The organism is Kaistella faecalis (genome assembly GCF_019195395.1).
Taxonomy (GTDB): Bacteria; Bacteroidota; Bacteroidia; order Flavobacteriales; family Weeksellaceae; genus Kaistella; species Kaistella faecalis.
In genome coordinates this window covers 803,248-917,485 of record NZ_CP078067.1, presented here as the reverse complement: position 1 = coordinate 917,485, position 114,238 = coordinate 803,248, and the positions used below count along the sequence as shown (strand labels likewise).

The window sequence follows — 114,238 nt, the reverse complement described above, 5'->3', positions numbered from 1 at the left end:
GTTCAGGACTGGACAGTAACTTCGAATACCATTTCAGGAAGTACAAGGACTGTTGTTGCGACCAGAAGTCTCTCAGGTGGGGCCGGCGATGCACCCATTCCCAATGCGGCTGGAACGGTAAATGTATTTGTTGCGAGAGGGGATGGTACGCTTACACTTTCCTATCACGGCGCAGGGAACAGGGATTATGCGACTTTGGTAATGAGCTATGATGCTGCACTGGCGGCGGATGATGTTAATCTGCAGGGAAAAATTATGATGTATCCTAACCCATCAAAAGGAACAGTGAATTTCAAAAACTCCGAAAGTATTAAATCCATTCTTGTTTACGATAGTACCGGAAGGTTTATTGTATCTCCGAAACTTAAAAACAGCGGCATCGATTTAAACAGATTAAGTCCCGGTACTTATTTTCTGGAAATTGAAGCAAATGATGGCGTGAAATCTTTTGAAAAATTAATTAAGAATTAACTAAAGAGTTTTAGCGAAGTAAAAACCGTTTTGAAGTCATCAAAACGGTTTTTCTATTTTTACAATCTGTTGTTCTCTAGGTAAGTCATTACAGTTTTATTGAACTCCTCTTTTTTATCAATGTTTACATTAATTGGCCAGTAATAAACCAGATCACGCAGATAATCAAAGGTTTTAAGCCTTACATAATCTTTCTCGGTAGTGAGGATGATTTTGTATTCACCTAATTTTTTGTACTCTGCCACAATATTCTTAATGTCCTGATCGCTGAAATTGTGATGATCTTTAAATTTAAGATGCTTCACCCTTTGGGAGAATTTTGCGAGATGATTGATGAGGGGTTTTGGATTCGCAATTCCGGTTATCAGCAGGATATCGTAATAACTCAGATTGTTATCCGGCAGCATTTTGTCTTTGCTGTAAATATTCTCGTCGTAGCCAATGCCGGAGAAAAATACTTTCTGGTAATGCTGGGGCTTAATTCTCGAAATATAATACTGTTTCTTTTCCTCAGTTAAATCCTCGGGACATTTAGAAACCATAATGATCTGCGATCTTGAGGCGCCGCTCCGGCTTTCGCGTAAATCACCTGCCGGAAGCAGAAAGTCTTTAAAATACGGATCATTATAATCCATCATCAGAATACTGAATCCGGGTTTTATTTTGCGGTGCTGATAGGCATCGTCCAGAATAAGCACATCCAAATCCATATCATCAATCATCTTTTTTGCGCCCGGAACTCTCTCTTCAGAAACACCGATTACAAAGCGGTTTTTGAAACGTTCGAATAGCTGCATCGCCTCGTCGCCCACCGTTTTATAATTGCTGTCGTAATTGGTAATACCGTAACCTTTGGTCAGTCTTCCGTAACCGCGAGACAGGACACCGGTTCTGTAATTTTTGGAAAGGAGTTCAGCAAGGTACATCACCATTGGCGATTTTCCGCTTCCGCCCACAGAAAGGTTTCCGACATTGATGATCGGAGTTTTAAATTTGGTTGATTTAGAGATTCCCCAATCATACATTAAGTTCCTGACACTCGTTACGAAATGATAACCAAGGGAAAAAGGGTAGAGATACCATCTTTTCATAGGCTGCAAAAATAGGTATTTTTCGGGGTAAAGAAAAGACAGGACCCACTAAATTTATCATGGTTTTTAGTGATTTTTATTTTCGGGTACGCTAGAGAATAATTCGGCGCTGTTCCCCAAATTTTAAACATTTTGTTTAAATTTGCTAGATTAGATTAAAAGCCATGAAAAAGAAAAATGTAGCCGTCGTGATGGGTGGTTATTCCGACGAGTACAAGGTTTCCCTGAAAAGCGGGCAGCTTATTTACGACTCACTCGACCGCGACCTATATAATGTTTATAAAGTCGTGATTCTGAAAGAGGAATGGTATTTTGTAGATGACAGAGACCAGAACCTTCCCATCAACAAGGCAGATTTTTCCGTCACCATGGAAAGTGATTTCAAAGTTAAATTTGATGTCTGTTTCAACATTATTCACGGGAAACCGGGAGAAAATGGCGAGCTTCAGGCGTATTGGGACACCATCGGTCAGAAATATACCGGCTGCGGTTTTTACCAGAGTGCATTAACATTCAATAAAAAAGATACCCTTGCGGTATTGTCAAAATACGGAATTCCTTCCGCAAAAAGTGTTTATTTAAGAAAAGGAGATGATTTCAATGCAGATCAGATCATGGAGGAATTAGAACTCCCGCTTTTTGTAAAGCCTAACCAAAGCGGTTCTTCGCTTGGAATCACAAAGGTAAAAGACAAGTCGGAATTCCCGAAAGCAGTAGATTTTGCCTTTGCTGAAGACGACGAAATTTTAATTGAAAGTTTCCTGAACGGAATGGAGGTTTCTGTGGGGGTGGTAGATTTCAACGGCGAAACAATTGTGCTGGGAATTACCGAAATTGTTCCGCATAAAGAATTTTTCGACTACGAAGCGAAGTACGAAGGTGCATCTGAAGAAATTACGCCCGCCAGAATTGATGAAGAAACACGCATAAAAGTGGAAGAGATTGCTAAAAAAGCCTATAATTCTTTAGGAATGAGTGGTTTTTCCCGAAGCGAATTTATTATTATGAACGGGATTCCGTATATGCTGGAAATGAATACCAATCCTGGATTTTCACCGGCTTCAATCCTGCCGCAACAGGCAAAAATCTACGGAATTTCGATTAAGGATTTGTGCGGAAATGAAGTTGAAAAAGCTTTGGCAAAAAAATAAAAACTAAAAAACTATGAGAGTCGCTGTTTTTCCGGGTTCGTTTGACCCGATTACACTTGGGCATTACGATATTGTGGAAAGAGCAGCGCCTCTTTTTGATAAGATTATTATTGCTATCGGTCAGAATTCACAGAAAAAATATATGTTTTCACTGGAACAAAGGGTAGAATTCATTAAAAAAACCTTTGAAAAATTTCCCCATGTGGAAGTAGACCATTTTGAAGGGTTGACTATTGATTACTGCCACAGCAAAAATGTAAACTTTATTCTGCGCGGACTGAGAAATCCCGCAGATTTTGAGTTTGAAAAAGCGATCGCCCAAACTAACCGGGAACTGACCAAGCAGAATCAGATCGAAACCATCTTCCTTTTAACATCAGCCGGCAAATCATTCATCAGCAGCAGTATCGTAAGGGAAATTATCAATTTCGGTGGAAATTATGAACTCCTTGTGCCTGACACGGTACGGGTTAATATTAGTGATGAGTAATAAGCGATTAGTAATGGGTGATAAGTAATGAACGAGTAGTAATATTTCGTTAAACAAATTTCCTTTATATGACATCTGATTACAACCAATTATTCAGGGAGCGGACTAAAAAACTCTGCGTGGCAATTATTAAAAGCCTTTCTGTTTTGCCTTATTCAGATGACGTTTCTGTGATTAGGAAGCAAATTTACCGTTCTTCAACCTCTGTTGCAGCAAACTACAGAGCAGTTGGGAGAGCTAGATCCCAGAAAGAAAAATTCTCTAAGTTATGTATTGTTGTGGAGGAGGCTGATGAAACACAATTCTGGCTAGAAATAATTCAGGAATTAGAATATCTTGATTCACTGAATCTTGAACCGTTAAAAATAGAATGTGATGAAATTGTAAAAGTGATGAGCAGTTACAAAAAGAAAATGTCAGATCAAAATAATTTCCTTTAACCCCATTACTCAACACTCATCACCAATTACTAATTAAAATAAATGGTCCACGAAAATTTTAATCTCGCTATAGAACTGCTCGGTACCGTAGCTTTTGCCATGTCGGGGAGTTTTGCTGCCATGCAGAAGCGGCTCGATCCTTTCGGGGTTTTAATTATTGCGTTTATCACATCGGTTGGCGGCGGAACCGTGCGCGATCTTCTTCTGGATGTTCCCGTGTTCTGGATGCACGATTTAATCATGTGTACGGTAATTTTTATTACCTGTATTTTTTCGATGATTTTTAAATCGGTCGAGAAAAAATTCCAGGTTACGCTTTTCATATTCGACAGTTTTGGGCTGGGACTTTTCACTATTGTTGGAATTCAAAAGGGTTTGAATGCAGACCTTCATCCTTTGATCTGTCTTACTTTGGGCACCATTACCGGCTGTTTTGGGGGAATCATCCGTGACATTTTACTTAACAGGATTCCGCTGATTTTCAGGAAAGAAATTTATGCTACAGCATGTATCGTAGGAGGCAGCGTCTTTCTTCTTTTCATCAACTATACCCGGCTTTCCTATACTTTTGTGCAGATTTCAACTATTTTGCTCATTGTTGCCATACGAACACTGGCCGTGAAATACCACTGGCAGATGCCCAAATTTTATGGGGTTGAGCAGAACTCGGAGATGTAGAATGTAAATTGTCTGCTGTTGGAAGCTGGATGTTTCTTGTTTAATTCATGATAAAAAAATTATCACTTTTACCGCAAAAAAAATCCTGAAAGACTTCAGGATTTGATTTTTTTAGAGATGACGGCTTAATGGAATTTTCCGCGCTGTCTCATGTTTGGGTTATGCATGTGTTTCTGCATCGTTGGCATTTTCAGCTGGTCTTTCAGCATCTTGATCTGATCGGTCATCATTCCTGCAGAATCTAATCTTTTAGCTTCTTCAAGAAGTTTAGTTGCTTCCTGTCTTCTTCCTTTCTGTATTGCTCCCGCCGCGATATTGAGTGTTGCCATAGCACGGTCGTGTTTCATATTCAGGCCATATTCAAGCGCTTTTTTCATTAAGGGTTCTACTTTTTGAGGATTTTCCTGCGCTAAAGTTAGTCCCTGTAAATAATGGAAATAACCGTATTGCGAGCGGTGAAGCTGAGATTCAAAATTAGTGATTTTTGAAAGCCATTTGCTGGCTTTGTCCATGTTCTGTTTTCTTAAGTACCAGAAGGCAGCAAGGATAAACTCATTTTTAAAGAATAAAAGAATAGGAATTGCTGAAAGGATGACCACCACGATTCCCCAGCCGATATTCCTGTTCATCATCAGATAAATTCCTGCGGCAATCATCAGGCCTGCGATAACGAATTTTATGTATTTGTTCATTGTTAAATTTTATGACTGCAAAGATAGAAATTTGAGGTTAAATTTCAGATGTTAGATTTCAGACTTTTTTTCGAAGGTCTGGAAACAGAAATCGTATTTGTTTTTCTCATCTTTTTCATGGCATGTTTCTGATGTTTTCTGCCAGATTTTCGGATTGATTTTCGGAAAGAAAACATCGGCCTTAAGTTCTGCTTTTACCTGCGTTACTTCAAGTCTGTCGGCCAGATCAATGGTTTGCTCGTAAATATTTCCGCCTCCGATGACAAAGATGTTTTCATCCATCTTTTTAGCGAATTTTAAAGCTTCTTTTATACTGCCGACAATTAGAATTCCTTCTTCGAACCAGTCTTGTTTTCGCGACACAACAATATTGGTGCGGTTAGGTAAGGGTTTGCCTATGCTTTCGTAGGTTTTCCTTCCCATAATAATTGGGTGGCCCGAAGTTATTTCTTTGAAATGTTTTAAATCCTTCGGCAAATGCCACAACAGTTGGTTATCAGCACCAATCTCATTCTTTAAACCCATCGCCACTACAATTGTGATCATTTTTCTTAAATTTTCACAAATTTAGCACATAATTTGTATATTTGGGTACCAAACATTAAACATTAAAATATTAAACTATGAGAAACAGAGGTTGTATGAGCGCCGGAACCATCGGTATTGCTCTTCTCGTTATTGCCGCAATTTTATTTTTCTGGGGCAAAAACGGTTATAACAGTTTCACGACCAAAGAACAGACCGTGAATACCAAATGGTCTAACGTGGAAACGGTGTACCAGAAGCGTGCGAACCTAATCCCAAATCTTGAGAGAACTGTAAAATCCTATTCGCAATTCGAGCAGGAAACTTTAACTAAAGTAATTGAAGCCCGCTCAAAAGCGACGTCAATCACTGTTGATCCAACAAACATGACCGAAGCTGATATGGCGAAATTCCAGGCAGCACAGGGTGAATTAAGCGGAGCTTTGAGCAGATTGATGGCTGTAGTAGAACAGTATCCTAATTTAAAAGCGGATCAGCAGTACATGAATTTCCAGCGAGAATATACCGCGATTGAAAACAGCATAAGAAGCGAAACCGTTTATTATAATGAAGCGGCGCAGGATTATAATACTTCAATCAAAACATTCCCGAATAACATTCTGGCAAACTTTACAAACTTTAAAGAGAAACCATATTTCAAAGCAGCGGCAGGCGCTGAGAATGCGCCGGAAGTGTTTACCAATTAATGAGCAACTTTCTTACAGATGTACAAATGGCTTCCCTTGTGGAAGCCATTCAGTCAGCAGAAGATCATTCTACCGGCGAAATCCGCGTACATATTGATTCCAATTCGGAGGGTAATAATGCGGAGATTGCCTTTGAAGTCTTCAAAAGGCTTTGTAAGGATAAAACTGCGGAAAGAAATGCAGTGCTTTTTCACGTGAATTTCGAGCAACATTACCTTACGATCATCGGCGACGCAGGTATTCACGAAAAAGTTCACCAGAATTTCTGGGACAGGCTTCATGATCAGATCACATCCGAATTTGCAAAAGGAAATTTTCACGACGGATTGAAAAATGCCATTCTTGAAACCGGTTTCGAACTTAAAAAACATTTCCCAATCTCGGGAGAAAATCATAACGAACTGTCGAATGAGATTACGTTCTCTTAAAAAACTCATTGTTTTACTCTTTTTTGGACTGAACATTCTTGTTTTTGCCCAACTGGTTCCTGCAAAACCTGTAAAAATCTTTCCTGTTACCGATGAGGTAGGGTTGTTAAATTCAACTGAACGGGAGCAGCTTAACCAGAAACTCATTAAGTTTTACGACTCCACTTCTACGGAAATTGCGGTAATTATCATTCCCACTACAAAAGGGGAGGACATCAATTATCTTGCAACTATGTACGGTGAAAAGTGGGGAATTGGCGAGAAAGAACAGGATAATGGTATTGTATTTCTCATCGCGACAGAAGACCGGAAATTTGCCATTCAGCAGGGCCGTGGCGTGGAGCGCTATCTTACCGCTTCGGTGGCGGGACAGATTCTGGATTATATTGTAACCCCCAATTTTAAGCAGGGACTTTGGTACGAAGGCATCAACCGCGGAACAACTGCTTTGATGGAAGTGGTGCAGGGTAAATTCAAACCTATTGTTAAAGAAACTTCCCGTGAAGGAGGAATCAGTATTGTAAAGGTGATTTTTATTGCATTTTTTGTCCTGATGATTCTCAGTATACTCTTCAAGAACAAAGGCGGCGGCGGAAATAATGATGATGATGACGATGTGATTCTCTCGCGGCGCGGACGCAGAACGTATCCCGGCGGATTTTTCCCTTTCCCCGGAAGTTTCGGAGGTGGAGGTTTTGGCGGTGGCGGTTCCGGAGGTGGATTTGGCGGATTCGGTGGTGGCGGAAGCTTCGGCGGCGGCGGCGCATCCGGTGGATGGTAAACGAAAATTCTTCGCTAAACTATTAAAAAATCAGCCCTTTAAAGGCTGATTTTTTAATTTGATTTTATTTAATGGAAACGCTCCCGCCGCTGCTTTCATTTTGACTCAGAATATTCAAATCTCCTTTTCTGTATACCGCGATATTTCCACCTGAACTTGCCGATGCATTCAGCTGGTTGGTGGTCGCCACAGTTACATTCCCGGCACTTGAAGCCTGTATGTCGGAAATCTCAGCAGTAAGCTTTTCGGCATCTACGGTGCCGGCTGAAGAAGCTTTCAACGCGGCATTTTTCGCCTTACCGGAAAGATTAATGTCTCCCGAAGACGTTGCCTCAGCATCGAGATTTACAGCCCAGATCTCACCCGAGAAATGCCCGGAACTGGAAACATCAACTGAGAAATCATTAGCTTCCAGATTTCCGGTAATACGGCCAGAACTCGAAACTTCCACATCTGTTTTATCCTGAGTAAATTTATCTTTTACGAGGATTTTAGCCGAAGAAGTAGCTTCCAGATGCGTGAAATCTCTCACGAAAATTTTGGCCGCTACATTTCTTGCAGAAATATTCCTGTTGGGTTTGAAGTGAATGAATAGTTTTCCGTCAACATTATCCACTAAAATTTCGTCTATAATATCTGAAGGAGCGGTTATTACCACTTTTTCGGTATCAGATTTTACCACTTCGGCGGAAATCGACTGCGCTACTTTAATTTCGTCGATATTCATCTCAAACTGATTTGTTTTTATGATTCCTTTTCCTTCTTTTACCGATAGGTTTAAGGGAAAAAGACTGTCGGATTTCATTGAACACGAAAAGAGAAACGCTGAAACTGCGACCGTGGTAATAAGTGTTTTCATATGGTTTGGTTTTTAGTTTGCTTAAAATTAATATCTTTACTTCAATTAACAGTTCAAAAATGAAAAATATTACATCTGTGTTATTAATTTCCTCTCTGGCAATTAATACTGCATGTTCTACAATGAAAACAACCGAGTCTACAACCACAGAAATTCCTGCTCCGGATGCGAGTTTATCCACAAACCCTTTTATGAACAAAAGTGGGCTGCAATATCAGGCACCGGAATTTGATAAGATTAAAGATGAGCATTTTAAACCGGCATTTGATTACGGAATGAAGGTGCAGCTTGCCGAAATTGATAATATCGCCAATAGTCCAGCCGATCCAACTTTCAGAAATACCATTCTTGCGCTGGAGAACAGCGGCGAAATCCTCAAAAGAGCACAAATTGTATTTTATAACCTAACCGGTTCCAACACCAATCCGGCGCTTCAGAAACTCGAAGAAGACTATGCACCTGTATTTTCTGGGTTGAGTGATAAAATTTATCTTAATGAAAAGCTTTATTCAAGAATAAAAGCGATCAGCAGTGAGAATTTAGGTGCTGAAGAAAAAAGAGTTCTGGAATTGTACCGAACTAATTTTGAAATCGCGGGCGCGAACCTTTCTGCGGAAAACAAGGAAAAGGTTAAAAAAATCAACGAAGAGCTGGCAACACTTTCAACCCAGTTCACCAGTAAACTTTTGGATGCAAGAAAGAACGGCGCTGTGGTAATTACGGATGTAAAAGAACTTGATGGACTTTCAGCTGACGAAATTGCAGCCGCAGCCGCAGATGCAAAATCCGCAGGTCACGAAGGTAAATATCTATTAACGCTTCTCAATACAACGCAACAGCCTCTTTTGCAGAATTTGAAAAACAGAGCGACAAGGGAAAAACTCTTCAAAGCATCTTGGTACAGAGCTGAAAAAGGTAATGCGGATGACACCAGAAGCATTTTGGAAAGGCAGGCAAAATTGAGAATGGAAAAAGCGCATCTTTCCGGGAAAAAATCTTTTGCCGAATGGAAACTGCAGGACCAAATGGCAAAAACTCCTGAAAATGCAATGAATCTTTTAGCTCAGCTTGCAAAACCGGCAGTAGAAACAGCAAAAAGTGAAAGTAATGAAATTCAGGCTTTAATCGATAAACAGAAAGGTGGATTTACGGTAGAGCCATGGGATTGGAATTTCTACTCGGAGCAGGTGAGAAAAGCAAAATACGACTTGGATGAAAACGAAATCAAGCCTTATTTCGAAGTAACCACTGTTTTGGAGAAAGGAGTTTTCTATGCCGCGGAAAAATTCTATGGGATTACTTTTAAAGAAAGAAAAGACCTGCCTGTTTATCACCCCGATGTTGTGGCGTACGAGGTTTTTGATAACGACGGAAAATCAATGGCACTTTATTATTTAGATTTCTATACCAGAAGTAACAAAAACGGCGGTGCATGGATGAGCAACTTCGTGGAGCAGTCGCATTTACTGGGGCAGAAACCTGTGATTGTAAATGTTTTCAACTATCAGAAACCGGCTGACGGTAAACCATCACTGATTTCTTATGATGATGTTTCTACCATGTTCCATGAATTTGGACATACTTTGCATGGTCTTTTTGCGAACCAGAAATATGTTTCGATTTCCGGAACCAATACGCCGAGAGATTTTGTTGAATTTCCTTCTCAGATCAATGAGTTTTTCGCTCTGGAGCCATCAGTACTGAAAAATTACGCACTGCATTACCAGACCAAACAGCCGATGCCACAGGCGTTAGTCGATAAAATTAAAAAAGCAGGATCCTTCAATCAGGGATATTCCACTACGGAACTTGTTTCTGCAGCGACATTGGATATGAACTGGCATTCAGTGACCGATGAGTCGCAGTTTAAGCCTGCTTTGGAATTTGAAAAAAGTGTGCTGGCGAAATACGGTTTTAATCTGAAAGAGGTTCCCCCAAGATATCACACGCCTTATTTTGCGCACATTTGGGGCGGCGGTTATTCTGCAGGATATTATGCTTATATGTGGAGCGATTTGCTGAATGCTGATGCGTGGGACTGGATTTCTACAAATGGCGGCATGACCAGAGCAAACGGCGACCGTTTCAGAAAACATATTCTTTCGGTTGGTAATTCCGTGGATTTAAACCAAGCCTATAAAGATTTTACAGGAAGAACTCCAGATATCAAACCGTTGTTGAAGAACAAAGGATTCATTAAATAAGTAAACTATTATCCGACGGAAACCGCAGAATAATTTTTCTGCGGTTTTTTTTGTTCTTAAGGTTTTTCGAAAAGTGAACGACAGGAGTTTTAGCCCGGATCGAAGCGGAAATCCTTTTTGTAAAGCAAAAAGATTGCAGCGGAGAGCCGGACAGAACTTACGGAAGGTAACTATTATTCATTGCTCCCAAAAAAAATCCTTATTTTTGTAAAAATTCTAAATAATGCCGAAAATTTCTCACCGAGCAGAAAATATGCCTGCCTCTCCCGTAAGAAAACTTGTTCCATATGCGTTGCAAGCTAAACAGAAAGGGATTAAAGTATATCACCTGAATATTGGCCAGCCCGATATCGAAACTCCGCAAACTGCATTGGATGCGGTTAAAAATATCGACCTGAAGGTGCTGGAGTATGCTTTGTCGGAAGGAAATCTGGAATACCGGACCGCGCTGAACAATTACTACCATTCTTTAGGTTTTACAGATTTAACGACGGATAATTTTATCGTGACCAATGGGGGTTCTGAAGCACTGAATTTTGCGATTTCCACGCTGTGTGATGATGGTGATGAAATAATTATTCCTGAGCCGTATTATGCTAATTATAATGGTTTTACCAATGCGATCAATGTAAAAGTAGTAGCTATTCCTTCAACAATTGATACAGGTTTTGCCTTGCCACCCGTTGAAGATTTTGAGAAAAAAATCACCGATAAAACACGGGCGATTCTCATCTGTAATCCGGGAAATCCGTCGGGATATCTTTATACAAGAGAAGAACTTCAGAAACTTGCTGAAATTGCGCTGAAACATGACATTGTGATTATTTCAGACGAAGTGTACCGCGAATATGTTTACGACGGAAAACACCAGGTTTCAATGTTCGATTTTCCGGAGATTGCCGAAAACTGTATTATAATTGATTCTGAATCTAAAAGATACAGTATGTGCGGAGCCAGAATTGGCTGCATGATTACCCGATCAAAAAAAATTCATGATGCGGCGATGCTTTTTGCTCAGGCGAGATTGAGTCCGGTGTTATTGGGTCAGATTGCTGCTACTGCAGCACACCATAATGATGAAGCTTATATCCGAAAAGTCCGTGAGGAATACACCCACAGAAGAAATTTGCTGGTAGACTTACTGAACGGAATTCCGGGCGTAATCTGTCCAAAACCAAAAGGTGCATTTTACTGCGTAGCAGAACTTCCGGTGGATGATACCGATGTTTTTGCACAGTGGCTTCTTGAGCATTATTCACACAACAGCGAAACGGTGATGGTAGCTCCGATGAGCGGATTTTACAGCAATCCGGAACTGGGAAAAAAACAGGTTCGAATTGCCTACGTTCTCAAGGAAGATGATCTTCGAAGAAGCGTAGAATTGCTGAACGATGCATTGCAGAAATATAAACTCGAATTCAATTTGTAGAAAATTGGGAATGGGCTCTGGTCCGTTTCTAAAACCTTTGGGCTTTAGCCTAAATCAACAGTTAACGCTTAGACCGCAATGAAAATTCAGGAAAATTATTCTTTAAAAAAGCTCAATACTTTCGGCGTTGATGTTTCTGCAAAATATTTTGCGGAAGTAAAAGACATCAGTGATTTGAAATACGCCATTGAATTCGCTAAAATTAACCATTTTGAGATTCTGTTTTTAGGCGGCGGCAGTAATGTTCTTTTCACCAAAGATTTTGGCGGATTGGTTATAAAACTAGATTTGAAAGGAATTTCTGAAGCGTCTTTAAATGAAAATGAAGTTCTGGTTACCGCAAAAGCCGGCGAGAACTGGCATGAGTTTGTACAGTTCTGTTTAGATAAAAATTATGGAGGTTTAGAGAATTTATCGCTGATACCCGGGAATGTGGGAACTTCACCCATGCAGAATATCGGTGCTTACGGAACGGAGATTAAAGATACTTTTGTAAACTGTAAAGTTTTGAATCTGGAAAATTTACAGATTGAAGAATTTGATAATGTAACATGCAGGTTCGGTTACCGCGAATCGGTTTTCAAACGTGAAGGAAAGGGAAAATATGTAATCCTTGAAGTTACATTTAAACTTTCCAGAAAAAATCACCAGATAAAAACAGAATACGGAGCCATTAAAACTGAACTCGAAAAACTGGGTGTTGAAAATCCTTCGATTCAGGATATTTCCCGTGCGGTGATCAATATCCGACAAAGTAAACTTCCGGATCCGAAAATCATTGGAAATGCAGGAAGTTTTTTTAAAAATCCTACAATTCCGCTGGAGCAGTTTTTAAAGGTTCAGAAAGAATATCCTCAGATGCCCAATTATCCGAACGGCGATGCGGTGAAAATTCCTGCCGGCTGGCTCATAGAACAGTGCGGCTGGAAAGGAAAACAAATCGTAAATGTAGCATCGCACGACCTTCAGGCATTGGTTATTGTAAACAAAACAGGCGCTGCATCGGGAAAAGAAATCTATGATTTTTCGACGCTGATTATTGAATCTGTCCTTGATAAATTCGGCATTGAGCTGGAGAGAGAGGTTAATATTATCTGACGGAAGTGTTGAAAGTGGTTTTGAAGTGTGAACGGATAATCCTTTAGAAAAGATTCAAAAAAAATATAAAATATTAATTCATAAATATTTGTCTAAGTGGAAAATTCTTTGTTATTTTGCACTCTCAAATATTTAGTAGTAAAAAAGAACATCGAGATATGTCAAGAATTTGCCAAATAACAGGAAAGCGTGCCATGGTTGGAAACAATGTTTCTCACGCTAATAACAAAACGAAGCGTCGTTTTGAAATTAACTTATTGGAGAAGAAATTTTACCTTCCGGAGCAAGAAAAGTCTGTAACTTTAAAAGTTTCTGCACACGGATTGAGAGTTATCAACAAGATTGGTATCGAAGAAGCAATTGAAAGAGCAGCAAGAAACGGATTTATAAAAAAAGATAAGTAATGGCTAAAAAAGGTAACAGAGTTCAGGTGATTCTTGAGTGCACAGAGCACAAAGAAACCGGTGTAGCAGGAATGTCAAGATACATTACGACCAAAAACAAAAAGAACACTACAGAAAGATTGGAGTTGAAAAAATTCAATCCGGTTCTTAAGAAATATACCCTTCACAAGGAAATCAAGTAATTTTTTAAAAGAATAAAAAATGGCAAAGAAAGTAGTAGCATCCCTACAGGGTGGTGCAGGGTCTAAAAAAATGACCAAAGTAGTGAAAATGGTGAAGTCTCCTAAATCAGGTGCTTACATTTTCGAAGAAAAAGTAATGAACGCTGACGAAGTAGAAGGTTATTTGAAAAAATAATACTACCAGCTTTACGATATAAAACTATCCAAATTATTGGGTAGTTTTTTTGTTATATTTGCTTTGCAAACAAATGATTCAAGAAATCATTAAAAAAATTGATACTGAAAAAATGAGTTGGTATAAAAATATTTTTAAGAAGGAAGAAAAAGAAACTTTAGATAAAGGTCTTGAAAAATCCAATCAGGGATTTTTCGAAAAAATATCGAAAGCTGTTGTAGGAAAATCAAAAGTTGATGATGAGGTTCTGGATGATTTAGAAGAAGTCCTTATCGCATCAGACGTAGGTGCATCTACCACTATTAAGATAATTCAGCGGATTGAAGAACGCGTTGCCAGAGACAAGTTTGTAGGCACAGATGAATTGAATAATATCCTGAGAGAAGAGATTTCGGGATTGTTGCTCGAAAATCCACACGCCGGTACAGGCAATGTTGATGAATCCAAGAAACCTTATGTCATTATGGTCGTGGGTGTAAACGGCGTCGGAAAAACCACAACCATCGGTAAATTAGCCCATCAGTTTAAATCTGAGGGAAAAAATGTGGTGTTAGGCGCTGCAGATACATTCCGCGCGGCTGCGGTAGATCAGCTTGTAATCTGGAGTGAACGGGTGGGTGTACCGATTGTAAAGCAGGGAATGGGATCTGATCCGGCTTCTGTGGCATTCGATACAGTACAGAGTGCGATGGCAAATAATGCTGATGTGGTGATTATCGATACGGCAGGCCGACTTCATAATAAAGTGAATTTAATGAATGAGCTGACCAAAATCAAAAGGGTGATGCAGAAAGTTATTCCGGATGCGCCACACGAGATTCTTTTGGTGCTGGATGGTTCTACAGGACAGAACGCTTTCGAGCAGGCAAAACAGTTTACCGCAGCAACAGAAGTTAATGCATTGGCAGTCACTAAATTAGATGGCACAGCAAAAGGCGGTGTTGTAATTGGAATTTCCGATCAGTTTCAGATTCCTGTCAAATATATTGGCGTTGGAGAAAAAATGACAGACCTGCAGTTATTTAATGGAACGGAATTTGTAGATTCTTTTTTCAGAAAACGTAATTGACAACTATTTCATAGTTTTAATTATTTTTTTATAGCTTTAGAAAACCAAATACTAAATATTAACATTAAAATTTTAAAACTATGGGTATTTTAACTTGGATCATTTTTGGTCTTATCGCAGGTGCAATCGCAAAATTCATTATGCCTGGAAATCAGGGAATGGGTTGGTTAATGACAATTATCTTAGGCATCGTAGGTGCGTTCGTTGGTGGATGGATCGGCAGTATGCTAGGCTGGGGGACAGTTAATGATTTTGACATTAAGAGTATGTTACTTGCAGTAGTAGGAGCTTTGGCCGTTCTCTGGATTTACGGAATGGCAACTAGAAGAGCATAATGCTTACGATAAAAATAAAATCCCGGTTTGATCATCAAACCGGGATTTTTTTATGTTTTCAGCTTAATCAATCTTTACGTGAAAGGGCATCTGCATCATCACACCGCTCTGTAATTTAGGATTTGTAATCTGCTCAAAAAGTTTGTAGTTCTCCTCACCTAACTTATTCTTCATGATTCTGGTAGAAATCTGTTCCTCCTCTAGATCTTTGAAAAGCTGTTCGAATTTAGAAACTTTCTTTGGATAAGCAGCAACATTAAATGTTCCTAGTTGAGCTTTCTGTGCCGCAAAATTTACAGCATCGTTAAGTGATCCCAGTTCATCTACAAGTCCCAGCTGTTTTGCCCGCGTTCCGCTCCAGACTCTGCCGCCTCCTACTTCATCAATTTGTTCAAAAGATTTTTTTCTGTTTTGAGTTACAAAATACACAAAGCGTTTGTAGGTTTGCTCTACACTTTTGGTTAGTATAGAAACTCCTCCAGGAGTAACGCCGTTGATCGGGGAATACATATTAGAATTGACGTTGGTATTTACTGCATGAGAAGTTAGGCCGTTTTTGTTTGCAATTTCTTTAAAATATGGAATCATTCCGAATACGCCGATAGAGCCGGTTAAGGTATTTGGTTCAGAGTAGATTTTGTCTGCAGCCATTGCGATATAATATCCGCCGGATGCCGCGTAGTCACCAAATGATACTACCAGAGGCTTTTTCTTTTTCAGCTGCTGAAGTTCAAAAAGAATTTCATCTGAAGCATTCGCGCTGCCACCTGGTGAATTGATTCTGAATACCACTGCCTTAATCTTATCGTTATCACTGATCTTTTTAATTTCCTTCACAAAATTCTCGGCATATACAGCATCAAAGCCTTCACCATTATAAATTGCTCCTGATGCGTACAATACTGCAATCTGGTCATCTTTTTTGAAGTTTTCTTCCTGGTAAGAACTGATGTACTTGCTGAAAGAAATTTTATTGAGTTTGCTGTCGTTCTTTAGCTGAAGTTTATTTTTGAGAAGATCATCGTACTGTGTTTTCTGAATTAAGCGGTCTGCAAGACGATATTTTAAACTTAAATCCGGAATAATGCCGTAAAGACTGTCCACCACAGTTTGGAATTGCGACTGATCTATCTTTCTGGAAGCGGCAATTTTAGTGGAATTATATGACCACAAATCGTTGAGCATTGTTGAAATCTGTTCGCGGTTTTCGGGTGACATATCATCTCTAAGAAACGGCTCAACAGCAGATTTGTACTTACCGTGACGTATAATCTCCATGCCGATACCAAATTTATCTGCAAAACTTTTCATGTAAAGCACTTCTGTGGTAAGACCCTTCAGGTCTATTCCTCCCGAAGGATTCAGAAAATACTGGTCTGCTACAGATCCCAAATAGTACGCCGCCTGCGATACATTATTTCCGTAGGCGTAAACAAATTTTCCGCTTTTTTTGAAGTCTTCGAGCGCGGAGCGAACTGCATCAAGCTGAGTCATTCCGGCCCGGAGGCCATCAGTTTCGATGCTGATCCCTTTAATTTTATCATCAGTCTTTGCCTTTTTTATGGCCTCGGTGATATCATACAGCATTACATTGTTTTCCTGTTCACTGAATGCAAATAAATCTTCGTTATCTTCGGTAGGACTGTCGATTATATTGGTTTTTAAATCCAATATCAGCACAGAATTGTTTTTTATGGCAGATTTTTTGTTGCCGCTAAAAGCAGAAACAGCAACCATTGTTACGATAAACATAAAAAAAAGCCCGCCAATAATCATTATTGCAACTATATTTGCGAGGACATTTTTAAAAAAACTTTTCATAATCTTTATATATTTCACAATATGTCGCATCATTTAGTCACTTTGTTACTCGGAAGCAATTTAGGGAAGCAAAAGGATAATATAGATCTCGCAATATCCAGAATTGAAGAGGAAGTTGGTGAGCTTGTAGGACAAAGCGAAATTATATATACAAAACCCGTAGAATTTGTTAGTAATAATATTTTTTGTAATATTGCATTACGTATAAAAACACAATTTTCTCCCATAAAACTGCTTAATTTGCTAAAAAAGATAGAAGTTGAAATGGGTAGAACAGACGATTCATTGATAACGAAAGGGTATGCAGACAGAGTTATTGATATAGACATTGTCTTTTATGGGAACATGAATTTCAGTTCGCTAAGATTAGAAATTCCTCATAGCAAACATGTTTATGAACGCGAATTTTCTAAAAAATTGTTGTTAAGTATTTAGAAAACATTAAAAACATAAATATGAAATTAGGTTTATTTTTAGCATTATTTCTGCCTATTGCTTTCTATGCCCAGGATGGCACAGCTTTAGAGGATAATCAGAAATATCCAAACACGTTTTCAAACGGTTCCGCCAATGTTTACAACTTCAATAATTCATCAAGAAAATTCAATGACTGGGCAATTTCAGTTGGTGGAGGTGCTGCATTGATGGCAAAAGCTGATTTAACATCTTTCTATGGTGATGAGATCAATTGGGGCTGGAACGCTTACGCAAGTTTGGACAAACAGATTACACATGCCTTTGGTCTTGGATTGCAATACCAAATGGGAGAATCTAATCAGCGTGGGCAACTGCCCGGAGCTGAAGGCATAAAAGCCGGTGTTGCCGATGCCTGGACAAAGTACCAGCAGATCTCTTTACTCGGAGATGTTAATTTCTCTAATTTATTAAGACGTGTAGATAATCGCTCACCATACCGTTGGGCATTACATGGTTATGCAGGTATAGGAATTCAGGGGTATGAAACTTTACTCCTCGATCAGGACATTTCGAACTACAATCCCCGAACCTTTCCGTTGGCGGTAGATCAGAAAATGGGTATCAATTCATTTTTTTATCAGGGGGGTATTGGCCTAAAGTATAAAGCATCCAAACTTATGGATGTAGAACTTAGAACCATGTATATTATGAGTGGTGATGAGGAATTTGATGGTGGAGGTGACCGCAGGGATACTAATTCACCAAGAATCAACTACAATCTTATTAATGATTCGCACAGCGATGATTTGCTTACTGTAAATCTTGGATTATCTTTCAAATTAGGAAAGCATGCTTCACACTTAGCATGGCATGATCCTCTTCAGGAAGCCTATTACAGAACAACTGTTCTTGAAAACACGCCAGACGAATTAGTAGTTTGTGAAAAAGGTGATAATGACAATGACGGAGTTTGCGATGATTGGGACAGACAACTGGATACTCCTGCAGGCGCAAGAGTTGATGGAGCAGGTGTAGCACTTGATATGGATTTAGACGGTATCATCGATCTGTATGACAAATGCGTTACAGTTCCCGGATCTGCAGAAAATAACGGTTGCCCATCAGGAGCCGCTACAAATGTAAACACAACAGTACAATAAACATCACTTAACAAAAAAATAAATTATGAAACTAAATTTAACAAGCTTTGCTTTAGCACTGGTTTTACCTACTGCTATCTTTGCACAAGACTCCGTTGCAGTTTCTACTGAAGGATATCCAAACACATTTTCTTCAGGGTCTGCAAATGTATCTCCGTTTACTCAGGAGTCCAAACGATTCAATGACTGGGCTGTTTCCGTAGGAGCAGGTATCCCATTGGTGCAGTCTGCCGACTTAACTTCCATCAAGAATGGGAATGGTAAAAATGTATTCGGATATTCTGCTTATTTAAGTATTGATAAAGCGATTACCCATGCTTTCGGGCTGAATCTTCAGTATGACAGAGGCGAAACCCGTCAGGGATGGTTTAATACAAAAACAGATAACGCTACCGGTAATACGTTTCAGGATGTAGGAGCGAGAACCCAATACGATGCTATTTCGATCCTGGGAGACCTTAACTTTTCTAATCTATTAAGAAGAGTTGATAATAAATCTCCATACAGATGGGCTTTACATGGTTATGCAGGTGTCGGGACTTTGGCTTACAGAGCTTATCTCGAAGATGCTGCCGGACAAAGATTGATGACTGAAATTAAACCTTTCAAATTGGGGTCTATGTTCGGTCAGGCAGGTGCAGGCTTGAAATATAAAGTAAACAGAAAAATTGATATTGAAGGACGTGTAATGTACTTTGTAACCGGAGATGATGAATTTGACGGCGGAGGTGCACAGTACAGCCCGATCAATCAGCGTGAAGAGCAGGTTTCTGATAACTTCTTTAATGCTACCCTTGGTTTGTCTTTAAAATTAGGAAAACACCAGTCTCATTTGATGTGGCACGATCCGCTTCAGGAAATCTATTACAAGCTTGATGTTTTGGCTGACAGAAACCAGGATGTAGAAGTTTGTAAGAAAGGAGATGCTGATAACGACGGTGTATGTGATGATTGGGACAGACAGCTTGATACTCCTGCAGGAGCAAGAGTTGATGGTGCAGGTGTAGCGCTTGATACAGATTTAGATGGAGTTATAGACCTTTACGACAAATGTGTTACAGTACCTGGTCCTGTTGAAAATAACGGTTGTCCTACAGGTGGTACAGTTACAGATAATACAAGAACTCTTGAGGGAATTGAATTTGATTTAGATTCCGACAGAATTCTTCCTTCTAACACGCCAATCCTTAATAACGCTGTAAACTATATCAACTCTTCATCCGGAACATACAACGTGATCGGAGGAACAGATACGAGAGCTTCTGATGCTTACAACCAGAATCTTTCTGAAAGAAGAGCAAATACGGTGAAGAACTATCTGATCGATAACGGAGTAGAAGCAGGTAAATTAGAAGCAATTGGTAGAGGTGAAAAAGACCTTAAATATCCAGAGTGCGATCCAGCTACAAAATGTCCGGAATGGAAAAACAGAGCAAACAGAAGGGTTTACTTCGAAGCTAAATAATTTTACTTAATTATAATACTAAAGCCACGCAATGCGTGGCTTTTTTTTGTCTGATGGCATTTGTTTCAGTAATTTTACTCCCATGATTTCCTCCCACGATTTTCAGCAGTTAAAGTTCGATACCCTAAAACATTTTTGGGGTTACGATACATTCCGGGACTCTCAGGAAAATATCATCAATTCGGTTATCGAAGGCCGGGATTCGCTGGCACTTCTTCCAACAGGTGGCGGTAAATCGCTGTGTTATCAGCTTCCCGCGCTTGTTTTGGAAGGTACATGTATTGTAGTTTCCCCGCTTTTGGCTTTGATGAAAGACCAGGTTTATCAGCTTAAAAATAATGGAATTGAAGCTGAATATCTCTCATCAGAACTCGATGAATTCGATGCAGAAACGGTTTATAACCGCTGCAAAGACGGACTTACAAAACTGCTGTATGTATCGCCCGAAAGGCTGACCAATCGTGTATTTCTCCAGAATCTGGAAGAAATTCAAATCTCCTTCATCGCAGTTGATGAGGCGCACTGTATTTCTGAATGGGGGCAGGATTTCCGGCCGAGCTATCAGAATATAAAGGATTTCAGGTCACAGTTTCTCGATATTCCCTGTCTTGCGCTCACCGCTACGGCGACTCCGAAAGTACTTCAGGAAATTAAGCTCAAACTTAACCTTAAAAATCCTGAAATCTTTAAGAAAAGTTTTCGGCGGACCAATATTAAAATCATTTCAGATAAAATTTCAGATAAGTATCAGCGCATTCTGAATCTCATGAAATACAATACCTCCTCCGGAATTATCTATGTCCGTACGCGGAAAGAATCGGAGGAACTTGTGAAATTCCTTCAGAATAACAGTATCAATAATGTCGATTTCTTTCATGCGGGACTTCCGGTAAAGGAAAAAAATGCAAGGCAGAACCACTGGCTTAAAAGTAATGATCATGTGCTGATCTCTACCAATGCATTTGGAATGGGAATCGATAAAGATAACGTTAGATTCGTAGTTCATTTCTCGCCGCCGCAATCCTTGGAGAATTATTATCAGGAAATCGGAAGGGTTGGGCGTGATGGTCAGCCTTCATCAGCTTTTCTCTTCTGGAATGAGCAGGAACTTACGAATTTTGACCAAATACTGCGGAACCAAACACCAACGAAGCACGAGTTTTACAACATTGTTTCTTACCTGTATTCGGGGTTTCAAATTGCTGAAAACGATCTCGCAGAAAATGTATTTCAACTGCATATTCAGAAGATTCAGAATTTTACCAAAGCGTCATTGGCCAAAATCAGAAATGTACTTGGTTTTCTGCACAATCAGGAAATTGTTTTTTTTAACAGCAACCGCTCGCTTTCTTCACTGGAATTAAAAATTAATCCGGATGAACTTGATTTGCTTGCTAAAAAAGATGCCTATTTCATTGAACTGCTTCTGAGGACTTATTCCGGACTTACGACTCATAAAATTATGTTCAGTGAGTTTACTTTGAGTAACAAAATGAACGTAGATTCTCATCTCATCAAGGAAAGAATTAAGGAGTTGCAGCAAAAAAATTACGTGGAATATATCGATGGTGCCCTGGCGAGTATTAAATTCCTGAAACATCGTGATGACAGAGCTGTTCAGGGTAAATACTGGTGTCTTTTTGAACAGATTCAGAAAAATAAACTTCAGAAGTGGGAAGAAATGAAATTCTTTGTCCGTAACAGTGATTTCTGTAAAATGAAACTGATTCTGTCTTATTTTGGCGAAAAAGAAGTTAAAAACTGTGGCAATTGTTCTGTTTGTGAACAGCAGAAAGAAAGCGTTTTTGGAAGAAATGTCTCTCAAGAAATTATCGAAATTCTGAAACAGAAACCTTCAAACGTAGAAGAAATCGCAATCAGATTAAATTATTACGAAAAGGAAAATATTTTAGAAAACCTTATTTATCTGCTGGATTCCGGAAAGGTTAAAATGCTGAATTTCCGCACGTATGCATATAATCATGAGTGATTTTTAGGAATCACATCCAAAAAAAATTTAAATTCAAATGAAACCTTTAAAAGTTATATTCTTCGGTACTCCCGAATTCGCAAAAACCTCACTCGAAGCAATTCATAAATCTCAACATGAAATTGTTGGCGTTGTAACAGTAGCTGATAAGGCCAGCGGACGGGGCCAGAAAATTCATGAATCCCCGGTAAAAACTTTCGCGGTAGAAAATAATCTGCCGGTTTTTCAGCCTGAAAAATTGAGAAATCAAGAATTTTTAAGAAGTATTCAGGAATTAGATGCCGACGTTTTTGTCGTGGTAGCTTTCAGGATGATGCCAAAAATCTTATTCGAAATGCCTAAAATTGGTACTTTCAATCTCCACGCATCGCTTCTGCCGGATTATCGTGGTGCGGCTCCAATTAATTATGCAGTCATTAACGGTGAGAAAAAAACTGGCGCAACGACTTTTTTCATCAACGAAAAGATTGATGAGGGAAACATTCTTTTACAGAACGAAATCGAAATTTTAACGGATGAAAACGCCGGTCAACTGCATGACAGACTCATGATAATGGGTGCAGAATTGGTAGTAAAAACGTTGGATGGCTTGGCGGAAAATTCAATACAGGAAAAACCGCAGCCTGAAGTTGAACATCCGAAAAATGCCTTTAAAATCTTTAAGGAAGATACCCGGATCGACTGGACAAAAGAGGTAGAAACCGTCCATAATTTTATCCGCGGAATGTCGCCGTATCCGTGTGCTTTTACCACTTTAAAAATTGGAGAAGAGGAAAAAACACTTAAAATTTATAAAGGAAAGTTTGAGATTTCCGTGCACGACAAAACTCCCGGAAGTTTAGAGATCGACAAACATTCTTTTAAAATTTTCGCTAAAAACGGAACTTATTTCCCTGAAGAATTACAGTTGGAGGGTAAAAAAAGGATGGGCGTAAAGGATTTCCTCAACGGTTTTCAGCATTTCGATAATATCTCCAGATAAGAACTGAATTCTAATTTCGGTTTTTAAGTAAGATCCAGCCTTTGTAGGATACCGGAATCTGGGTTTCCGGTTCTGTCCAGTTCAGGATATACCAGTAATTTCCTGTCGGGAGCGCTCTTCCGCTGAGTAGTTTTCCGTCCCAGAGAAACTGATTGTCTTTAGAGGTAAAAACAAGAGTGCCGTATCGGTCGAAGATTTGTATACTTACATTCTCTTTAATTCTCAGATCAGAATAATCCAGCGCATCGTTAAGCCCGTCACCATTTGGCGTAATGACGTTGATAAGATTGATGATCAGAAAATCTTTTTCTACCGTCTGGCAATTTTGAGCATCAAGAACATACATTTTGTGCAGGCCGCGTGGAACATTTGTAAAAACATTAGAACTCTGAAAGTTGATATTGTCTAAAGAATATCCGTAAGGCTGAATTCCGCCTGAAACAAATACTGTTGCGGTATTCCCCGAAACCTCAATGTTGGTAATCTGAGGTAAAACGGAAGCGGAAACCTTCACGGTTTGTCGGTAAATACATCCATTGGACCCTAAATCAACCCAATATTCCCCCACGGGAACATTGCCGATTTGCGGTGTGGTTTCCCCAGTGCTCCAAAGATAAGAATCGAAACCAGGTCCTGCATCTAAAACAGTTAAGGCGTTATTACAGATGATGACATCCTTTAAAACGGTTGATTTCTTAGGTGATTTTAAATTGATGATTAATGTTCCTACATTGGGACAGGCGGTGGAACTTTCAAAACGCACGCCGAATGTTTTGGAGGCAGTAATCGTCTGGCTTTCTGTAATTGGATTTACCTTGTTTCTGGCGTCCTCAGCGGAATTGTAAAAGGTAACGGTCAAGTCTGATGCTGTAGTAAATTGGCTCTGATAATTTTTGAGGTTTACGCTCTCGGAGCCATTTAAATCATTGTCGCAGACATTATCAGAAACCGTATTTGTTTGGAGTATTGTCTTATTGCCGAATTTAAGCAGGATCTCGCCAAATTCCGGGTTACAGCCAAACGCACTTTCTACTCTTACATAAATGCGGGTATCGCCGGTAAGAAGCCATCCATTTTGTAACTCTGTTCCAGATGTTCCAGTTTCCGAAGCTGGCTTCGTCAGATAATATTTCGGAAGATAAGCAGTATTGAAGTTGGAAATAATCTGGGAGTCAAACTCTGAGAAATCTACAGGAATGCCGCCGGATAAATTGTCATCGCAAAGGGTGAAAGTCCCAAAATTAATCGCCGGTTTTTCCTGAATTTCGATTTTGACAGAACCGGTTAAAATGCAGCCACCGATATTAACTTCAACTTCGTAATTGCCATTACTCGATACTACACCCGGAACGGTAAGTCGTGCATTGGTCGCTCCCGGAATCGCTACTCCGTCTTTAAACCACCGGTAAGAAGTAGCTCCCGCTGTTGTAGCATCCAGGATCTTAGAACTTCCTTCGCAAACAGGATTATTGTTCGCTATCAGAAGGTCGGGACCCAAATCTTTTTTACCAACAAAACTTCCAGCTTTAAGAAATACTGCGGAATCGTATCGTCCGGTCCGGTCTGAGCCTGCAAGATGATCTGCAATTACCAGCTTGATGTGATACTTAACTCCGGGAACAATATCTGTTTTTGCGGTAAGAACTTTGGTTTGTCCATCGAACGCGGTGGGGGAGTTGGTTCCGTTGAAACTCCCAAAATACCCAGTATTTCTGGGGCAGTTTGGTGCAGTATTTATGGAAAGTGAAGTCACAGGATCTTGAGTTCCGGGAACCAGAGCAATATTGGTGTAGGGGTCCGAGGTCCCGGCCTTCTTGATCAGAAAAGCAAATCCGTCGGAGTAGGTGCAGTTGGTACGGCGGTATTCTTCGGAGAGAAACAGATACTCGAAGCTGATGCCCGAGGTATTGTTTGCAACGAAATCGAACTCGATAGAAGTTGCATTTAAATAGTTATATACGCTTTCCTGAAGTGCAGCTGCCAAATCCGGATCGCCTTGCCATTGATCGTCCTGATCATCCAGCAGAACGTTATTAGGTCCTGGTGCATTACGAACGGCTCCCGTACTCAGAATAATTCCTTTGCTGATATCAAACGGCAGTGAACCTTTTTCGAAGTAGCCGTGGCTTGACTCGCTGCCTCCGGCATTCTGCCAGCCTGTAGTGGAAACATTAGACACGGTAATACAACCTGCGTTCTGAGAGCCGATAAATACATCGCGTACAAGCTGTTCTGCGGTATAAGTAGAAGTGTCTACCGTGATATATTGCTGTGCGTTTACAGAAATATTGAATAAGATGAAAAGCAGGTTAAAACTGCTGAAAATTTTGGCTCTGGACATAGTATTTTTCCGGGTGACAAAATTACTTCATATTTGGCGAAAAAAAAATCTCTTCCACAATTAATGGAAGAGATTTATATCAGTAAAAGATTTGATTAAGTAAGACTTACTCTTACAAAACCTACCACTTTTAGATCTCCGTTTACAGATTTTACATAATCAGCTACAGAAACACCGCTGTCTTTAATGAAAGCTTGGTGTACCAAAGTGTTGTCTTTGTAGAATTTCTGCATTTTTCCTTTTAGGATATTATCGATAATGTTTGCAGGTTTACCTTCTTTAGTCAAGATTTCTCTTTCGATATCCAGTTCTCTGTCGATAACTTCCTGAGAAACCATAGTTTCGTCAAGTGCAATTGGGTTCATTGCAGCAACCTGCATTGATACCGCTTTTGCAGCATCTGCAGCGCCGTCAACATCAGCTGAAAGTGAAGTGATTGCAGCAATCTTGTTTCCAGCGTGGATGTAAGCTCCTAAGAATGGCCCTTCGATAGTTTCGAAAGAACCGATTTCAATTTTTTCACCAATAACACCAGTCTGCTCGATTAATTTCTCAGCAACAGTTGTTCCCTGGAAATCTGTAGCTAAAAATTCTTCTTTAGTTTTACCTAAAGCAAGTTCAGCTAATTCGTGAGCTAATTTTACGAAATCGTCATTTTTTGCAACGAAGTCGGTTTCGCAGTTTAGAGCGATGATTACTCCCGCAGTATTGTCTGCATTTACTTTAGCGATAACAGCTCCTTCAGTAGATTCTCTGTCGGCTCTGTTCGCAGCAACTTTCTGACCTTTTTTTCTAAGGATTTCAATCGCTTTATCGAAATCTCCTTCAGCTTCAACCAAGGCTTTTTTGCAGTCCATCATTCCTGCTCCTGTAATGTTTCTTAATTTGGCTACGTCTGCAGCAACGGGTGTATACATAAATTTATTTTTTTTATTAAAAATTTGTTTAGTTTAGCTTGAATTTTAAGCGTTGCAAAGATAATAAATTTCGCACAAACTAAAAAGAAGATTTCTTCGTTATTACTAAAATTTAAACTTCTATAAATCATTCCTTTAATGAAAAGATATCTATATATTCTGGTTTTTTTTATTTCGTTTTTTTCACACGCACAATCTAAATATACGGTTGCTCAGGTCGAAAAATCTACGGATCCACAGGTTATTGCCAACTTTATCAAGTATAATCCGACTCACCCCAAAACTCCGGAATTTAAGCGTAAACTATTAGCTGCTATAAACAATAATAAACCGGCCACACAGCAGGCGAGTGTTGCTAAACCTACTGTAAAACCGATCAGCACTGAGAAATTAAAGACTGCAATAAAAAAAGATGTTGCGAAAGACGGGCGGAATGACAAGCATAAACGTACTGCCGATTTACTGAATCATATGTTCAACAGTGATCCATCGAGCAGAACGGCGTATGTGCAGATTGTGAATAAATCTAAATGTAATTTAATTGTAAAAATCAGCGGTAGAAAATTCTATAATCTGGATGTTCCGGCGCATAACCAGAATTTTATTCTCATTGATAAAGGCAATTATACCCTCACCACCTCCGTTTGTGATGCTAAATATTCATCGGTGAAAAACATAAACAAAGATATCGTGGTAACCCTGAACGCGCCAAAATAATCTATTTTCCGAAAACGTGAAAATCCTGCGTCAGGGCGAGATAATCGTCGCTGTACCTTCGGGGAGATTTTTCGATCACCAATTCGGTTTCAGTAATTTTTTTATTTTCAAATCCAAACTCCAGAATCAGTCGTTTCGGGGATGCGTTTTGGATTCCAAAAATGGTGTTCTTTCTAACCAGAAACAAGCCCTCTTTACGACATCTTTTTTCGAAATCATTACCGGCATCAAAGGGAATAATAACCGAAAATGTTCCGCTTTCCGACAGAATTTGCGATGCATTAGATATCAAATCCCCAAAGGAAAGTTCAGTTTGCTGCCTGGCCAAGATATCCTTTTCGGAAGGGTTTATTTCAAAATACGGTGGGTTCGAAATGATTATGTCAAATTTATCCTTGACGTTATAAGATTTGAAATCCTGCTGAAGAACTTTTAACCTGTTATAAAAAGGAGAGGATCTGAAATTTTCGGCTGCAATTGCAGCTGCGTACTCATTAATTTCAATAGCAGTTATGATGGCTTCCGCATTTCGCTGCGCAACCATTAGAGCAATCAGACCTGTTCCGGTTCCGATTTCCAAAATTTTTCTTGCATTCTGAACCGAAGCAGAAGCGCCCAGCAAAACACCGTCTGTCCCCACACGGAATACCTTTGCAGACTGCTGTACGCTGAATTGTTTGAAGTGAAAAGGTTTCATTGAAATAAAGAAGTCTACATATTGGTCGGAAGCGATATCGTGAAAGTAGTGCCTTTCCCTACTTCCGATTTTACAGAAATTTCGCCTTTGTAATCTTCAACCATTTTTCTTACCATGGTTAATCCTAGTCCGGTTCCACTGGTTTTAGAGGTGAAGTTAGGCTCGAAAATTCTGTCGTACAGTTCTTCGGGAATTCCCGTTCCGTTGTCATCCACAGTAATGATGACTCTCTTTTGTCGCTGTTCTACATCGAGGTTTATGATATTCTCGCGGTCATCATGTTTTGCCTGTCTGGCGTTTGCTACCAGGTTGGTGATGATTCTGGAAAGGTAAATCTTATCCATTTCCATCATAATCTGATCTTTATTTGAGTGGAAATAAATTTTTTCGTCGCTGAATACGTTGATAATATTTCTGATCTCTTTATTTAAATCAAATATTTCATTGTTTTTCTCCGGGAGTTGTGCAAACTGCGAAAATGCACTTGCTACTGTGGCAACGAGATCAATCTGATCCACCAGCGTGCGGCTAAGGTGCTTTACTTTGTCACGGATCTCAGGGTCGGCGGGATCAAATTTTCTTTCAAAATTCTGTATCGTGAGTTTCATAGGAGTTAGAGGATTCTTCACTTCATGAGCTACCTGCTTGGCCATTTCCCGCCACGCTTCTTCTTTTTCTTTGAAACTCAGCCGCTGTTTCTGTTCCTGAATCTGCAGAATCATTTTGTTATATGCTTTAACAAGTTGATTCAGTTCATCATTATGGTAATATTTAATAGGTTTAGGATCGTCTTCGAAAAGAGTAATCTGATTGATTTTATCTGAAAATTTGGTTACAGCTCTGGTAAGATTATTCGAAATAACCCAACTCAGCCAAACTGATATTGCAATGATGAAAAGGGTAAGAACAACAATATAATTTACATATTTGTTGAATACACTGAAATAAGCACTGTCGTTGTGATAGAAAGGGAAAAAGACGATTGCAATCGGCTCCAGCATATTGTTTCTCAAAATCATATATGAGGAGGAAACGTTTGCGTCGATCTTTTTGTCGTAAGTCTGAAAATCAACCCGGCTGTCACTTTTCAACACCCGGTTAGCGATTTCTACCGGAATCTCTTTTTGGCTGATGAGATTATAATCTTTGTTGGAGATCAAAAATTTTCCGGAAAGGTCATATATAATAATATCCTGATTGTTGATGTCTGCAATCTCGAAAATATCATTTGCTAAAATCCCGGGTAAATCGCTCGTCTGAGCCTGTTTATGGCTTACCGCATAGTCCAGTGCTGACATTAACGCTTCAGATTTTTTCTGAAGATCAGTACGGCTTTGTTCCACCGCGTTATTGCGCAAAATAAAATAAGAAAGGATGGATGAACTTACGGTACTGAGCAAACAGATCAGCAGAAAGCCCCAAAAGACTTTATTTCGTAAGCTATAACCTTTGTATTTAGAGAAGGGCATTTTTTTTCATCAGTTTCGTTACATATTTTCCTATAATGTCGAATTCCAGATTTACCATATCGCCCGGCTGCAGATTTTTCATATTCGTGAATTCCCATGTGTATGGGATTATCGCTACTGAAAATTTACCTGAACCGCTGGAAGCTACCGTTAAGCTGATGCCGTTTACCGTTATAGATCCCTGTGGAACGGTAACATAATCATCTGTCTCATCATACTGAATGGTAATAAAAAAACTTCCGTCTTTGTCTTCAATTTTTTCTACGGTTCCGGTTTTGTCTACATGGCCCTGAACAATATGTCCATCCAGTCTTCCATCCCACTTCAAACAGCGTTCCAAATTAACCTCAGTTCCTACATTCCATTTCCCCAGATTGGTTTTTTCTAAAGTCTCTGCAATTGCAGTAACACTGTAGCCGGTATCTGTAATTTCTACAACGGTAAGGCAACAGCCATTATGAGCAAGGCTTTGATCGATCTTCAATTCCTGGGTAAAAGGACAGCTGAGGGTAAAGTTAATATTATCGCCACTGTGTTCAATTTTTTCAAGGGTGGCGGTCGCTTCAATGATTCCTGTAAACATGGGATGGGATTTATAGAAAATTAAGTTGTAAATAATTCGGGAATAGTTATTTCTAAATTGCTAAATTTGTGAAATTCTATTAATCTTCAAAGATAAATTAAAAATGAGTGCTAAACACCATAAAGTAAGGGTAGGAATTTCGATCGGTGATTTCAATGGGATTGGCCCGGAAATCATCATGAAATCTCTAAAAGATAAAGCAATTACCGATTTCTTCACGCCCATTATTTTTGGTTCAGGGAAACTCTTTACCTATCAGAAAAACATTTTTAAACTTCAGCATAATTTTAATTATATCACAGATGCCACACAGGCAGTTGGGGATAAAATTAATATGGTAAACCTTACGAAGGAAAACGTAAATGTTGATTTGGGTAAGCCTACCGAAGAATCTACCAAAATGGCGATCGATTCTTTAGAAGCCGCTACTATCTCTTTGATGAACGGTGAAATTGATGTTTTAGTTACTGCGCCTATTAATAAGGATGAAATGATGAAGCATGGTTTCGCGCACGCCGGACACACTGGTTATCTCGAAGAGAAGTTCGGAAGAAAAGGGCTTATGTTTTTAGTTACTGATGATTTGAAGGTAGCTGTTTCTACTCATCATATTCCGATTTCGCAGGTTGCAGAAAGTATTTCAAAAGAAAAAATAAAGAAACAGATCAAAATGCTGAATCAGTGTCTGATCGAGGATTTTCAGATTGCAAGACCTAAGATTGCAGTTTTAGGGTTGAATCCTCATTCCGGCGACGGTGGGGTGATCGGCAGAGAAGAAATCGAAATTATTTCTCCTGCAATTAAAGAACTTTTTGATAACGGAATTTTGACGTTCGGGCCTTTTCCGGCAGACAGTTTCTTCCAGCCGGGGAAATATAAGAATTACGATGCGGTTTTGGCCATGTATCACGACCAGGGTTTGGCGCCCTTTAAAACACTTGCTTATGAAGAAGGAGTGAATTATACAGCCGGATTGCCATTTATAAGAACTTCACCCGATCACGGTGTTGCCTACGATATCGCCGGACAGAACATTGCCGACGAGCAGAGTTTCACCGAAGCTATTTTTATGGCGATAAAGATTTTTAAAAACCGAAGAGAGTACAATGAATTGGTGACCAACCGCATGCAGCCACGGCGAAATGCTTCAGGGAACGGTGTTGACGAGGATTTACCACAGGAAAAAAACAGTTAGTATTTTGAAAATCATTTTTCCTGATTAATTGTTTTGAAAATTATTTGTAATATTAAAAAATTTGCATATTTTTGCACACTCATTTTATGGACAAGTTAAGAAACTACGATATCGTGTTTTCGGGACAAAGAAACGGTAGACACGAGTTCCAATTTGAGATAGATAAAGCGTTCTTTCAACTTTTCGATACTGAACAGGAATTTACAGAACCTAAAATAGTTGCTGATGTTTTAATGGATAAACACACCACTTTTTTAGAAGTTAACATTAAAACTTCCGGAACGGTAAATTTAGTTTGTGATATCACGAACGAAAATTTTACCCATCCTATAGAAAATGATTTAAATGTTCTGGTAAAATTCGGTGCAGAATATGATGACAGCGAAGAAGATGTGATTACCATTCCGATGACCGATCACGCATTCAATGTTGCGCAGTTAATCTACGAAGTCGTAATGCTTGCCATACCGATGAAGAAGATTTCGCCGAATGTTTCTGAAGAAGATTTAGAAATCCTTGAAAAATTCAGTCCGAAAGACGAAACAGAAGAAGAACCGGAAAGCGATCCCCGATGGGAAGCTTTAAAGAAGTTAAAAGATAAAAATTAAATAGTTTAAATGATGAGAATTGAGCAATCAACTACTCATCGCTCATCAAACAAAATTATAAGAAATGGCACATCCAAAGAGAAGACAATCGTCAACAAGAAGAGATAAGAGAAGAACCCACTACAAAGCAAGTGTTCCTCAATTGGCAAAAGATGCAACTTCAGGAGAAATGCACCTTTATCACAGAGCGCATTGGTTCGAAGGAAAAATGTACTACAGAGGTAAAGTAGTAATGGAAAAAGCAGTAGAAACTACAGAAGAAGATTAAGATCTAAAAATCTTAAAAACTTCAATTTTATACCAAAACCACTCAATTTTTTCAATTTTGAGTGGTTTTTTGTTGTTTTTTACTGATTTTTAGTATCTTTGGCATAATAAACAAATACCACATATAATGGACATTAAAGACATACAAAATCTGATCAAATTTGTGTCTAAGGCAGAAGTTTCTGAAGTAAAATACAAAACAAAAGATTTCGAAATCACAATCAAAACTCCACTGGGAGGGAATGAAGTGAGCTATATGCAACAGCCGGCGGTTTATCATACAGCACCACAACCAGCTGCATCTGCGCCTGCAGTGTCATCTGCACCTGCCGCAAATACTCCTGCTGATGTTGCTGCTGATGACGACAGCAAATTTGTAACGATTAAATCTCCGATGATCGGAACGTTCTACAGAAAACCATCACCAGATAAGGATGTTTTCGTGAATGTTGGTGACGAAGTTTCTAATGGTAAGGTAGTTTGTGTAATCGAAGCAATGAAGTTATTCAACCAGATCGAATCTGAAATTTCCGGAAAAATCGTGAAAATTTTGGTAGATGATGCGACACCAGTTGAATATGATCAGCCTTTATTCTTAGTAGATCCATCTTAAGAAATTTTAAATTAGATTATAGATTTTAAATGGTACTCATTTAAAAATAATTTAAAATTCGAAATTCAAAATTTAAAATTTCAACTACGATGTTCAAAAAAATATTAATTGCCAACAGAGGCGAAATTGCAATGCGTATTCTGCGTACCTGCAAGGAAATGGGAATCAAAACTGTGGCAGTTTATTCTACTGCAGATAAAGACAGCCTGCACGTAAGATTTGCGGACGAAGCAGTTTGTATTGGGCCCGCGATGAGCAAGGATTCTTATCTGAAGATTTCAAATATTATTGCAGCGGCCGAAATTACCAATGCAGACGCCATCCACCCGGGATATGGATTTCTATCAGAAAACTCAAATTTTTCAAGAATCTGTCAGGAAAACGGTATTAAATTTATTGGTGCAACTCCTGACCAGATCGACAGAATGGGCGATAAAGCTAACGCAAAAGCTACCATGAAGGAAGCCGGTGTACCTTGTGTTCCGGGTTCTGAAGGGTTAATTGACGGTTACGAAACTGCTGCTAAACTGGCAGAAGAAGTAGGTTATCCGGTGATGATTAAAGCTACCGCAGGGGGTGGAGGTAAAGGAATGAGAGCTGTCTGGAGAGCTGAAGATTTACAGGAACACTGGGATTCTGCAGTTCAGGAAGCTACTGCAGCGTTTGGAAACGGTGGAATGTACATGGAGAAACTCATTGTTGAACCACGACATATTGAAATTCAGATTGCTGGTGACCAATATGGAAAAGCCTGTCATCTTTCCGAAAGAGACTGTTCTGTTCAGAGAAGAAATCAGAAATTAACTGAGGAAACTCCGTCTCCATTCATGACCGATGAACTTCGGGAGAAAATGGGGAAAGCAGCTGTAAAAGCCGCTGAATATATTGGTTATGAAGGAGTTGGAACGATTGAATTTTTGGTAGATAAGGACCGCAATTTCTATTTCATGGAAATGAATACCAGAATTCAGGTAGAACATCCTATTACAGAGCAGGTTGTGGATTATGACCTGATTCGTGAGCAGATTCTTTTGGCTTCAGGTACACCGATATCTGGAATCAATTATTATCCGAAACTGCATTCAATCGAATGTAGAATTAATGCGGAAGATCCTTATAACGATTTCCGTCCTTCACCTGGTAAAATCACCGGACTCAATATTCCGGGGGGACACGGAATCCGTGTAGATACGCATGTGTACTCGGGTTACAGCATTCCGTCCAATTATGATTCAATGATTGCAAAACTCATCACCACAGCACAAACGCGTGAGGAGGCCATTGCAAAAATGAAAAGAGCTTTAGAAGAATTCTATATTGAAGGAGTGAAAACCACGATCCCTTTCCACAGACAGCTGATGGAAAATGAAGATTACCTTTCTGGAAATTATACAACAAAATTCATGGAGGATTTTGTAATGGATAAAAATTTTGATCATTAAGATCATTATATAATTTATGAAACCGGCTTTTTAATGCCGGTTTTTTTATCTTTAAACTTAAATAAGGAGCGGACTTGCTCTAAAATTGAATGATATGAAAAATTTTCTGCTATTTATATTTCTTGTAGGATTCGCCAGCACCAGCTTTGGGCAGGAACAGACAATTGTTAAAACTCTGAACAGGGAACTGCAGAAAGAGGTTAAAAACCAATTGAAATCTCCTCATTTTAGCGGTGATACCATAGAAATTGTGAAACCTTTTTCAATCAGCACAGACAAAATCCTTTCCTTTGAAATAAAGAAGACCAGCCCCTATTTTAGCGGATATCAAATAATCAGGCAGGAAGTTCCCCTGAATAAGATCCTTAAAATCGGAAAAGATATAAATATCATCCTCGAATGTGAAGATCACGAAGTTCTTACCACCTATAATACATTTGATGTTGAAAACAAGACGGAAGAGGTAAAAGGAAATTTATTTTTTCTTTATCTGTCCAATGAAAAACAAAATGAAGATTTGGGGGTCGCGATCCAGAAAGCTTTCCAGAAAGCGGGTTACAGTCTCGAAAAGGAATATTGGTACGATTGAATTTACTGCAACCTTTAAAAATGCACAATGAAACTTTCAAAAGAGGAAAAAAAATTCTGGCAGCGCTATTACCGGATTGAAAAGGCAGATCATATTCCAACTCATTGGGGACGTTTGAAATCTAAGGATTCAGATTTTGGTGATGAATTCTTTTATTTTCTGAGTTTAAGGGTAATTTCCATAGAAGAAATTTATCTCACAGATTCTCTGATTACTGATGTTGCGGTGAGTTATATGACCAATTTTAAAGGTCTGAAATCACTTTTCTTAAGAAAGAACCGTTATTTAACCAGCGCGTCTTTATCATATTTCAATCAGATGCAAGAGCTGGAAATCTTAAATATCACCCGAACACCAATTACTTTAGACGATTTATGCGATTACTTGGAAAACCCTAATCTGAAGGAAGTTTTTGTAGATTCCGAAGACAGTGAAGAAGCTGTGCTCGAGAAAGGCCTGATCTTAAAGGAAAAAATGCCCGGCTGCAATGTTTATTTAAACTGTTCCCATTCCACTAATGTTTTTGGAAATTTCGAAAAGCCCATCTTTTAATAGTTTTCTCTTGTCAAACCACCTGACAGACTGAAAATTTTCCGTTATACATTCAAATTGCAGCCAGTGACTTTACTTGGAAATAAATCATTATTTTTGCTTTATAAATCACCTTAATATGCATACAGTAAACAAAACATCCTCTTATTTTATAGAACTCGAAGAAAAACACGGCGCGCACAATTACCATCCGCTTCCTGTGGTTTTAGAAAAAGGCAAAGGCGTTTTCGTTTGGGATGTTGAAGGTAACAAATATTACGATTACCTGTCCGCTTATTCTGCGGTAAATCAAGGTCATTCTCATCCGAAAATTGTAGATGCACTGGTGAACCAGGCTCAGAAATTAGCATTGACGTCCAGAGCTTTTTACAACGCCAATTTAGGCGAATACGAGAAAAAAATTACAGAACTTTTTGGCTTCGATAAAGTTTTACCGATGAATTCCGGTGCCGAGGCAGTAGAAACAGCGGTAAAATTAGCAAGAAAATGGAGTTATGAAGTTAAAGGAATCTCGCAAAATGCTGCAAAAATTGTTGTTTGTGAGAATAATTTCCATGGAAGAACAACGACGATAGTATCTTTCTCCAACGATCCTGATGCCAACAATAATTACGGACCTTTCACGCCAGGTTTTATTAAAATTCCGTACAATAATCTCAAAGCTTTAGAAGAAACTCTGGCAAACGATTCAGAGAATATTGCTGCGTTTTTAGTAGAACCAATTCAAGGTGAAGCGGGGGTATATGTTCCGGACGAAGGCTTTTTAAAGTCGGCATCAGAACTTTGCAAAAAACACAATGTACTTTTCATTGCTGACGAGGTACAAACCGGGATCGCAAGAACCGGAAAACTTATCGCTTGTCATCATGAAAATGTTCAGCCCGATATTCTGATTTTGGGTAAAGCACTTTCCGGCGGAATGTATCCGGTATCTGCAGTTTTGGCTAATGATGAAATCATGAACGTGATTCATCCGGGGCAGCACGGTTCTACTTTCGGAGGAAATCCCGTTGCCTGCGCGGTTGCCGTTGCGGCTTTAGATGTGGTGGAAGAAGAAAAGCTTTCAGAAAGAGCTGAAGAACTCGGGCAGCTTTTCCGGAATGAAATTGAAAAATTAATCGAGAAAACCAATCTTATTACCGGTGTTCGCGGGAAAGGACTTTTAAATGCGATTCTCATTAACGATACTCCGGAAAGCAAAACCGCCTGGAATCTTTGTCTCGCACTGCGCGATAACGGCCTATTAGCGAAACCAACCCACGGCAACATCATCCGTTTGGCACCGCCTTTGGTGATCACCGAAGAAGAGATTTTGGATTGTGTGGCAATTATTGCGAAAACAGTATTGGAATTTAAGAGAAATTAAAACTTGGATCTTACAGAACATATCACCGGTTTAATCATCACTTTTAATGAAGAAAAAAACATTCAGGAAGTTCTTGAATGTTTTGACTTTTGTGATGAGATTATAATTGTAGATTCCTTCAGTACCGATAGAACCGTAGAAATTGCATTAAAGAATCCTAAGGTTAAAGTCATTAAAAATGCTTTCGAAGATTTCACCAAACAGCGGAATCTGGCATTGGACTCGGCTAAAAACGAGTGGGTTCTTTTTCTTGACGGAGATGAAAGGATCACTCCTGAACTGAAAAATGAAATTAAAGAAACAATCAACCGCACCAACCCCGCCGATGCTTATTACATTTACAGAATTTTTTTTGTGGGGAAGAAAAAAATAAATTTTTCGGGTACACAAAATGATAAGAATTTCCGTTTGTTTAAGAAGTCAAAAGCGTCTTATTTAAAGCACAAAAAAGTGCACGAAACACTGGATGTTAATGGAACAACAGGTGTTTTAAAGAACAAACTTCTGCATTATTCTTTTGAAAACTATGCGTCTTTTAAGAATAAAATGCTGTATTACGGTCGTCTAAAGGGAGAAGAACTCGGTGATACCGGAAAAAGATATTCAATTGCCGTGCATTATATTAAGGTGATCTTTAAATTCGTGAAAACCTATTTCCTGAAATTAGGAATTCTTGATGGAGTAGACGGATTAAGAATAAGCTACCTTCAAAGTCTATATGTAAACGAAACTTACCGAAAATTAAGGGATCTACAATAGCCGTTACTTTTTGATATAAGTAGTTTTCTTGTTCTGATAAAATTTATTTAAAAACTTAGTTAGTCTTTTTTCCGTATTGGATTCTTTTACCCAAACAGGATTTTGAGTAAGATCTATCTCTTTCAAGTTTTCTACGATTTGCATCAGATCGTGTTTTTTCATGAAAGATTCTTTCAGGAAATTACCAATAATAGTATTCCAATGCTTTTTATTCCCCCAATAATGTCCTACAATGTGATCTGCAGATTTAAGTTCAGTATTTTTACCTAATCCGAGAGAGAACGCAAACTGTTCTATAAGTCTTCGGGTGACGTCATCGGCGCACATGGCATCATTTACATCTAATACAATCTGCAGAGAATCTAAGTGTTGTTTAGAAATTCCGATTAATCCGGCATTCCACATCGCGGAGTTTTTATCAATTTTGATATGATTGTATTCTTTCCCCTGCATTTGCTTCCACATCAGTTTTTCGGTTTTTGATGATAGTGAAGACAGTTTACCTTCCTCAAGATGCATAAAATTTTGTCCATTGTTCATGCCTTCTCTCAGGGTATCGAGATCCTGGTAAAAAAAAGTATCGCCATCCAAATAAAGAACGGATTCCGAAGGATATTTTTCCGCGATTAACTGTAGCGCTTTAATTTTTACCCGCCAAAAAAACTGATATTGGCCTTCCCACCGCTTAATAATTTCTTTGTTTATCTCTATTACTTCTACGCTTTCCTCAAAAAAATTAAACAACGAAGGATTTTCCGCGATGACAATAATTCTGTCATTGTCCTTTTTTCGAGCCATGGCGGTATAGATCGAGAAATATATTTGCTGATAATGCTCCAGATTATTGCCAAAAACTAAATATACGATGTTCATTTTACTGAGATTATAATTTAAACCCTCAACGTTCAGTAAAGTGGAAGGTTTTGATTCAAATTTAGCATAAAAAATCTGCGATATCAAAAATTTGTGCAACTTAATAATTTCAATTAAATTGCGTTAGTATATACACGGCAAAACTACTTATTAATAAAAGCTTTTCAGACTTATTGTGAAACTTACCCGAAGTAATTTACACATCACATCCTATTGCAGTTCATATGAATAATGATCCACTGATAAGTATAATTATACCTTGTTTTAATGCCGAAAAAACGTTGGAAAAGTGTTTAGAGTCGGTAGTTCAACAATCTTATACTAATCTTGAAATCATTATTATCGATGATGGCTCGACGGATGAGACATCACTGATTTATAATAAATTTCAAAGTAATGATGAACGGATTTTGGTTTTTAAGCAGCAAAATTCGGGCGTTTCTAAAGCCAGAAACAGTGGTGTAAAAGCAGCGACAGGAGATTATATTTGCTTTGTGGATTCCGATGATTGGGCGGAATTGAATTATTGTTCGGAATTATACAGTTTACTTGTCGGTGAAAATGCCGATATTTCTATTGTAGAAGCATCTTACGAGGATGAAAATGGAAATGTGTTATGCAGTAAACCAATTTCGGAGGAGAAAATATTTGATGGAAACAGAGCTTTAGTCCTTTTACTGGAGGATCAGGAAATCCAGAGCCATCCATGGGGGAAACTGTTTAAAGCAGACCTTTTAAAAAACGTACACTTTCCTGAAAATCTAAAATGTTTCGAGGATTATTCTACACTTTTCAAGATTTTCAATAAGGCAGTAAAAGTGGTAAAATCCAATGAAAAGTTATACCATTACATACAGCGGGAAGACAGCCTTTCGCATAACCTCTCCCCCGAGACTGCTTACCAATTTTTTTTAGCAATTATGGAGGTTTTTGAATTTTGGAGAAATTCTGCAAAGGTTGGGGATCGAAACAAAATCATTAAAAATATCGTCAGGAAACTTCTGATGGTTCTGAAGAGAATTACCAGAAATACAAAAGAAAATGAAATGAAATCTGAAAAAGAGGAAATTCGCAGGGCATTCAATTCGTTTTTAAAATATTCTGCAAGAGATATCGGAATAGAGTACTATTTCTATTTGAGATTATATTACTATTTCCCAAACTTTTACGCCAGATTAACTCATAAATAATGTTTTCAGCACCACTAGTATCCATCATCGTTCCGTGCTACAATGTTGAAAAATACGTTGAAGCGTGTGTCGATTCCATCCTTATGCAGGATTATGAAAATTGGGAATGCATTTTAATTAATGATGGAAGCAGTGACCATACACTTGAAATCATTAAATCTTTTGAAGCCAAGGATCGGCGGTTCCAGGTATTTACACAGGAAAACGCAGGACTTTCTGCAACAAGAAACAGGGGAATTGAAATTTCAAACGGAGCGTTTCTGTTTTTTTTGGATTCAGATGATCTTCTAAGTACTGATGCCATCAGCACATTGGTTTCGTCTGTGGACAACAACGATATCGTTACCGGAATTACCGTAACGTCAAAAATTAGTGGTGACATTATATCGAAAATTTCACATTTATATCCTCCCAAAGAAGGAGATCTCACTATTGCCAATACTCATTTTGAGGTTTTGACAAAAGCGATGGAATCTGCATTAACTCCGGTTGCACAAAATCGTCTGTACAGTAAAGAATTCATTGATGCAAATAATCTCCGGTTTAAGAAGGGGATTCTTCACGAAGATGAATTGTGGTTTTTTGAAACGATGCTTTTAGCAAAAAATGTAAAGTTCGTCAACCACGAAACCTATTTTTACAGAACGGATAACGAAAATTCCATTACAAGTAAATTAAGCGACAGAAATTTGGACTCTTATATTTCGGTGCTGGAAGAAGTGCATGAAAAATACATCAAAAAGCAAAACCTTGATATTGCAAAGTGGTATAACGTTTATCTCAAGAAAATTTTTCTGGATTTTGCCATCCGTGAACGTGAAAAATTAAGCGGTGAAGTGATCAGAAAACTGGAAAAATCATTAGTCAATACTTACTCAGATTTACCCTCACAAACTTATTTATCTCACAAAAATGAAGTTTATTACAGAGCGATGAACAAACTCACGCTTAAATCATTTGATCAGATAAAAAAGCATTATGTCAGAAATCCGGTGAACAGTCTTAGAAAGCAATTCAAACTATTTCAAATCACCTATTTACTTAAATAGCTTAATAGATGCGACCGAAAAAATTTCTGCTGGTAATGCCCGATTATTCGGATTTTCCTGAACTTTTCATTAGAAACTTAGAAAAATTGGGATTTCAGACATCTTTAATTACCAATAAAATTCCAGCTTATAAATACCGTGGCTCTGAACGGCTGGTCAATTTTATAAGGAAGACTTTTTTAAAAGATAAAAGTTATAAAAAGAAACTTATTGCTCAATTTGAGGAAACTGAATATTCAAGAATTGTAGCTGAATTGGATGAAAAGTTCGATTATATTTTCGTAATCCGACCGGATTCATTTCCCGTTTCTTTTATTGAAAAGTTAAAGGATAAAACCACAAAATATATCGGTTACCAGTGGGATGGAATTGAAAAATTCCCGAAAGTGAAAAATTATTTTTCTTTCTTCGATACGTTCTTCTGTTTTGAAACCGTACCGGGTTTTAGCAATGTGAAAAAAACTACAAATTTTTACTTTGATTTTGATAATTATAAGGCCGCTCAGACTCCCGTGCCGAATATCCCGCCAGTTTTTTATTTCGTGGGTTTAGATTGGGAAATCAGAAGGACTAAGATTAACAATTTTGTAGAGTTTGCAGTTAATAATGATTTTAAACTCGATTTTTACTTACAGGAATTTGAAAAAAACGACGACAAAAATCCTCATATTAAATATATTACAAATAGAATTACTTTTGCGCAAAATATAGAGTTTGTAAAAAAATCTGATGTTCTTGTAGATTTCGTTGATCCGAGACAGGTTGGTTTATCTTTCAGATTTTTCGAGGGTATGTATTACAGAAAAAAAATTATTACAGATAATATGATGGTTAAAAAGTATGATTTCTACCATCCAGACAATATTTTCGTTATTGAAAATGACAACAACGCTGCGATTCTGGAGTTCCTGAAAAGACCCTATCAAGAATTACCGGAGCAAATCGTAAAAAAGTACAGTTTCAGCGAGTGGATATTCAGAATGCTAAGTGAGTAAAAGAAAGGTTGGGTAATATTTCTGTCAATTATTCAGATAATCCAGCAGGTTTTTGATGTTTTTTTCCTGGTTTTCGGTTGAAAAATACTGCAATCCATTTTTACTGCCTTCGTAGAGTTCGGTCCAATTTTTTTCATTGGAATAAATATCTAAGATGTAGTTCGCAAAAGTTTCGGGATCAGAAATTTCTGCGACAAGGGCATGGATATTCGGCGTTAATTTCATTCCCTCTACACCAATTGTGGTTGATATTACGGGCAGTTGATACTCCAGTGCCTGGCCGATTTTGCCTTTTACTCCGGCTCCGTATCGCAGCGGTGCAACCATCGCTTTCGCACTTGTGAAGAGCGTGTCGATTTCTTTTTGATAGCCAAGAATTCTGAATCTTTCGGAATTCAATGTAATGATTTCTTCTGGTGCATTTCCACCTACGATATACACTCTAATATCAGGGTTTTGTTCCCAGACCAATGGCATGATCTCGTTATGCAGATATAACACAGAATCTACATTAGGTTTGTGAAGAAAACTGCCAATAAAAATGAGGCCTTCTCTGTCATTAAAAGATTTCTGCCTCAGATTCTTTTTTAATGAATGGATATTACTTACAATAAAGATTTTTTCAGGATTTATTTTTTCTCTCGCGAGAATTTCTTTCTCATGATCGCTTATTGCTATGATGGCGTCTGCGTGCAGAAACGCTTTCCGTTCTAATTCGCAAACTTCTTTTTCCCTCTTTAAGGTGGCTTTGTTTTTTAGAAAATACGCCTGCTCTCTTGAAAATCTCAGATAATGAAGATCTACCATGTCGTAAATGATCTTCGCACGGAAACCGATTGGTTTAATAACCTCATTATAATACTCATAGCCTTCTGGTCGGAAAATCCAGATATAATCTACAGAGTTTTTTATTTGCTCAAGTTGTTTTGCTTTTCGGATTATTTTCCGTTGAGGTGTTAAGTATTCTCTTAAAACCTCAACACCTAAATCTTGAAATTTCTTTACATAATCAGCGTCATCTGCAGAAAATTCATTCTTTATCAACAAGTATATTTTATGATTGTTTTTTACTAAAATTTTTATAATCTCAGTAAACCGGTTAGAGCCTGAATCCTGATCAAATTTTGGAATATACTCTTCTGCTACAAGAATGCATTTGTCATATTGGGCATCGTCATTTATTCTATAAAAATCATCGCCTTCTTTCCAAATGTTTTCAAGAAAATTCTGCCATTTTTCATAGAAAATAACGGAATTTTTTTTTATCAAATTGTGCTTGTCCGAATGGTGTTTTTGATAACTTACGTTTTCATAATGAATCACTTCTGACTGAGGTTGATAGTAAGTATCCAGACCCTGACGATGTTTCAGCCGCATGCAAAGATCGTTTTCTTCATAGTAAGCAGGCGCATAAACTTCATCGAAAAGATTCAGATTCCCGTTAGAATCCTGTCTTTTAAAAAGCAAACTGCATCCTGAAACATAGTCTACTGTTCGCAGGAAGTTAAATTGCGGAGCATCGATTGACTGGGTAGCTCCACGGTTTACAATCACATTATTTTTGAAAACGAGACAGCCTGCCTCCTGTAAAGTATTGTTCCCGAAAATCAGTTTAGAGCCTACAGCTCCAACATTCGACCGGGTTTGAAAGACGGATAAAAGTGAAGTTAGGTAGTTGTTTTGAACCTTTGTGTCGTTGTTGAGCAAATAAATATAAGAACCTTTTGCCTTTTTTATTGCGGTATTTGCACTTTTTAGAAAACCTGAATTTTCGGTATTATTAATGAGCGTTATTCCTTTTATCTGTGAAATGATATTTTGGGTATTATCTGTACTGCAGTCATTTACCAAAATAATTTCTTTAGACACATTATCGTTACATTCAGATAAGGCATAAAGACAGTTTAATGTATAATGAAGTTGGTTATGAACGGGTATGATAATACTTACTTCCGGTTCAGGTTCTTCTCTGAAATTGAAGGAGTAGTTCTCGAAAAAGGAAAGATTTCTTAATGAAGAATTAAGAAATCTTACAGACTTTTTAAACTTTATATCCCGTTTAAGCTGCTTATATCTCTTTCTCAAACTCCAAAACCTCATAATTTTTCAAAATTTTTTACCTTCTTTCGTAATCATCCTCTAAACGGATAATATCATCTTCCCCAAAATAGGTTCCGGTCTGCACTTCTACAAAGACCACAAGTTCAGAACTTCTGTTTTCGATTCTGTGTTTTGCGCCTTGAGGAATAAAAATACTTTGGCCATATTTTAAGATATGTTCGCTTTCATCCAGAATTACAATTGCTTCACCCTGAACAATGGTCCAGAATTCCTGTCTGTGATGATGGTATTGATATGACAGTCTTTGGCCTGGATTTACCTCAATTCTCTTCAGTTTATACGAAGGTTCATCCGCCAAAACATAATATTTTCCCCAGGGTCTATCGCCAATCTCTAACATCTTAGTAATTCTTTAAGATGCAAAACTAAATAAAATATCTCAAATCCTTTATAAACTCAATTTTTACTTAAATTTGCAGCTTAAATTTTTAGCAACAATGAGCAAAGTACGCGTGCGTTTTGCACCAAGTCCTACAGGACCTTTACATTTAGGTGGGGTTAGAACCGCTTTATACGATTACCTTTTTGCGAAAAATCAGGGTGGCGAATTCGTTTTAAGAATTGAAGATACCGACACCGCAAGGTATGTGGAAGGTGCTGAAGATTACATTATGGAAGCCCTGGAATGGTGCGGAATTATTCCTGATGAAAGCCCGAAACACGGAGGGAAATTTGCCCCGTACCGACAATCTGAAAGACGCGATATTTACGATAGATATTTAGCTGAAATCCTAAAAACAGATTACTCCTATCTGGCTTTTGACACACCGGAGGAACTTGACGAAATCCGGAAAGAATATGAGCAGAAGGGTGATGTTTTCGCGTACAATTATATTTCCCGAAACCGGCTGAAAAACTCGCTGACACTTTCTGAAGAAGAAGTACAAAAGTTACTTGATGAAAACGTCCCTTATGTCGTTCGTTTCAAAATGCCTGTGGACCGGATTCTGAATCTTGAAGACATCATCCGCGGAAAATCTTCCGTAAATACCAATACGCTTGATGATAAAGTTCTGGTGAAGAACGACGGAATGCCGACTTATCACTTTGCTAATATCGTTGATGACCATGAAATGGAAATCACTCACGTTATCCGTGGGGAAGAATGGCTGCCGTCACTGGGTCTACATTATTTATTATATGAAGCGATGGGTTGGGAAAGACCACAGTTTGCACATCTTTCATTAATTCTGAAACCTGAAGGAAAAGGCAAGCTAAGTAAAAGAGATGGCGACAAATTCGGTTTCCCCGTTTTTCCATTAAATTTTAAAGATCCTGAAACAGGAAATATTTCCAAAGGCTACCGCGAGGAAGGATATCTTCCGAACGCATTTATCAATATGGTTGCACTTTTGGGCTGGAGTCCGGCAAACGACAGAGAGATTCTTACCCTGGAAGAAATGGTGAAAGAATTCGATCTGCATAAAGTTCATAAAGCCGGTGCACGTTTCAGCAAAGAAAAAGCAGAATGGTTTAACCACGAATATTTAAAGCAATTATCCAACGAAGAAACTTTAGCATTATTCAAAGGTGTTGACGGAATAGACCTTAGTCAATTCAGCGATGATAAGCTGCTGAAAATAATATCTTTAATGAAAGAAAGGGCTACTTTCATCAAAGACATCTATAACGATGGTAAATTTTTCTTTGAAGCCCCAATTACTTACGACGAAAAGGCTTCTAAAAAAGCCTGGAACGCCGAGACGGGAACTTTGATGAATGATTTGGCTGATGTACTTCACGCCACAAAAACCTTTGAATCTGAAATTTTAAGAAAAGCCATTCATGATTTCGCTGAAACCAAAGAATTGGGAATGGGAAAAGTGATGATGCCTCTCCGTCTTGCGCTGGTTGGTGAGCTGAAAGGCCCCGATGTTCCTGATATTCTCGAAATCCTTGGCAGTGAAGAAAGTGTTGGCAGAATAAAAAATGCAGTGAATAATATCAACTGATTTTCTATTATTTTTCCTAAATTTGAAAGATTAATTCTTAACTAAAGAAATGGAGTATTTAAATTTTGAACTTCCCGTAAAAGAACTGATGGATCAGTACCAAACCTGTTCATTGGTTGGCGAAGAGAGCGGAGTGGATGTAAAACTGGCTTGCTCGCAAATTGAAGATAAAATTATAGAAAAGAAGAAAGAAATTTATGGCAACCTTACCCCATGGCAGAGAGTTCAGTTGTCCCGCCATCCGGATCGGCCTTATACTTTAGATTTCATCAAAGGAATTACGGATAAAGACAGTTTTCTGGAACTTCACGGAGACCGGAATTTTGCTGATGATCCTGCAATGGTAGGCGGTTTGGCAACGATTGATGGGCAAAGAGTGATGATCATCGGAACTCAAAAAGGTAGAACAACGAAAGAGAGACAGCACCGCCGTTTTGGGATGAGTAATCCCGAAGGGTACAGAAAAGCTTTAAGACTGATGAAACTGGCAGAGAAGTTTAAAATCCCTGTGATTTCTTTAGTTGATACTCCCGGAGCATATCCCGGGCTGGAAGCTGAAGAACGCGGACAAGGAGAAGCAATTGCACGAAATATCTTTGAGATGACCATGCTTAAAACTCCGATTTTCGTTTACATCATCGGTGAAGGAGCAAGTGGCGGCGCCTTGGGAATTGGTGTTGGTAACAAAGTATATATGTTGGAAAATACTTGGTATACTGTAATCGCGCCCGAAAGCTGTTCATCGATTCTGTGGAGAAACTGGGATCATAAAGAAGACGCAGCCAACGCGCTGAAGTTAACTCCTCAGGATGCTTTGCGAGAAAAGTTCATTGACGGAATTATTGAAGAACCTCTTGGTGGAGCTCATTACGATCCTAAAGTGGCGTATGATCATTTGAAAACATCGATTTTACATAACATCAAAGCATTTTCATCTTTTACCGGAAAAGAACTTGAAACCCAGAGACAGGATAAATTTATCGCGATGGGTCAGTTTAAAGGATAATATAAAATCTAAAAGAATCAATAGAAACGGGCTTTAGCCCGTTTTTTTTATGTGCAAAATTGATGGCTTTAGCCAAATATTAAAACAGAAAAATCCCGCAATAATTTTGCGGGATTTTATATTTAGACTGTAAGTTTATCTTATTCGAAAAGTTCGGTAGTGTTCAGCACAGTGACTTTGCCGTCTTCGCAACGGATCGCTTCCCCGGGAAAATTCTGAATCATGTGATAATCGTGTGTAGCCATCACAACTGCAGAATTATTTTCAAAAGCAACCTGCTTCAGCAACGTCATAATTTCGTTTGAAGTTTCAGGATCCAGGTTTCCTGTAGGTTCATCTGCGAGGATGAGTTCCGGATGGTTCAGGAGCGCTCTGGCAATCGCAATACGTTGCTGTTCACCACCTGAAAGTTCGTGGGGCATTTTGTGTTTCTTCGATTTCATTCCCACGCTTCCCAACACTTCATTAATCCGGTCGTCGATCTTAGTTTTATCGTTCCAGCCGGTGGCTTCAAGTACGAAACGGAGGTTTTTTTCTACGGTTCTGTCTGTAAGCAACTGAAAATCCTGAAATACGATTCCCAGCTTTCTTCGCAGATTAGGAACATCCGACATTCTCAGTTTCGCCAGATCAAATCCTGCCACATTACCGTCACCCGCAGAAAGCGGAATGTGTCCGTAAAGCGTTTTCAGTAAAGAGCTTTTTCCCGAACCTGTTTTTCCGATGAGGTAGCAGAATCTGCCCTTTTTTATATTAAGGTTTACATCGTTAAGCACCGTAAAATTTTTCTGGGCAATTTTTGCACTTTTCAGGCGGATTACATCCTGGCCTTCGTGAGAGGAGTGTGGCATACTTTATCTGATTGTTGTTGAATCTTTCCCGCTAATTCCGGGATTAATGTTGTTACAAATGACCTTGCCAAAAATAAGTAAAAAGTTTCTTTTTGTGCTTAATTTTGGCAAAATTTAACAACAAAAAATGCCTGAAAATTTACTTTTCAAGCATATTTTTATATGATAATTCCTGAGATTATCTCTTAGCTCTCGCCGAGCTAATACTTAAACTCTTTCTGCCTTTTGCTCTTCTAGCTGCCAAAACTCTTCTTCCGTTTGGTGTTGACATTCTTTCTCTGAAACCGTGTTTGTTTCTTTTCTTTCTTTCTGATGGCTGGAATGTTCTCTTGCTCATTGCTAATATTTTTTAGTAAAAACTATATCTTATTTTTCAGACTGCAAATATAGGAAAGTTTTTACTTTCTGCAAACATATTTAAATTATTTTCAGAGAATATTCAGATTATTTCTTCTATAGACTCTTTCGTTTGCTGTCTGATAAAAACTTATATTTGAGGTCTTAAAAATAATTACATCAATATGTTTACGCCTTCCGAGATTTCAGAGATCCAAAAACTCTTAGTTCCAGAAAATAAAATTGTAATCATCACGCACTACAACCCTGATGGCGACGCGATTGGTTCAAGTTTGGGTCTTAAACATTTCTTAAACCAAAAAGGTCTGGAGGCTGATGTGATTGTTCCGAATGATTTCCCTAAATTCCTGAAATGGATGCCCGACGCAAAGAAAATCATTATCGCCGATTATAAAAGAAAAGTTGCGGGAGAAGCCATTTATAATGCGGATATCATTTTTATTCTTGATTTCAATGCGTCACATCGCAGTGGAAATCTGGTCGGTCCATGGATTGAAAAAGCCAGAGCTAAAAAAATTCTTATCGATCACCACCAGCAGCCTGAAGATTTCGATTTTGTGTATTCGGATGTTAAAGTACCCGCGACTTCGCAGATGATTTATCATTTTATTGATGCGCTGAACGATGCCGAACTTGTAGATCAGGATATCGCAGAATGTCTTTATACCGGTATTATGACCGATACAGGCGGATTCCGTTTCCGTTCGACCAGCGCTACTACTCACCGAATTGTTGCTAATCTTATAGAAAAAGGTGCAGATCCGGCGATGATTACCTCGAATACATGGGATACCAATACCGTGTCCCGGCTTCACTTGCTGGCGTTAATTTTAGGCAGAATAGAAGTGGTAAAAGACGGAAAAGTGGCTATTTTATGGCTGAAACGTGATGAGCTTAAAGAATTTGGATTCCAGAAGGGCGATACCGAAGGTTTTGTAAATTATGGTTTAAGCATTATGGGAACTCAGGTTTCTGCTTTCTTCATGGAGGATCTTTATGAGAATTTCATTAAAATTTCTTTCCGTTCCAAAGAAGATGTTGACGTGAATCAGTTTTCACGGAAATATTTTAACGGGGGCGGTCACATCAACGCAGCCGGTGGAAAATACATGAAATCCATCGAAGAAACGATTGAAGATTTTAAAGTAAAAATCGCAGACGAGAACTTCTAAAATCTCCCGGAATTATTTTAAAAGTAAAACAGTAAGCGCCAAAATCGCTGGCAACGCCTGCACGAAAAATATTTTTCTGGAAGCAGAAAAAGCTCCGTACAATCCCGCAACAATTACACATGCAAGAAAAAATTGGGCAACATAAGTTGACCAGTTGGAATCTGAAATCAATAGAGACCAAATGAGACCTGCAGCTAAAAATCCGTTGTAAAGCCCCTGATTAGCTGCTAAACCTTTGGTTGGTGTGAAGAGTTCATCTTTTAATGCGCCTTTGAAGGATTTTTTACCCAGAGTTTCCCACGCAAACATTTCCATGTACATGATGTAAAGATGTTCCAGTGCAACAATCGCGATCAGAATTTTCGACAGTGTTTCCATAGTTATTGAGTTTAAAAAATCAGTTTTTTCGGCAAATTGTGGAGAAGTTCGGTATTGATAATTTCTGCACAAATTGCAGGTTTTTCCCAATGTCCGTTATGTCCACAGTCCAGAAGATATGATTTGATATTAGTTTTATCAGGAAGGTTTTTAAGTGTTTTTTCTACGTTAACCGCTTTGTCATGTTTTCCGGCGATAACCACAATTTTCCCGCCGAAGTTTTCTATAACTGATTTTTTATCGGTTCTGTCGGTCATTCCTTTCACTGCAGCCAAAACACCGTCCGTTTTGGTTGAAAGAGCTATTTCTTTAGCCAACTCAATTTTGCCTTCCAGCGTATCTTTTTCATTCTCGTTAAATAAATTCGGAATTCCTGCTTTCACGTAATTTGGGTAGGCCTCCTGAATGATTCGGTGGCTTTTTCGGCGTTGTTCTTTTTTTTCCTCGTCATCTGCAAAATAAGTTGAAAAAAAGAGGGTTAAACTTTTTAACGGTTCAGTGAATTTTTCTGCAAAAGCCAACGAAGCGTATCCGCCCATTGAATGTCCCAGAAGATGAAAATTCCCGAGGTTCAGGTGATCGGTTACTTTTTTTACTTCCTCAGCCATGAATTCCATAGTGTGGATTTCCTGGTATATTTTAGAAAGTCCATGTCCGGGAAGATCAATTTTTATCAAAGTGAAATTTTCTGAAAGGTGGGCTTCCATTTCTTCCCAAATCATCAGATTTTCCATAAAACCGTGGAGCAGAACCAGTCTTTCTTTTCCGGCTCCTGATATTTCGTAATTCAGCATAATTTTAAATTTTTAAGATTCCTTAGAAATAAATATCAATGTATTCAACAAATCCGGAACCATTAATTTTGTCCTGAAGCCGCCAGAAACTGCCTTTTCCTTCATCAAGAAAAGTGGTTTTTTTATTTCTGGTAAAGGTTTTTCCGTTAATCTTCTGGGTTATTTTTCCTTCAAAATTAAGATGTTTCGCTGAAACCCGCTTAATGGATCCTTCAATCATTAATGTGTTTTGTCCGGATTTTCCGTATCCCGAAATTGTATATAAGTCTCTGCCGGTCTTGTCTAAATTTACTTTTCCGTCAATAATGCTTTCATCAGAACTGAATTTCAAAGAATGTTGCCCGCTAAGGTCTTCGAATATATTTTTATTGTTTTTCTGCCGTATCCGCTCGTTAATTTTGGTTCTCTCCAAATTCAAAGATTCAATTATTTTGGTGCTGTCAGATATTGTCTGGCTAAAGCCGCTTTCTTTTTTTGAACAGGAAAACAGAAATATTACGGAGGACAGAAGTATAAATTTTTTCATGCGGTGACGTCGATTTTGATCAAATTTAGATAAAATTCAAACGCGGAACATTTTTATTGACAGAAATGCGGGAGTTGGTGAGCTTTATATTTTGGTTTTAGAATCCATTACAATCGTAACGGGACCATCGTTGAGTAGAGAAACCTTCATATCGGCACCGAAAATGCCGCTTTCTGTTTTTAAACCTGATCTCGAAATTTCTTCTTTAAAATATTCAAACAAGGGAACGGCTTTGTCGGGTTTGGCGGCTTTTATAAACGAAGGTCTGTTCCCTTTTTTGTAATCAGCAATTAAAGTAAACTGGCTGATGCAAAGTATTTGCCCCGAAATATCCAGAACAGATCGGTTGAGTTTTCCCTCGTCATCCCCGAAAATCCGGAGATTTAGAATCTTCTGTACAAGCCATTCTGCATCTGTTTTTTCATCTGTTTCATCAATTCCAATCAGCAGTAGCAGGCCATTTCCAATTTCGCCCACGGCTTTTCCGCCAACTTTTACCGAGGCTTCAGAAACTCTTTGAATTACAGCTTTCATGATTTGGTTAATTGAAAATGGTAAGGATTCCGGTTCCCGGATCGAAATTATAGCGGTAAGTTTTGGGGGCGATAGGCGCAATTTTTATGGGTTCACCAGTCAGCAGGATCCATTCAGCGCCATCTTTCGGGCATACAATTTTAATATTGTTTTCCACACTCAGTGTTGTATTGCTGTCGGGACAAATATGCGGGGCATTGCGGTCGTAGACTTTGAATCCGTTTGTGGTTCTTACAACAATAAGCCCTCGGGTTCCTGCTTCCTGCTGGTTCACGTAAATCCAGCCGTTAACATTCTGAAGGTTGTAGTATGCCGGGAGATTTAAATTTAAAATCACATTGATGGGAACATCAGGAAAGCAATTCACTGTTTCTTCGCGTTCATTGCAGGATGTGGTATTTAAGGTGCTGAAAATGAGTATGATTGGTAAAATGACTGTCGAAATAATTCTTTTCATTTAAAAATAAAATTTATATATTTGTAAAACGAATACAAACAGAAATCATTGTCCGGCAAATGTCGGATTATTTTTTTATACTAACGCAAATTAAAAGAAATTATGGCAAGTTACGTTACCAAAGATGGTTTGGATAAAATGAAAGTGGAACTGGAACAATTGGAGACCATCGAAAGACCTAAAATTACCCAGCAGATTGCTGAAGCTAGAGATAAAGGCGACCTTTCTGAAAACGCGGAGTACGATGCTGCAAAAGAAGCACAGGGAATGCTGGAAATGAAAATTTCTAAACTTAAAGATTTAATCATCAATTCGAAGGTAATTGATGAATCCCAGCTTGATACTTCAAAAGTTTCAATTCTGACCACAGTGAGACTGAAAAATAACACGACAAAAGGAGAGCAGAAATTTACTCTGGTGCCGGATAATGAAAGCGACCTGAAAGCCGGAAAGATTTCCATCAATACCCCAATAGCAAAAGGTCTGTTAGGAAAAGTTGTAGGCGAAACAGCAGATATCGTTTTACCAAACGGAAACAAGCTTTCCTTTGAGGTTTTGGAAATTTCTTTATAGAATACGCATCCATCAGCAGATCATTTGGGATTTAAAGGTTTATCCATCAGGTTTTTTAATTATTTTGTAGATTTGCAACAACAAAAATCGCTGGTTTTTTGAAGAAAGAGCCGCATCAAACCTAAAATAATGAGTTCCATATTCACAAAAATCATCGAAGGCGAAATCCCGGCTTATAAAATTGCAGAAGATGAAAAGCATCTCGCTTTTTTGGATGCGATGCCTTTGGTAAAAGGACATTCACTTGTTATTCCGAAGAAGGAAATTGATCTTATTTTCGATTTAGAGAATGAAGATTTCAAAAACCTGTGGAGTTTTGCACAAACAGTTGCGCAAAAACTTAAAATAAATTATCCTGAGCAAAGGATTGCTGTGGCGGTTGTGGGTTTGGAGGTCCCTCATGCACATATTCATCTTATTCCTATTAACAAAATGGAGGAGATGAACTTTAAAAATCCACGTCTTAAATTGTCTGATCGTGAATATCAGGAAATCCAAACAGCGATTGTCAATTCTTAAAATTAAAATTTTGTCAAAGTCTTACCGCTTTGACAAAATTTTTTAAATATTAAATCTATATCAAATATATGAATTCTAACCAGTGTTCCTTCTGTGGAAAAAAGCGAAACGAAGTACAAATGCTTATTTCCGGTAATGAGGGTTTTATCTGTGAAAACTGTATCGAACAGGCACATGCAATCATTGCAGAAAATACAGTGTCTTCAGGTTTTTCAGCAGCTGAAAGTATTGCTGAATTAAAAAAACCGAAGGAAATAAAAGGTTTTCTCGACCAGTACGTAATTGGACAGGATCAGGCAAAAAAACAGCTTTCTATCGCTGTTTATAACCATTATAAAAGACTTTTGCACGCGAAGGACGAAAACCGGGAAGTAGAAATCGAAAAGTCCAACATCATCATGATTGGGGAAACAGGCACCGGCAAAACGCTTTTGGCAAAAACAATTGCAAAAGAATTAAATGTCCCGTTCTGTATTGTGGATGCTACAATTCTTACGGAAGCCGGATACGTTGGAGAAGATGTGGAAAGCATACTTTCACGCCTGCTGATGGTGGCTGATTACGATGTGGAAAAAGCGGAAAAAGGAATCGTTTTTATTGATGAGATAGATAAGATTGCAAGAAAGTCTGATAATCCCAGCATTACCAGAGACGTTTCCGGCGAAGGCGTACAGCAGGGCTTGTTGAAACTTTTAGAAGGCAGTATTGTAAATGTGCCGCCACAGGGAGGGAGGAAACATCCCGATCAAAAATACATCCAGGTTAATACCCAGAATATTCTGTTTATTGCAGGCGGAGCTTTTGATGGAATAAAAGAAATCATAGAAAGACGGCTCAATAAGCAGGCGATCGGCTTCAGTGCAGAAAAGCTGAACAAAACAGAAGATGAGGATTATATTTTAAGCCAAATCAATGCGATAGATCTGCGTAAATTCGGACTGATCCCAGAGCTTTTGGGTAGATTTCCTATAGTTACTTATCTGGAAAAACTTACCAAAGAAACAATGATCAGAATTATGAAAGAACCTAAAAATTCTATTATTAATCAGTTTGTAGAATTGTTTAAGATGGATGGAGTAGATTTGAAATTTACGGATGAAGCAATTGAGGCAATCGTGGAAGAAACGATGGAAAAAGGTCTTGGCGCACGTGGTTTAAGGGGAGCAACTGAGAAGGTTTTAGAAGATTTCATGTTTAATATTGAAGCGCAGGACAAGATTATTCTGTCAAAAGATAATATTAAATTTTAAGATTTTAAGCCATTTCTTTTGAATTAAAAAATTAATTAATATCTTTGTTTGTGAATAGTCATTTATTTGCAAAACACAAACACACATACGATGAGAAGAAATCTATTTGCTATAGCGCTGTTAGCGTTAAGTTTACCATTTACCGCGCAGGTTCTGGTCCATGTAGATCCAACGGGAGTTTTTTACGTTGGAGAAAATGCTCTTGTTTACAACGGGGGCGGTTTACAGACTAAAGGAAGCGGTATCTTGGACGTAAGGGGAAATGTCATGGTTCAAGGCGCTGCCACCGATGTATTAAAAACATTGGATAATGCTGGAACTGGTGATAAAACCGACGGAGGTAATATTATCCTGAGGTTGAATGATCCTGCAAACCACTCAGCTGCCGTTAATCCATCTACCTACGGGCAGTTATTTATCTCGGGATTAACGCAGGGCAGTGTTTCAGCAGTAGTTGATAAAGAATACCGTACTGCGAAACATGGTACCTATCAGCAAATTGCGCTACCTTTTTACAATAAACAGTTGTCTTCACTTTCAGGCACTGGTATTGGTTCGTTGGGCAAAACATTTTCCAATGTTAGGTATTCACAAAATGAAATCCTAACGTGGAATAATGCCACAGCTGTTTCAGAAAACCTGAATATTTCTTTATTGACCCCTAAAAACACAACCTATTATATGCTTGGCTCTAATGGGTTTGACTCTGGTAATCCACCGGCGCTTATGCCTGCAAATTCTCCTGCACCTAATGGCTCTGTATATACCTTGAGGGGTGTTCCCTATACTAATGGCGTAACGGAAAAATTAATTAATGCTGCCAACGGGGTGAATTTTGGATCAACCGGAAACGCAGTAAATTCTTACAACGAACGTTATAATTCTTATCTTCAGGATGACTGGGATTATCCGGTAGCACCAACCAATCCATGGTCGGTTTCCACTTTCGGACGGAATATTTATCAGTTTGGTAACCCATATCTAACTAATTTAGACTTGGGTTTAGTTGGTATAACTGAATCCGGTGCTGTTACAGACAATAATGCGATATCATCTATTCAGGGTATCCGTTACGATCCGGGAACCGTGGTTTCTCTTTCCAGCGGAACCTTCTCCAGTGGAGCTAAATATGTTAATTTTACCGCAGGAAATCCCGTTCCAGTAGGCGACGTAGGTTTGGTTATTAAACCTATGCAAACCTTTGTAATTAAACTAAGAGATAACAACGCGGAGGTTGGTACCAATAAAACTTTAAGTTTTGATAATTTAAGAAGATTTAAAGCGACTCCCAGACCTAACGGAACTGGTTATTCAGTAAATGCCAGACCTGGAGAAAATGCAGCTACAGTGAAGCAACTTGGAGTTATTGCTTTAAGTGAAGACGGCACGGAGCTGGCGAGAACATATTATGCTGTATATCCTACAGCGGTTACCGGTCACACTTCACAACCAACAACGCAATCAATTTTAGGAGGCCAGAATATTATTGGCACTTTTGAGGAAAATGCAGTGAATGGGGGATATGATATGAACTATATTAATTCTTACTGGTTATATATCAACGAAGCAAATGAGACTGACTTTTTTGGTAAAGCGATTCCTTTGGCGTTATATAATAATGCGATTAAATCATTAAAATTTGAAATAAGAGAGAACACCGAGCTTGTGGAAAATGGTACTCATCAGTTATCCACAGGCGTTGGCTTTTATTATAAAGCTCCAAATGGGGAGTCAGTAGAAATTAAGCAGAATCAGGTAATTCCTGTTACCGCAGACAAGTATAGTTTGTTTTACGGAAAACCTTCAGGCGTTTTGGGTACAGATGGAGTTGCGAAGCCTTCCCGTACGATGGTAGTTTATCATCAGTTAATTGACAATTTTGTGGTTCGTTTTGATCCTAACTGGAAAACAGCCGATATTCAAGTATATGATATGAGCGGTAAATTAATACTCGCTCAGAAAAAAGTGGCTGCTGACAAGGACTATGTATTAGATCTTGCGAAGGCAAACTCAGCATATATTGTAACCGCAGTTTCAGAAAAGGGTGAAAAAATTAGTTCGAAAATTGTCAGATAATATAAAACACAAACTATGAAACTATTTAATAAAATTTTATTCTTCCTACTCTTAGCAGTTGGGACATTTAATAAGGCTCAGGATCCGCCTAGTCCGCCTGGTGGTGGTGGTGGTGTAGGTCCGGGATCTCCAGCTTCCCCTATCGATATGTATGTTTATATATTAGCAGTGGCTGCAATCTTGCTCATGTGCTATTACCATTATAAAACACGTAAAAACATTGTATAAATAAATTGTTAAAACCATAAAAGCCCATCGGATAATTCGGTGGGTTTTTTTATATTTACCCTATGAAAAAAATTGTTGCAATCTCAGCATTGTTAGTAGTAAGTTCAATTTCTGCGCAATTCAAAATCAATATTGACGCGCCCGCCAGTTTTAATCCTAAAGAAGTTTATTTGTATACGCTAAACGGCTCAAAAGATCTCCTCAGTACCAAAGAGGTCAGAAAGGGAAACGGATGGCAAATTAGCGTGACAAAACCGTATACGGGAATGATGAAGCTGTATTTCCCCGAAGGAAATATTTCTATCAATTTTATTGCTGAAAACAAAGATGTGAAACTTAAATTTGATGCTGCGGGCACCAAGATTTCAAACATTGAGTACCTCGATGAAAGCAATGCTACGATGAACAGTATTCAGGATGTACAGCAAAAGAAGGAATATATCTTACCGGCATTGGTTCAGATTAAAGATTATTACAAGGCAGATACTCCCTTCAGAAAATCGCTGGACACCGAAATATCCCGTCTTTCTTCCGATACGCAGGGAATCAGCAAATATCCTTTCGTTAGCTATTACAACAGCAACTACACCAAGTTCGTTGAAAAGAATCCTTCAAAAAAACCGGTTACGCATGATGAAATAATTGACTTTCTTGTAAAATCTAACGATATGCTGGAAACCTCTTCTTTAATGAGACCTGTTCTACTGGCATATCTGAACGTAGGACCAAGTACCAGCGTTTCCAATGATATCGATAAACTGCTGAAAGCAGTAAACACCGAAACACCGCGAGGACAGACGGTTTTATCTGAACTGATTGAGATTTTCGATGTGTACGAGATGAAGGATCTTAAGGATAAATATCTTGCTGAAGCAACTAATCTTAAATGTACCATTAATGATAGATTAGCTTCTACAATTGCGACGAATAGGAATACAGAAATTGGTGCCAAATTCCAGGATTATGAATTCAATAAACCAACAAATACTGCAGCAAAATCAATTTCAGCTGTAAAAGCAGATAAAAAGATTGTTGTTTTCTGGGCTTCTACCTGCTCTCATTGTGAAGCGGAACTACCTAAACTTATAGAAAAATACAACGCAATGAAGGCGCAGAAGATTGAAGTCATTGCATTCTCGCTGGATACCGAAAAAGCGGCTTACGACAACAAGGTGAAGAGTTTACCTTGGATTAATGATACAGAGCTTAAAGGGTGGTACAGCAGTTACGCAGATACCTATAATGTTCGTGCAACACCAACATACTTCGTATTGGATACGGAAAATAAGATTATTGCCAAGCCAGATCACGCGGCAGACGTAATTTCTTATTTAAAGTTAAATTAATTTTTGCTACGTTGCAAAATATTTTTATCTTTGCACCACTTTAGCGGCGAGGTAGCTCAGTTGGTTAGAGCGCAGGATTCATAACCCTGAGGTCACGGGTTCAATTCCCGTCTTCGCTACAAGAAAGCTCAACTTAGGTTGGGCTTTTTTTATGTTCCTATTTGATTGCAAATGTAGCTTGAATAGGGGAGTTCTAAGTGTATTCAAAAGTTATCATTCAGGATAATGATTGCATTAACAAATACGATTATCTGATTTATGTCAGTTTCGTAGATTATATTTGGCCAGTTAAAAGATAATTGGTAATTTTACGCCGTCTTAATGAGGATGCAAATCTTTATTCAGGCATAAATTTTTTTTCATCATTTGTGTTTTTAGAATCGTATCGCAAGATGCGATTCTTTTTTTAGTGATTAGCACTTGGATTTCTCTCAAAGCGCACCATTAAATCAACAAAATACGAATACGTAATACTGCCTTCTTGCCTGTTGCTTTTGAGAAAAAGATCATTGGTAAACCCAAAGAAATCCTCCATAATACCTTTATGATCCTGCACGAATTTTTTTTCTGCTGCACGGTCTCTTTTCATACCAAGCGAGTAATTACTGATGGTCTGGCGCACAAAATGGGGATTTTTTTCGGCTAAACTGTTTAGCAGGGATTTTAGTACAAAATAATATGTACTGTATCGTAACTCAGGATTTGTCGAGTCTTTTCCAATTAAGAAAGCAATGAAATTTGCCTCCTGTTCTCTTGCATAGCCCATTTGATGAGCGCTTTCGTGTGCCAATGTAAATGGCAGATAGGTTGAAGGAAGTTCAGGGTTGTATTGTGCCTCGGCAGTGAATGGATTATAATAACCCAATATACCGGAATAACTCATTACACCTCGAAACAGACTTGGTTTGAATGAACTGATGTGCGAGGGTTTTGTAGGCTCCAGAAAGACTGGGAGGCGTTCCTGACGACTTAGAATCTCTGTCTTAACCCGTGTGATATCCCTGAGTTTAAAAACACCTTTATGATCTTCTTCAACTGACAATCTTGCCTGTCTGCTCAGTTCGAGATACTTTATGGTTAATGCTTTGGTTTCTTCGAGAGTTATTTCATTTTCCGGAAGTTTGTCGATGATGGGCTCCTGAAAATACAGCATTCCCCAAAATATCTGATAAGTAAAATAAAGGATATTTAACAAGATGAGTAATTTCAAAAAATAAGAATTACGTGTGTTTTTATTTACAATTCTTATCAACAAAATAATTAAGACAATTGCCAGTAAAATATAAACTGCATCACCTATAGAATAGGGAACTGCAGCAAAAAATTTCTGATGGATACGCTGCTGAAAGTCAAAAAACTGCACAAAAAACTCTAGGACCGGACCGATTTTAGAAGCTATAAAGAACAAAAGAAATTGGGCAAGTAAAGTACCTGCCCAAAATCTTTTTTTTGTGATATATTTTCTTTTAGTGTCCACCTTCGCTTTTTACATGATCAAGTTCAATCCCTTGTTCTTTAAGGATTTTAGTAACTCTTAGTGCATAAAATACCAGGTAAGCAAAACACAAAATACCAACAATGTAACTGAAGTGTATATTGGTCATATCAGCAAGCATTCCCTGAATCCACGAAATAATTCCGCCACCCATAATCATCATAATTAGATATCCGGAACCCTGATTGGTGTGTTTTCCAAGACCGTTGATCGCCAGTGCAAATATACAAGGCCAGAGTGTGGAGCAGAAAAGTCCTACACTGGTGAATGCGTAAACAGAAGTCATTCCTGAAGTCATCATTCCGATAGCAATTGCAAGAATTCCCATCGACGAGAAAATGAGAAGCATCCTGGCGGGGTTACCCTTGCTTAATATGTCGCAGACAATCATTACCAGGATGATAACGCCGTAGATATAAAAATGGGATAGGTCATGTTTCGCAATAGCATTAACAAGAAGGAATACACCGAAAGCAAGATATGGCGCGAGGAATCTTAAAATTTTCTTGAAACCTGCAGTTATATCAAATGCATCCACCGCACCGGTCCAACGGCCAATCATTAGAGATGCCCAGTAAAGGGATACATAAGGTGCAATGTCTTTAGTCGAAAATCCAAGGGATTTTTCCATATATGCCGGCAAATTACTGGCTGTAGAAACCTCTACGCCAACATATACAAATATTGCAATCATCCCTAAAACAAGTTGCGGATACTTCAGGGCAGAATCACGGTGATGTCCTGCAACAGCGTCATCAGTATCCTCTGTGATTGTAGGGGTGATCTTCGGAAGTGAAGAGAATTTCAGAAGAAGTGCTACAAGTACAAATGCTACACCCAGAATTAAATACGGGGTTTTTACAGATTCAATACTCGCTTCGGTATTTGCCGCAGATGCAGAACCAAAGATGGCAAATGAAACGATCAGCGGACCAATTGTTGTACCGAAATTATTAATACCTCCAGCCATCGTTAAACGTTGGGAACCGGTCTCGGTAGGTCCAATTTCAATAGCCAGCGGATTCGCCACAATTTGCTGCAGTGAGAATCCAAGACCAACAATGAACAATCCTGAAATCATCAGGGGAAAAGAACCCATATTAGCGGCAGGATAAAAAAGCAATGTTCCCGCAGCAGAAATTAAAAGTCCTAAAATTAAACCGTTTTTGTAGCCAATTTTATTCACCACGTCCTGCTTTATCGCTTTCGATATAAACATGTAAATCAGTGAGCCTACTGTATAAGCAACATAAAATGCTACCGATACCAGCTGGCTTTGGCTTTGGGAGAGATTAAAGGCTTTTTTGAATACCGGGATCAAAATATCGTTGCTGGCTGCAACAAATCCCCAGAAGAAAAACACAGTTACCAAAGGCACGAACTGGCCCCAATTGGTCTTTTTAGAATAGTTTGTCGACATGTATAATGATTCTTTAAAACAAATATAACTATTTATTTTCTCAAATTGAGTTTTCCAAAATCTTTTTTATGGTCGTGTGGGAAGTTGTTTTCATCTCAGCAGCCGTTTGATCTGGACTTATTATATCACTGAGATAAATTCTTACTTTTCCCGGATGTCCTTTGGAGTGATCAAACGGAAACATTTCTTTAAGTCCTACGAAAGTGAAAACAACAAGCGGAGAGTGGTGCTTCGAAGCTAGGGTAAACGCCCCATCCTTGAAACTGTCAAGTATAACAGAGGTGTCATCGGGAACACCTCCCTCAGGAAAAATCACGATACTCTGGCCTTCCTCCATACGCTCGGCGCACCGGCGGTAGACATCGGCGCGGCTTCTTGCTGAACTGCGGTCTACCATTACACAGATTCTTTTATAGATAATCCCAAAAACCGGGATTTTAACAAGTTCCTTTTTACCGACATAACACAACGGGTGATCGGGCATCAGAATACACGGTAACATCACATCCATTATCGAAGTGTGATTAGAGATAAAAACATATTGAGTGTTTTTATCGATCTCTTTGTCTGTAAGTTTGATAAGTTCGTACCGGAATCCCATGCCGTAAAACATGCCGTAACACCATATTCGGATAAATATATAGGCGTATTTATAATGTTCTTTGCGTATGGAAAACAGCAATACTGGAATCCCCAGGGTTATAGTAAGTACAGCTCCAAGTACAATCATCCAGCCGCGCCAGATATAATTAAGGACTTTTGTCATTCGTTGAATTGCTTTTCAGGCTTAATTTTTATCTCGTCGAACATCATTTTCTACCCGTTAAAAATAAAATTTTTCTTCACAGTATAATTCAGAATAGAAACCAACAGAATTGCCGAAATTTTACTCAGCATCTCCTGACTGAAAACAAAAAATCCGACATCGAAATGATGGGAGAAAATGTATCGGAAAAAGATCTGAAAAAAGGTTAAACTTACAATCGTAGATAAAAATGAGACGCCCATAAAGTAAGCAAATTCCCTTTTTTTAGAATGTTTCCCCCTGGCGAAAACAAACCAGATGCTCAGAAAATAATTCGTAATGATTCCGCAGCCTGTAGAAAAAATATTGCTGAGCGGAAAATGGATTCCGTGGTAATTATACTCTTCAGCGTAAAGCATCGGAATATAAACACTGAAAATTTTGAAAGAACCGATCTCCATTATTGCGCTTAAGCCGCCAGCAATAATGAAAAATACAACCTGTTTCTGTTTCAGTAAAAGTTCCTTCATAAAAAAACGTATCCGCAAATTTATAACTATATGTTAAACAATTAGAAATCTTGTTAAAATATTTTTTTGTTTCAATTTTATAATTAATTTTAATCATTGAAAGAGCGCGATGATCTGATAAATTTTTCATTTTTTAAAAGGTTGAGGAATGTTTTTTTTATCTTAATGTACCGATTTGATTTACTTTTTACACCCGATCACCTAAATTAAAGCATTCCATGAATCCACTAAGAGCCTACAGAAAATTTAACCCTCAGAAGCAAAAAATCGAGGAATTAGAGCAGAAAAGTCCGCGTTTCAAAAGAATTTATTCCGAGTATGAATCCATGAGTGATGATTTGTGGGATTTGGAAAATACAGACGCTTCTAATATTCCGGATGATTTCCTGGAAGCAATAAAACTTCAGACCGAATATCTCGAGGAAGAAATTGACCACTGGCTTTTGGACGAAACCAAAAGCGTACAATAAAAAATATAAACCTGTAGAAATACAGGTTTTTCTATTTGCTTATCTTTGCAAAAATTTTCCGGATCCGGATTTCCTGTTATGCTGATCAATCTTACTCAAAATAAAAATTTCAAACTTTTTAAACTTATTTCTGAAGTTGCAGAAAACAATAACCAGTCGGTTTTTATCGTAGGTGGTTATGTGCGCGATTTGCTCATGAAAAGGCAGGCGCCAACCGATATTGATTTTGTTACAGAGGGAAGCGGAATCAATCTTGCAAAAGCCGTTGCCAAAGAAATAAACCCAAAACTTACTGTTTCAGTTTTTAAAAATTACGGGACGGCCATGTTTAAACATCAGGGCCTAGATTTAGAATTTGTTGGTGCCCGAAAGGAAAGCTACGCAGAAGATTCGCGCAAACCGTCTGTAGAAACCGGAACGTTGGAAGATGACCAAAAACGCCGCGATTTCACCATCAACGCACTTGCAATTTCTTTAAATAAATCAAACTTCGGAGAGCTTATCGATCCTTTTGCCGGAATTTCAGATATTGAAAATAAAATTATCCGAACTCCTCTTGAGCCCAGCCAGACGTATTCCGACGATCCTTTGCGAATGATGCGGGCCATCCGTTTTGCCTCTACATTAAATTTCAATATTGAAGAAGCGTCCCTGAAATCAATACAGACGGAAGCAGAAAGGATTAAAATTGTTTCCATGGAGAGAATCATGGTTGAATTTAATAAGATTATACTTTCCGAAAAACCTTCTGTAGGCTTGAAACTTTTGGAAGAAACCGGACTTCTGGCTTTAATTATACCGGAATTAACTGCGCTGAAGGGAATTGAAGAAGTAGAAGGCCAAACTCACAAAGACAATTTTTGGCACACGCTCGAAGTTGTTGATAATATTTCGAAAAACACTGATAATCTTTGGCTTCGGTGGGCCGCTTTGCTCCACGATATCGGGAAGGCACCGACCAAAAAGTTTGTTGAAGGCACCGGCTGGACATTTCATGGGCACGAATTTCTCGGTTCCAAAATGGTGAAAAGTCTCTTTCATCGGCTGAAACTCCCTTTAGGCAGCGATATGAAATATGTGCAGAAACTCGTGAGGCTTTCTTCCAGACCGATTTCGCTTATTGATGACGGAACTTCCGATTCAGCATTGCGCAGACTTCTCTTCGATTCCGGCGTGGATCTGGAAGACCTGTTCACATTGTGTAAAGCCGATATCACCACAAAAAACTCTTCAAAACAGTCGCGATTCAAGAAAAATTTTGAGTATGTCGCTGTGAAAATTAAGGAAGTGGAGGAAAAAGATCAGGTTCGGAATTTTCAGCCGCCCATTTCCGGCGAAGAAATCATGGAGCTCTTTAACCTGAAACCGGGCCGCGAGATTGGAATTTTAAAGGAAAAAGTGAAGGAAGCGATTCTGGAAGGCGAAATTCCCAACGATAAAGCCGAAGCCAGAAATTTTGTGATCAAAGAAGCCGAATTATTGGGCCTCAAAATATAAGAAACTCAAAAGTTAAAAACCCTTTTCAAAACTAATTGAAAAGGGTTTTTTATGAAAAAAAATGATATTTAAAACTGATAGTTAACCCCTACGGTATAGTTTCTCGGCTTTGTGGTATATCCGATTACGTCTACATAAGAAGTGTTGAACAGATTACCGACATTAAAATAAGCCTCTAGATTTGAACTGATTTTCTGATTGATATTGAGGGCAAAAAGATTAAAACTTTCGAGTTCGACATTATCTACGGAAAAAGTAGCGGAATTATAAAAAGAATCCATTCTTTTTGAAACGTACTGATGGCTCAGATTTACCCGTGTAGATTTGAAAGGAAGCACTTCAACAAAAGAATTAATTCGCTGTTTGGGCTGTCTCAGCATCGTTTCCTCTTTTTCTTTTTCCACATAACTGAAATTTCCGCCGAAATTAAACATCTCATTCAGTTTATACTTCAGTCCCAGATCAAAACCCTTCACTTTATTTTCACCCACATTGCGGAATTGTCCGGCATACGTCGTGAAATCTACGGTTTCGTATGCGAAAGCATTTTCTTCTTTACGCTGGAAAAGACTTGCATTGAAAACAATACTCCGGTCTTTTTTACCCAAACTTAGGTCGATTTCGTGTGAAGAATTGGTTTCCGGCTCCAACTCAAAATTAGGTAAAACGTAAGGCAGCGATCCATAGGTCTGATAAAGCGTTGGTGCAATAAACGCTGTGGAATAAGAATATCCGAGTTTGAAATAAAGCGTTTCAAGTTCTTTAAGAACGTACGGATTCAGACTGTAAACCCAGTGATTTCCGAACTTGGAATGATCAGTCATTCTTGCTCCTGCGTCAAGATTCAGAAAATCATATTTCAGATTAACATTGGCAAAAGCATCGAAGCTTTTAAGTTTGGTTTTTTTCTTATTTAAATCTTCCTGCATTTCGGTTCCTCCCCATGGAAGCGATTTTGCCCCCATTTTTTGATTCTCGAACTGGATACCTGCTGTAAAACTGATGTTTTCGGATATCGAGTAGTGGTTGTAAAGTTCACTGAAGAAATTCTGTCCCGAATAGGAAAAATCGTCCTGATATTTGCTGGCAACTAAACTCTGTCCTAACTTTTCATTGCCTGAATATCGTGTGTTGAATGTAAGTTTACCTTTATTATATTTAAAATTTGCATTTCCGCCAATATAACTCATTTTGTCATCTGAGCGGTATTCACCGTCGGTAAAAGCGCCGCCGTCGTAATGGAAGAGGTGATGATTCCAGCCTCCGTTGATGTTAATATTGAATTGGTCGGTAGTAAACCCAAGATTGGCGTTAACTGCCTGTTTCTCAAAACCATCTTTCTCGAAATTTTCCCCTTCAGCGGAAGAAAGTCCCTGAGATTTTTCATTAAAACCTGTAACCTGATAATTAAACTGGTTTAGTTTTCCTTTAACCAAAGCGTTTTGTGCGAAAGTGGAAAAAGAGCCGGCTCTCGCTCCCAGGATCCCTTCTACCTTCTTTGTGGCGGTTTTCTTTGTTTTGATGTTGATAACAGAAACAGTTGCATTGCTGCCGTATAAAACGGATGAAGCGCCGTTCAGGATTTCAATGCTTTCTACATTTTCTACCGCCATCAGCCGCAGGTCGGAAACATTATAATCGTTTCCGGTAACATCTTTCAGAGGAATTCCGTCGACTAAAATAAGTACATTTGCACTTTTTCCGCCATTAATCTTCATGGCTTTGGGCTCCTGGCTGTTGTTGTGGTTTCCTACAATCTGAAAACCTGAAATCTGGTTCAGCACGTCAGATAAATCCTGACCTTTGTGTTTTTCCAGATCTTGCGCTGAAATAAGCTGTACGTTTTTTCCGGTTTTGTAAAGCTGCTGTGGGGTTTTAGAAGCGATCGTAACTTCTTCAATTTGGGTTTCGTTTTCCTGTTGGGCAAAAATGTCTGAACTTACGACAAGCATTGCTCCAACAAAAATTAATCTTTTTTTCATTAAAAAATTAAATTAGGTTAAAGGTTTACTTATCGGAAAAAATGCAGGGAAAATAGCTGAACAGAACATTCAGCAATTCACGACTCTTCCTCCGAAAGCGTTAATAAATCTTACTTTCGGCAAGGTCTCCTGACTTTCACAATGTTTCACCTTCCCGTTTCCAGTGGTTTGTTCGAAACAATTTTTTGCTGTGATTTACAGTTGCGGGGACAGTTCACGGATTACACGTGATTCCCTTTTCCAAAAGTGCTGCAAAGGTAACGAAATAAACTAAGATTTAATCCCCAGATTTTTTAAATAATGGTAAGTTTCGACCTGGGAACGGATTTCCTGACCGCCGGCTTTTACATATTCGTTTCTAAGTTTCTTATCGAGAATACGTGCTTTTACATTATCACTGAGCTGAATTTCCAGCATATCTTTAATCTCTTTCTTCAGGTTTTTCTGGGTTATTTTTGCGGCGGCTTCGATGCGGTAATCCAGGTTTCGCGTCATCCAGTCGGCAGAGGAAATATAGGTGTCTTCATTTCCCTTATTGTAAAAATACATTACCCGGGCATGTTCCAGATATTCATCTACAATGCTGATGGCCTGAATTTTTTTCTTGAAATCCTTTTGATTCACGGCGCAATAAATCCCGCGGATAATGAGTTTACAGGTCACGCCGGCATGTGCGGCTTCGTAAACTTTAAGAATTAATGCGCGGTCGCTCAGCGAATTTGCCTTGATGATCATTTCTGCTTTCCGGCCTGCCTTGGCTTCGTCAATTTCCTTATCGATGTGCTGCATGATTTTCTCGCGCATAAATTGCGGACAGAGAATGAGTTTTTTGCAGGATTTCAGAGCGGGAAGAATTTCTTCTTTCGGTTTTCTCAAAACATTGAAAACCTTATTGATGTCGGCCATAATTCCCCTGTCGGAAGTCATGAGCAAATGATCGCCGTAAATCTTTGCAGTCTTCTCGTTGAAATTTCCTGTACTCACAAAACCATACTGCACGGTCTTATTTTGAGCTCTTTTCTTGATGATACAGAGTTTCGCGTGAACTTTTTTATTCGGAATTCCGAAAAGCACTTTCACTCCTTCCTGTTCCAGAATCTCTTTCCATTCCAGGTTGCTTTCCTCATCGAATCTTGCCCGTAACTCCAGCATTACCGTCACTTCTTTTCCGTTTCTTACAGCGTTAATAAGTGCATTCACAATCTTGGATTGGCTTGCGAGCCGGTAAGCAGTAATCTGTATAGATTTCACCTCGGGATCCATCGCCGATTCACGAAGCAGATCGATAACAGGTGTATAACGGTGATAGGGAAAAGTAAGCAGAACATCGGTTTTCTGTATCACATCGGTGACACGCTTTCCGACAAATTCTGCGTGGTCGAATGAATTCCGTTCGTCGGGTTTCTGATACATTTTAAAAACATCGGGAAAATCCATAAAATGGCGGAAATTATGAATTTTACCTCCGGGGATGATGCTGTCTTTCTTGCTTAAATTCAGTTTTCTGATCAGAAATTCCAGCAGTGCCTTATCGATTTCTTTGTCGAATACAAACCGCGTCGGCTTTCCTTTACGCCTTGATTTAATTCCTTTTTCAATTTTTTCGGCGAGCGTCGTTTTAATGTCGTTGTCAAGATCAAATTCGGCGTCTTTCGTCACCTTGAAACAGTGCGCCACAAAATCATCATAGCCGAAATAAGAAAAAATATGCGGAAGATTAAAGATGATGACATCTTCCAGAAGCATCACGTTTTTTTCAGATTTATCCTCAGAAGGCAGGAGTACAAAACGGCCCACAGCTCGCGAGGGAATCTCGATAATTGCGAATTTGCTTTCATACTGCCACGTTTTTTTCCTCATGGCCACGCCCAGATACAGCGATTTGTCCCTAAGATAAGGCATGGGCGAATTCTCATTCAGCAAAATCGGTATTACATTGCTTTCAACCACTTCATCGAAATATTCGTTAACGAATTTTTCCTGTGCGGGCGAAAGATTCCTGGCGGTCTTTATGAAAATCTTCTGCTCCGCCATTTCGACCTGAATTTTCTTCCAGGTTTTGTCGAAATTCTGTTGCTGTTTAATGGCGATTTCGTTGATCTGCTGCAGGATTTTGGTGGGTGGCTGATAAAAAGATTCTGTAATGAATTTATCTTTAAAATCCATAGCGCGCTTTAAACCCGCAACACGCACGCGGAAAAACTCATCAAGATTGTTTGAAAAGATGCCCATGAAACGGATGCGCAGGTGAAGCGGAACTTTTTCGTCCATCGCTTCCTGCAAAACGCGCTCATTGAATGAAAGCCAGGTAACATCTCTCGGATTAAACTGATTCGCCATAAAACTTACTGTATTTTCCTCAAAAATAGGTAATTTTCGCTCACTTTTACCGGTCTTACCGTAGGCAGAATGATAAATTTTCGTTAAATTTGAGACAAACTTTGCCTATGTTTACACGAGAAATTTTGTTAAAAAACAAGGTTCCTGTCATTTATCTTAAAAAAAGGGACACCCTTTTCCGGGAGGATCAAATCGCAATCAATCTTTATTATCTGACTGAAGGTGAAGTAAAGATTTACAATACCGATTCTGACGGGAAAGAGTTCCTGATCAATAAAGTGAATGACCACCAGTTTCTCGGTGAACCGCCGTTTCTGCTTGCAGAACGATATCCCGCGAATGCAGTAATTGCAAGCGAAAGTGCTGAGGTTTTCAGTTTTAATCAGAGTCTTTTTAAAAAATTCATGCTAGATAATCCTGAGGTTCACTATGAGTTTACTAAGGAAATTGCCAAAAAAGCATATGAAAAAACCTTAAGATTAAAATCGATCGTACACCAGTGCCCACACGAAAGGATCATCAATTTTCTTAAAATCCACAAAAGAACCATGGGTATTGAACCCGGCGAAAAGACCATTATAGATGTGACCCGAAAAGAAATGGCTAACTCTACCGGACTGGCGATTGAAACGGTAATCCGAACGGTAAAAAAAATGGAACGGGAAGATAAAATACAACTCATAAACCATAAAATTTATTATTAATGCAGCGCACGTTCTGGCTTAGATTTTCAGTTTTCAATTTTTTTCTGGTGGCGCTTTTGGGTGTCATCATGCGTTATAAAATCCTGTATTCATTTCCCTTTCTGGATCAGAAACATTTGCAGGAAGCACATTCCCATTTCGCCTTTTACGGCTGGATCACCAATGTTCTTTATGTACTGATCGTAAATTATATAGGTAAAGTGAATCCGTTGGTTCAGCTAAAAAAGTATGAATATTTAATCATGATTAACCTGGCTGCGTCTTTTGCGATGTTGGGGGCATTTATGTACGGCGGGTATTTTTGGGCTTCGATTGCAGCTTCTACTGCGGCATTGCTTACCAGTTTCGTATTTTGTTATTTCTTTGTGAAGGACGCACGCAAAATTCAGGATGCTTCTAAAATCTGGTTTTTGGCAGGATTATTTTTTGCTGTAATCTCTTCGGTGGGAGTTTTCAACTTAGCGTATATGATGAGTTCAAAAAATATCAGTCAGGATATTTATCTGGCCTCGGAGTATTATTTTCTGCATTTTCAGTACAATGGCTTCTTTATATTTTCCTGCATCGGACTTTTGCTCTATTCTTTGAAGGAAGCCGGTTCTCCTATTTCTGAAAAAAGCAACAGACTGATGTTCTGGCTGATGTTTTTCGGTTGTCTGGTAGGAGTTGGATTATCTGTTCTCTGGATGAAACTGCCTGTATCCATCTTTGCACTCATCGTTTTGACAACAATAGGACAAACTGCCAGTGCGGTAATGCTTTTCGGGTTTGTGAGGAAAAGCTGGACTAATCTGGTTCTTAAGTGGTCAGCCATGCAGAGATTTGTTTTGATTTATGTTGGATTTGCCTTCGCCGTTAAAATTGCCCTGCAGCTGGGTTCAAATATTCCGGCACTCAACCAGTTTGCTTTCGGGTTCCGGAATGTGGTAATTGCTTACCTCCATTTGGTTTTGCTGATGTGTATTGCGACATTTCTGCTGAATCAAATCCTTGCAACCAATTATTTTACGGTGACGAAAACACTTTTATTGGGTCTTAAAATGTTCCTGCTCGGCATTTTCCTGAATGAACTGATGCTTGGGCTTATGGGCATTTTCTCGATAAAATATATTTCAATTCCCTATGCGAACCATTTCCTGCTCTATTTTTCGCTTCTGATATTTATTGCGCTGGGAATTATATTGCTTAATATGAAAACCAGAAAGCTTAATTAACAGTTTAGGTTTTTGCCAATAAAAAATGGCTGTCAAAATAATTTGGCAGCCATTCCTACAATTAAATTTAACAAACTTAGATTTATTTATTCCGGAAGCAGAACTTCATCGATCGCGTACACAATTCCGTTTGAAGCGGGTACAGTAGCTACGATTTTCGCTTTTCCGTTAATGACAGGCTTACCGTCTACCATTGTAATTTTTATATTTTTACCGTTTACCATTCCAAGACTCTGCCCGTCGGTCATGTTTTCTTCTTTAATTACGCCAACATAAGTGTGGTATCCTAAAATATCCGACAAAGCATCTGCCTGATCAGGTTTCAGAAGTCCATCTACAGTTCCCGCAGGAAGTTTGTCAAAGGCTGAATTCAATGGCGCAAAGACAGTGAATGGGCCAGCATTGCTTAGAGATGTGGTGAGATTTGCGGCTTTCACGGCGGTCACCAAAGTGCTTAAATCCGGATTTTTTGCTGCAAGCTGAACTACAGTGGGGTTGGAGTCATCGTCCAGAACAGCTTCCTGTCCCTGACCTACCGCTTCCGTGGTTGTAGCAGAATCTGTCGCGATGGTTTCATTTTTCTTGCACGAAACAAGTGCAAAACCAACCATTGCCAGAATGATAATCGATTTTTTCATTGCTTAATTTTTATTAAAAGTACTCACAACCCAATGAATTATAGTATGACTGCAGTCATATACAACGATTTGAATGCGTGATATTTATCACCCTTCTTTGGGTTGGTGAAGGGGACTTCTTACAAGTCTTTTTTATTGAACTTGATCAGTGAGAGTACAAAAGGAACTGTTGCCCAAATCCACAGGATCAGCATTGAGATTCCCATTCCGCCGCCAGATCCGAATACTTTTTGAAATACTGCACCCGAGTAACCCAGCATTGCTGATATATCAAGCTGAAGAAGTACGAAAATACGTGATAATCCAACCGGATTGAGGCCTGCAAGTGTTGCCATAATTCCTTCGATCGGATATTCTGCAAACTGAAACATTAGGACAAGCAGAATTCCGTCGTAAATAATACTGAAAAACATCCAGATGAAAATAGAAATTCCGATTCCTTTTGCCCGGTCGCGGCTGATAATGGCTGAAAGCATGGCAAAAGAAGTAAAAATTACAGATAACAGTAGACCGATAATAATCAGTGAAAAACCGGTTTCAATAGAAGAGTAGAGCAGAATCGGAATCCCGCATCCCAAGAGGAATGCCAAAACGAGCGCTGCAGATAGTCCCACAAAAATATTAAACCAAACCTTCACCCGGGGCACAGGCTGACTCAGCAAGAGTTCTATAAACTGGCTGCTGTTGTAAACATATATCGTAGAAAAAATAATGCTTACCAATGGAACTACGAGAAGCACAACATTGAGAAGACTAAGTGTAGCTTTGGTATAATTGCTCTCCAAACCCAGAACTGACCAGGAAATAATGAAAAGCAGAATGGTGTAGAAAATGACAATTTTGTTTTTTAAAATATCAAAAAGGATAAAGCGTGCGATCTTGTTCATTTTTTCATTTCTTTTAGGATGCTGATGATTGATTCTGATATTTTCTCTGATTTTCTTTCGTTCATCAGATCTTCTACGGACTGCTGTACAATGATTTTGCCTTCGTTCATAAAAACAATTTCGCTCACAATATCATCAAGTTCACTAAGCAGATGCGAGGTAATGATGATAAGTTTGCCTTTGTTTTTTTCCTTGATGATTTTATTCTTAAGGATTTCTGAGGCCAGCGGATCCAGACCTGCTGTCGGTTCGTCAAGAATAATGACTTTAGGATCGAACATGAAAGCGAGTACAGCACTTACTTTTTGGGTAGTTCCGCCGGAGAGCGTCCCCATTTTCTTATCGTACAGCTTTTCCAGCTCGAAATTTTCGAGCAGTTCAGTATCCAGATGAGATTCGGAAACTTTACGGGTGTCCTTAATCATTTTAATGGTCTGTTCGATGCTCATGTTCTCAGGATAACGCCCGATCTGTGGCATATAACCGATGTCTTTGCGGTAAAGATAGTCGTCTTTCACGCTTTTTCCGTCGACCAGAATATCACCGGTTTCTACCACATTCAGACCCAGAATGGATTTTATCAGCGTGGTTTTTCCGCAGCCGTTAGGGCCGATAAGTGCAATGGATTTACTGTTGGTAAAGGACAGATTCAAATTATCCAGAGCAGTAAATCTGCCGAATTTTTTAGTTAAATTTTTTACTTCTATCATAGTAAGAGGGAGGAGGATTGCAGTTAAATAAACACAATGCTTGTTCTAAATGCTGACTCTTTTCATTAAGGGTTGCTCATCTACAAAATTCACCGGGGTGAGACTGGGAATTATTTTTTCGGTTTTATCAAGCAGATCTACAAAGAATGTTTTAAAAAGCAGCATGATTGAAGGATTATTCTCGACCAGTAAAGAATATAAACTCAAAGGGTGAAAAGGTACATCGCCGATTTTGTCTTTATCCATATCGTAGCCTTCGTATTTATCCCAGAAATTCTTTTTAAAATCGTTCATCGTCATCGATCCGCTCGTGCTTACATCAAAAGTATTATTGATGAAATTATTATTTATCACGCGGTTTTCCATACAGTTGGAGTTAATTTTCATGCCCCAGCCATTATCTTCGAAGTCATTTTTGAAGAGGTCGATTTTCGTAGCGCCATCCAGAAAAATTGCTGTGGTGTTACTTTGGAATCTGTTGTGTTTGATTTTACTGAAACTGATGTCTTTCAAAAGCAAACCGTAATTCGCGTCGCCCCAGTTGTTGATGAAATTGTTGGCGACCATTCCCACGTTATTGCTGTACATTACCGCTACACCCGCATTATTGTTATCGAAGGTATTGCCTACATATACATCATCATTAGAGGACATGAAGTGCAGGCCATATCTTAGATTTTTTTTAGAGTAATTGCGGTAAATGTATGATTTAATGACTTTTTCGAGGTAAATGCCGTCTTTATGACCTTCTATATAATTGTTCTTGATCCAGATTTCCTCGCTTACCCAGGCGTGGATTCCGTCACCAATACCTTCCTGTGAAGTTGCCCGCGTAGATGTGATTTTATTATTGCGGATCATGCAGCGGTAACCGCGTTGTACGTAGATGCCGAAATAGTTGTTTTCGAAGATATTGTTTTCGATGGTGGAATAATGGCTGTCGTAAAGTCTCACCGCACCGATGTTTTTAATTTCGTCTTCACCGGAATTGATGATTCGGAATCCTTTCAGCAGGATATTGTTCGCGCGGAAGGAGAGGATTTCATACTTCATCTCACCATCCAGAACCGGCCTGCCGATACCGATAAGTGATAAAGGATGCGTAATGCTGATGTTGCCTTCTTTGTAAACCCCGCTTTCCACTAAAATACTGTCGCCACTTTTTGATGCGGCGACAGCTTCTTTTATAGTTTTAAACTGTTCGTTTTTTCCCACTTTCAGAATATTCGAAAATATGAGCACAGGAAAAAACAGAAACATTAATCTGAACATAAATTCTTTATTTGGTTAAACTGGCTCCAAGCGTGGCAGCGGCTTTCTGTGCGGCTGCTTTGTCCTGATAAGCCTGTGTGTTTCCGCCCATTGGGGATTTTATGCTGCCGCCTTTGATGAAGGTAGCCTTCTCTTTTTCCAGAAATTTACCGGAAGGAAAATCGATCACATAGGTTTTTGCATTGGTGGCTTTGTCGGGATTCGAACTTTCATACATGTTCATACACATAATGTCATCGAATTTATAAGCCCGGCCTTTCTGGGTAATCAATTGGGTAGCGTATTTCTGTTCAGTGATGGTCATCCGGCAGTTATCGCACTGGTCTTTACCGAGAGCGAAATCTTGAGGACCGCTCTTCTGGCAAGACATAATTGCTAAAACTGAAACTGCTAGAATAAGTGATTTTGTAAAATTCATTTGATTTAAAATTAAGTTGATCGTATTTTAATGTAAATCTCAGGCAGATTTTGGTTTTCTGAACTCTATAAATGCTAATATAGCCAAAATTAATGCAACGCCAAACATAATTCCACCGCCGATGTTCGGATAAGAATAGGCGCCGAAATTAAGCAGCTGCTTAAATCCGATTAAAGGAGGTTGATAAGACATTCCCGGTACTACAATAGCAGCGTTAGGATCCAGATTGTGACCATAATCGTATTCCCAAAGCCAGAAATCTACCATAAATGCAACACCGAAGATCATGAATAACACGGCAGTGATATAAAGCCACATTTTTTTGTTCAGAAAAGCAGCCAGTAAACAGAGTGCTGCGAAAAATCCTAAAGCATAGGGAAGTACTGTAAACTCCCAGAAGTCTTCGGGGTGAATGGTCTTCATGCCGATATAGTGATTAAGTCCATTGATGATTTCGTATTCTCCTGTAATTTTACTTGCCCAGAGATACATGGCCAGGCCTTCCGGGTATTGCGGAGCTTCGAGATAAATAGACCATAGCGGAACAAAGATGGAGATAATGAGTGCGATGCCGCAGACAATTAGTAAAACTCTTGTTAAATTATTTAAGGATTGAGTTTTCATTTTTTTTTAATTAAAAAGGGCAGAAATATCTGCCCTTTATTTCTGAATTTATTTTGTTTCCCCTTCTTTAACGGGGCTCTGTGCGTTGTCCTTCTTATTATTCAGTGAATAGATAAGCGGGGTGTTGCTTCCGGCGGGTGATACTCTTACATATCCCTGCATTTCCTGGTGCAGTGCACTACAGAAATCGGTACAGTACATTGGGTACATTCCCGGTTTCTTCGGAACCCATTTCAGTGTACAGGTTTCTCCCGGCATAATAAGCAGTTCAGCATTTTGATTGCCTTTGATGGCGAAACCGTGAGGTACATCCCAGTCCTGTTCAAGATTGGTTACGTGGAAATAAACTTCGTCACCAACTCTAATTCCTTCAATATTATCAGGAGCAAAATGCGAACGGATTGAGGTCATGTAAACGTGAACTTTGTTGCCTTCTCTCACCACTTTACTTTCAGCTTCACCTTTAGTCGCATATGGGTGTTTATTATCGGCTATTTTAAAGAATTTAACCTGATTTTTAGAAATCATTTCTCCCGGCAGTGCCTGTGCGTAATGCGGCTCACCAAAGGTTGGGAAATCCAATAAAAGTTTCATTTTATCACCACTGATGTCGTAGAGCTGTGCAGACTGTGCCAATTCCGGACCTGTAGGTAAGTAACGGTCTTTAGTGATTTTGTTATAAGCTACAAGATATTTTCCGAAAGGTTTACCTGAATCTCCTCCTGGGATCATTAAGTGTCCTACAGAGTAGAAGGTTGGCTGTCTGTCAAGAACCTTAAGGTCTTTGATATTCCATTTTACAACTTCGGAAGACACGAACATAGAAGTGTAAGCATTTCCTTGGCCGTCAAATTCAGTGTGGAGTGGTCCTAAACCTGGCTTCTGTACTTCACCGTGCAGAGCAGCTTCATATTTAATCACCTGTACACCGTCGTATTCTCCTGCAAAATTTTTGTCAGCGATTGCTTTAATCATTTTGTCGAAACTGAATACAGGAATAAGTGCAGCCAATTTACCTGACCCGATGATGTATTCCCCTGTAGGGTCAACGTCGCATCCGTGTGGAGATTTAGGACAAGGAATCATGAACATTGCTTCCTTCATGTCTTCCACAGAAAGTACAACCACTTCTTTTTTCATTGTTGAAGTTGCGCTGTGGGTACTTTCGTCCCATGTATTGTGTGCATATTCTGTAACTACTTTTCTGCCTTTTCCGGCTTTCACCAATTCAGCAGCTTTTTTCCAGTTCACTGCCATGATGAAGTCTTTGTCATTCTGAGAAGCATTTACCTCAAGCAGCGTGTTTGCTTTTTCAGAGTTGTAGCAGGAGAAGAAGAACCAGTCGCCTGATTTTTTCTTACCGGCATGCGAAAGGTCAAAATTAATACCGGGAGCTTCGATCTGGAAAGAAAGATCCATTCCTCCTGTCTGCTGATCAATTCCGATGAAAGAAAGTACTCCTTTGAAGTTTTCTTTAAATGAATCAATAGGAACATCACCGTTTTCATCGTCCATTGGAACGGCAAAGCGGGTTCCCGCTACCACATACTCTGTGTTTTCTGTAAGGAAAGGTGAGGAGTGATTCCCTGCCGAGTTTGGCAATTCCAGTATCTCTACTGTTTTGAAGGTTTTCAGGTCAATCCTTGCAACACGTGGGGTGTTATTGGCATTTGCAAACAGCCATCTTCCGTCCACTTCTGCATTGGTTTGCGACAGAGAGAGGTGGTGCTGGTCATCCCAAGGAATAAATCCGTGGGAAGTTTCGAGCATAGGTTTGGTTTCTTCACTATATCCGTAACCGTTTTCAGGGTTTACGGAGAAAACAGGAAGTACTTTTAGCAGTCTTCCGCTTGGTAAACCATATACGTTTACCTGTCCGTTGAACCCACCACTTACAAAGTTGTAAAACTCGTCATACTTTCCTGGTGCAACATAAACTTTCTGTGCAGCATCGCCACTCACGGCGGTTTCTGTACCTTTTGGTTTGCAGCCTGTAAGGGCAGTTATGGCTACAACGGTAGAGAGCCCCAATAATTTAAGACTTTTCATATATATATTTGATTAAAATTTTCTGCTCAGCGAATTATTTAGCGCCGTCGATCTCGCGCATGTATTCCAGGATCTCTCTTGCTTCGTTATCAGCAAGTCCTTGGTTTGGCATTCTTACTAAACAAAGCTCAAGTTGTTTCTGTAATTCAGGGTCAACATCGATCATTGGATCCGGGTTGCTGATAAAGTTCATGATCCATTCAGGAGTTTGTCTTTGGGTAACGCCTTTCCAACCTGGACCAACCAATTTTTCTTCTGTTGGCTTGTGGCAGGAAGTACATTTTACCTCGGCAATTTTTTTACCGGCAGCTGCCATTGCAGGATCGAATTTGCTTACATCAACATTTTCGTGCGGACCTAATCCTCTTTTTGGATCGTACTCATTGGTGCCGGATGCAGCCGGAGCCTCTGTTGCTGTAGTTGTTGTTTCAGTAGTTGAGGCAGTAGGGATAGAATCCGTCTTTTTATCTCCCCCGCAGGAGAAAAGTGCCAAAGTGAGCATTGAAAATGCCAGAGTCTTAAGTGTGTTCATAATTCAATTATTTTTGTTTACTCAAAAGTAGAAAGATTTGGCTTCATGCAAATATGATTACAGTCATAAGCTTTATATGATATATATCTGCAAATTTGTACAAGTGCTTTAGAGAATTTAAAATATTTTTGTTAAAATTTTAGCATATGAATAAATACGCAATTATAGCTTTATTAGTGATTTCTGCTTCTTGCAGTAAAAAACCTGTTGAATCTGCCAAAGAAAGCAATGTGATGTTGGAAGAACCTGTCCTCAAAGCAGTGGATTCCGCTGCTGCCGGAAAACATGAAGGCCTGGCACTTATTGAGGGGACAGACTGTTTAACCTGTCATAAAGTTGATGCAAGACTGGTAGGTCCGTCGTATCAGGAAGTAGCCGATAAATATACGGATGGAGACATCGAGATGTTAGCCAGTAAGATCATCGATGGAGGTAAAGGAAACTGGGGTGAGATCCCTATGACGCCACACGCCGGCATGAGTAAAGAAAATGCAAAGAAAATGGTGGAATATATTATGACTTTGAAAAAATAAAGCCTAATTATCATCACTTTCCATAAAGGACTCCGTACAGAATATCGATTGCTGTACGGAGTTTTTTTATGATTATAATCACCTCGACTTTATGACTGTAATCATACCGATTAGCACGGTTATGCTCTAATTTTGTACTCATGAAACTGGCATGCTCCATATTGTTTTCGCTGATGATTTTCCTTTCTGGATCAAAAAATCTGCTTTACATTATCGATTACCATGCGAACCGCGATTTTTATGAATCGGTTTGTGAAAATAAAAACAGACCTGAAATGGAATGTCACGGTAAATGCCAAGTGTCTAAAGAACTGCAGGACACGTGGCCTAGTTTCAGCCTCAGTAATTTGGGTTTTGATTTTCATTTTATTCATGTACTGCACGTCTCTGGGCTGGCCCAACAGGTAATTCTTTACGCATCGGATTCGCAGGCTTCTAAGCAGACTGTTCCGTTTTGGAAAAAGATTTTACTCAACGTCCCCACTCCGCCTCCCAATTTTAATTTCAGCTGATCTTTCTTTGCCGGAACCGCGGCAGGTCTTCTTTAATTAAAATTTAAAATTTATGAAATTCCAGAATATTTCAGTCTCCCGAAGACTGAAGATGGGGGCTGCTGTACTATTCCTGATGCCCTCCGCGAAATTTTTCGCTCAAAATACAGACAATGACACCTTACAGTATAAAAACATTGAAGTAGTAAAAATCGTAAAGCTGGTTGCAGGCGATAAAAACAAGTCAAAAATCACTACCTCGAACACGGATTTGCTTAACCATGATGCGGGTAAATTTCTGAACTCTATTCCCGAGATTTCGGGGATTAAAAAAGCAGGAAATTATGCGACAGACCCTGTGCTTAGAGGATTTAAATACGAACAGCTCAATATCGTGATCGATGGGGCCGCACATGCGGTTAACGCATGCCCAAGCCGTATGGATCCTGCCGTAAGCCAGGTAAATATGAATATGGTGCAGGAAGCTGAAATTTTCAAAGGCCCATATCACTTCCGCAACGGCAACAGTTTTGGGGGAACCATCAATTTCATCACCCTGAAGCCCTTTTTTTCTGACCAGCCAAAATTCGGTGGCCGTATATCCACAGGATATGAAAGCAACGGCAGCATTTTCCGCAATGAAGCCTTTACAGAACTGTCAACGAAAAAACTGGTCTGGAATCTCTTCGGGTCTTACCAGAAAGGTGACCGTTACAAAGACGGTAACGGTAACGAAGTGCGTTCCGCATTTTTGCGTTATAATTTAGGGACTAAAGGAAATTTTAAATGGAACGAAAATAATTTGACAACCCTCCAGATCAACACCAATCAAGGGCGGGATGTTGAATTTGCTGCGCTTCAGATGGATTTAATCTATGATAAAACCTGGATGTTTCAGCTGAAGCATACTGCCGATTTCGATCACTCATTTTTTAATAAGTTCGATTTTAATTCTTACTATTCCGTGGTGGATCATTCCATGGGCAGTCCCGACAGGAAAATGGTTTCTGATGTGAAATCTTTTACCTACGGAGCGAAAGGCGAGCTGAAAAAATCCTGGAACAGTAACGTTTTATACACAGGATTGGATTACAAAAACGAAAGCGCAGCGAACCTGCGCATGGTAATGCCAGCCATGATGATGCCGCGCGACGGAACATCATGGCAGGATTCTGAAATTGGGCAGATCGGTTGGTTCGGTGAATACCAGCGTTTGTTTTCCGGTGGTAAGTTCACCGCTTCTGCAAGGGTTGATTATAATTACTCGGATGCGAAGCAGCCATCAAAATTATTTACCAATTTATATGGCGACGTATCGGCAGAGGATTTAAATCATAATCTCAGTGTAGGATACAGTAAAATGCTGGACGCGAATTCCCAACTTGCTTTATGGGCAGGGAGAGCGCAGCGCAGCGGAAGTTTAACGGAGCGTTATATTAACCTTTTTACCGTAGGAAACGATAATTACGAAATTCTCGGTAATCCTGATCTCAAAGCTGAAACCAATAACCAGGCTGATCTAATTTATTCTTTCAGTAATGAAAAGGTCTATTTTCAGGCAAATGTTTTTTACTCCTATCTTCAGGATTATATTTCTGGGGTAATCCGTCCGGATATTAAAACATACTCGATGATGAGTCCGGGAGTAAGACAGATGCAGAATATAGACCGTGCAATGAAAACGGGTTTTGAGTCCCGTTTCAACTGGAAATTTTTACCAGCTTTGAGAACCGAACTGGCGATAGCTTACACTTATGCTAAAGATCTGGATACCGGAAAACCGCTTCCGGAAATATTTCCACTGGATTTCCGCTGGAAACTTGAAGCAAATTTTTCAGCATTAACTTTAGGGGCAAATTACCGCTTCGCAGCAAAACAGGACCGCGTGAATCCCGATTTCGGAGAATTGCAGACTCCGGATTTTTCACTCCTGAATCTAAACGCAAAGTATGAAGTCTATAAAAATGCCTTTATCGATGTAGAATTGAGCAATGTTTTTGACCGTGCGTACGCCGAACATCTCAACAGAACGCTTTCTACCAATAAAACCAGCCGGATTATGGAACGGGGCAGAAGCCTGAATCTTGGCTTTACCTATTCGTTCTAACGCAAAACTGTCAGGTAAAAAACACTTCAGTGATGAAGTGTTTTTTTGTTTTGAGTAATGTTTTAGCTGTCATAGAGTATCTGTTGGATTGATATACAATTCAAATAAATGTCAATTTGTCACACTTTTTTCCTTGGTACAAAATTGGAGAAGACCACTTCAAATAAATTAAAAAACAAAAATATACATACTATGAGTAAAATAATTGGAATTGACTTAGGAACAACCAACTCATGCGTTGCCGTAATGGAAGGTAAAGATGCAGTGGTAATTCCTAACGCGGAAGGTAAGAGAACCACTCCTTCCATCGTTGCTTTCACTGAAGACGGTGAAAGAAAAGTAGGAGATCCTGCCAAAAGACAGGCAGTAACCAATCCTACAAAAACGGTATACTCCATCAAGAGATTTATCGGGACTCATTTTAAAGATGATGCCAATGAAGTATCCAGAGTACCTTATACTGTAGTAAGCGGACCGAACGATACAGCCAAAGTAAAAATTGACGACAGAGAATATACCCCACAGGAAATTTCTGCCATGATTCTTCAGAAAATGAAGAAAACTGCTGAAGATTACCTTGGCCAGGAAGTGACAAGAGCGGTAATTACTGTTCCTGCGTACTTTAACGATGCGCAGAGACAGGCAACAAAAGAAGCCGGTGAAATCGCTGGACTTACGGTAGAAAGAATTATCAATGAGCCTACTGCAGCAGCTTTGGCTTATGGAATGGATAAAGCACACAAAGACCAGAAAATTGCGGTTTACGATTTAGGTGGAGGAACATTTGACGTTTCTATCCTTGATTTAGGAGACGGTGTTTTCGAAGTTTTATCAACAAACGGAGATACACACTTAGGTGGTGACGATTTTGATGATGTAATTATCAACTGGATGGCAGACGAGTTCAAAGCTGAAGAAGGTGTTGATTTAAAATCTGATGCAATTGCGCTTCAGCGTTTGAAAGAAGCTGCTGAAAAAGCTAAAATTGAATTGTCATCTGCTTCTCAGACAGAAATCAATCTTCCATATATTACTGCAACTGCAACCGGGCCAAAACACATGGTGAAAACTTTGACAAAAGCGAAGTTTGAGCAATTATCTGCAGATTTGGTAAGAAGATCAATGGAGCCTTGTAAAAAAGCACTTTCTGATGCTGGTCTTTCCATTTCAGATATTGATGAGGTAATTTTGGTAGGTGGTTCTACAAGAATCCCAATTATTCAGGAAGAAGTTGAAAAATTCTTCGGTAAAAAACCGTCAAAAGGAGTAAATCCGGATGAGGTAGTAGCAATTGGAGCTGCAATCCAGGGTGGAGTTTTAACGGGAGACGTAAAAGACGTTCTTTTGTTAGACGTTACGCCGCTTTCTTTAGGAATTGAAACGATGGGTTCTGTGTTCACTAAATTAATTGATGCGAACACGACCATTCCAACTAAAAAATCTGAGACTTTCTCTACAGCAAGTGATAATCAGCCTGCAGTTTCTATCAGAGTAGGACAGGGAGAAAGACCGATGTTTAACGATAACAAAGAAATCGGAAGATTTGATCTTTCAGATATTCCACCTGCACCAAGAGGAGTTCCACAAATTGAAGTAACTTTTGATATTGATGCGAACGGAATCCTGCATGTTTCTGCAAAAGATAAAGGAACAGGAAAAGAACAGTCCATTAAAATTCAGGCAAGTTCAGGACTTTCAGATGATGAAATCCAAAGAATGAAACGTGAAGCTGAAGAAAACTCTGCAGCAGATGCCAAGAAAAAAGAAGAAGTTGAGGTGTTCAACAAAGCTGACGGATTAATCTTCCAGACAGAAAAACAGCTGAAAGAATTTGGCGATAAATTGTCCGCTGATAAAAAAGCAGCCGTAGAAGCAGCCCACGCAGAACTGAAAACTGCGTTTGAAGCCAAAGACTTCGAAAGCGTAAAGACTAAAACAGAAGCTTTAGATGCAGCCTGGATGGCCGCGTCAGAAGAAATGTATGCAGCAGGACAGCAGGGTCAGCCGGGCGCAGATCCTTCTCAGGGCAACGCCGGAGCTAATGCCGGAGCTGATGATGTTCAGGACGCTGACTTCGAAGAAGTGAAGTAAGACTTTTCAAATCATAATTATACCAAATCCTCAGATGAAAATCTGGGGATTTTTTTTGATTATTAAGTGTAAAACTTTTCACCGTCCACCTTTTAAAATATCTTTGCAACTTCATTTAAAAATAAAAAATGCTCTCAAAACTCATCGTCCATAAAGTAGGAAACAGAATCAATCAGGAATCCCTAATCCTTTCTCAGGAAGAGCTTCAGCTCGATGAGGAAATGAAGGAACTGCTGGAGGATTTCTTCCTTAAAGCCTTTAAATCTGAAGAACAGTTCCGTTTTTACAGTGATACGTATCTGGTTAATAATCCGGTGTACAGCTCGGTTTCGGAGATTTTCGAAGACAAGGCCAAATTCGTATACGAAGCCGAAAATATTGCCCAGCATCTTTATGATGTCGCTGAAAATCCCCGGGTACAGAGTGGCGAACTTTTTATCGTTTATTTTGAAGGTGAAGAAAATGCGGATGGAAATAAGATCGATTATATCGGCATCTTTAAAACTGAAAGCAAAAATCCTTTCCTTAAAATTTTCCCTCAGAATGAGGCGTTTGAAATCGAAAAAGATTATGGCATAGGACTTGCAAAACTCGACAAAGGTGCGCTGATTTATAACAGCAGCAAGGAGACCGGTTATGCCGTGTCGGTAGTGGATAACAATAAGAATGGCGACCTGTATTACTGGTTTGAGGATTTTCTGAAGGTGAAACAGCGCGATGATGAATATTTCCAGACTCAGGAGACCCTAACGGTTTATAAGGAGTTTATCACCAAACAGCTTCCTCAGGAATTTGAGGTCAGCAAAGCAGATCAGGCGGATTTTCTGAACAAATCCATCAACTTTTTTAAGGAAAAAGAAACCTTCGATTACGAAGAATTCACAAAAGAAGTGCTGGAGGATGAGCAGGTTATTGAAAGTTTCAGTAATTTTAAATCTGATTATGAGCAGGATATGCAGGTTTCTATCGCAGAAGATTTCGCCATCAGTGAAGCAGCGGTGAAAAAACAGAGCCGCGGTTTCAAAAGTGTAATTAAACTGGATAAGAATTTTCACATCTACGTGCACGGTGACCGAAAGATGATCGAAACCGGCCAGGATGAAAAAGGTAAATATTACCGCCTCTATTTTGAAGAGGAAAAGTAGATTATTATGTTAAGTTAATAGAGTATATTTGTAGATTATATTTATTATTTTCGCCTATGAATTTTGTGGACTGCCACGAGGAAAAGATACATATTTCGGGTCATATCCAGGATTTTGGTTATATGATCGGTTTGGATGCTGAATCTAAAACCATCAAATTTTTCTCACAGAATATCGCACAACTTTTTGAGATGGATCAAAGCTTTTTTGGTAAAAGTTTTGCCCAGGAGCCTGACGTTTTTGAGCCTTTGCTGGCGTCGGTAGTTCTCAATAATCTGGATCTTGATACCATAAAAGATACCGATGTTTTTCTCGACAGAATTGAAATCAACGGTAAATCCTATCATTTCACAATCTACAGGTACGGTGCAAACGTTTTTCTGGAACTTGAAGAAGTAACAGAACATTTTCACCAGAGAAGTTTTGTCTCCAAAAAATACGAAAGTATTCATAATGCAAGTGATTCCAGGGACATCTGGAACGAACTGCTTTCTTCAGTATTCGATGCGATAGACTATGACCGCGTAATGCTTTACCGTTTTCTGGAAGACGGCAGCGGAAAGGTAATTGCCGAAAAGGTAAAAAACAAAGTCGAGAGTTTCATGCATCTGCATTATCCGGAAAGCGATATCCCGAGACAGGCGAGAGAACTCTATCTCAAAAAACGCAAACGGATTTTCAGCAATGTATATTCAGAACCTGTTCCTATAATCAGCAATACAGCTGAGGCGGTGGATTTAACGTATTCTTCAGTAAGAGGAATGTCACCCGTACATGGTCAGTATCTTAAAAATACGGGAGTTGCTTCCAGTTTCAGCACTTCCATCGTTATTGATAATAAACTTTGGGGAATGGTAACCTGCCAGAATATCGAACCGAAACATATCGATCTGGTCAACCGAATCCGTGCAGAAGTTTTTACGGTGATTGCTGCTAACGCCTACACGTCATACAAATCAAGACAGATGCTTGCCGACAGTATTGAACTCGAGCGGAAGATTGGCGCGCTGAAGAGCAAGCTCATGGCTTACGATAATCTGGAAGATTCGCTGTTCGGAAATGTGGCAGAAATGCAGGAATATCCTGCTGCAGATGGTTTGGCCATTATTGTAGGTCATCATATCAGGACTTCGGGCGAGGTTCCTTCGGATAAAAATATTCTAAAAATCGTGCAGTACGCGAGAGAAAATCCTCTGAAGAATTTTTATGCAACCAATGATTTCAGCAATTCACAGCAGGGAAATTTAGGAAATATAGAGAATGCCGCAGGGGTAATGTTCGGGTTTACAGATGATAAACGCAACGAACTGTTGATCTGGTTCCGAAAAGAAATTGACGGCCAGGTGCTTTGGGCAGGAAATCCCGCTAAGAAAACCGAATCCCGGATTGTTAACGGAAAGGAACAGATGATGATTTCCCCGAGAAAATCCTTTGAAACCTATATTGAAGAAATTAAAGGAAAAGCGCAACCCTGGAAAAACAAAGATATCTTTGCAGCGAAGAAAGTGGTGGCAACTATTCTGGAGACTACTTACAGCCAGTTCCGGAGAGTACAGGAACTGAACGAGGAACTGAAAAACCTGAATGAAGAACTCGACAGTTTTTCATATTCCATTTCGCATGATCTGGGAACTCCGCTGACGGTAATGAAACTTAATGCCCAGCTCCTGGAAAAATCGCATCACGATCATCCGGAAGTCCGCAAGAGAGTATCAAGCATATTAGCGGAAATTCTCGGGATGGAAAATATGATGCGTGGCGTACTGAGCCTCAGCCGGGCTAAATCTTCCGATATTAAAATTCAGGAACTTCCGACAGCCGACATCATCGCGAAAGTTTCAAGTGATACCAAACTCACTCTTAACGAAAATGCCGAGATTATGATGGGCAGCCTCCCGAATGTAATGGGAGACGAAACCATGCTTACACAGGTGTTTCTGAACATCATCGGTAACGCCGTAAAATATTCATCAAAACACGAAAGTCCGAAGATTGAGATCGAAGGTAAGGTCGATGGAAACCATGTGATCTATAAAATCAAAGATAACGGAATAGGGATTCCCGAATCGGCACAGGCAAAGATGTTCAAGATTTTCAACCGGATGGAGAATGCCAAATCGTTCCAGGGAAACGGGGTAGGACTTTCAATCGTGTACCGGATCATGAACCGTTTGGGAGGAAAAATCTCGTATGAAAGCAGGGAAAATGAAGGAACGACCTTTATTCTGACCTTTAAAAAACCATAAATCCAGGAATGATTTCTGAAATTTTAAAAGCAGACACCAAAATTCTGCACGACCGTGTTGAAGCCCAGTTCAATTCCAAAAGGATTTTCGACGGCACTTTTTCGCTGAATGCTTACAGAAATCTTATTCTTTACAATTATCTTTTTCTGAAGAATTTTGAAGATGCTGTATTTGCTTCAATCTCTGAGCCGAATGCAGAAGAACTCAATCTGGAAAACAGACGAAAGTTGTCTTTAATTGAAAAGGATCTGGAATTTTTGAATCTCGAAAAATCTGCGGTTCCAATTCTACCGGAGGTTAAAAATGAAGCCGAAGCGTTCGGTATTCTTTATGTAATGGAAGGTTCAACTTTAGGTGGAAATATGATTGCAAAACAGCTTTCTAAAAATCCGGATTTTCATGAAGTTCCTTTCAATTATTTCAGGTGCTACGGCGACAAAACAGGATCGTACTGGAAAAATTTTAAGGAGGTCATGGACAGACAGATGACTCAGGAATTTGAGGATGACTGTATTTCCGGCGCGCGAAAAGCTTATCATTTTCTTTTGGATCGATCGCTCTAATTTCTTGGTTTCATATTTGATGATGCTGAATAAAGAAATTTTATGAAGAAGTTCCTTACCTATTCGCCCAAATATGATTACCTCACCGCCGAAGAAGAAGAGCTCCTGAATGAGGATGTAGCGCTCATCGAAAAAGCCGTCTCGGTTTCCCATAAACTTAATAAAAAACGGATTGCAACCCGCAACGCGCATGCCAAAGCCTTTGGATTTGTCCGCGGAAATTTTATTCCTGCAGATAATAAGGCTGCCGATTTTCCGAAACTTTTAAAAGGAAGTAATTTGGGGGTCATCATCCGGTATTCGCATCCTAATTTCTTTGTTACAAAAGGCGGCGGCGAATATCCGCTCTACGGCTGCGCAGTAAAAATTTACAATAAGAACATACCGGTAAGTGCAAAGTTTCCTTTGGTGAATCTTCCCGTATTTATCACCAATTCGGTTTCCAAATTTTTAAAACTTCATATTAAAGCCAATCAGTTTTTCATATCAAGAGGAACACCTTTTTCTCTTTCTTTTTTAAAGGTTCCCGGATTGCTGAAATCCGCGCTGATTCTCTTTTTCGACAGAGAAATACTGCCGATTCTGAATAACACAGTTAAGGTGCTGGATATTGAAAAACACTTGATCAATGGCTATAATTATCATTCTGTCGGATGTTTCCGGCTGGAAGACCGCATTGTCAAGATCCGCCTGAAGCCTTCGGGTAATGAAAAATTTAAACCTGATGCAGATATTGATCAGGCAGATGCATTGAAAGTCTGGTTTCTGAAAAATGATCTTGCGCTGGATTTCCAGGTGCAGTTGGCCACCGATAAAAAGAAAACGCCCGTCAATAACCTGCTGAAACAGTGGAAAGAAAAACACTCGGAATTTATCACCGTCGGTAAAATTATCTTGCCGAAACAGGATATTTCCCAATACGGAAGCATAGATTATGAGAACCTTTCCTTCAATCCTTTCGAGAACCCGGAAGCGCTGCTGCCGGTAGGACGGATGCAGAAAATCCGCCAGCAAATCTATAATAAGTCTGTAGCGACGCGGCAATCTTTAAACCGAATCCAATAGCGGCATTCTCTTTTCCGTTTACGCTAATTCTTATTTTTTTTACGACCGTTTTATGTTACAGTTTTTAAAAAATTATTACCGGAACCACTCGGTAAAACTGCTTATTTCACTGCTGTTTTTTCTTATGGCATTATTCACTTTTGCAGCGATTACCAACGAAGTGCTTTTTGAAAAAGAAGAACAGATTGATTTAATGATTTTTGAGTTTTTCAAAGCACATATAATAAGGCCGGGGAGAACAGGCTTTATGTACACAATAACTCAATTTTCTTCTGCCCCTTTTGTAAAAATCGCATATCCGTTTTTAATGCTTGCATTGCTTACCGGAAGGTTCTACCGGCGCGCATTATTCACTGTAGCAGCAGGCGGCGGAGGTTTAATGCTGATCTACATTACGAAACTTTTTTTCGCCAGACCCAGACCTTTGCATCCGTTGCTGTACCGCGAAGAAAGTTTTAGTTTTCCCAGTGGCCATGCTACTTTCAGTTTCATATTTTACGGAATGCTGGCTTACTTTATCTGGCTTACAGAGTTGCCTAAAATCTGGAAATATGTTTTTATGACTTTTCTGGTCATTCTTTCTTTGGCGATTGGATTCAGCCGGATTTATCTGCGGGTTCATTATCCCAGCGATGTTCTGGGAGGTTTTTCACTGGGTTACTTTTGGCTTTTCCTGATGATTTATACCTTCCGGAGGTGGTTTCCGCTTGCGTAACCTGCATTGGATTTCTTTCAACATCAATAATAAAGTTAAAAAAGACCTACTTTTGCCCATAAGATAAATAATTCTGCTATGCCTGAAGGTCCTTCCATTTTATTTTTAAAAAACAAACTGCAGCGCTTCAAAGGCAAAACCGTTTCTGAAGCTTCTGGGTACAGCGAAATGGATAAATCCGCCATCGATCATATTAAAATTCTGGATATTGAAACGTATGGCAAGAATCTGTTCTTTGTTTTTAAAGATTTTTTTGTGGGCGTTCATCTGGGACTTTTCGGGAGCATGCTGGTGAATAAAAGAAAGAAGGTGAATGCCAGTTTTGCCCTGCATTTTCCACATTCCGAGATCAATTTTTATGTGGCCAATACAAAGATGTACCAGGGCAAACCTTCCGACCATTTCAATTTTAAAACCGATATTCTGAATAAGGATTTTGACGGCGAGTATCTTCTCAAAACCCTTCAGGAAGTGTACACCGAAAAAACGATCGGGGATGCGCTGATGGAGCAGGAGCTCTTCACCGGAGTCGGAAATATCATCCGTATTGAATCGCTTTACCGCGCTAAAATCCATCCCGAAAGTCTGGTAAAAGATATTCCCGAAAAGAAACTGGTCTATCTGATTGAAACCGTGGTGAATTACGCGTATGAATTTCTTGATTTCCTTAAAAATGATGAGGTAAAAGAGAAAGCGTTGATTTACGGCAAAAAAATCTGCCCGAAAGATAAAGCCGAACTAATGATTGAAGAAATGGGCAAAGTTAAACGCAAGACTTATATCTGCCCTAAATGCCAGAAACTCTACACATAAAGAATCCTGCGGAATTGCAGGATCTTTTAATTGTATTCATCACAGAAATGATCTGCGTTATCAGTGTAATCCGCGATTCATATTTAATATTCAAACGTTCTTTCTTCGAAAAGCCCTTCTGCAGACCAATACCGTTCTCCGGTGTCGTAGTTGAAGGTAAGAATTCTTGACCCTTCCGGGATTTCGGCCAGTTTTCTGTTGATGGCTGCGAGAGATGCTCCGGTAGAAATTCCGGCCAGGATTCCTTCTTCGAGCGCGAGTCTTCTTGTAAATTCATAGGCTTGTTCTTTTTCTACCTGAATGGCACCATCCAGCACTTCAGTTTTGAGTACTTTCGGAATAAATCCTGCTCCGATGCCCTGCAGAGGGTGCGGTCCGGGATTTCCTCCTGAAATTACCGGTGAATCTTTCGGTTCTACGGCAAAACTTTTCATGTTTGGGAATTTCTGTTTCAAAACTTCTGTCACTCCGGTGATATGTCCGCCGGTTCCTACGCCGGTAATGAGATAATCGAATCCTTCAGGAAAATCAGCAATAAGTTCCTGGGCAGTTGTTTTCTGATGTATTTCGGGGTTTGCTTCGTTTTCAAACTGCTGCGGAATCCAGACATTGTCCAGTTCTTCTGCCATTTCCAGCGCTTTTTTAACCGCGCCGGAGGTACCGAGTTCCCTTTTTGTCAATACAAACTGTGAACCGTAAGATGACATCAGTTTTCTGCGTTCCACACTCATGCTTTCCGGCATAACCAGCACCAGTTTATAGCCCTTTACTGCACATACCATTGCAAGTCCAACCCCCGTATTTCCTGAAGTGGGTTCTACAATCAGGGTGTCTTTTGTAATTTTGCCTTCTCTCTCGGCTTTTTCAATCATCGCCAGCGCAATCCTGTCCTTGATGCTCCCGCCGGGATTCTGTCTTTCAAGCTTCATCCATACTTCTACATTTTTATCAAATATCTTATGGATTCTTACCGTCGGCGTATTTCCGATGGCTTCTAAAACATTATTCAGTTTCATATATTCTGTTTTTAAGTTATGTCAATTACCGGGCAGCTTTAGCGCTAAATCCCAATGTACTTCTTTGTGACCCTTGTGAAATCTTTGTATGCTTCGTGGTAAAACACTACAAAAGCCACAAAAGTGTTCTACTCTTATTCCTTCAAAAGACCAAAAAAGGTGGTCTTTCTTCATAAACCATCGCCGTGTCCTCTGAATAAAGTGCTGCGCTGTCTGTGGTAAATTTTGCTACCAATCATCAAGTCACCCCAGGTTCATCTCCCTTAAGTTCTTCAAAAACCGTCCCCCTCATCCATCACCCCTCATCTTAAATAATAAAATTAATCGGTTCATTCACCGGCAGTTTGTTTTTTACGGTTACTAAACCTTTATGAAATACCACTGAATTTGGAGTTACACTTTCAGTAATCCAGACATTTCCGCCGATAAGCGAGTGGGCTCCGATAACGGTTTCACCACCCAAAATCGTTGCGTTGGCATAAATCACCACATGGTCTTCAATCGTAGGGTGTCTTTTTTCGTTTGCTAAATCTTTCGTGACAGAAAGTGCTCCTAAAGTCACTCCCTGATATAGTTTTACGTTGTTTCCAATCACCGTTGTTTCTCCGATGACGATTCCGGTACCGTGGTCGATGAAGAAGTTTTTACCGATCGCGGCTCCGGGATGAATATCGATTCCGGTTTTGCTGTGTGCATATTCAGTCCAGATGCGGGGAATCAGCGGAACATTGTTCTTGAAAAGTTCATGAGATAAACGGTACACGGCAATGGCGAAGAAGCCCGGATACGAAAACATCACTTCTTCCACATTTTTTGCGGCTGGATCGTTCTCGAAAATAAACCTCGCATCCTCTTCCAGCATCTGATAAATTTCCGGGAATTTCGCGAAAAAATAGTCGCTTTCTACCGTTTCCCGCCCTTTCATTACACTGGAGAGGATTTCCTGGAATTCGGTTTTGAAACCATTGAGCCGTGCTTCGATTAAATCGATTTCCGAGCAGCGCTGGTATTCAAGAAAAAAGATAAAGCGGAAAAACCTGTCGATGAAATCTTCGGTTTTTCTTTTGTCAATATCGAATTTTCGGTTTCGGTAACCTTGGTAGAGATGTTCTGTAAAACTCATTTCGGGAGATAAAAAAGTAAACAAATGTATGCAAGAATTTCTCCAAACATATTGATTTATGGTAATGAATCACTTAAAATTGAAATTCAAAAAATAAATTGAAAAATAGCCTTTGTAAATTGGCTGCCATCGTCATATTTCTTAAATTTGAACAACAGAAAAAATAACTTTAAAAAAGGTTAATCATCTGAAACCGAAAGGTTCCATATTACCATTAAAAACAATAAATCAATAAATATGAAAGTTACCGTTGTAGGTGCAGGAGCAGTGGGCGCAAGCTGTGCAGAATACATTGCGATGAAAAATTTTGCAGCCGAAGTAGTTTTGGTGGATATTAAAGAGGGTTTTGCCGAAGGTAAAGCAATGGATTTAATGCAGACCGCTTCGCTGAATGGTTTTGATACCAAAATTACCGGAACTACCGGAGATTACAGCAAAACTGCAGGTTCCAAAGTAGCCGTAATCACCTCAGGAATCCCAAGGAAACCTGGAATGACCAGAGAAGAGCTGATCGGAATCAACGCAGGAATCGTAAAAGAGGTTACTGCAAATCTTGTAAAACATTCCCCTGATGTGATTATCATTGTGGTTTCCAATCCAATGGATACCATGGCGTACCTGGTTCACAAAACTTCCGGACTTCCGAAAAACAAAATTATCGGAATGGGTGGAGCCCTGGATTCTGCACGTTTTAAATACAGACTTGCTGAAGCTTTGGAATGCCCGATTTCAGATGTTGACGGTATGGTAATCGCGGCACACAGCGACACCGGAATGCTTCCGTTAATGAGCAAAGCAACAAGAAACGGCGTTCCTGTAACTGAATTCCTGGATGCTGAAAAACAGGCTTATGTTGAAGAGGAGACCAAAGTAGGAGGCGCGACATTGACCAAACTTTTAGGAACCTCTGCATGGTATGCACCGGGAGCTGCAGTTTCTGTAATGGTTCAGGCGATCCTTTGCGACCATAAGAAAATGATTCCATGTTCTTTGATGCTTGACGCAGAGTACGGCCAAAGCGATATCTGTTTAGGCGTTCCAGCAATTATCGGTGCCAATGGTGTTGAAAAAATCGTGGAAATCGCACTTACAGATGCGGAGAAAGAAAAATTCGAAACGGCTGCCAAAGCGGTAAGAGACGTGAACGGCGATCTGAAATTCTAATCAGACTTTTCATCATACATTTAAAACCTTCCATTTTTTGGAGGGTTTTTTTGTACTGAAAATGGCTTAAAAACGTACGTACAAAAAATATTTTCGTACGTACGAAAAAAAATTTCATCAGTATGAAACAACAGTTTCATACGCATGGAACAAAAATTCCGTAGTAAAGGAATTAAAAAAACGTAGGAAGGGAATTGAAAATCCTTCAAAACGGTCTGTAAATGTCCCAGGCACTAAAACTTCAGCATGAAAATTGGGAAAATCTGGCCCTAAAACTACCAAAAGCAGTCTTTTTTTTGACCGAAATTCTTTAGTTTTCAGGGAAATTTTACCCCCCGCTACCGCACGATTATATCGTGTGGCTTTTCCTTTAAAAACTGGTTAAAATTTTTATCTTTATAAAAACATACGATGATGAGCCGGAACTATAAATTCCACAATCCGGAAGGTCTTTACTTTATAAGTTTCGCAGTGGTAGGCGTGCTGGATGTGTTTACTAGAAATGAGTATAAAGATTTATTTTTGGATAGTCTAAGATTTTGTCAAAAAGAAAAAGGGTTGGAAATCCATGCCTGGTGTATCATGTCCAGCCATGTTCACTTGGTTTTCAGGAGTATAAAAGGACAAAAGCCAGAATTGCTGATTGGCGATTTGAAAAGGTATACCAGTAAATCTATCGTAAAAGCGATAGAAGAAAATCCACGGGAGAGCAGAAAAGAATTTTTATTAGAATTTTTTAGAAAAGAAGGTGCGAAAAGTTCTAATGTTACTCATTATCAGTTTTGACGACATGATAATAAACCCATTGAATTATGGAGCAACCGTGTCATTAAGCAGAAAATTGATTATGTGCATCAGAATCCAGTTGAAGCGGGATTGGTATACAAAGCACAAGATTATATTTATAGCAGCGCAAGAGATTATGCAGCTGAGAAAGGACTTTTGGATGATATAGTGCTGTTTAGGATGTTTGACTTCTAGAAAAGGTCACCCGATGCAATCGTGCGACAGCGGAGGATTATAAAAGGTGCTTTGAATAATATAGAAGTGTTTAGATATTATGGAATTTAGGATGGTATACATGGTTTGCCACACGAAAGGATTGACTTCGTCGGATTTCATTTCGTGCGGCAGCGAGGGGATAATAATTCTGCAATTAAAGAAGTAATGATGCTGAACAAGATAGGGTAAATCAAAAGAGAAGATAATGAAAGGAATAATTTTTATATTTTCCGTTTTTTTATGTTTTATTTCGTGTAAAAAAGAAGAAACATATACTAAAACAAAAACAACTGAAAAATATAAAGTTGTGATTACCTATAAAGGAAATCAGCCCATTCGTTCTATATCATATGACAAGATAACAAATAAAAGAAAATTTGATTATCAATACAATGTTAATGGTAAAATGACAATCGCTACCAAATATTATCTTAATGGTAAAATACACAGCAAACTGAAACTATACTCTCTTCCTGATGTCTATTTTTGTAAAGAATACTATCCAAACGGTGTTTTAGCAGGTGAAGGCAATGCTATTTTTTTATATCGAAATAAGATTTTAAAAACAGGATCTTGGATTGTTTATAAAAAAGATGGGTCTGTTTATGCATTTGCTGAGTATATTGCTGATATAAAAAATGAAGAACAACTGTTAATAAAAAAGCAAATCATTCCAAATGACATTCATCTTGTCAATAAAGGAGGGAAATTAATAGATACTAATGCAGAATAACCAAAACGCCCCGAATTCCGGAGCGTTTTTATTTTATTTATTGAAAGCCTTTAAAACTTATTCTCAACCTCCGCTGCTTTCAGCAGGAAAGTATGCATATCGGTGTTTTTCATAAAAGATTTCATCTGTTCGCTTCCCGGCCCAAACATGGCAAGTTCACTGTAATCGGCCGAATGGTCCATGCTGATCCAGCCTACTGAAGTATGCTCCTGCTGGATCTGCGACAGCAGTTTGAAGGGCAGATGTCTCGGGTTGTAAATACCGTCTTCCATTTTCGCTTTCGCGTAATAAGATTGGATTTCTTTTGCCTGGTCTTCCGTAATCGAAATTCCGGCATTCGCCTGTGCAATTCTGTTTTTTATGTTGCTGATACTGTCTGTTGGATTAAGTCCCTGAAGAATCCATTCATTCGTCTGCGAAAACTGCTGGATTCTGTCGAAATTGCTGTTCACGTTTTTACCGTAGATCAAACCCGGGTTGGCGTTTCCGTGATCGGAAGTGAAGACCACCAAGGTGTTGCCATCTTTCTGGGCAAAGTCCATTGCTGTTTTCACGGCGTCGTCAAAAGCCAGCTGGTCATACAGCAGTGCAGAAATATCGTTTCCGTGCGCTGCCCAGTCCACTTTTCCGGCTTCCACCTGCATGACGAACCCGTTTTTGTGGTCTTTCATCTGGCTGATGGCTTTCGAAGTCATTTCCGCTAAAGTCGGAATATTGTTTTTCATAAAACTGCTGCTGTTCCGGTCGGCAGCATAGGGGAGGCCGTCTTCATCAAAGGTTGCGATCAGCGGTTTGTTTTGCGGTGCGGCATTCATTTCAGCTTTATTCCGTGCTACCGAATACCCTTTGTTCCTGAAAACAGAGTACATATCCTTTTTGTCTTTCCGCTGTGCCGCGTCAAAAAACCGGTGTCCGCCGCCCATTATTACATCAAACCCCAGTTCCGAATACATGGCGGCGATTTCTTCCTGGGAATTACGGCTTTTGGTATATACCGAAAATCCGGCAGGGGTGGCATGCGTAACAGGAACTGTGGTGACAAAACCCACTTTCTTTCCTGCTTTTTTAAATTTCTGTAGAATAGGAAGATGCTCTTGCCCATTGGCGCCGATATTCAAACTGCCGTTATTCACCCGTTGGCCGCCTCCCCATGAAGAACTGGCTGCAGCCGAATCGGTAACGATAGAACTGGCGGAAGCCATATCCATCACGCCGCGCTGTACAAGATTTTCTTCATAAAACGAAATCCAGTGCGAAGGTCTTCCCAGTTTACGGCGGCTGTATAAATCTGCCATGTGCAGGGTGCCCGAGCTCATCCCGTCGCTCACCATAAAAATAATATTCTTTGCCTTTTTGCCCGCAAATTCTTCCTTGAAGATATTGGCTTTGGCTGAAAAAGGTGTCAAAAGCAGTCCGCCTAACGCCAGCGAGCCGCCTTTCAATAATTCCCGTCTTTTCATTAATCCTATTTTTTTCAAATTTAGACAAAGAAGTATTAACAAAGCATGAATTTTTAAAAACTTCGGTTACCCTTTATAATTTCTTTTAAATTTGCAGTGATAAAAACTTTGATAAAATGTCCGGAAAAATTAAAATTCTGTTTTTCGTGTTCCTGTCTGTTTTCAGCATGAAGGCACAGAGAAATCAATCATCCACCACACCCAAACCCAAACTGGTGGTAGGAATTGTGGTAGACCAGATGCGGTGGGATTTTCTCTACCGCTACGAAAGCAAATACGGCAATGGTGGTTTCAGGAGGCTCCTTAGCCAGGGATACAGCTTCAGTAACGTAATGATCGATTATGTTCCCACGGTAACCGCATTGGGGCATACTTCGATTTACACAGGCTCGGTTCCCTCGATTCACGGCATTGCCGGAAACGACTGGACAGACCGCGAAACCGGCAAGAACGTATACTGCACGACTGACGCATCGGTAAAGGGAATCAGTGCCAGTTCCGAAAAAATCGGGGCACACTCGCCGCACAATCTCTGGAGCACGACGATTACTGACCAACTGGGGATGGCTACCAATTTCCGTTCGAAAGTGGTGGGAGTATCGCTGAAAGACAGGGCTTCCATTCTGCCAGCCGGGCACAATCCTACCGGAGCATTCTGGTTTGATGAAGGTACAGGAAATTTTGTAACCAGTTCCTATTATATGAACGAACTGCCGCAGTGGCTGAAGAACTTCAATGCGCAGAATTGGGGAGAAAAACTGGTAGCCAACGGCTGGACCACTTCACTTCCCCTCTCGCAATATACCGAAAGTACGGCTGACGACGTTCCGTGGGAACAGCTTTTGGGAAGTGCAAAAACCCCCACCTTTCCATATCATAATCTTGCGGCAGATTATGCCACGAAGAAAGGAATTATCAGAACTACACCGTTCGGAAATTCATTAACGCTAAAAGTTGCTGAGGCCGCGCTTGACGGTTATCATATGGGCCGTAATGCAGAGACAGATTTTCTTGCCATTAATATTGCATCCACCGATTATGTCGGACATTCTTTCGGCCCGAATTCTATTGAAGTACAGGATACCTATTTAAAACTTGATAAAGACCTGGAACAGTTTTTTAATATGCTCGATAAAAAAGTGGGCAAAGACAATTACCTCGTGTTCCTCTCTGCAGATCACGGTGCTGCGAATGCTTTAGGATATATGCAGGCGAACAAAATGCTGACCGGACTTTTTGATGAAGGACTTCAGAAAAATCTTGAAGAAGAACTTAAAGTAAAATTCAGTCAGGAAAAGCTGATCTGGGGAATCGATAATTACCAGATTTATCTGAATCACAAACTCATCCGTGAAAATAATTTGGATGTAGAGGCTGTTAAACAGCAGCTACTGTCTTATCTGAATAAAGATCCCCGCGTGCTGTATGCTGTAGATTTGGCTAAGGTTGGCTCTTCAGCTATATCCGAACCCCTTAAATCAAGAATCATCAATGGGTACAACTGGCAGCGGAGCGGTGACATCCAGATTATTTCGCACGACGGAATGTTGCCGAACTATGCCAAGAAAGGAACCACTCACAGTGTATGGAATTCTTACGACGCCCATATTCCGCTGATCTTCATGGGAACAGGAATTAAAAAAGGAGCGAGCGCCAAAGCTTATCACATGACGGATATTGCACCAACCTTGGCTCAGATCTTAAAAATCGAAAACCCAAGCGGAAACATCGGTAATCCTATTACTGAGGTTTTGGGAGAATAATATACGCCTTTAAAAGTAGTTGTAAAAAAGCAGTCTCTAATTGGCTGCTTTTTTAGTGAAGTGAAGTTTCCGCTCGGCTTCCGTAACCTTTATTTATTTTAAATCATCAACAGGTCTGATGACCTTGCACGGATTACCTGCCGCCACAACATTTTCAGGAATATCACGGGTAACCACACTGCCGGCGCCGATAACGGAATTATTCCCGATGCTTACGCCCGGCAGCACCGTTACATTCCCGCCGATCCATACATTGTTGCCCACGGTAATAGGTCTTGCATATTCCAGCCCCTGATTCCGCTTCGTCGTGTTTTCCGGATGCCCGGCTGTATAAAATCCACAGTTTGGCCCGATGAAAACATTGTTGCCAAATTTTACTTTTGCGCCATCCAGAATCACCAAATTGTGGTTGGAATAAAAGTTATCGCCGATCTCTGTATTATAGCCGTAGTCGCACCAGAAAGGCTGCTCGATCAGGAATGCGGATTGGGAACGGGGAATAATTGATCTGATCATTGCTTCTCTTTTTTTATAATCCGAGTAGGGCAGATTGTTGTACTGCTGACATAAATTCTTGCAGTGTCCGCGCTCCCGGACCAGTTCCTGATCAAAATTCGCATCGTAAAGCATGCCCAGTTCGCATTTTTCTTTTTCGGTCATGGTAATGATTTTTTAATGGTCAGTTCAATGGGTTCAATACTATTAGAAGTCATCCCGCCATTGTTGTCAATGTACAAAATTAAAAAAAGCCTCCCTGTGTAGGGAGACTTCAATAAATATTAAAATGGAGTAGGGAACGTTTACTTTTTCTGTGGCGGATAGTTCGCCATGATTTCTGCAACGATTTCAGGAATCTGTTTCTGTTTCGATTTCGGAGAATCTACGGAAATTCCGCTGCCGATTCCCTGCCAAACCAGTTTCTGGGTTTTTGCGTCAATCAGATCCAGAATCAGTGCGCCCTGATTGTAATTGGAAGTCCAGGTTCTGTTCATCCCTACACCCCAACCGAAAGGTCCGCCCCAGCCATACATTCCGTAAGGTCTGGAAGACTGCACATCCTGAATTTTCTTGTGATTCGCTTTCACATTCACAATTAAATCCGGGTTATCGCTTACGCTCATTCCCTTAGTCTGTAACTGTCTGGAGACTTCATTCAGTACACGGTCTTTATCGATGTCGTTCAGTTTCAGATCGTCAATTCTCAGTTTATACGTTTTATACTCGTTGAAGTTTGCAGTTTCTGCATAATCAGATCTAACATTGAAAGGGCTGCACGAGGTAAGTCCCAATGTTGCCGAAGCTAAAAGAAGAAAAATATACTTTTTCATTTGGAGTAATTTATTAATTTTTTTTAATCGGTTTTATAAAACGGTCGGTCTTTTTATCATAACCGTAAGGACAGTGTTTACAGCCACTTTTGCAGCAGTAGCCGCGTTTCAGGTGGTATTTCTCTGTAAAAACCTTATAACCCTGCTCGTTATAATAAAAGTCTTCATGTTCTTTGATGGTGTTTTCGCTCATGGGTTAAATGGAAATCGCCGAAAATTTTATCTTTGTAAGATGATTATTGTCTGGCAGTCACTGCTCAAAAATACAAAAATTTCAGCGATTACCCTTTTTCCGGTGATCATCCTGCGCAAACCTGAATCCCGGCACGACAAAATCCTGATCAATCACGAAAAAATTCACCTTCGCCAGCAACTGGAGCTGCTCATCATCTTCTTCTATCTCTGGTACGTCATCGAATATTATTTCTGGTATTTTCGACTCAAAGACAGTTTCCTGGCTTATAAATATATTTCCTTCGAGCGTGAAGCCTTTGCCATGGAAGATGATCCGGATTACCTGAAAACCCGCAGACTCTGGAGTTTCTGGAAATATATAGGAGGTTAATTTTCTTTGGGCGCCTTATCCGGCTTTCACTGCTCGCTTCCCGGTTCCTGCGTCGCCGGGAGAGCTCAAACAGACCGTTCAATCCGGGGCGCAACACGGCTTTATAGAAAATGCAGTTTAAAACAAGCAAAGTACTTTCCAGACACCCAGCATCCAACATCCAGCAACAGGCATGCAAACCCATCAGAGCAATCCGCTTTATCCGCGCGAGAAAACACAACCGTAACCATTCACTTTTCAAAATCTTTCCCGAAATTTGCAGCATGACCATTCCTGAAATTTCAATCCCCATCACCGAAATTCCGCTGGAAAAAAATATAAAGCTCTTCATCAAAAGAGAAGATCTTATTCATCCCGAAATTTCCGGCAATAAATTCTGGAAACTCTACTATAACATTAATCAATATCTTGAGCAGCAACCGGAACATCCTTTCATCGTTACGTTTGGCGGCGCATTTTCCAATCATATTGCTGCGGTTTCCGCATTAGGAAAAGAACAGGGCATTAAAACTTTGGGAATTATCCGTGGGGAAGAACTTGAGAACAAATGGCAGGAAAATCCCACATTAGCGTTCGCGCACACCAACGGAATGGCCTTCCGTTTTGTGACCCGCGCTGAGTACAGAAATAAGGAATCTTTAACCCGGGATCTTCAGAAAGAATTTCCCAATGCCTTGATTATTCCCGAAGGCGGAACCAACCATCAGGCAGTGAAGGGCATACAGCACATGCTGAATGAAGGTACAAAAAGTTTTGATTATCTTTGCACCGCAGTTGGGACTGGCGGAACCGTTGCCGGCCTCTCGAAATTTGCTGAAGAACACCAGCATGTTTTGGGTTTCAAAGCGGTAAACGATCCAACGCTGGAAGATGAGGTCTTTAAGTTATCCGGAAAAAAGAATTTTAATCTTTTTGAAGCCCACGACGGCAGTTACGGCAAAATAACTAATGAAAATATCCGTTTTATCAATAATTTTTCAGAATATTACGGAATTCAGTTAGATCCGGTATACACTGGAAAAATGATGAGGCTTATTTTCAAACTGATAAAAGAGGATTTCTTTCCGGAAAATACAAGCATTCTGGCTTTCCATACCGGCGGGCTTCAGGGAATTTCCGGAGCGAACAGGATGTTGGAAGAACAGAACAGGCCTTTAATCAAACTGATGAAAAGTTGACCAAACAACAGTTTATGAAGAGAATATTTTTTGCTTTTGCATTGATCATTGTATCAAAATTCCATGCTCAGACCTGGAAAAATGATGAGCAGTACATTCAGAAATTTGCGGCGTATGCTGTTGAGGAAATGGAAAAATACAAGATTCCTGCCTCTATTACTTTAGCGCAGGGACTTTTGGAAACCGGTGGCGGACAGAGCCGCCTCGCACAGATTGGTAAAAACCACTTCGGCATTAAATGTAAAGAAGACTGGACGGGCAAGACGATGAAACATACCGATGATGCACCGAATGAATGCTTCCGTGTATACGATGATCCGAAAGAATCCTATGAAGACCACTCAAAATTTCTGGCTTACCGAAAATATTACGTGAATCTCTTCAAGCTCGATATGAAAGATTACAAAGCCTGGGCACATGGACTGAAGAAAGCGGGATATGCTACAAATCCCCGTTACGCCTATATCTTGATCGATAAAATTGAAAAAAATAAACTTTACGAATTCGACAATACCAATTCAAAAGAAGTGCTGTACACCGTTCTGAAATTGTATCCGGGACTGCGTGATGATAAAATCTTCATGGCACAGCTTGACCAGAGTAAAGCTTCCTCGAAACCTGTGACCGTAAAAGTTCCGTACGAACAGACGTCGTATGCGAAGCAGCAGCAGACTGTTGAAAGGATTAAGACAAGAGCAGAAATCCTCAATTCAATTCTGGTAAAAAACCATCCGAACGGTGGAAAAAAATTTGTGATTATCCCCGAAGATGCTGAATTGAGTCTTGTTTCAAAGAAATTCGGGATTTCCGAAAGCAAACTCATGAAATGGAACGAACTAGACGGTACCCAGCTGCGCAGGAACGATGTCCTGTTCCTGGAATCCAAATCTTCCAGCGGAAATGTAGCCAGCTACAAAACCAAGGTTGGCGAATCCATGCATGATGTTTCCCAGAAGTTCGGCATTAAACTCAGCAAATTGTATTCTAAAAACAGAATGGCTTTCGGTGAACAGCCCAAAGCCGGACAGCTCATCTACCTTCAGGACAAAAAGCCCCGAAGCTGATCTGCATCCATCACCCATCATCCATCACCCCACATCTAACACCCAACAATAAAATGTTATACCAAAGAAGTTCAGCTTTATTCGATGAAGCGTACCAATATATTCCGGGCGGCGTGAATTCCCCCGTGCGTGCCTTTAAATCTGTAGGCGGCGTTCCCATTTTTATGAAATCTGCGAAAGGCGCGTATATGACCGACGCCGATGACAATGTATATATCGACTATATTAATTCATGGGGACCGGCGATTTTAGGACATACACATCCTGAAGTTCTGGAAGCCATCAAGAAGCAGGCAGAAAACGGATTTTCCTACGGAACACCTTCCGAACTGGAAACAGAAATAGCTAAACTCATAGTGCAGAATGTGCCGAACATCGACCAGATCAGAATGGTTTCTTCGGGAACTGAAGCCTGTATGAGCGCGATTCGTCTCGCAAGAGGTTTTACCGGAAGAGATAAATTTATCAAATTCGAAGGCTGTTATCACGGTCATTCCGATTCATTTTTAATTAAAGCCGGAAGCGGTGCTGCCACTTTCGGGAATCCCAATTCTCCGGGGGTTACCGCCGGAACAGCAAAAGACACTTTGTTAGCGAGATATAACGATATCGAACAGGTGGAAGATCTATTCCGCCACAATCAGGGTGAAATTGCCGCAATTATTGTGGAACCGGTTGCCGGAAACATGGGCTGCGTATTGCCTGAAAACAATTTCCTGCAGAATTTAAGAAAACTCTGTGACGAAAACGGAGCTTTGCTGATTTTCGATGAAGTGATGACCGGTTTCCGTTTAGGTTTTGGCGGAGCGCAGGAAGTTTATGACGTGAAAGCCGATTTGGTCACTTACGGAAAAGTGATCGGTGGCGGACTTCCCGTAGGAGCTTTTGCCGGACGAAATGAAATTATGGATCACCTTGCTCCGAAAGGCGCAGTATATCAGGCCGGAACTTTAAGCGGAAATCCACTCGCTATGAGAGCGGGTTTGACAACGCTGGAACTGATCAGAAAAGATGAAAATTTCTATCAGAACATCAATAAAACGGCAGAAACCCTAGATTTCGAAATCGGAAAGATTCTGAATTCAAAAAGTATTGAACACCGCATCAACCGAAAAGGTTCCATGATGAGTGTCTTTTTCCATATCAATGCAGTTTCTAATTTTGACGAAGCTGCGCAGGCCAATCACTCGCTGTTCAATAATTTCTTTCATTTTCTGCTTGAAAAGGGAATTTACCTTCCACCAAGCGGTTACGAAACCTGGTTTATTTCCGACGCGATCAAAGAAAAGGAAATTGACAGAACTCTGGAAGTCATCCGAAAATTTGAGTATTCTTAAATTAAAAAAGGAATAATAAAAAATATCAGTTTGCCGTTATCCGATAAAATTAAGAAGCGATGAAAAGGAAAATCTTAAACTTATTAGGAATTTCATGGATTGTGACGACAATTGGTTTTGTAATGGACGGAGATCCTACAGTGCCAGGTGTACTGTTAAGACTTACGGAGTTTTTCTTCATGTTAGGAATTGTGTTCTTAATTCTGTCCGTTTTTTATTTCGGAAGTCTGTTTGTTAGAAGCAGTTTTCGAAAATTAATCAAGTGAAACTGAAACATACATCAACAAAAAGCCAACTGCAAGAGTTGGCTTTTTTCTTAAGGTTTCGCTCTTTCATATTGTGGAGGGAAGAAGCAATTGTCTTTATTTTTAAAAGAACCCCGAACCGGAAGGTAAGGATTTCTTAGAATTTCGCGGGCGACAAAAATCAAGTCGGCCTGCTGATTCTGTAGAATTTCCTCGGCCTGTTTTGCTGTTTTTATCATTCCTACAGCGCCGGTGGCAATTTCTGCATCTTTTTTAACAGCTTCCGCCAATGGAACCTGGTAGCCGTCAAACAGGGAAATTTTTACGCCATGGATATTTCCACCGCTGGAAACATCGATGAGGTCAACACCTTTTTCCTTTAAAATCCTGGCTAATTCTACACTGTCTTTAATGTTCCATCCGTTTGTGGCATATTCCGTTCCTGAAATTCTTACGAATAACGGGTGATTTTCATCAAGAACGTCATTTACCGCTTCCACAATTTCCAGTAAAAACCGGATTCTGTTTTCAAAACTTCCTCCATATTCATCGGTTCTGGTATTGGATAAAGGGGAAAGAAACTGATGGATTAAATAGCCGTGAGCCGCATGAATCTCAATCAGATCAAACCCAGCATTTATTGCTCTGGCTGCAGCTTCTTTAAAATGCTGTACTAAATCCTTAATTTCTTCCACCGTTAATTCATGGGGAATTCTTTCACTTTCTTCATAAGGAATTGGGGAAGGAGCTACGGTTTCCCAGCCTTCTTCTAAAGAAATCTGTTTTCCGTTCCAGGTAGAGGCCTTTCTTCCGGCATGCGCAAGCTGAATCCCGATTTTGCTGTCAGAATTTTCATGCACAATTTTCGCGATTTTTGAAAGCGCTGCGGCCTGTTCATCATTCCAGATTCCCATACACTTATTGGTAATTCTTCCTTCAGGCACCACACCGGTAGCTTCCACGATAATCAAACCTGTGCCGCCCTGCGCACGGCTTCCGTAATGAAGCAGGTGAAAATCATTGGCAACGCCGTTTTCGGAGGAATACATACACATGGGAGACATTACCCAGCGGTTTTTAATTTCTAAATTCCTGAATTGTATTGGAGTATAAAGCATAAATAATTTGAATTTTTAAAAGGTCAAAGTTAAGGAATCATCGTCAGTCTTTGGCGCAGGTTTATTCACTGATTTGCAATCATCGATATAGACAAATTAAAAAGAGGCTTCTCTAAAGAAACCTCTCATTATAATATAACAAATCTTTTATGCAGGCAAAGGATTCATTTCGCGATCCCAGAACCGGTGCAGGATAATAGAGCCGGCAAAGAGCTTAAGATCTCCGTCAGTTACGATTCCGTCTGCGGGAAGAGTGAGGCCGCGGACTGCTTTTTCTAAAAGTTCCGAGCCGTTATCGTCAGTACCGAAAGGTTTACAGTGCTTGTAGGCTTCCGCGATGAAGTGAAGCGCGCCCGCATGTTCCATCAGGGTATTTACACTGTCGCCGCCCGGAATATAAACCGCGTCAAATATTACCGAAGCAGCCGTAAGCAAGCTGTCATCCACAGGATATTGATCGCCTGACTGCGTGGTAACAAAACCATGTCTCGGAGCAATAATCTGTACTAAGGCATCCATCTCGCACAGTTCTTTTTTAACTCTGGTGAAGGCCTCATCGTTCACTCCATCAGCAGTAAGGATTGCAATTCTCCGCGCTTTAATATTGGTCGGCAGTTTATTCGCCATGCTTACGGATGGTGCTTCGCTGATCGGAAGTTCTACTTTTAAAGAGTGATGTTCATCCGGATTTCCGTCGGCAGGAATACTGTCGGTAATCGGCTGAGGCAACCTTTCAGGAACAAGTCCCAAATGATGAGCTACCTGGTTTGCAAGATCTTCATCCACTTCAAGCAGCATGTTCACCATTCTCTGTCTGATCGGCACCCGCTGAACTTTTCCAAGTTCAAAAGAGAATGCATTCTGGATGTGGCGCTTTTCGTGCAATGTCATGCTGTTATAAAACAGGGTAGGCTGGCTGAAATGGTCGAAGAAACTTTTGCTTCTTTTTCTGATTTTGGAGGAATCGATGCGTTCTTCAAAGGATGCGAATCCGCCTTCCTTAATCATCGCCTGAAACGGACATCCCTGAGCCATGGAATTCGGGTGATAAGAAACTTTTCCTTTCGGAATCTGCATGCGGTGAATACCGTCGCGCTGGTTATTGGTTACATCCGGGATCGCTCTGTTGATTGGAATTTCATGGAAGTTCGGTCCGCCAAGCCTTGAAAGTTGGGTGTCGGTATAAGAGAATAATCTTCCCTGTAAAAGCGGGTCATTGGTGAAATCGATGCCGGGAACAACATGCCCCGGATGGAAAGCCACCTGCTCGGTTTCTGCGAAGAAATTGTCGGGATTTCGGTTTAAAGTCATCTTCCCGATAATTTCCACAGGAACCATTTCCTCCGGAATCATTTTGGTAGGATCCAGCAAGTCGAAAGGGAATTTATGCTCATCTTCCTGAGGAATGATCTGCACGCCGAGTTCCCATTCCGGATACATTCCCTTTTCAATAGCATCCCAAAGGTCGCGGCGGTGGAAATCGGTATCTTTTCCGGCAAGTCTCTGAGCTTCGTCCCATGCAAGACCTAAAACGCCCTGCAGCGGTTTCCAGTGGAATTTGACGAAATGCGACTGGCCCTCATCATTAATAAATCTAAAGGTATGAATTCCAAAACCTTCCATCGCACGAAGCGTTCTTGGAATCGCCCTATCACTCATAAGCCACATGATATTGTGCATGGCTTCGGGCATTAAAGAAATGAAATCCCAGAATGTGTCGTGTGCGGAAGCTGCCTGCGGAATTTCGTTATCCGGTTCAGGCTTTACCGCATGAACGAGATCCGGAAATTTCATGGCATCCTGAATGAAAAATACAGGGGTGTTATTCCCGACCAAATCATAATTGCCTTCCTGAGTATAAAATTTTACGGCGAAACCACGGATGTCGCGGGGTAAATCAGTAGATCCCCGACTGCCTTGTACGGTAGAAAACCGAACAAATACCGGTGTTTTAACCGTGGTATCATTCAAGAATTTTGCTTTCGTATATTTACCTAAAGGTTTGTACAGCTGAAATTCGCCGTGTGCCCCGGACCCTCTCGCATGAACGATCCTTTCCGGAATTCTTTCATGGTCAAAATGGGTCATTTTTTCCCGGAAAATAAAATCTTCCAGAAGAGATGGTCCTCGGTCGCCTGCTTTCAGGGAGTTTTGATCATCATTGATTTTGATTCCCTGATTGGTCGTCATAAATTCGCCGTGGTCATCAACTTTATATTTTCCGAGCTGTTCTACTTTTGGGTTTGCGCCATTTTCAAACGGCTCCTGTTCGTTAATTTTCATAGTAGTGATTTGTTGGTTATACAGCGTTTATATCTTTGGATTTATGTTTACCCGCCGCGGCCTGAGAATTCAGGTTGGTATCTGCGATGGTGGTAAGTACGCAGTCTGATTTTTTTTCTTCGCCTAAAGTACGAAGCAGCAGATCAAGTGCTTCTTTTTCATTAAGCACTTTTGCATAGGCGCAAAGCGTTCCGTAGCTGGCGATTTCGTAATGCTCTACTTTTTGAGAACTTCCGATAATGGCAGCATCGCGAACCGGACCTTCGGCTGCACCCGAAACGGTTTCCCTTCCTTCTTCCAGTATTCCCTCAATCGCAGGACATTTTTTGGCTTCGGCTTTCATTCCCATGGAGGCGAATGCTTCTTCCAGCCGAACTACCTGTTGTTTAGTCTGCGCCAAATGATCTTTAATAGCCGTTTTGAGTTTTGGATCTGATGCATTTTCATACATTTCGGGAAGTGCTTTTACTAATGCATTTTCCGCATAATAAATGTCCTTCAAACCGTCAGTGAAAAGGTCACGCAGCTGCATGGCACCGCCATTAGCCTGTTTCTTCGGAGGAGTTGTTTTTTTCTTTTCCATTTTAATTTTTTTATTAATGTTTGAATTTGGCTGCTTATGAAATCCTATTTAGCCGCAATCTTGAGATTTAATAAAGATTACTATAGAAGAAAGCTATCAGAATGTAGTTTTCAGCATCAATTTTTAAACCAAAGAATTAGAGGCACGAGTTAAAATTTTCCTAAGACCGCCAGTAATGCTGTTGATTTATAGGAGATTCATTTTGCCAATCTGTTAGCGCTGTAGAGCTAATAATTGAAAAATAAAAGGTATCTTTACTCCCCAATTTTTTTAAATGGAAAAAGAATTAAAAATCAGTTTTGAAGCGATCAGGAATTACGACAGTCTTGATGATACCGAGAAGAAACTCTTTGACGAAGCAAAAAAGATCAGAGAGAATGCATACGCTCCATATTCTCATTTTCATGTCGGATGTGCGGTTTTGTTAGAAAACGGCGAAATCATTACAGGAAGTAACCAGGAGAATGCGGCATATCCCTCCGGGCTGTGCGCCGAGCGAACCACTATTTTCTGGACAGCTGCTAATTTCCCCAACGTGAAGATGAAGAAACTGTTTGTGATTGGTGCGCCAAAAGATGCCTTGTCATCAACACCAATTCCGCCGTGTGGATCGTGCCGGCAGTCGATCCTGGAATACGAAGCCAAACAGCAGGAAGGAATTGAGATTTATTTTGCATCACTGGACGGTGAAATCTTCAAAACCAAATCAATCCGCGACCTGCTTCCGTTTTCCTTTGATTCATCTTATCTTTAGTATTTTCAAAACTAAGTTCAAACAAGTAGTATTATGAGAATCGCAGCAATCGATATCGGGAGTAATGCAGCCCGGCTTCTGATTAACGAAGTCACCGAGCCTAAAAAAGGCAAGCCGGAGTTTATGAAACTTAATCTGTTAAGAATTCCGCTGCGTTTGGGGATGGATGTTTTTACTCACGGGAAGATCGGTGCTGAGAGGGAGGAAATGGTAATCAGTTCGATGAAGGTTTTCAGCGATCTCATGAAAATCTATAAAGTGGAACATTACCGTGCTTGCGCCACCAGTGCGATGCGCGACGCTAAAAACGGTGTGGAAATCATTAATGCTGTAAAGGAAACTTCCGGAATCAGTATTGAAATCATTTCAGGCGACGAGGAAGCCACACTTATTTACGAAAATCACGTGGCGGAAGGTCTTGATAAAGATTCAGCCTATCTTTATATTGATGTAGGTGGCGGATCCACAGAATTGACTTTCTACGAAAACGGAGAAATGAAATATGAACATTCCTTCAATATCGGTACAATACGACTGCTGAATAATCTGGTGAAAGAAGAGCACTGGAAAGAAATGAAAGAAGAAATCCGTAAAAACATCAACAGTAAAAAACCTGTAGTAGCGATAGGTTCCGGCGGAAACATCAATAAAATATTTTCGATGAGCAAGACAAAAGACGGAAAACCGATGTCTACAGCCTACCTGAAAAAGTATTATAAAGAAATGAATGGCCTTACCGTAACGGAAAGAATGAGCAAATTCGGACTCAGGGAAGACCGCGCCGATGTTCTGGTTCCTGCCTTGGAAATTTTCAATAATGTAATGAACTGGGGAGATATCGACAAAATATTCGTTCCGAAAATTTCGGTGGCCGACGGTTTAATCCATCGGATTTACGATAATCTGAAAAAGAATTAATACAATTATTTTTTACCTAATTCAATCACTTCCAGATTTTCGATTTGGTCTTTGTTGATTTCGAACCGCATCATCGTCCGCATTTGGTGCCAGCCGACTTTTCCCATAGCGCCGGGATTCAGGTGCAGAAGATTGTTTTTCTTATCGAACATCGCCTTCAGAATGTGTGAATGTCCTGAAATAAAGAGTTTCGGAGTCTGTTCCTCAATTTCTTTTTTCGCCAGCGGAGTGTATTTTCCGGGATAACCGCCGATGTGAATCATCAAAACTTCTACCTCTTCACATTTAAATCGTAAAACTTCAGGAAAAATTTTTCGGATTTCTGTCCCGTCTATGTTTCCATAAACGCCGCGCAGAGGTTTTATCTTCTCCAATTTTTCAATTACTTCCATGTTTCCGAAATCTCCGCAGTGCCATATTTCATCTGCCTGTTTAGCGTAATCTAAAATACGGTCATCGATATAGGAATGAGAGTCGGAGAGGAGCAGAATCTTTTTCATAAAAGACAAATTACTTTATTTTTCTTCACTTTTCCGAATTTAATTTTAGAAATTTGCAGCCATGCGATATTTCATTGAATTTTCTTACTGCGGAAAAAACTATTTTGGTTATCAGATACAGCCCAGGGAAATTTCTGTTCAGCAGGAACTTGAAAAAGCACTTTCAACTTTGCTCAGGCAGGAAATTAAAACTACCGGAGCCGGAAGGACCGACACCGGAGTGCATGCAACAAAAATGTTCGCGCATTTCGATACTGATATAAAACCAGATCAGAATTTAGTTTACAAGCTCAACAGTTTTCTTCCGGATGACATCGCAGTGAAGAAAATTTTTGAAGTGAAAGATGATTTTCATGCCAGATTCAATGCCACGTACCGCACTTATGAATATTATATTTCATCAGAAAAAAATCCCTTTGCTCAGGATTCTTCCTGGCAGATGTGGCGACGTAAACTCGATATCGATCAAATGAATGAAGCCTGCAAAATTCTTTTTGAATATGAAGATTTTACCAGTTTCGCCAAACTTCACACCGATAATAAAACCAATAACTGCCGAATTTACAAAGCAATTTGGGAACAGAACGGAGCTGAACTGAAATTCACCATTTCTGCAGACCGTTTTTTAAGAAATATGGTAAGAGCAATCGTTGGAACGATGGTAGAAATTGGGAACGGCAAAATTAAACCGGAAGATTTACGAAAAATCATCGAGAAAAAAGACCGGAATTCGGCAGGAACTTCCGCACCACCGCAAGGTTTGTTTTTGGTGGATGTGGGTTATAATTTTTAAAACTGACAGATGATAGGAATTTTTATTTTGATTTTTGCGTACCGGTATTATGCTTCTCTGGCTGAAAGGTTTGGTAAAGTAAAATGGCAGTACGGACTTCTGGCAATTGGTATATATTTGGGAACACAGCTGTTTTTCGGTTTATTTTACGGAATTTATCTTGCATTAACAGATCCGGAAGAAATCGATAACATTAATTATACAGGATTTTCCGGCGTGAATTTAATTGGCTGGCTCCTTTCCATTGCTGCGGTATATGGGATTTATAAATTTTTAGAAAACAGATTTCTGAAAGAACGCCTGAAAGGTCCAGCAATTGAAATTCAGGATATCGGAAAGAAAGAGGATTAAAATATGAAGAAACAAAGCACCTGGGATATAATCAAGAGACTCTTTAAGATTGGGATGAAATTCCGGTCGTGGTTTATCATTACGCTGATAATTTCCATCGTTTTATCGGTAATTTCCACGTACCGGCCGTATCTTACGATGCAGATTGTAGATACAGACATCATCAAACTTAAAGACGAAGGTTCGATGATGAAGCACATCTATATTCTGGTAGCTTTGGTTTTTGGCGAAACGATTCTGAATTTTTTCCTCGTTTATTTTTCAAACTTCATTTCTCAGAATGTCATCCGCGATATCCGCGAAAGGCTTTATCATAAACTCATTTATTTCCGTACCTCATTTTTCGATAAGACCGCGATCGGGCAGCTTGTGACGAGAGCCGTGGGTGATGTAGAAACCATTTCAACAGTTTATACTGATGGTTTTCTGATGGTTTTCGGTGATATTCTCCGAATTGTTTTTGTGCTGATCATGATGTTTCAGGTTGATGTACATTTAAGTTACATTTCACTGGCAATTCTTCCGCTGATGGTTGTGATCACAAGGTTCTTCCAGAAAAAACTAAGAATGGCTTTCGGAGATGAAAGAACCTGGACGGCCAATCAAAACTCATTTGTACAGGAGCGCTTGCAGGGAATGTCTTTGATTCAGGTCTTCAACCGCCAGCAGGCAGAATTTAAGAAATTTGATCAGATTAATATTACGTTAAAGGCTGCATTGCTCAGAACCGTATTTATATTTTCGCTGTTTTTTCCGGTTGTGGAATTGATTTCGTCGCTATTCATAGGATTTATCCTTTTCTATGGCGGATATATCACGATTTCTGCAGGAGTGGTTATTGCCTTTATTCAGTATATCTCAATGTTGATCCGTCCGCTGAGACAAATTGCCGACCGTTTCAATAATATACAGCGGGGCATCGTAGGCGCTGAAAGGGTTCTGGGTGTAATGGATGAAGATTTTGCGCTGCCCAACGAAGGCAAAGTAATGAAAGATCATTTTGACGGAAAGATTGAATTTAAGGACGTGTATTTTTCCTACGATGAAAATCAGGACGTATTAAAAGGGATCAGTTTCAAAGTGAATCCTGGTGAAACCGTCGCGATTGTTGGAGCCACCGGAGCGGGAAAATCTACCATCATCAGTTTAATTACGAGGCTTTATGATATTAATTCAGGGCAGATTCTTCTGGATGACGTTGCCTTAAAAGATTATGAACTCTATAATTTAAGAAGCCATATCGGCGTGGTGCTGCAGGACGTATTCCTTTTCCACGGTACCATTTTCGAAAATTTGGCTTTTGGAGACGAAACCGTGACTTTAGAAAAAATTAAAAGCGTAGCAAAAGATATTGAGGTTGATGATTTCATCGAAAGTCTTCCCGGCGGGTACGATTATGTAGTGCGTGAAAGAGGTTCTTCGATTTCCCTCGGACAACGTCAGCTGCTTTCATTTTTACGTGCCTACCTTTCTGACCCGAAAATTCTGATACTGGATGAAGCAACTTCTTCCATCGACCACGAAAGTGAAAAGCTTATCCAGAGAGCAACGGAGAAAATTACAAAAAACAGGACTTCAATCATTATTGCGCACAGGCTTTCGACCATTGAAAAAGCCGATAAAATTATTGTCATGGAACACGGCAAAATTGTTGAAGAGGGCAAACACCTTGAACTTCTTGATAAAAACGGATATTATTCCACCCTTTACCGGGCGCAGCTGAAACGCGATGTTGCAGAAAGTGAAGCATAATAAAAGCGCCGGAATTATTTCCGGCGCTTTTATTTTAAATGTTATGATTTTTTAGTTTCCTACAATTGTTTTTGCTGTGACGAATTCTTTAAGCGCGATCATCGAGAGCTCGGTTCCGTAACCTGAAGATTTTGCACCTCCGAACGGAAGTCTTGGATCTGAGCTTGTTTCTTTATTAATGCTTACCGTTCCCGATTCCAGATTCTGAATAAAGAATTCCTGCCTTTTTTTAGTCTTAGTCCAAACCGAATTGGCAAGACCGAAAGGAATATCGTTCGCCAGTTTCAGGGCATCTTCATCATTCTTGGCAATCATCACCATACCCAAGGGACCGAAAAGTTCTTCCAGCAGGATAGGATTTCCTTTTTTTACACGGATTAAGCCAGGCTCGAAAGCCTGATCAGAAATGCGCTTCAACGGTAAAATAATTTCCGCTCCGTTTTTCAGGGCTTTTTTATATTGCTTTTCAAGTTCATCAGCAAGATCCGGTCTGGCCATTCCACTTAGATTAGTCTCTTTTTTCAAAGGATTTCCGGGGATGTATTTTTGGTACTCCGTAATAAATAGGGGTAAAAATTCTTTTTCAATATTTTTCTGAATGATAAAACGTTTTGCGGCATTGCAGGCCTGTCCGCAGTTTTGGAGTCTCGCCTTGGCACCGCTTTCTGCAGCTTTCTTCAGATTGGCATCATCCAGAACAATAAAGGCATCACTTCCTCCCAGTTCAAGGAGCGATTTTTTAATGTTTTTTCCTGCGATCGACGCAACTTCAGCGCCGGCTTTCTCGCTTCCGGTTAAACTGACTCCTTTTATAAGGGGATTTTCCAGAACCGTTTTAACTTCGGCATGACCGATCTCTAAATTTTGAAATATCCCTTTGGGGAATCCGGCTTCCAGAAAAAGTTTCTCGATCATTTTTCCGCTCCCGAAACAGATTGAAGCGTGCTTCAGAACTACTGTATTTCCAGCAAGAATGGCGGGAACAGCAAACCTCAGAACCTGCCAGAACGGAAAATTCCAGGGCATTACTCCCAGAATCACTCCCATTGGAGAATAATGGATCTCGGAGAGTTTGTATTCTGTTTTTATCTTTTCGGGTTTCAGTATGTTTTCTGCGTTGGCGTAGAATCTCGCCATCAGTGCACATTTTTCAACTTCCGCGATGGATTGAGAAACCGGTTTGTTCATCTCTCTGGTGATGTTCTTGCCAAATTTTTCAGCATTCTTTTCCAGAAGGTTAGCCAGTTTTATAAGATGCTTCTGTTTTGTAGAAAAAGGAATATCCCGCCACTGGAGAAAAGATTGATGAGCGGAATCTATTTTTTTAGATAAAATCATTGTTTATTGATGTTTGAATTTATAGAAATTTCGTGCTAAATGAATTCGCACGCAATTCGTATTACAGCAAAGATAGTAAAAGAAGCAAAAACCATGATCGCTGTCCGCTTATTATAGTTATAGCCGTGGTGACAATTGAGAGGCCGGTGCGTGATGCCCGAATAAGTTGTTTGAAAGATTTGAGATTATGATAATTTTGAGTAATTTTGAAAAATAAAATTTAAAAAAATGAATACACCTTCTGAATTAAAGTACACAAAAGACCACGAATGGGTTAGAATTGATGGGGACACCGCAACAATTGGGATTACAGATTTCGCACAGGGCGAGTTGGGTGATATTGTTTTTGTAGATGTAGATTCTGTGGATGATGAACTTTCTGCAGGAGATGTTTTCGGCAGTGTAGAAGCTGTGAAAACTGTTTCAGACCTTTTCTTGCCGGTAAGTGGTACGGTAACAGAGTTCAACACAGAGCTTGAAGACCAGCCCGAACTTCTTAACACAGATCCATATGGCAAAGGCTGGATCATTAAATTGACGATTGCAGAGGGAGCAGATATGTCTGAACTGATTACTGCAGAGCAATACCAGGAGTCTCTTGGATAAAATATCGAAAATATTTATTAAGATTTTGCCCATTTATTGGGCATTTCTTACTTTTATGCTCCTCAGGCCTGGTGTGGAAAATTTAGAATATGCCTTTATGTTTGATGGGATTGATAAGATTCTGCATCTTACGATTTTCGCGATGTTGGGATTTTGTTTTACTGCAGCCTTCCCAAAAGTGAAATTTATTTTGTTCTTTCAGATTATGCTGAGCTACTCTATACTCACTGAAATTCTTCAGGATGAAATGGGCTGGGGCAGGTCTATGGAAGTTTTGGATTTGGTAGCAGATACAGTAGGGGTGCTTGCGGGATATTATATCTTTACCAAAGTAAAAAGCCTCACCCTTTAGATAAGTATACCAAAATAGAGTCCCGCTTATGGCGGGATTTTTTTGTTATATAAATAAGGATAGTTTTATCTACAAGGTTTTCTGATATACTATATATCTACTATATAGCAGAATTTCTTCAATGATCTTGTGATAGGTTTTGGTTGGTTTGTATTATTGTATTCCTGTTCAAAAATTTTTGTCACAGATTTTCAGTACTTTGAGTAATTG

118 protein-coding genes, 1 tRNA gene and 1 riboswitch (1 of these 120 cut by a window edge) are annotated in these 114,238 nt (G+C 39.6%); of the genes, 73 read left to right on the top strand and 46 right to left on the bottom strand.

Annotation, left to right across the window (positions count from 1 at the left end; genetic code table 11):
- Positions 1–471, top strand: the 3' portion of a protein-coding gene (locus KTV93_RS04385) for a T9SS type A sorting domain-containing protein (protein WP_218250105.1). 291 nt of this gene lie to the left of the window's left edge; only the last 471 of its 762 coding nucleotides appear in the window; its start codon lies off the left edge, out of view; its stop codon occupies positions 469–471.
- Positions 472–530: 59 nt separating this feature from the next.
- Here the strand turns inward: KTV93_RS04385 and lpxK are convergent, their stop codons facing one another.
- Positions 531–1,562, bottom strand: a complete 1,032-nt coding sequence (lpxK, locus tag KTV93_RS04380) for a tetraacyldisaccharide 4'-kinase (protein WP_218250104.1) — start codon at positions 1,560–1,562, stop codon at positions 531–533.
- A gap of 164 nt (positions 1,563–1,726) precedes the next feature.
- Between lpxK and KTV93_RS04375 the strand changes: the two genes are divergently transcribed.
- The 4 genes from KTV93_RS04375 to KTV93_RS04360 all read left to right on the top strand — a co-directional run bounded on the left by KTV93_RS04375 (position 1,727) and on the right by KTV93_RS04360 (position 4,321).
- A complete protein-coding gene (locus KTV93_RS04375) occupies positions 1,727–2,713 on the top strand; it encodes a D-alanine--D-alanine ligase (RefSeq protein ID WP_218250103.1) in 987 nt (328 codons plus the stop codon).
- 13 nt (positions 2,714–2,726) lie between these two features.
- Complete coding sequence (gene coaD, locus KTV93_RS04370) at positions 2,727–3,203, top strand: pantetheine-phosphate adenylyltransferase (RefSeq protein WP_218250102.1); 477 nt, start codon at positions 2,727–2,729, stop codon at positions 3,201–3,203.
- A 119-nt stretch (positions 3,204–3,322) separates the two neighbouring features.
- Positions 3,323–3,643, top strand: a complete 321-nt coding sequence (locus KTV93_RS04365; protein WP_230259205.1) for a four helix bundle protein — start codon at positions 3,323–3,325, stop codon at positions 3,641–3,643.
- A 42-nt stretch (positions 3,644–3,685) separates the two neighbouring features.
- The gene (locus KTV93_RS04360; protein ID WP_218250100.1) at positions 3,686–4,321 is read left to right on the top strand and encodes a trimeric intracellular cation channel family protein; all 636 of its coding nucleotides are present in this window, start codon (positions 3,686–3,688) and stop codon (positions 4,319–4,321) included.
- 125 nt (positions 4,322–4,446) lie between these two features.
- On the opposite strand, the gene KTV93_RS04355 is transcribed toward KTV93_RS04360, so the two are convergent.
- Together KTV93_RS04355 and KTV93_RS04350 are read right to left on the bottom strand one after the other, a co-directional pair.
- On the bottom strand, positions 4,447–5,013 hold the full coding sequence (locus KTV93_RS04355) for a DUF2892 domain-containing protein (protein ID WP_218250099.1): 567 nt from the start codon (positions 5,011–5,013) through the stop codon (positions 4,447–4,449).
- Between the two features lie 51 nt (positions 5,014–5,064).
- Complete coding sequence (locus KTV93_RS04350; RefSeq protein WP_218250098.1) at positions 5,065–5,559, bottom strand: dihydrofolate reductase; 495 nt, start codon at positions 5,557–5,559, stop codon at positions 5,065–5,067.
- 77 nt (positions 5,560–5,636) lie between these two features.
- Between KTV93_RS04350 and KTV93_RS04345 the strand changes: the two genes are divergently transcribed.
- Genes KTV93_RS04345 through KTV93_RS04335 form a run of 3 tightly spaced genes read left to right on the top strand, consistent with a single transcriptional unit; the run spans position 5,637 to position 7,454 of the window.
- The gene (locus KTV93_RS04345; RefSeq protein WP_218250097.1) at positions 5,637–6,245 is read left to right on the top strand and encodes a LemA family protein; all 609 of its coding nucleotides are present in this window, start codon (positions 5,637–5,639) and stop codon (positions 6,243–6,245) included.
- Positions 6,245–6,673, top strand: coding sequence for a TPM domain-containing protein (locus tag KTV93_RS04340; RefSeq protein ID WP_218250096.1), 429 nt, complete (start codon positions 6,245–6,247; stop codon positions 6,671–6,673). The genes KTV93_RS04345 and KTV93_RS04340 overlap by 1 nt, the downstream gene beginning before the upstream one ends.
- Positions 6,654–7,454: a TPM domain-containing protein gene (locus tag KTV93_RS04335; RefSeq protein WP_218250095.1), complete on the top strand. Its 801-nt coding sequence runs from the start codon at positions 6,654–6,656 to the stop codon at positions 7,452–7,454. The genes KTV93_RS04340 and KTV93_RS04335 overlap by 20 nt, the downstream gene beginning before the upstream one ends.
- A 64-nt stretch (positions 7,455–7,518) precedes the next feature.
- Here the strand turns inward: KTV93_RS04335 and KTV93_RS04330 are convergent, their stop codons facing one another.
- Positions 7,519–8,313 (bottom strand): head GIN domain-containing protein, encoded by a 795-nt coding sequence (locus tag KTV93_RS04330; protein WP_218250094.1) that lies wholly within the window; start codon positions 8,311–8,313, stop codon positions 7,519–7,521.
- A 59-nt stretch (positions 8,314–8,372) separates the two neighbouring features.
- Between KTV93_RS04330 and KTV93_RS04325 the strand changes: the two genes are divergently transcribed.
- The 8 genes from KTV93_RS04325 to KTV93_RS04290 all read left to right on the top strand — a co-directional run bounded on the left by KTV93_RS04325 (position 8,373) and on the right by KTV93_RS04290 (position 15,209).
- Positions 8,373–10,517, top strand: coding sequence for a M3 family metallopeptidase (locus KTV93_RS04325; RefSeq protein WP_218250093.1), 2,145 nt, complete (start codon positions 8,373–8,375; stop codon positions 10,515–10,517).
- A 223-nt stretch (positions 10,518–10,740) separates the two neighbouring features.
- The gene (locus KTV93_RS04320; protein ID WP_218250092.1) at positions 10,741–11,946 is read left to right on the top strand and encodes a pyridoxal phosphate-dependent aminotransferase; all 1,206 of its coding nucleotides are present in this window, start codon (positions 10,741–10,743) and stop codon (positions 11,944–11,946) included.
- A 78-nt stretch (positions 11,947–12,024) separates the two neighbouring features.
- The gene (gene murB / locus KTV93_RS04315; protein WP_218250091.1) at positions 12,025–13,044 is read left to right on the top strand and encodes a UDP-N-acetylmuramate dehydrogenase; all 1,020 of its coding nucleotides are present in this window, start codon (positions 12,025–12,027) and stop codon (positions 13,042–13,044) included.
- A 158-nt stretch (positions 13,045–13,202) separates the two neighbouring features.
- The gene (gene rpmB / locus KTV93_RS04310; RefSeq protein ID WP_088469761.1) at positions 13,203–13,448 is read left to right on the top strand and encodes a 50S ribosomal protein L28; all 246 of its coding nucleotides are present in this window, start codon (positions 13,203–13,205) and stop codon (positions 13,446–13,448) included.
- Positions 13,448–13,630: a 50S ribosomal protein L33 gene (rpmG, locus tag KTV93_RS04305; RefSeq protein WP_015806891.1), complete on the top strand. Its 183-nt coding sequence runs from the start codon at positions 13,448–13,450 to the stop codon at positions 13,628–13,630. The genes rpmB and rpmG overlap by 1 nt, the downstream gene beginning before the upstream one ends.
- A gap of 19 nt (positions 13,631–13,649) precedes the next feature.
- Entirely contained in the window at positions 13,650–13,805 is a 156-nt protein-coding gene (locus tag KTV93_RS04300; protein ID WP_218250090.1) for a DUF4295 domain-containing protein, read from the top strand.
- Positions 13,806–13,917: 112 nt separating this feature from the next.
- On the top strand, positions 13,918–14,874 hold the full coding sequence (gene ftsY / locus KTV93_RS04295; protein ID WP_218250492.1) for a signal recognition particle-docking protein FtsY: 957 nt from the start codon (positions 13,918–13,920) through the stop codon (positions 14,872–14,874).
- Positions 14,875–14,954: 80 nt separating this feature from the next.
- Entirely contained in the window at positions 14,955–15,209 is a 255-nt protein-coding gene (locus KTV93_RS04290) for a GlsB/YeaQ/YmgE family stress response membrane protein (RefSeq protein WP_218250089.1), read from the top strand.
- Between the two features lie 63 nt (positions 15,210–15,272).
- Here the strand turns inward: KTV93_RS04290 and sppA are convergent, their stop codons facing one another.
- A complete protein-coding gene (gene sppA / locus KTV93_RS04285; protein WP_218250088.1) occupies positions 15,273–17,030 on the bottom strand; it encodes a signal peptide peptidase SppA in 1,758 nt (585 codons plus the stop codon).
- A 21-nt stretch (positions 17,031–17,051) separates the two neighbouring features.
- On the opposite strand from sppA, the gene folK reads away from it, so the two are divergent.
- The 5 genes from folK to fmt all read left to right on the top strand — a co-directional run bounded on the left by folK (position 17,052) and on the right by fmt (position 23,044).
- Positions 17,052–17,465, top strand: coding sequence for a 2-amino-4-hydroxy-6-hydroxymethyldihydropteridine diphosphokinase (folK, locus tag KTV93_RS04280; protein WP_218250087.1), 414 nt, complete (start codon positions 17,052–17,054; stop codon positions 17,463–17,465).
- Between the two features lie 20 nt (positions 17,466–17,485).
- A complete protein-coding gene (locus tag KTV93_RS04275) occupies positions 17,486–18,607 on the top strand; it encodes an OmpA family protein (protein ID WP_218250086.1) in 1,122 nt (373 codons plus the stop codon).
- 25 nt (positions 18,608–18,632) lie between these two features.
- On the top strand, positions 18,633–20,072 hold the full coding sequence (locus KTV93_RS04270; protein ID WP_218250085.1) for an OmpA family protein: 1,440 nt from the start codon (positions 18,633–18,635) through the stop codon (positions 20,070–20,072).
- 82 nt (positions 20,073–20,154) lie between these two features.
- On the top strand, positions 20,155–22,062 hold the full coding sequence (locus KTV93_RS04265; protein WP_218250084.1) for a RecQ family ATP-dependent DNA helicase: 1,908 nt from the start codon (positions 20,155–20,157) through the stop codon (positions 22,060–22,062).
- Positions 22,063–22,099: 37 nt separating this feature from the next.
- Positions 22,100–23,044 (top strand): methionyl-tRNA formyltransferase, encoded by a 945-nt coding sequence (gene fmt, locus KTV93_RS04260; RefSeq protein ID WP_218250083.1) that lies wholly within the window; start codon positions 22,100–22,102, stop codon positions 23,042–23,044.
- Positions 23,045–23,054: 10 nt separating this feature from the next.
- Here the strand turns inward: fmt and KTV93_RS04255 are convergent, their stop codons facing one another.
- Together KTV93_RS04255 and tsf are read right to left on the bottom strand one after the other, a co-directional pair.
- A complete protein-coding gene (locus KTV93_RS04255) occupies positions 23,055–25,385 on the bottom strand; it encodes a choice-of-anchor L domain-containing protein (protein ID WP_218250082.1) in 2,331 nt (776 codons plus the stop codon).
- A 95-nt stretch (positions 25,386–25,480) separates the two neighbouring features.
- Positions 25,481–26,302 carry a translation elongation factor Ts gene (tsf, locus tag KTV93_RS04250; RefSeq protein ID WP_218250081.1) on the bottom strand — a complete coding sequence of 274 codons (822 nt, stop codon included), beginning with the start codon at positions 26,300–26,302 and terminating at the stop codon, positions 25,481–25,483.
- Between the two features lie 138 nt (positions 26,303–26,440).
- Between tsf and KTV93_RS04245 the strand changes: the two genes are divergently transcribed.
- Positions 26,441–27,019 (top strand): DUF6759 domain-containing protein, encoded by a 579-nt coding sequence (locus KTV93_RS04245; RefSeq protein ID WP_218250080.1) that lies wholly within the window; start codon positions 26,441–26,443, stop codon positions 27,017–27,019.
- A gap of 1 nt (position 27,020) precedes the next feature.
- Here KTV93_RS04245 and KTV93_RS04240 read toward each other — a convergent pair whose 3' ends face one another.
- From KTV93_RS04240 to KTV93_RS04230, 3 genes are read right to left on the bottom strand one after another with little or no spacing between them, the layout of a single operon-like run.
- A complete protein-coding gene (locus KTV93_RS04240; protein ID WP_218250079.1) occupies positions 27,021–27,716 on the bottom strand; it encodes a tRNA1(Val) (adenine(37)-N6)-methyltransferase in 696 nt (231 codons plus the stop codon).
- A gap of 14 nt (positions 27,717–27,730) precedes the next feature.
- Positions 27,731–29,185 (bottom strand): sensor histidine kinase, encoded by a 1,455-nt coding sequence (locus tag KTV93_RS04235; RefSeq protein ID WP_218250078.1) that lies wholly within the window; start codon positions 29,183–29,185, stop codon positions 27,731–27,733.
- Positions 29,172–29,768 (bottom strand): riboflavin synthase, encoded by a 597-nt coding sequence (locus tag KTV93_RS04230; protein WP_218250077.1) that lies wholly within the window; start codon positions 29,766–29,768, stop codon positions 29,172–29,174. The genes KTV93_RS04235 and KTV93_RS04230 overlap by 14 nt, the downstream gene beginning before the upstream one ends.
- A 103-nt stretch (positions 29,769–29,871) precedes the next feature.
- Here KTV93_RS04230 and pdxA point away from each other — a divergent pair, with 103 nt between their 5' ends.
- The 9 genes from pdxA to KTV93_RS04185 all read left to right on the top strand — a co-directional run bounded on the left by pdxA (position 29,872) and on the right by KTV93_RS04185 (position 37,159).
- The gene (gene pdxA, locus KTV93_RS04225; RefSeq protein ID WP_218250076.1) at positions 29,872–30,963 is read left to right on the top strand and encodes a 4-hydroxythreonine-4-phosphate dehydrogenase PdxA; all 1,092 of its coding nucleotides are present in this window, start codon (positions 29,872–29,874) and stop codon (positions 30,961–30,963) included.
- Between the two features lie 86 nt (positions 30,964–31,049).
- Positions 31,050–31,571, top strand: coding sequence for a YceD family protein (locus KTV93_RS04220; RefSeq protein ID WP_218250075.1), 522 nt, complete (start codon positions 31,050–31,052; stop codon positions 31,569–31,571).
- Positions 31,572–31,635: 64 nt separating this feature from the next.
- Positions 31,636–31,839, top strand: a complete 204-nt coding sequence (gene rpmF / locus KTV93_RS04215; protein ID WP_218250074.1) for a 50S ribosomal protein L32 — start codon at positions 31,636–31,638, stop codon at positions 31,837–31,839.
- Positions 31,840–31,965: 126 nt separating this feature from the next.
- Positions 31,966–32,451, top strand: coding sequence for an acetyl-CoA carboxylase biotin carboxyl carrier protein (accB, locus tag KTV93_RS04210; RefSeq protein ID WP_218250073.1), 486 nt, complete (start codon positions 31,966–31,968; stop codon positions 32,449–32,451).
- Between the two features lie 89 nt (positions 32,452–32,540).
- Positions 32,541–33,893, top strand: coding sequence for an acetyl-CoA carboxylase biotin carboxylase subunit (accC, locus tag KTV93_RS04205; RefSeq protein WP_218250072.1), 1,353 nt, complete (start codon positions 32,541–32,543; stop codon positions 33,891–33,893).
- Between the two features lie 94 nt (positions 33,894–33,987).
- A complete protein-coding gene (locus KTV93_RS04200; RefSeq protein ID WP_218250071.1) occupies positions 33,988–34,482 on the top strand; it encodes a hypothetical protein in 495 nt (164 codons plus the stop codon).
- A gap of 27 nt (positions 34,483–34,509) precedes the next feature.
- Positions 34,510–35,034 (top strand): hypothetical protein, encoded by a 525-nt coding sequence (locus KTV93_RS04195; RefSeq protein WP_218250070.1) that lies wholly within the window; start codon positions 34,510–34,512, stop codon positions 35,032–35,034.
- A gap of 118 nt (positions 35,035–35,152) precedes the next feature.
- Positions 35,153–36,400 (top strand): ornithine--oxo-acid transaminase, encoded by a 1,248-nt coding sequence (gene rocD, locus KTV93_RS04190; RefSeq protein WP_218250069.1) that lies wholly within the window; start codon positions 35,153–35,155, stop codon positions 36,398–36,400.
- Positions 36,401–36,403: 3 nt separating this feature from the next.
- Entirely contained in the window at positions 36,404–37,159 is a 756-nt protein-coding gene (locus KTV93_RS04185; RefSeq protein ID WP_218250068.1) for a glycosyltransferase family 2 protein, read from the top strand.
- 3 nt (positions 37,160–37,162) lie between these two features.
- On the opposite strand, the gene KTV93_RS04180 is transcribed toward KTV93_RS04185, so the two are convergent.
- Positions 37,163–38,032 carry a hypothetical protein gene (locus tag KTV93_RS04180; RefSeq protein WP_218250067.1) on the bottom strand — a complete coding sequence of 290 codons (870 nt, stop codon included), beginning with the start codon at positions 38,030–38,032 and terminating at the stop codon, positions 37,163–37,165.
- A gap of 224 nt (positions 38,033–38,256) precedes the next feature.
- On the opposite strand from KTV93_RS04180, the gene KTV93_RS04175 reads away from it, so the two are divergent.
- The 3 genes from KTV93_RS04175 to KTV93_RS04165 are packed head-to-tail and all read left to right on the top strand — an operon-like array spanning position 38,257 to position 41,266.
- Positions 38,257–39,222 (top strand): glycosyltransferase family 2 protein, encoded by a 966-nt coding sequence (locus tag KTV93_RS04175; RefSeq protein WP_256118986.1) that lies wholly within the window; start codon positions 38,257–38,259, stop codon positions 39,220–39,222.
- Positions 39,222–40,271 (top strand): glycosyltransferase, encoded by a 1,050-nt coding sequence (locus KTV93_RS04170; protein WP_218250065.1) that lies wholly within the window; start codon positions 39,222–39,224, stop codon positions 40,269–40,271. The genes KTV93_RS04175 and KTV93_RS04170 overlap by 1 nt, the downstream gene beginning before the upstream one ends.
- An 8-nt stretch (positions 40,272–40,279) precedes the next feature.
- Positions 40,280–41,266: a WaaS/CpsH family glycosyltransferase gene (locus tag KTV93_RS04165; protein ID WP_218250064.1), complete on the top strand. Its 987-nt coding sequence runs from the start codon at positions 40,280–40,282 to the stop codon at positions 41,264–41,266.
- Between the two features lie 24 nt (positions 41,267–41,290).
- Here KTV93_RS04165 and KTV93_RS04160 read toward each other — a convergent pair whose 3' ends face one another.
- Both KTV93_RS04160 and KTV93_RS04155 read right to left on the bottom strand, forming a co-directional pair.
- The gene (locus KTV93_RS04160; protein ID WP_218250063.1) at positions 41,291–43,366 is read right to left on the bottom strand and encodes a glycosyltransferase; all 2,076 of its coding nucleotides are present in this window, start codon (positions 43,364–43,366) and stop codon (positions 41,291–41,293) included.
- Positions 43,367–43,382: 16 nt separating this feature from the next.
- Positions 43,383–43,727: a phosphomannose isomerase type II C-terminal cupin domain gene (locus tag KTV93_RS04155; RefSeq protein WP_218250062.1), complete on the bottom strand. Its 345-nt coding sequence runs from the start codon at positions 43,725–43,727 to the stop codon at positions 43,383–43,385.
- A gap of 97 nt (positions 43,728–43,824) precedes the next feature.
- Here KTV93_RS04155 and gltX point away from each other — a divergent pair, with 97 nt between their 5' ends.
- Both gltX and KTV93_RS04145 read left to right on the top strand, forming a co-directional pair.
- Positions 43,825–45,339, top strand: coding sequence for a glutamate--tRNA ligase (gltX, locus tag KTV93_RS04150; protein WP_218250061.1), 1,515 nt, complete (start codon positions 43,825–43,827; stop codon positions 45,337–45,339).
- A 49-nt stretch (positions 45,340–45,388) separates the two neighbouring features.
- A complete protein-coding gene (locus tag KTV93_RS04145) occupies positions 45,389–46,345 on the top strand; it encodes an acetyl-CoA carboxylase carboxyltransferase subunit alpha (RefSeq protein ID WP_218250060.1) in 957 nt (318 codons plus the stop codon).
- A gap of 140 nt (positions 46,346–46,485) precedes the next feature.
- Here KTV93_RS04145 and KTV93_RS04140 read toward each other — a convergent pair whose 3' ends face one another.
- Together KTV93_RS04140 and rpmH are read right to left on the bottom strand one after the other, a co-directional pair.
- Positions 46,486–47,196 (bottom strand): cell division ATP-binding protein FtsE, encoded by a 711-nt coding sequence (locus KTV93_RS04140; RefSeq protein ID WP_218250059.1) that lies wholly within the window; start codon positions 47,194–47,196, stop codon positions 46,486–46,488.
- Between the two features lie 178 nt (positions 47,197–47,374).
- Positions 47,375–47,533: a 50S ribosomal protein L34 gene (gene rpmH, locus KTV93_RS04135; protein ID WP_034755721.1), complete on the bottom strand. Its 159-nt coding sequence runs from the start codon at positions 47,531–47,533 to the stop codon at positions 47,375–47,377.
- 184 nt (positions 47,534–47,717) lie between these two features.
- On the opposite strand from rpmH, the gene KTV93_RS04130 reads away from it, so the two are divergent.
- Entirely contained in the window at positions 47,718–48,725 is a 1,008-nt protein-coding gene (locus tag KTV93_RS04130; protein WP_218250058.1) for a DHH family phosphoesterase, read from the top strand.
- A 12-nt stretch (positions 48,726–48,737) separates the two neighbouring features.
- On the opposite strand, the gene KTV93_RS04125 is transcribed toward KTV93_RS04130, so the two are convergent.
- The 5 genes from KTV93_RS04125 to KTV93_RS04105 all read right to left on the bottom strand — a co-directional run bounded on the left by KTV93_RS04125 (position 48,738) and on the right by KTV93_RS04105 (position 51,414).
- A complete protein-coding gene (locus KTV93_RS04125) occupies positions 48,738–49,103 on the bottom strand; it encodes a DUF1304 domain-containing protein (RefSeq protein WP_218250057.1) in 366 nt (121 codons plus the stop codon).
- A gap of 11 nt (positions 49,104–49,114) precedes the next feature.
- Positions 49,115–49,897, bottom strand: coding sequence for an alpha/beta fold hydrolase (locus tag KTV93_RS04120; protein WP_218250056.1), 783 nt, complete (start codon positions 49,895–49,897; stop codon positions 49,115–49,117).
- Positions 49,898–49,919: 22 nt separating this feature from the next.
- Positions 49,920–50,423 (bottom strand): hypothetical protein, encoded by a 504-nt coding sequence (locus tag KTV93_RS04115; RefSeq protein WP_218250055.1) that lies wholly within the window; start codon positions 50,421–50,423, stop codon positions 49,920–49,922.
- A gap of 84 nt (positions 50,424–50,507) precedes the next feature.
- Positions 50,508–50,957, bottom strand: coding sequence for a D-aminoacyl-tRNA deacylase (gene dtd / locus KTV93_RS04110; RefSeq protein WP_218250054.1), 450 nt, complete (start codon positions 50,955–50,957; stop codon positions 50,508–50,510).
- Between the two features lie 7 nt (positions 50,958–50,964).
- Positions 50,965–51,414, bottom strand: coding sequence for a Rieske (2Fe-2S) protein (locus tag KTV93_RS04105; RefSeq protein ID WP_218250053.1), 450 nt, complete (start codon positions 51,412–51,414; stop codon positions 50,965–50,967).
- 102 nt (positions 51,415–51,516) lie between these two features.
- Here KTV93_RS04105 and greA point away from each other — a divergent pair, with 102 nt between their 5' ends.
- The 7 genes from greA (at position 51,517) to KTV93_RS04070 (ending at position 57,525) form a co-directional block, all read left to right on the top strand.
- Complete coding sequence (gene greA, locus KTV93_RS04100; RefSeq protein ID WP_218250052.1) at positions 51,517–51,987, top strand: transcription elongation factor GreA; 471 nt, start codon at positions 51,517–51,519, stop codon at positions 51,985–51,987.
- Positions 51,988–52,116: 129 nt separating this feature from the next.
- The gene (locus KTV93_RS04095; protein ID WP_218250051.1) at positions 52,117–52,506 is read left to right on the top strand and encodes an HIT family protein; all 390 of its coding nucleotides are present in this window, start codon (positions 52,117–52,119) and stop codon (positions 52,504–52,506) included.
- Between the two features lie 68 nt (positions 52,507–52,574).
- Positions 52,575–53,756, top strand: coding sequence for an ATP-dependent Clp protease ATP-binding subunit ClpX (clpX, locus tag KTV93_RS04090; protein WP_218250050.1), 1,182 nt, complete (start codon positions 52,575–52,577; stop codon positions 53,754–53,756).
- A 90-nt stretch (positions 53,757–53,846) separates the two neighbouring features.
- Positions 53,847–55,832, top strand: a complete 1,986-nt coding sequence (locus KTV93_RS04085) for a T9SS type A sorting domain-containing protein (RefSeq protein WP_218250049.1) — start codon at positions 53,847–53,849, stop codon at positions 55,830–55,832.
- A 15-nt stretch (positions 55,833–55,847) separates the two neighbouring features.
- Positions 55,848–56,060: a signal peptidase gene (locus KTV93_RS04080; RefSeq protein ID WP_230259204.1), complete on the top strand. Its 213-nt coding sequence runs from the start codon at positions 55,848–55,850 to the stop codon at positions 56,058–56,060.
- Between the two features lie 62 nt (positions 56,061–56,122).
- A complete protein-coding gene (locus KTV93_RS04075) occupies positions 56,123–57,406 on the top strand; it encodes a peroxiredoxin family protein (protein WP_218250048.1) in 1,284 nt (427 codons plus the stop codon).
- A 45-nt stretch (positions 57,407–57,451) separates the two neighbouring features.
- Positions 57,452–57,525 (top strand) — tRNA-Met (locus KTV93_RS04070).
- A 287-nt stretch (positions 57,526–57,812) separates the two neighbouring features.
- Here the strand turns inward: KTV93_RS04070 and KTV93_RS04065 are convergent.
- The 4 genes from KTV93_RS04065 to KTV93_RS04050 form a co-directional block, all read right to left on the bottom strand.
- On the bottom strand, positions 57,813–58,769 hold the full coding sequence (locus KTV93_RS04065; RefSeq protein WP_230259224.1) for a DUF3810 domain-containing protein: 957 nt from the start codon (positions 58,767–58,769) through the stop codon (positions 57,813–57,815).
- A gap of 103 nt (positions 58,770–58,872) precedes the next feature.
- Positions 58,873–60,321: an MFS transporter gene (locus KTV93_RS04060; RefSeq protein ID WP_218250046.1), complete on the bottom strand. Its 1,449-nt coding sequence runs from the start codon at positions 60,319–60,321 to the stop codon at positions 58,873–58,875.
- A gap of 40 nt (positions 60,322–60,361) precedes the next feature.
- Entirely contained in the window at positions 60,362–61,087 is a 726-nt protein-coding gene (locus KTV93_RS04055; protein ID WP_218250045.1) for a lysophospholipid acyltransferase family protein, read from the bottom strand.
- A gap of 50 nt (positions 61,088–61,137) precedes the next feature.
- Positions 61,138–61,596: a GtrA family protein gene (locus KTV93_RS04050; protein WP_218250044.1), complete on the bottom strand. Its 459-nt coding sequence runs from the start codon at positions 61,594–61,596 to the stop codon at positions 61,138–61,140.
- Positions 61,597–61,814: 218 nt separating this feature from the next.
- On the opposite strand from KTV93_RS04050, the gene KTV93_RS04045 reads away from it, so the two are divergent.
- The gene (locus KTV93_RS04045) at positions 61,815–62,066 is read left to right on the top strand and encodes a hypothetical protein (RefSeq protein ID WP_218250043.1); all 252 of its coding nucleotides are present in this window, start codon (positions 61,815–61,817) and stop codon (positions 62,064–62,066) included.
- A 78-nt stretch (positions 62,067–62,144) separates the two neighbouring features.
- Positions 62,145–63,563, top strand: a complete 1,419-nt coding sequence (locus tag KTV93_RS04040; RefSeq protein ID WP_218250042.1) for a CCA tRNA nucleotidyltransferase — start codon at positions 62,145–62,147, stop codon at positions 63,561–63,563.
- Positions 63,564–63,631: 68 nt separating this feature from the next.
- On the opposite strand, the gene KTV93_RS04035 is transcribed toward KTV93_RS04040, so the two are convergent.
- Together KTV93_RS04035 and ppk1 are read right to left on the bottom strand one after the other, a co-directional pair.
- Positions 63,632–65,545: a TonB-dependent receptor plug domain-containing protein gene (locus KTV93_RS04035; protein ID WP_218250041.1), complete on the bottom strand. Its 1,914-nt coding sequence runs from the start codon at positions 65,543–65,545 to the stop codon at positions 63,632–63,634.
- A gap of 101 nt (positions 65,546–65,646) precedes the next feature.
- A riboswitch (cobalamin riboswitch) is annotated at positions 65,647–65,825 on the bottom strand.
- Positions 65,816–67,885 carry a polyphosphate kinase 1 gene (gene ppk1 / locus KTV93_RS04030; protein ID WP_218250040.1) on the bottom strand — a complete coding sequence of 690 codons (2,070 nt, stop codon included), beginning with the start codon at positions 67,883–67,885 and terminating at the stop codon, positions 65,816–65,818. It overlaps the preceding riboswitch by 10 nt.
- 107 nt (positions 67,886–67,992) lie before the next feature.
- Between ppk1 and KTV93_RS04025 the strand changes: the two genes are divergently transcribed.
- Together KTV93_RS04025 and KTV93_RS04020 are read left to right on the top strand one after the other, a co-directional pair.
- Complete coding sequence (locus KTV93_RS04025; protein ID WP_088469813.1) at positions 67,993–68,589, top strand: Crp/Fnr family transcriptional regulator; 597 nt, start codon at positions 67,993–67,995, stop codon at positions 68,587–68,589.
- A complete protein-coding gene (locus KTV93_RS04020) occupies positions 68,589–69,803 on the top strand; it encodes a hypothetical protein (RefSeq protein ID WP_218250039.1) in 1,215 nt (404 codons plus the stop codon). The genes KTV93_RS04025 and KTV93_RS04020 overlap by 1 nt, the downstream gene beginning before the upstream one ends.
- Positions 69,804–69,889: 86 nt before the next feature.
- Here the strand turns inward: KTV93_RS04020 and KTV93_RS04015 are convergent, their stop codons facing one another.
- The 8 genes from KTV93_RS04015 to KTV93_RS03980 all read right to left on the bottom strand — a co-directional run bounded on the left by KTV93_RS04015 (position 69,890) and on the right by KTV93_RS03980 (position 76,933).
- Positions 69,890–70,441, bottom strand: a complete 552-nt coding sequence (locus KTV93_RS04015) for a fasciclin domain-containing protein (RefSeq protein WP_218250038.1) — start codon at positions 70,439–70,441, stop codon at positions 69,890–69,892.
- A 119-nt stretch (positions 70,442–70,560) separates the two neighbouring features.
- Entirely contained in the window at positions 70,561–71,328 is a 768-nt protein-coding gene (locus tag KTV93_RS04010; RefSeq protein WP_218250037.1) for an ABC transporter permease subunit, read from the bottom strand.
- Positions 71,325–72,038 carry an ABC transporter ATP-binding protein gene (locus KTV93_RS04005; RefSeq protein WP_218250036.1) on the bottom strand — a complete coding sequence of 238 codons (714 nt, stop codon included), beginning with the start codon at positions 72,036–72,038 and terminating at the stop codon, positions 71,325–71,327. The genes KTV93_RS04010 and KTV93_RS04005 overlap by 4 nt, the downstream gene beginning before the upstream one ends.
- Positions 72,039–72,083: 45 nt before the next feature.
- The gene (locus tag KTV93_RS04000) at positions 72,084–73,310 is read right to left on the bottom strand and encodes a nitrous oxide reductase family maturation protein NosD (protein ID WP_218250035.1); all 1,227 of its coding nucleotides are present in this window, start codon (positions 73,308–73,310) and stop codon (positions 72,084–72,086) included.
- A 7-nt stretch (positions 73,311–73,317) separates the two neighbouring features.
- Entirely contained in the window at positions 73,318–73,728 is a 411-nt protein-coding gene (locus tag KTV93_RS03995) for a nitrous oxide reductase accessory protein NosL (protein ID WP_218250034.1), read from the bottom strand.
- A 39-nt stretch (positions 73,729–73,767) separates the two neighbouring features.
- Positions 73,768–74,352 (bottom strand): hypothetical protein, encoded by a 585-nt coding sequence (locus KTV93_RS03990; protein ID WP_218250033.1) that lies wholly within the window; start codon positions 74,350–74,352, stop codon positions 73,768–73,770.
- A 48-nt stretch (positions 74,353–74,400) separates the two neighbouring features.
- Complete coding sequence (gene nosZ / locus KTV93_RS03985; protein WP_218250032.1) at positions 74,401–76,401, bottom strand: Sec-dependent nitrous-oxide reductase; 2,001 nt, start codon at positions 76,399–76,401, stop codon at positions 74,401–74,403.
- Positions 76,402–76,435: 34 nt separating this feature from the next.
- Positions 76,436–76,933 carry a c-type cytochrome gene (locus KTV93_RS03980; protein WP_218250031.1) on the bottom strand — a complete coding sequence of 166 codons (498 nt, stop codon included), beginning with the start codon at positions 76,931–76,933 and terminating at the stop codon, positions 76,436–76,438.
- 146 nt (positions 76,934–77,079) lie between these two features.
- On the opposite strand from KTV93_RS03980, the gene KTV93_RS03975 reads away from it, so the two are divergent.
- The 10 genes from KTV93_RS03975 to KTV93_RS03930 all read left to right on the top strand — a co-directional run bounded on the left by KTV93_RS03975 (position 77,080) and on the right by KTV93_RS03930 (position 88,702).
- Positions 77,080–77,466, top strand: a complete 387-nt coding sequence (locus KTV93_RS03975; RefSeq protein WP_218250030.1) for a c-type cytochrome — start codon at positions 77,080–77,082, stop codon at positions 77,464–77,466.
- 140 nt (positions 77,467–77,606) lie between these two features.
- Positions 77,607–77,978, top strand: a complete 372-nt coding sequence (locus KTV93_RS03970; RefSeq protein WP_218250029.1) for a hypothetical protein — start codon at positions 77,607–77,609, stop codon at positions 77,976–77,978.
- A 52-nt stretch (positions 77,979–78,030) separates the two neighbouring features.
- Positions 78,031–80,064 carry a TonB-dependent receptor domain-containing protein gene (locus tag KTV93_RS03965; protein ID WP_218250028.1) on the top strand — a complete coding sequence of 678 codons (2,034 nt, stop codon included), beginning with the start codon at positions 78,031–78,033 and terminating at the stop codon, positions 80,062–80,064.
- A 108-nt stretch (positions 80,065–80,172) separates the two neighbouring features.
- Positions 80,173–82,155, top strand: coding sequence for a molecular chaperone DnaK (gene dnaK / locus KTV93_RS03960; protein ID WP_256118966.1), 1,983 nt, complete (start codon positions 80,173–80,175; stop codon positions 82,153–82,155).
- A gap of 128 nt (positions 82,156–82,283) precedes the next feature.
- Entirely contained in the window at positions 82,284–83,300 is a 1,017-nt protein-coding gene (locus KTV93_RS03955) for a nucleoid-associated protein (protein ID WP_218250026.1), read from the top strand.
- Positions 83,301–83,356: 56 nt separating this feature from the next.
- On the top strand, positions 83,357–85,546 hold the full coding sequence (locus tag KTV93_RS03950) for an ATP-binding protein (RefSeq protein WP_218250025.1): 2,190 nt from the start codon (positions 83,357–83,359) through the stop codon (positions 85,544–85,546).
- Between the two features lie 8 nt (positions 85,547–85,554).
- The gene (locus KTV93_RS03945; protein WP_218250024.1) at positions 85,555–86,109 is read left to right on the top strand and encodes a biliverdin-producing heme oxygenase; all 555 of its coding nucleotides are present in this window, start codon (positions 85,555–85,557) and stop codon (positions 86,107–86,109) included.
- Between the two features lie 42 nt (positions 86,110–86,151).
- Positions 86,152–87,174: a catalase family protein gene (locus KTV93_RS03940; protein ID WP_218250023.1), complete on the top strand. Its 1,023-nt coding sequence runs from the start codon at positions 86,152–86,154 to the stop codon at positions 87,172–87,174.
- Positions 87,175–87,226: 52 nt separating this feature from the next.
- Positions 87,227–87,889, top strand: coding sequence for a phosphatase PAP2 family protein (locus tag KTV93_RS03935; RefSeq protein ID WP_218250022.1), 663 nt, complete (start codon positions 87,227–87,229; stop codon positions 87,887–87,889).
- 78 nt (positions 87,890–87,967) lie between these two features.
- Positions 87,968–88,702 (top strand): DNA-formamidopyrimidine glycosylase family protein, encoded by a 735-nt coding sequence (locus KTV93_RS03930; RefSeq protein ID WP_218250021.1) that lies wholly within the window; start codon positions 87,968–87,970, stop codon positions 88,700–88,702.
- An 83-nt stretch (positions 88,703–88,785) separates the two neighbouring features.
- Here KTV93_RS03930 and cysK read toward each other — a convergent pair whose 3' ends face one another.
- Together cysK and epsC are read right to left on the bottom strand one after the other, a co-directional pair.
- Positions 88,786–89,718: a cysteine synthase A gene (gene cysK / locus KTV93_RS03925; protein WP_218250020.1), complete on the bottom strand. Its 933-nt coding sequence runs from the start codon at positions 89,716–89,718 to the stop codon at positions 88,786–88,788.
- A gap of 307 nt (positions 89,719–90,025) precedes the next feature.
- Complete coding sequence (epsC, locus tag KTV93_RS03920) at positions 90,026–90,841, bottom strand: serine O-acetyltransferase EpsC (protein ID WP_218250019.1); 816 nt, start codon at positions 90,839–90,841, stop codon at positions 90,026–90,028.
- Positions 90,842–91,078: 237 nt separating this feature from the next.
- Here epsC and KTV93_RS03915 point away from each other — a divergent pair, with 237 nt between their 5' ends.
- From KTV93_RS03915 to KTV93_RS03905, 3 genes are all read left to right on the top strand, one after another.
- The gene (locus KTV93_RS03915) at positions 91,079–92,005 is read left to right on the top strand and encodes a malate dehydrogenase (RefSeq protein ID WP_218250018.1); all 927 of its coding nucleotides are present in this window, start codon (positions 91,079–91,081) and stop codon (positions 92,003–92,005) included.
- Positions 92,006–92,416: 411 nt separating this feature from the next.
- Positions 92,417–92,791, top strand: a complete 375-nt coding sequence (locus tag KTV93_RS03910) for a transposase (protein ID WP_317206444.1) — start codon at positions 92,417–92,419, stop codon at positions 92,789–92,791.
- Between the two features lie 421 nt (positions 92,792–93,212).
- Positions 93,213–93,740: a hypothetical protein gene (locus KTV93_RS03905; protein ID WP_218250017.1), complete on the top strand. Its 528-nt coding sequence runs from the start codon at positions 93,213–93,215 to the stop codon at positions 93,738–93,740.
- A 50-nt stretch (positions 93,741–93,790) separates the two neighbouring features.
- Here KTV93_RS03905 and KTV93_RS03900 read toward each other — a convergent pair whose 3' ends face one another.
- Positions 93,791–95,200 (bottom strand): alkaline phosphatase, encoded by a 1,410-nt coding sequence (locus KTV93_RS03900; RefSeq protein ID WP_218250016.1) that lies wholly within the window; start codon positions 95,198–95,200, stop codon positions 93,791–93,793.
- Positions 95,201–95,316: 116 nt separating this feature from the next.
- Between KTV93_RS03900 and pafA the strand changes: the two genes are divergently transcribed.
- Positions 95,317–96,963 carry an alkaline phosphatase PafA gene (pafA, locus tag KTV93_RS03895; RefSeq protein WP_218250015.1) on the top strand — a complete coding sequence of 549 codons (1,647 nt, stop codon included), beginning with the start codon at positions 95,317–95,319 and terminating at the stop codon, positions 96,961–96,963.
- A 93-nt stretch (positions 96,964–97,056) separates the two neighbouring features.
- On the opposite strand, the gene KTV93_RS03890 is transcribed toward pafA, so the two are convergent.
- The 3 genes from KTV93_RS03890 to KTV93_RS03880 form a co-directional block, all read right to left on the bottom strand.
- The gene (locus KTV93_RS03890; RefSeq protein ID WP_218250014.1) at positions 97,057–97,623 is read right to left on the bottom strand and encodes a sugar O-acetyltransferase; all 567 of its coding nucleotides are present in this window, start codon (positions 97,621–97,623) and stop codon (positions 97,057–97,059) included.
- Between the two features lie 140 nt (positions 97,624–97,763).
- On the bottom strand, positions 97,764–98,291 hold the full coding sequence (locus tag KTV93_RS03885; protein ID WP_218250013.1) for a DUF4136 domain-containing protein: 528 nt from the start codon (positions 98,289–98,291) through the stop codon (positions 97,764–97,766).
- Between the two features lie 13 nt (positions 98,292–98,304).
- Positions 98,305–98,484 carry a C1orf53 family protein gene (locus KTV93_RS03880; protein ID WP_218250012.1) on the bottom strand — a complete coding sequence of 60 codons (180 nt, stop codon included), beginning with the start codon at positions 98,482–98,484 and terminating at the stop codon, positions 98,305–98,307.
- 39 nt (positions 98,485–98,523) lie between these two features.
- Between KTV93_RS03880 and KTV93_RS03875 the strand changes: the two genes are divergently transcribed.
- From KTV93_RS03875 to hemL, 4 genes are all read left to right on the top strand, one after another.
- Complete coding sequence (locus KTV93_RS03875) at positions 98,524–98,856, top strand: hypothetical protein (RefSeq protein WP_218250011.1); 333 nt, start codon at positions 98,524–98,526, stop codon at positions 98,854–98,856.
- 263 nt (positions 98,857–99,119) lie between these two features.
- The gene (locus tag KTV93_RS03870) at positions 99,120–100,034 is read left to right on the top strand and encodes a 1-aminocyclopropane-1-carboxylate deaminase/D-cysteine desulfhydrase (protein WP_218250490.1); all 915 of its coding nucleotides are present in this window, start codon (positions 99,120–99,122) and stop codon (positions 100,032–100,034) included.
- 14 nt (positions 100,035–100,048) lie between these two features.
- Entirely contained in the window at positions 100,049–101,098 is a 1,050-nt protein-coding gene (locus tag KTV93_RS03865) for a glycoside hydrolase family 73 protein (protein ID WP_218250010.1), read from the top strand.
- A gap of 53 nt (positions 101,099–101,151) precedes the next feature.
- Positions 101,152–102,435, top strand: coding sequence for a glutamate-1-semialdehyde 2,1-aminomutase (hemL, locus tag KTV93_RS03860; RefSeq protein ID WP_218250009.1), 1,284 nt, complete (start codon positions 101,152–101,154; stop codon positions 102,433–102,435).
- 49 nt (positions 102,436–102,484) lie between these two features.
- Here hemL and KTV93_RS12465 read toward each other — a convergent pair whose 3' ends face one another.
- The 4 genes from KTV93_RS12465 to KTV93_RS03845 form a co-directional block, all read right to left on the bottom strand.
- The gene (locus tag KTV93_RS12465; protein WP_256118963.1) at positions 102,485–102,616 is read right to left on the bottom strand and encodes a hypothetical protein; all 132 of its coding nucleotides are present in this window, start codon (positions 102,614–102,616) and stop codon (positions 102,485–102,487) included.
- A 135-nt stretch (positions 102,617–102,751) separates the two neighbouring features.
- Positions 102,752–103,798, bottom strand: coding sequence for an NADPH dehydrogenase NamA (gene namA / locus KTV93_RS03855; protein WP_218250008.1), 1,047 nt, complete (start codon positions 103,796–103,798; stop codon positions 102,752–102,754).
- A 147-nt stretch (positions 103,799–103,945) separates the two neighbouring features.
- A complete protein-coding gene (locus KTV93_RS03850) occupies positions 103,946–106,081 on the bottom strand; it encodes a catalase (RefSeq protein WP_218250007.1) in 2,136 nt (711 codons plus the stop codon).
- Positions 106,082–106,097: 16 nt separating this feature from the next.
- A complete protein-coding gene (locus KTV93_RS03845) occupies positions 106,098–106,664 on the bottom strand; it encodes a YciE/YciF ferroxidase family protein (protein ID WP_218250006.1) in 567 nt (188 codons plus the stop codon).
- 274 nt (positions 106,665–106,938) lie between these two features.
- Between KTV93_RS03845 and cdd the strand changes: the two genes are divergently transcribed.
- The gene (gene cdd, locus KTV93_RS03840; RefSeq protein ID WP_218250005.1) at positions 106,939–107,418 is read left to right on the top strand and encodes a cytidine deaminase; all 480 of its coding nucleotides are present in this window, start codon (positions 106,939–106,941) and stop codon (positions 107,416–107,418) included.
- Positions 107,419–107,451: 33 nt separating this feature from the next.
- Positions 107,452–108,336, top strand: coding sequence for a Ppx/GppA phosphatase family protein (locus tag KTV93_RS03835; RefSeq protein ID WP_218250004.1), 885 nt, complete (start codon positions 107,452–107,454; stop codon positions 108,334–108,336).
- Between the two features lie 5 nt (positions 108,337–108,341).
- On the opposite strand, the gene KTV93_RS03830 is transcribed toward KTV93_RS03835, so the two are convergent.
- Positions 108,342–108,836 (bottom strand): metallophosphoesterase family protein, encoded by a 495-nt coding sequence (locus KTV93_RS03830; RefSeq protein ID WP_218250003.1) that lies wholly within the window; start codon positions 108,834–108,836, stop codon positions 108,342–108,344.
- 61 nt (positions 108,837–108,897) lie between these two features.
- On the opposite strand from KTV93_RS03830, the gene truA reads away from it, so the two are divergent.
- The 3 genes from truA to KTV93_RS03815 are packed head-to-tail and all read left to right on the top strand — an operon-like array spanning position 108,898 to position 111,732.
- The gene (gene truA, locus KTV93_RS03825; protein ID WP_218250002.1) at positions 108,898–109,629 is read left to right on the top strand and encodes a tRNA pseudouridine(38-40) synthase TruA; all 732 of its coding nucleotides are present in this window, start codon (positions 108,898–108,900) and stop codon (positions 109,627–109,629) included.
- A 9-nt stretch (positions 109,630–109,638) separates the two neighbouring features.
- On the top strand, positions 109,639–109,980 hold the full coding sequence (locus tag KTV93_RS03820) for a hypothetical protein (RefSeq protein WP_218250001.1): 342 nt from the start codon (positions 109,639–109,641) through the stop codon (positions 109,978–109,980).
- Positions 109,981–109,983: 3 nt separating this feature from the next.
- Positions 109,984–111,732: an ABC transporter ATP-binding protein gene (locus tag KTV93_RS03815; protein ID WP_218250000.1), complete on the top strand. Its 1,749-nt coding sequence runs from the start codon at positions 109,984–109,986 to the stop codon at positions 111,730–111,732.
- A 51-nt stretch (positions 111,733–111,783) separates the two neighbouring features.
- On the opposite strand, the gene KTV93_RS03810 is transcribed toward KTV93_RS03815, so the two are convergent.
- Positions 111,784–113,070, bottom strand: coding sequence for an aldehyde dehydrogenase family protein (locus tag KTV93_RS03810; RefSeq protein WP_218249999.1), 1,287 nt, complete (start codon positions 113,068–113,070; stop codon positions 111,784–111,786).
- Between the two features lie 228 nt (positions 113,071–113,298).
- Here KTV93_RS03810 and gcvH point away from each other — a divergent pair, with 228 nt between their 5' ends.
- Complete coding sequence (gene gcvH, locus KTV93_RS03805; protein ID WP_218249998.1) at positions 113,299–113,676, top strand: glycine cleavage system protein GcvH; 378 nt, start codon at positions 113,299–113,301, stop codon at positions 113,674–113,676.
- A gap of 25 nt (positions 113,677–113,701) precedes the next feature.
- Complete coding sequence (locus KTV93_RS03800) at positions 113,702–114,028, top strand: VanZ family protein (RefSeq protein ID WP_230259203.1); 327 nt, start codon at positions 113,702–113,704, stop codon at positions 114,026–114,028.
- The last annotated feature ends 210 nt before the right edge of the window (positions 114,029–114,238 follow it).

Bases quoted from the DNA above. Each gene is read 5' to 3' on its own strand.
- epsC (WP_218250019.1), bottom strand. From the start codon at position 90,841: ATGAGTTTTACAGAACATCTCTACCAAGGTTACCGAAACCGAAAATTC.
- KTV93_RS04120 (WP_218250056.1), bottom strand. From the start codon at position 49,897: ATGCTGAATTACGAAATATCAGGAGCCGGAAAAGAAAGACTGGTTCTG.
- KTV93_RS03845 (WP_218250006.1), bottom strand. From the start codon at position 106,664: ATGGAAAAGAAAAAAACAACTCCTCCGAAGAAACAGGCTAATGGCGGT.
- KTV93_RS04105 (WP_218250053.1), bottom strand. From the start codon at position 51,414: ATGAAAAGAATTATTTCGACAGTCATTTTACCAATCATACTCATTTTC.
- KTV93_RS03870 (WP_218250490.1), top strand. From the start codon at position 99,120: ATGACCATTCCTGAAATTTCAATCCCCATCACCGAAATTCCGCTGGAA.
- KTV93_RS03820 (WP_218250001.1), top strand. From the start codon at position 109,639: ATGATAGGAATTTTTATTTTGATTTTTGCGTACCGGTATTATGCTTCT.
- KTV93_RS04330 (WP_218250094.1), bottom strand. From the start codon at position 8,313: ATGAAAACACTTATTACCACGGTCGCAGTTTCAGCGTTTCTCTTTTCG.
- ppk1 (WP_218250040.1), bottom strand. From the start codon at position 67,885: ATGGCGAATCAGTTTAATCCGAGAGATGTTACCTGGCTTTCATTCAAT.
- KTV93_RS04175 (WP_256118986.1), top strand. From the start codon at position 38,257: ATGAATAATGATCCACTGATAAGTATAATTATACCTTGTTTTAATGCC.
- KTV93_RS04010 (WP_218250037.1), bottom strand. From the start codon at position 71,328: ATGAACAAGATCGCACGCTTTATCCTTTTTGATATTTTAAAAAACAAA.
- clpX (WP_218250050.1), top strand. From the start codon at position 52,575: ATGAATTCTAACCAGTGTTCCTTCTGTGGAAAAAAGCGAAACGAAGTA.
- KTV93_RS03935 (WP_218250022.1), top strand. From the start codon at position 87,227: ATGTTACAGTTTTTAAAAAATTATTACCGGAACCACTCGGTAAAACTG.
- KTV93_RS03990 (WP_218250033.1), bottom strand. From the start codon at position 74,352: ATGAAAACTCAATCCTTAAATAATTTAACAAGAGTTTTACTAATTGTC.
- KTV93_RS12465 (WP_256118963.1), bottom strand. From the start codon at position 102,616: ATGAAGAAAAACTCCGTAAGTCTTAACAGTACACCTGGCACTGTAGGA.
- KTV93_RS04180 (WP_218250067.1), bottom strand. From the start codon at position 38,032: ATGAACATCGTATATTTAGTTTTTGGCAATAATCTGGAGCATTATCAG.
- KTV93_RS04130 (WP_218250058.1), top strand. From the start codon at position 47,718: ATGTTTACGCCTTCCGAGATTTCAGAGATCCAAAAACTCTTAGTTCCA.
- KTV93_RS03835 (WP_218250004.1), top strand. From the start codon at position 107,452: ATGAGAATCGCAGCAATCGATATCGGGAGTAATGCAGCCCGGCTTCTG.
- KTV93_RS03900 (WP_218250016.1), bottom strand. From the start codon at position 95,200: ATGAAAAGACGGGAATTATTGAAAGGCGGCTCGCTGGCGTTAGGCGGA.
- truA (WP_218250002.1), top strand. From the start codon at position 108,898: ATGCGATATTTCATTGAATTTTCTTACTGCGGAAAAAACTATTTTGGT.
- KTV93_RS04230 (WP_218250077.1), bottom strand. From the start codon at position 29,768: ATGTTTACAGGAATCATTGAAGCGACCGCCACCCTTGAAAAAATTGAA.
- sppA (WP_218250088.1), bottom strand. From the start codon at position 17,030: ATGAAAAGTTTTTTTAAAAATGTCCTCGCAAATATAGTTGCAATAATG.
- KTV93_RS03880 (WP_218250012.1), bottom strand. From the start codon at position 98,484: ATGAGCGAAAACACCATCAAAGAACATGAAGACTTTTATTATAACGAG.
- KTV93_RS03885 (WP_218250013.1), bottom strand. From the start codon at position 98,291: ATGAAAAAGTATATTTTTCTTCTTTTAGCTTCGGCAACATTGGGACTT.
- KTV93_RS04355 (WP_218250099.1), bottom strand. From the start codon at position 5,013: ATGAACAAATACATAAAATTCGTTATCGCAGGCCTGATGATTGCCGCA.
- KTV93_RS04000 (WP_218250035.1), bottom strand. From the start codon at position 73,310: ATGTTCAGATTAATGTTTCTGTTTTTTCCTGTGCTCATATTTTCGAAT.
- KTV93_RS04020 (WP_218250039.1), top strand. From the start codon at position 68,589: ATGCAGCGCACGTTCTGGCTTAGATTTTCAGTTTTCAATTTTTTTCTG.
- KTV93_RS04265 (WP_218250084.1), top strand. From the start codon at position 20,155: ATGATTTCCTCCCACGATTTTCAGCAGTTAAAGTTCGATACCCTAAAA.
- KTV93_RS03890 (WP_218250014.1), bottom strand. From the start codon at position 97,623: ATGACCGAAAAAGAAAAATGCGAACTGGGCATGCTTTACGATGCGAAT.
- accB (WP_218250073.1), top strand. From the start codon at position 31,966: ATGGACATTAAAGACATACAAAATCTGATCAAATTTGTGTCTAAGGCA.
- KTV93_RS03950 (WP_218250025.1), top strand. From the start codon at position 83,357: ATGAATTTTGTGGACTGCCACGAGGAAAAGATACATATTTCGGGTCAT.
- KTV93_RS04200 (WP_218250071.1), top strand. From the start codon at position 33,988: ATGAAAAATTTTCTGCTATTTATATTTCTTGTAGGATTCGCCAGCACC.
- KTV93_RS04005 (WP_218250036.1), bottom strand. From the start codon at position 72,038: ATGATAGAAGTAAAAAATTTAACTAAAAAATTCGGCAGATTTACTGCT.
- nosZ (WP_218250032.1), bottom strand. From the start codon at position 76,401: ATGAAAAGTCTTAAATTATTGGGGCTCTCTACCGTTGTAGCCATAACT.
- coaD (WP_218250102.1), top strand. From the start codon at position 2,727: ATGAGAGTCGCTGTTTTTCCGGGTTCGTTTGACCCGATTACACTTGGG.
- KTV93_RS03875 (WP_218250011.1), top strand. From the start codon at position 98,524: ATGATTATTGTCTGGCAGTCACTGCTCAAAAATACAAAAATTTCAGCG.
- KTV93_RS03830 (WP_218250003.1), bottom strand. From the start codon at position 108,836: ATGAAAAAGATTCTGCTCCTCTCCGACTCTCATTCCTATATCGATGAC.
- KTV93_RS04290 (WP_218250089.1), top strand. From the start codon at position 14,955: ATGGGTATTTTAACTTGGATCATTTTTGGTCTTATCGCAGGTGCAATC.
- rpmB (WP_088469761.1), top strand. From the start codon at position 13,203: ATGTCAAGAATTTGCCAAATAACAGGAAAGCGTGCCATGGTTGGAAAC.
- cdd (WP_218250005.1), top strand. From the start codon at position 106,939: ATGGAAAAAGAATTAAAAATCAGTTTTGAAGCGATCAGGAATTACGAC.
- KTV93_RS04040 (WP_218250042.1), top strand. From the start codon at position 62,145: ATGCTGATCAATCTTACTCAAAATAAAAATTTCAAACTTTTTAAACTT.
- lpxK (WP_218250104.1), bottom strand. From the start codon at position 1,562: ATGAAAAGATGGTATCTCTACCCTTTTTCCCTTGGTTATCATTTCGTA.
- rocD (WP_218250069.1), top strand. From the start codon at position 35,153: ATGCATACAGTAAACAAAACATCCTCTTATTTTATAGAACTCGAAGAA.
- KTV93_RS04240 (WP_218250079.1), bottom strand. From the start codon at position 27,716: ATGAAACCTTTTCACTTCAAACAATTCAGCGTACAGCAGTCTGCAAAG.
- dtd (WP_218250054.1), bottom strand. From the start codon at position 50,957: ATGAAAGCTGTAATTCAAAGAGTTTCTGAAGCCTCGGTAAAAGTTGGC.
- KTV93_RS04255 (WP_218250082.1), bottom strand. From the start codon at position 25,385: ATGTCCAGAGCCAAAATTTTCAGCAGTTTTAACCTGCTTTTCATCTTA.
- KTV93_RS04350 (WP_218250098.1), bottom strand. From the start codon at position 5,559: ATGATCACAATTGTAGTGGCGATGGGTTTAAAGAATGAGATTGGTGCT.
- gltX (WP_218250061.1), top strand. From the start codon at position 43,825: ATGAGCAAAGTACGCGTGCGTTTTGCACCAAGTCCTACAGGACCTTTA.
- KTV93_RS04335 (WP_218250095.1), top strand. From the start codon at position 6,654: ATGAGATTACGTTCTCTTAAAAAACTCATTGTTTTACTCTTTTTTGGA.
- KTV93_RS04320 (WP_218250092.1), top strand. From the start codon at position 10,741: ATGCCGAAAATTTCTCACCGAGCAGAAAATATGCCTGCCTCTCCCGTA.
- KTV93_RS04060 (WP_218250046.1), bottom strand. From the start codon at position 60,321: ATGTCGACAAACTATTCTAAAAAGACCAATTGGGGCCAGTTCGTGCCT.
- KTV93_RS03945 (WP_218250024.1), top strand. From the start codon at position 85,555: ATGATTTCTGAAATTTTAAAAGCAGACACCAAAATTCTGCACGACCGT.
- KTV93_RS03940 (WP_218250023.1), top strand. From the start codon at position 86,152: ATGAAGAAGTTCCTTACCTATTCGCCCAAATATGATTACCTCACCGCC.
- KTV93_RS04300 (WP_218250090.1), top strand. From the start codon at position 13,650: ATGGCAAAGAAAGTAGTAGCATCCCTACAGGGTGGTGCAGGGTCTAAA.
- ftsY (WP_218250492.1), top strand. From the start codon at position 13,918: ATGAGTTGGTATAAAAATATTTTTAAGAAGGAAGAAAAAGAAACTTTA.
- KTV93_RS04160 (WP_218250063.1), bottom strand. From the start codon at position 43,366: ATGAGGTTTTGGAGTTTGAGAAAGAGATATAAGCAGCTTAAACGGGAT.
- KTV93_RS04045 (WP_218250043.1), top strand. From the start codon at position 61,815: ATGAATCCACTAAGAGCCTACAGAAAATTTAACCCTCAGAAGCAAAAA.
- KTV93_RS04360 (WP_218250100.1), top strand. From the start codon at position 3,686: ATGGTCCACGAAAATTTTAATCTCGCTATAGAACTGCTCGGTACCGTA.
- KTV93_RS03810 (WP_218249999.1), bottom strand. From the start codon at position 113,070: ATGATTTTATCTAAAAAAATAGATTCCGCTCATCAATCTTTTCTCCAG.
- KTV93_RS04155 (WP_218250062.1), bottom strand. From the start codon at position 43,727: ATGTTAGAGATTGGCGATAGACCCTGGGGAAAATATTATGTTTTGGCG.
- KTV93_RS04035 (WP_218250041.1), bottom strand. From the start codon at position 65,545: ATGAAAAAAAGATTAATTTTTGTTGGAGCAATGCTTGTCGTAAGTTCA.
- KTV93_RS04235 (WP_218250078.1), bottom strand. From the start codon at position 29,185: ATGCCCTTCTCTAAATACAAAGGTTATAGCTTACGAAATAAAGTCTTT.
- KTV93_RS04115 (WP_218250055.1), bottom strand. From the start codon at position 50,423: ATGAAAAAATTTATACTTCTGTCCTCCGTAATATTTCTGTTTTCCTGT.
- KTV93_RS04145 (WP_218250060.1), top strand. From the start codon at position 45,389: ATGGAGTATTTAAATTTTGAACTTCCCGTAAAAGAACTGATGGATCAG.
- KTV93_RS04055 (WP_218250045.1), bottom strand. From the start codon at position 61,087: ATGACAAAAGTCCTTAATTATATCTGGCGCGGCTGGATGATTGTACTT.
- fmt (WP_218250083.1), top strand. From the start codon at position 22,100: ATGAAACCTTTAAAAGTTATATTCTTCGGTACTCCCGAATTCGCAAAA.
- KTV93_RS04075 (WP_218250048.1), top strand. From the start codon at position 56,123: ATGAAAAAAATTGTTGCAATCTCAGCATTGTTAGTAGTAAGTTCAATT.
- KTV93_RS03965 (WP_218250028.1), top strand. From the start codon at position 78,031: ATGAAATTCCAGAATATTTCAGTCTCCCGAAGACTGAAGATGGGGGCT.
- KTV93_RS04170 (WP_218250065.1), top strand. From the start codon at position 39,222: ATGTTTTCAGCACCACTAGTATCCATCATCGTTCCGTGCTACAATGTT.
- KTV93_RS04345 (WP_218250097.1), top strand. From the start codon at position 5,637: ATGAGAAACAGAGGTTGTATGAGCGCCGGAACCATCGGTATTGCTCTT.
- KTV93_RS04050 (WP_218250044.1), bottom strand. From the start codon at position 61,596: ATGAAGGAACTTTTACTGAAACAGAAACAGGTTGTATTTTTCATTATT.
- dnaK (WP_256118966.1), top strand. From the start codon at position 80,173: ATGTCAATTTGTCACACTTTTTTCCTTGGTACAAAATTGGAGAAGACC.
- KTV93_RS03955 (WP_218250026.1), top strand. From the start codon at position 82,284: ATGCTCTCAAAACTCATCGTCCATAAAGTAGGAAACAGAATCAATCAG.
- KTV93_RS03850 (WP_218250007.1), bottom strand. From the start codon at position 106,081: ATGAAAATTAACGAACAGGAGCCGTTTGAAAATGGCGCAAACCCAAAA.
- cysK (WP_218250020.1), bottom strand. From the start codon at position 89,718: ATGAAACTGAATAATGTTTTAGAAGCCATCGGAAATACGCCGACGGTA.
- pafA (WP_218250015.1), top strand. From the start codon at position 95,317: ATGTCCGGAAAAATTAAAATTCTGTTTTTCGTGTTCCTGTCTGTTTTC.
- KTV93_RS03930 (WP_218250021.1), top strand. From the start codon at position 87,968: ATGCCTGAAGGTCCTTCCATTTTATTTTTAAAAAACAAACTGCAGCGC.
- KTV93_RS04165 (WP_218250064.1), top strand. From the start codon at position 40,280: ATGCGACCGAAAAAATTTCTGCTGGTAATGCCCGATTATTCGGATTTT.
- KTV93_RS03995 (WP_218250034.1), bottom strand. From the start codon at position 73,728: ATGAATTTTACAAAATCACTTATTCTAGCAGTTTCAGTTTTAGCAATT.
- KTV93_RS04015 (WP_218250038.1), bottom strand. From the start codon at position 70,441: ATGAAAAAATCGATTATCATTCTGGCAATGGTTGGTTTTGCACTTGTT.
- folK (WP_218250087.1), top strand. From the start codon at position 17,052: ATGTCGCATCATTTAGTCACTTTGTTACTCGGAAGCAATTTAGGGAAG.
- namA (WP_218250008.1), bottom strand. From the start codon at position 103,798: ATGCTTTATACTCCAATACAATTCAGGAATTTAGAAATTAAAAACCGC.
- KTV93_RS04085 (WP_218250049.1), top strand. From the start codon at position 53,847: ATGAGAAGAAATCTATTTGCTATAGCGCTGTTAGCGTTAAGTTTACCA.
- KTV93_RS04340 (WP_218250096.1), top strand. From the start codon at position 6,245: ATGAGCAACTTTCTTACAGATGTACAAATGGCTTCCCTTGTGGAAGCC.
- KTV93_RS03975 (WP_218250030.1), top strand. From the start codon at position 77,080: ATGAATAAATACGCAATTATAGCTTTATTAGTGATTTCTGCTTCTTGC.
- KTV93_RS04140 (WP_218250059.1), bottom strand. From the start codon at position 47,196: ATGCCACACTCCTCTCACGAAGGCCAGGATGTAATCCGCCTGAAAAGT.
- rpmF (WP_218250074.1), top strand. From the start codon at position 31,636: ATGGCACATCCAAAGAGAAGACAATCGTCAACAAGAAGAGATAAGAGA.
- KTV93_RS03815 (WP_218250000.1), top strand. From the start codon at position 109,984: ATGAAGAAACAAAGCACCTGGGATATAATCAAGAGACTCTTTAAGATT.
- accC (WP_218250072.1), top strand. From the start codon at position 32,541: ATGTTCAAAAAAATATTAATTGCCAACAGAGGCGAAATTGCAATGCGT.
- rpmG (WP_015806891.1), top strand. From the start codon at position 13,448: ATGGCTAAAAAAGGTAACAGAGTTCAGGTGATTCTTGAGTGCACAGAG.
- murB (WP_218250091.1), top strand. From the start codon at position 12,025: ATGAAAATTCAGGAAAATTATTCTTTAAAAAAGCTCAATACTTTCGGC.
- KTV93_RS04025 (WP_088469813.1), top strand. From the start codon at position 67,993: ATGTTTACACGAGAAATTTTGTTAAAAAACAAGGTTCCTGTCATTTAT.
- KTV93_RS03865 (WP_218250010.1), top strand. From the start codon at position 100,049: ATGAAGAGAATATTTTTTGCTTTTGCATTGATCATTGTATCAAAATTC.
- KTV93_RS04195 (WP_218250070.1), top strand. From the start codon at position 34,510: ATGAAACTTTCAAAAGAGGAAAAAAAATTCTGGCAGCGCTATTACCGG.
- KTV93_RS03915 (WP_218250018.1), top strand. From the start codon at position 91,079: ATGAAAGTTACCGTTGTAGGTGCAGGAGCAGTGGGCGCAAGCTGTGCA.
- KTV93_RS04270 (WP_218250085.1), top strand. From the start codon at position 18,633: ATGAAACTAAATTTAACAAGCTTTGCTTTAGCACTGGTTTTACCTACT.
- KTV93_RS04080 (WP_230259204.1), top strand. From the start codon at position 55,848: ATGAAACTATTTAATAAAATTTTATTCTTCCTACTCTTAGCAGTTGGG.
- KTV93_RS03980 (WP_218250031.1), bottom strand. From the start codon at position 76,933: ATGAACACACTTAAGACTCTGGCATTTTCAATGCTCACTTTGGCACTT.
- gcvH (WP_218249998.1), top strand. From the start codon at position 113,299: ATGAATACACCTTCTGAATTAAAGTACACAAAAGACCACGAATGGGTT.
- KTV93_RS04095 (WP_218250051.1), top strand. From the start codon at position 52,117: ATGAGTTCCATATTCACAAAAATCATCGAAGGCGAAATCCCGGCTTAT.
- rpmH (WP_034755721.1), bottom strand. From the start codon at position 47,533: ATGAGCAAGAGAACATTCCAGCCATCAGAAAGAAAGAAAAGAAACAAA.
- KTV93_RS03970 (WP_218250029.1), top strand. From the start codon at position 77,607: ATGAAACTGGCATGCTCCATATTGTTTTCGCTGATGATTTTCCTTTCT.
- KTV93_RS04375 (WP_218250103.1), top strand. From the start codon at position 1,727: ATGAAAAAGAAAAATGTAGCCGTCGTGATGGGTGGTTATTCCGACGAG.
- KTV93_RS03910 (WP_317206444.1), top strand. From the start codon at position 92,417: ATGATGAGCCGGAACTATAAATTCCACAATCCGGAAGGTCTTTACTTT.
- KTV93_RS03905 (WP_218250017.1), top strand. From the start codon at position 93,213: ATGAAAGGAATAATTTTTATATTTTCCGTTTTTTTATGTTTTATTTCG.
- tsf (WP_218250081.1), bottom strand. From the start codon at position 26,302: ATGTATACACCCGTTGCTGCAGACGTAGCCAAATTAAGAAACATTACA.
- KTV93_RS04325 (WP_218250093.1), top strand. From the start codon at position 8,373: ATGAAAAATATTACATCTGTGTTATTAATTTCCTCTCTGGCAATTAAT.
- KTV93_RS04220 (WP_218250075.1), top strand. From the start codon at position 31,050: ATGGACAAGTTAAGAAACTACGATATCGTGTTTTCGGGACAAAGAAAC.
- greA (WP_218250052.1), top strand. From the start codon at position 51,517: ATGGCAAGTTACGTTACCAAAGATGGTTTGGATAAAATGAAAGTGGAA.
- KTV93_RS04275 (WP_218250086.1), top strand. From the start codon at position 17,486: ATGAAATTAGGTTTATTTTTAGCATTATTTCTGCCTATTGCTTTCTAT.
- pdxA (WP_218250076.1), top strand. From the start codon at position 29,872: ATGAGTGCTAAACACCATAAAGTAAGGGTAGGAATTTCGATCGGTGAT.
- KTV93_RS04245 (WP_218250080.1), top strand. From the start codon at position 26,441: ATGAAAAGATATCTATATATTCTGGTTTTTTTTATTTCGTTTTTTTCA.
- KTV93_RS04125 (WP_218250057.1), bottom strand. From the start codon at position 49,103: ATGGAAACACTGTCGAAAATTCTGATCGCGATTGTTGCACTGGAACAT.
- hemL (WP_218250009.1), top strand. From the start codon at position 101,152: ATGTTATACCAAAGAAGTTCAGCTTTATTCGATGAAGCGTACCAATAT.